General features: G+C 72.3%; 104 protein-coding genes and 8 tRNA genes. 87 read left to right on the top strand and 25 right to left on the bottom strand.

The genetic code is table 11. The features are described 5' to 3' along the window. Positions 1–232: 232 nt before the first annotated feature. The 8 genes from ACFVZH_RS14990 to ACFVZH_RS14955 all read left to right on the top strand — a co-directional run bounded on the left by ACFVZH_RS14990 (position 233) and on the right by ACFVZH_RS14955 (position 11,488). Entirely contained in the window at positions 233–1,285 is a 1,053-nt protein-coding gene (locus tag ACFVZH_RS14990; RefSeq protein ID WP_384897152.1) for a methionine ABC transporter ATP-binding protein, read from the top strand. Beyond that, positions 1,282–1,950, top strand: a complete 669-nt coding sequence (locus ACFVZH_RS14985) for a methionine ABC transporter permease (protein ID WP_384897149.1) — start codon at positions 1,282–1,284, stop codon at positions 1,948–1,950. Before ACFVZH_RS14990 ends, ACFVZH_RS14985 begins: the two co-directional genes overlap by 4 nt. Positions 1,951–2,044: 94 nt before the next feature. Next, positions 2,045–2,899 (top strand): MetQ/NlpA family ABC transporter substrate-binding protein, encoded by an 855-nt coding sequence (locus ACFVZH_RS14980; protein WP_384897147.1) that lies wholly within the window; start codon positions 2,045–2,047, stop codon positions 2,897–2,899. Between the two features lie 196 nt (positions 2,900–3,095). Beyond that, entirely contained in the window at positions 3,096–3,731 is a 636-nt protein-coding gene (locus ACFVZH_RS14975; protein ID WP_384897144.1) for a GNAT family N-acetyltransferase, read from the top strand. A gap of 72 nt (positions 3,732–3,803) precedes the next feature. Continuing rightward, positions 3,804–5,078, top strand: coding sequence for a precorrin-6y C5,15-methyltransferase (decarboxylating) subunit CbiE (gene cbiE / locus ACFVZH_RS14970; RefSeq protein ID WP_384897141.1), 1,275 nt, complete (start codon positions 3,804–3,806; stop codon positions 5,076–5,078). Between the two features lie 305 nt (positions 5,079–5,383). Beyond that, positions 5,384–9,004 carry a nicotinate-nucleotide--dimethylbenzimidazole phosphoribosyltransferase gene (cobT, locus tag ACFVZH_RS14965; protein ID WP_384897140.1) on the top strand — a complete coding sequence of 1,207 codons (3,621 nt, stop codon included), beginning with the start codon at positions 5,384–5,386 and terminating at the stop codon, positions 9,002–9,004. Positions 9,005–9,350: 346 nt separating this feature from the next. Next, positions 9,351–10,583: a uroporphyrinogen-III C-methyltransferase gene (cobA, locus tag ACFVZH_RS14960; RefSeq protein ID WP_384897137.1), complete on the top strand. Its 1,233-nt coding sequence runs from the start codon at positions 9,351–9,353 to the stop codon at positions 10,581–10,583. 86 nt (positions 10,584–10,669) lie between these two features. Beyond that, positions 10,670–11,488 (top strand): TrmH family RNA methyltransferase, encoded by an 819-nt coding sequence (locus ACFVZH_RS14955; protein WP_384897134.1) that lies wholly within the window; start codon positions 10,670–10,672, stop codon positions 11,486–11,488. Positions 11,489–11,535: 47 nt separating this feature from the next. Here the strand turns inward: ACFVZH_RS14955 and ACFVZH_RS14950 are convergent, their stop codons facing one another. Continuing rightward, entirely contained in the window at positions 11,536–12,732 is a 1,197-nt protein-coding gene (locus tag ACFVZH_RS14950) for a protein kinase (protein WP_384897131.1), read from the bottom strand. A 492-nt stretch (positions 12,733–13,224) separates the two neighbouring features. Between ACFVZH_RS14950 and ACFVZH_RS14945 the strand changes: the two genes are divergently transcribed. The 3 genes from ACFVZH_RS14945 (at position 13,225) to ACFVZH_RS14935 (ending at position 15,234) form a co-directional block, all read left to right on the top strand. Further along, positions 13,225–13,392, top strand: a complete 168-nt coding sequence (locus tag ACFVZH_RS14945) for a hypothetical protein (RefSeq protein WP_362564892.1) — start codon at positions 13,225–13,227, stop codon at positions 13,390–13,392. Positions 13,393–13,862: 470 nt separating this feature from the next. Continuing rightward, positions 13,863–14,903 carry a phosphotransferase family protein gene (locus ACFVZH_RS14940; RefSeq protein ID WP_384897391.1) on the top strand — a complete coding sequence of 347 codons (1,041 nt, stop codon included), beginning with the start codon at positions 13,863–13,865 and terminating at the stop codon, positions 14,901–14,903. Positions 14,904–14,949: 46 nt separating this feature from the next. Continuing rightward, positions 14,950–15,234, top strand: a complete 285-nt coding sequence (locus tag ACFVZH_RS14935; RefSeq protein WP_384897128.1) for a zf-TFIIB domain-containing protein — start codon at positions 14,950–14,952, stop codon at positions 15,232–15,234. Positions 15,235–15,334: 100 nt separating this feature from the next. Here ACFVZH_RS14935 and ACFVZH_RS14930 read toward each other — a convergent pair. The 6 genes from ACFVZH_RS14930 to ACFVZH_RS14905 all read right to left on the bottom strand — a co-directional run bounded on the left by ACFVZH_RS14930 (position 15,335) and on the right by ACFVZH_RS14905 (position 15,904). Further along, positions 15,335–15,409: transfer RNA gene (locus ACFVZH_RS14930), tRNA-Val, on the bottom strand. 29 nt (positions 15,410–15,438) lie between these two features. Continuing rightward, positions 15,439–15,510: transfer RNA gene (locus ACFVZH_RS14925), tRNA-Val, on the bottom strand. A gap of 29 nt (positions 15,511–15,539) precedes the next feature. Next, a tRNA-Val gene (locus ACFVZH_RS14920) sits at positions 15,540–15,611 on the bottom strand. A 34-nt stretch (positions 15,612–15,645) separates the two neighbouring features. Further along, positions 15,646–15,717 (bottom strand) — tRNA-Val (locus ACFVZH_RS14915). A 1-nt stretch (position 15,718) separates the two neighbouring features. Further along, positions 15,719–15,792: transfer RNA gene (locus tag ACFVZH_RS14910), tRNA-Cys, on the bottom strand. 39 nt (positions 15,793–15,831) lie between these two features. Then, positions 15,832–15,904: transfer RNA gene (locus ACFVZH_RS14905), tRNA-Gly, on the bottom strand. 255 nt (positions 15,905–16,159) lie between these two features. Between ACFVZH_RS14905 and ACFVZH_RS14900 the strand changes: the two genes are divergently transcribed. The 3 genes from ACFVZH_RS14900 (at position 16,160) to ACFVZH_RS14890 (ending at position 19,020) form a co-directional block, all read left to right on the top strand. Beyond that, positions 16,160–17,227, top strand: coding sequence for a chorismate-binding protein (locus ACFVZH_RS14900; protein ID WP_384897125.1), 1,068 nt, complete (start codon positions 16,160–16,162; stop codon positions 17,225–17,227). Further along, complete coding sequence (locus ACFVZH_RS14895) at positions 17,224–18,048, top strand: aminotransferase class IV (RefSeq protein ID WP_384897121.1); 825 nt, start codon at positions 17,224–17,226, stop codon at positions 18,046–18,048. The genes ACFVZH_RS14900 and ACFVZH_RS14895 overlap by 4 nt, the downstream gene beginning before the upstream one ends. A gap of 132 nt (positions 18,049–18,180) precedes the next feature. Next, complete coding sequence (locus ACFVZH_RS14890) at positions 18,181–19,020, top strand: GNAT family N-acetyltransferase (protein ID WP_384897118.1); 840 nt, start codon at positions 18,181–18,183, stop codon at positions 19,018–19,020. Positions 19,021–19,029: 9 nt separating this feature from the next. Here ACFVZH_RS14890 and ACFVZH_RS14885 read toward each other — a convergent pair whose 3' ends face one another. After that, complete coding sequence (locus tag ACFVZH_RS14885; protein ID WP_384897115.1) at positions 19,030–19,545, bottom strand: DsbA family protein; 516 nt, start codon at positions 19,543–19,545, stop codon at positions 19,030–19,032. 148 nt (positions 19,546–19,693) lie between these two features. On the opposite strand from ACFVZH_RS14885, the gene ACFVZH_RS14880 reads away from it, so the two are divergent. Continuing rightward, entirely contained in the window at positions 19,694–20,110 is a 417-nt protein-coding gene (locus ACFVZH_RS14880; protein WP_384897112.1) for a hypothetical protein, read from the top strand. Between the two features lie 111 nt (positions 20,111–20,221). Beyond that, on the top strand, positions 20,222–20,386 hold the full coding sequence (locus tag ACFVZH_RS14875; protein WP_384897109.1) for a hypothetical protein: 165 nt from the start codon (positions 20,222–20,224) through the stop codon (positions 20,384–20,386). A 46-nt stretch (positions 20,387–20,432) separates the two neighbouring features. On the opposite strand, the gene ACFVZH_RS14870 is transcribed toward ACFVZH_RS14875, so the two are convergent. Both ACFVZH_RS14870 and ACFVZH_RS14865 read right to left on the bottom strand, forming a co-directional pair. Further along, complete coding sequence (locus ACFVZH_RS14870) at positions 20,433–20,990, bottom strand: CGNR zinc finger domain-containing protein (RefSeq protein ID WP_384897107.1); 558 nt, start codon at positions 20,988–20,990, stop codon at positions 20,433–20,435. A gap of 191 nt (positions 20,991–21,181) precedes the next feature. Then, complete coding sequence (locus tag ACFVZH_RS14865; RefSeq protein ID WP_015032345.1) at positions 21,182–21,595, bottom strand: SsgA family sporulation/cell division regulator; 414 nt, start codon at positions 21,593–21,595, stop codon at positions 21,182–21,184. Positions 21,596–21,785: 190 nt separating this feature from the next. On the opposite strand from ACFVZH_RS14865, the gene ACFVZH_RS14860 reads away from it, so the two are divergent. Next, positions 21,786–22,208 carry a TIGR02611 family protein gene (locus ACFVZH_RS14860; protein ID WP_384897104.1) on the top strand — a complete coding sequence of 141 codons (423 nt, stop codon included), beginning with the start codon at positions 21,786–21,788 and terminating at the stop codon, positions 22,206–22,208. A gap of 55 nt (positions 22,209–22,263) precedes the next feature. Continuing rightward, a tRNA-Val gene (locus ACFVZH_RS14855) sits at positions 22,264–22,338 on the top strand. A gap of 50 nt (positions 22,339–22,388) precedes the next feature. Here the strand turns inward: ACFVZH_RS14855 and ACFVZH_RS14850 are convergent. Further along, the gene (locus ACFVZH_RS14850; RefSeq protein WP_384897101.1) at positions 22,389–24,992 is read right to left on the bottom strand and encodes an SCO7613 C-terminal domain-containing membrane protein; all 2,604 of its coding nucleotides are present in this window, start codon (positions 24,990–24,992) and stop codon (positions 22,389–22,391) included. 199 nt (positions 24,993–25,191) lie between these two features. On the opposite strand from ACFVZH_RS14850, the gene ACFVZH_RS14845 reads away from it, so the two are divergent. Continuing rightward, positions 25,192–25,263 (top strand) — tRNA-Val (locus ACFVZH_RS14845). 73 nt (positions 25,264–25,336) lie between these two features. Here ACFVZH_RS14845 and ACFVZH_RS14840 read toward each other — a convergent pair. Beyond that, entirely contained in the window at positions 25,337–26,065 is a 729-nt protein-coding gene (locus ACFVZH_RS14840; RefSeq protein ID WP_384897099.1) for a 3'-5' exonuclease, read from the bottom strand. Positions 26,066–26,187: 122 nt separating this feature from the next. On the opposite strand from ACFVZH_RS14840, the gene ACFVZH_RS14835 reads away from it, so the two are divergent. From ACFVZH_RS14835 to thrS, 3 genes are all read left to right on the top strand, one after another. After that, positions 26,188–26,754 carry a DUF4365 domain-containing protein gene (locus tag ACFVZH_RS14835; RefSeq protein WP_384897096.1) on the top strand — a complete coding sequence of 189 codons (567 nt, stop codon included), beginning with the start codon at positions 26,188–26,190 and terminating at the stop codon, positions 26,752–26,754. Next, positions 26,754–28,076, top strand: coding sequence for a hypothetical protein (locus ACFVZH_RS14830; RefSeq protein WP_384897093.1), 1,323 nt, complete (start codon positions 26,754–26,756; stop codon positions 28,074–28,076). The genes ACFVZH_RS14835 and ACFVZH_RS14830 overlap by 1 nt, the downstream gene beginning before the upstream one ends. A gap of 138 nt (positions 28,077–28,214) precedes the next feature. Next, entirely contained in the window at positions 28,215–30,191 is a 1,977-nt protein-coding gene (thrS, locus tag ACFVZH_RS14825; protein ID WP_384897090.1) for a threonine--tRNA ligase, read from the top strand. Positions 30,192–30,297: 106 nt separating this feature from the next. Here thrS and ACFVZH_RS14820 read toward each other — a convergent pair whose 3' ends face one another. Further along, complete coding sequence (locus tag ACFVZH_RS14820) at positions 30,298–30,999, bottom strand: potassium channel family protein (RefSeq protein ID WP_384897088.1); 702 nt, start codon at positions 30,997–30,999, stop codon at positions 30,298–30,300. Positions 31,000–31,064: 65 nt separating this feature from the next. On the opposite strand from ACFVZH_RS14820, the gene ACFVZH_RS14815 reads away from it, so the two are divergent. After that, on the top strand, positions 31,065–31,628 hold the full coding sequence (locus tag ACFVZH_RS14815; RefSeq protein WP_384897085.1) for an HIT family protein: 564 nt from the start codon (positions 31,065–31,067) through the stop codon (positions 31,626–31,628). A gap of 21 nt (positions 31,629–31,649) precedes the next feature. Here ACFVZH_RS14815 and ACFVZH_RS14810 read toward each other — a convergent pair whose 3' ends face one another. After that, entirely contained in the window at positions 31,650–33,305 is a 1,656-nt protein-coding gene (locus ACFVZH_RS14810; protein WP_384897082.1) for a hypothetical protein, read from the bottom strand. Positions 33,306–33,479: 174 nt separating this feature from the next. Further along, the gene (locus tag ACFVZH_RS14805) at positions 33,480–35,687 is read right to left on the bottom strand and encodes an elongation factor G-like protein EF-G2 (RefSeq protein WP_384897079.1); all 2,208 of its coding nucleotides are present in this window, start codon (positions 35,685–35,687) and stop codon (positions 33,480–33,482) included. Positions 35,688–35,954: 267 nt separating this feature from the next. Here ACFVZH_RS14805 and pgsA point away from each other — a divergent pair, with 267 nt between their 5' ends. From pgsA to ACFVZH_RS14720, 17 genes are all read left to right on the top strand, one after another. Further along, positions 35,955–36,617, top strand: a complete 663-nt coding sequence (pgsA, locus tag ACFVZH_RS14800; RefSeq protein ID WP_384897077.1) for a phosphatidylinositol phosphate synthase — start codon at positions 35,955–35,957, stop codon at positions 36,615–36,617. A 5-nt stretch (positions 36,618–36,622) separates the two neighbouring features. After that, positions 36,623–37,588: a phosphatidylinositol mannoside acyltransferase gene (locus ACFVZH_RS14795; RefSeq protein ID WP_384897389.1), complete on the top strand. Its 966-nt coding sequence runs from the start codon at positions 36,623–36,625 to the stop codon at positions 37,586–37,588. Beyond that, positions 37,585–38,739 (top strand): glycosyltransferase family 4 protein, encoded by a 1,155-nt coding sequence (locus ACFVZH_RS14790; protein ID WP_384897074.1) that lies wholly within the window; start codon positions 37,585–37,587, stop codon positions 38,737–38,739. Before ACFVZH_RS14795 ends, ACFVZH_RS14790 begins: the two co-directional genes overlap by 4 nt. Before the next feature lie 73 nt (positions 38,740–38,812). Then, on the top strand, positions 38,813–39,448 hold the full coding sequence (locus ACFVZH_RS14785) for an MBL fold metallo-hydrolase (RefSeq protein WP_384897071.1): 636 nt from the start codon (positions 38,813–38,815) through the stop codon (positions 39,446–39,448). A gap of 11 nt (positions 39,449–39,459) precedes the next feature. Then, the gene (locus ACFVZH_RS14780) at positions 39,460–40,002 is read left to right on the top strand and encodes a hypothetical protein (RefSeq protein ID WP_384897068.1); all 543 of its coding nucleotides are present in this window, start codon (positions 39,460–39,462) and stop codon (positions 40,000–40,002) included. 117 nt (positions 40,003–40,119) lie between these two features. Next, positions 40,120–41,034 (top strand): pyridoxal 5'-phosphate synthase lyase subunit PdxS, encoded by a 915-nt coding sequence (gene pdxS / locus ACFVZH_RS14775; protein WP_189832345.1) that lies wholly within the window; start codon positions 40,120–40,122, stop codon positions 41,032–41,034. Positions 41,035–41,040: 6 nt separating this feature from the next. Continuing rightward, positions 41,041–41,634, top strand: a complete 594-nt coding sequence (pdxT, locus tag ACFVZH_RS14770; RefSeq protein ID WP_384897065.1) for a pyridoxal 5'-phosphate synthase glutaminase subunit PdxT — start codon at positions 41,041–41,043, stop codon at positions 41,632–41,634. A 62-nt stretch (positions 41,635–41,696) separates the two neighbouring features. Next, a complete protein-coding gene (locus ACFVZH_RS14765) occupies positions 41,697–42,449 on the top strand; it encodes a YebC/PmpR family DNA-binding transcriptional regulator (protein ID WP_384897062.1) in 753 nt (250 codons plus the stop codon). 110 nt (positions 42,450–42,559) lie between these two features. Beyond that, a complete protein-coding gene (gene ruvC / locus ACFVZH_RS14760; RefSeq protein WP_362564850.1) occupies positions 42,560–43,123 on the top strand; it encodes a crossover junction endodeoxyribonuclease RuvC in 564 nt (187 codons plus the stop codon). Continuing rightward, a complete protein-coding gene (gene ruvA / locus ACFVZH_RS14755) occupies positions 43,120–43,752 on the top strand; it encodes a Holliday junction branch migration protein RuvA (RefSeq protein WP_384897059.1) in 633 nt (210 codons plus the stop codon). The genes ruvC and ruvA overlap by 4 nt, the downstream gene beginning before the upstream one ends. Before the next feature lie 52 nt (positions 43,753–43,804). Then, entirely contained in the window at positions 43,805–44,893 is a 1,089-nt protein-coding gene (gene ruvB, locus ACFVZH_RS14750) for a Holliday junction branch migration DNA helicase RuvB (protein ID WP_384897057.1), read from the top strand. 165 nt (positions 44,894–45,058) lie between these two features. Then, positions 45,059–45,535, top strand: a complete 477-nt coding sequence (yajC, locus tag ACFVZH_RS14745; protein ID WP_384897054.1) for a preprotein translocase subunit YajC — start codon at positions 45,059–45,061, stop codon at positions 45,533–45,535. Between the two features lie 144 nt (positions 45,536–45,679). Next, entirely contained in the window at positions 45,680–47,437 is a 1,758-nt protein-coding gene (secD, locus tag ACFVZH_RS14740) for a protein translocase subunit SecD (RefSeq protein WP_384897051.1), read from the top strand. Position 47,438: 1 nt separating this feature from the next. Beyond that, positions 47,439–48,515, top strand: coding sequence for a protein translocase subunit SecF (gene secF, locus ACFVZH_RS14735; protein ID WP_384897048.1), 1,077 nt, complete (start codon positions 47,439–47,441; stop codon positions 48,513–48,515). Beyond that, the gene (locus ACFVZH_RS14730) at positions 48,512–49,063 is read left to right on the top strand and encodes an adenine phosphoribosyltransferase (RefSeq protein WP_384897045.1); all 552 of its coding nucleotides are present in this window, start codon (positions 48,512–48,514) and stop codon (positions 49,061–49,063) included. Before secF ends, ACFVZH_RS14730 begins: the two co-directional genes overlap by 4 nt. A 129-nt stretch (positions 49,064–49,192) precedes the next feature. Beyond that, complete coding sequence (locus ACFVZH_RS14725) at positions 49,193–49,597, top strand: hypothetical protein (RefSeq protein ID WP_384897042.1); 405 nt, start codon at positions 49,193–49,195, stop codon at positions 49,595–49,597. A 142-nt stretch (positions 49,598–49,739) separates the two neighbouring features. After that, the gene (locus tag ACFVZH_RS14720; protein ID WP_384897039.1) at positions 49,740–52,229 is read left to right on the top strand and encodes a RelA/SpoT family protein; all 2,490 of its coding nucleotides are present in this window, start codon (positions 49,740–49,742) and stop codon (positions 52,227–52,229) included. Positions 52,230–52,296: 67 nt separating this feature from the next. On the opposite strand, the gene ACFVZH_RS14715 is transcribed toward ACFVZH_RS14720, so the two are convergent. Together ACFVZH_RS14715 and ACFVZH_RS14710 are read right to left on the bottom strand one after the other, a co-directional pair. Further along, on the bottom strand, positions 52,297–53,526 hold the full coding sequence (locus ACFVZH_RS14715; RefSeq protein WP_384897036.1) for a DUF349 domain-containing protein: 1,230 nt from the start codon (positions 53,524–53,526) through the stop codon (positions 52,297–52,299). A gap of 200 nt (positions 53,527–53,726) precedes the next feature. Further along, positions 53,727–54,527 carry a peptidylprolyl isomerase gene (locus ACFVZH_RS14710; protein WP_384897034.1) on the bottom strand — a complete coding sequence of 267 codons (801 nt, stop codon included), beginning with the start codon at positions 54,525–54,527 and terminating at the stop codon, positions 53,727–53,729. Between the two features lie 164 nt (positions 54,528–54,691). Here ACFVZH_RS14710 and ACFVZH_RS14705 point away from each other — a divergent pair, with 164 nt between their 5' ends. The 5 genes from ACFVZH_RS14705 (at position 54,692) to rpsD (ending at position 59,809) form a co-directional block, all read left to right on the top strand. Next, on the top strand, positions 54,692–55,399 hold the full coding sequence (locus ACFVZH_RS14705) for an MBL fold metallo-hydrolase (RefSeq protein ID WP_266889683.1): 708 nt from the start codon (positions 54,692–54,694) through the stop codon (positions 55,397–55,399). Positions 55,400–55,409: 10 nt separating this feature from the next. Continuing rightward, the gene (gene hisS, locus ACFVZH_RS14700) at positions 55,410–56,672 is read left to right on the top strand and encodes a histidine--tRNA ligase (RefSeq protein WP_384897031.1); all 1,263 of its coding nucleotides are present in this window, start codon (positions 55,410–55,412) and stop codon (positions 56,670–56,672) included. Between the two features lie 140 nt (positions 56,673–56,812). Further along, on the top strand, positions 56,813–57,439 hold the full coding sequence (locus ACFVZH_RS14695; RefSeq protein ID WP_384897030.1) for a vitamin K epoxide reductase family protein: 627 nt from the start codon (positions 56,813–56,815) through the stop codon (positions 57,437–57,439). Positions 57,440–57,481: 42 nt separating this feature from the next. Then, positions 57,482–58,834, top strand: a complete 1,353-nt coding sequence (locus tag ACFVZH_RS14690; RefSeq protein WP_384897387.1) for a replication-associated recombination protein A — start codon at positions 57,482–57,484, stop codon at positions 58,832–58,834. Between the two features lie 360 nt (positions 58,835–59,194). Beyond that, a complete protein-coding gene (rpsD, locus tag ACFVZH_RS14685; RefSeq protein WP_015032311.1) occupies positions 59,195–59,809 on the top strand; it encodes a 30S ribosomal protein S4 in 615 nt (204 codons plus the stop codon). Between the two features lie 55 nt (positions 59,810–59,864). On the opposite strand, the gene ACFVZH_RS14680 is transcribed toward rpsD, so the two are convergent. Continuing rightward, a complete protein-coding gene (locus tag ACFVZH_RS14680; protein ID WP_384897028.1) occupies positions 59,865–62,141 on the bottom strand; it encodes an ATP-binding protein in 2,277 nt (758 codons plus the stop codon). A 169-nt stretch (positions 62,142–62,310) separates the two neighbouring features. On the opposite strand from ACFVZH_RS14680, the gene ACFVZH_RS14675 reads away from it, so the two are divergent. From ACFVZH_RS14675 to nusB, 15 genes are all read left to right on the top strand, one after another. Beyond that, entirely contained in the window at positions 62,311–62,748 is a 438-nt protein-coding gene (locus tag ACFVZH_RS14675; protein ID WP_384897025.1) for a DUF948 domain-containing protein, read from the top strand. Between the two features lie 6 nt (positions 62,749–62,754). Beyond that, entirely contained in the window at positions 62,755–63,111 is a 357-nt protein-coding gene (locus ACFVZH_RS14670) for a hypothetical protein (RefSeq protein ID WP_384897022.1), read from the top strand. Beyond that, entirely contained in the window at positions 63,111–65,780 is a 2,670-nt protein-coding gene (gene alaS, locus ACFVZH_RS14665; protein WP_384897019.1) for an alanine--tRNA ligase, read from the top strand. The genes ACFVZH_RS14670 and alaS overlap by 1 nt, the downstream gene beginning before the upstream one ends. Before the next feature lie 2 nt (positions 65,781–65,782). Next, positions 65,783–66,247, top strand: a complete 465-nt coding sequence (gene ruvX, locus ACFVZH_RS14660; RefSeq protein WP_073914653.1) for a Holliday junction resolvase RuvX — start codon at positions 65,783–65,785, stop codon at positions 66,245–66,247. Positions 66,248–66,349: 102 nt separating this feature from the next. After that, complete coding sequence (gene mltG / locus ACFVZH_RS14655; RefSeq protein ID WP_384897016.1) at positions 66,350–68,143, top strand: endolytic transglycosylase MltG; 1,794 nt, start codon at positions 66,350–66,352, stop codon at positions 68,141–68,143. Next, positions 68,140–68,967: a shikimate dehydrogenase gene (locus ACFVZH_RS14650; RefSeq protein ID WP_384897013.1), complete on the top strand. Its 828-nt coding sequence runs from the start codon at positions 68,140–68,142 to the stop codon at positions 68,965–68,967. The genes mltG and ACFVZH_RS14650 overlap by 4 nt, the downstream gene beginning before the upstream one ends. Positions 68,968–69,010: 43 nt before the next feature. Continuing rightward, the gene (locus tag ACFVZH_RS14645; protein ID WP_384897011.1) at positions 69,011–69,238 is read left to right on the top strand and encodes a hypothetical protein; all 228 of its coding nucleotides are present in this window, start codon (positions 69,011–69,013) and stop codon (positions 69,236–69,238) included. Between the two features lie 114 nt (positions 69,239–69,352). Further along, entirely contained in the window at positions 69,353–70,537 is a 1,185-nt protein-coding gene (aroC, locus tag ACFVZH_RS14640; protein WP_384897008.1) for a chorismate synthase, read from the top strand. Then, positions 70,534–71,055, top strand: coding sequence for a shikimate kinase (locus ACFVZH_RS14635; RefSeq protein WP_384897005.1), 522 nt, complete (start codon positions 70,534–70,536; stop codon positions 71,053–71,055). Before aroC ends, ACFVZH_RS14635 begins: the two co-directional genes overlap by 4 nt. Continuing rightward, positions 71,052–72,146 (top strand): 3-dehydroquinate synthase, encoded by a 1,095-nt coding sequence (gene aroB, locus ACFVZH_RS14630; RefSeq protein ID WP_384897002.1) that lies wholly within the window; start codon positions 71,052–71,054, stop codon positions 72,144–72,146. The genes ACFVZH_RS14635 and aroB overlap by 4 nt, the downstream gene beginning before the upstream one ends. Continuing rightward, positions 72,143–72,598: a type II 3-dehydroquinate dehydratase gene (aroQ, locus tag ACFVZH_RS14625; RefSeq protein ID WP_384897000.1), complete on the top strand. Its 456-nt coding sequence runs from the start codon at positions 72,143–72,145 to the stop codon at positions 72,596–72,598. The genes aroB and aroQ overlap by 4 nt, the downstream gene beginning before the upstream one ends. Before the next feature lie 113 nt (positions 72,599–72,711). After that, positions 72,712–73,833 carry an AAA family ATPase gene (locus ACFVZH_RS14620; RefSeq protein ID WP_384896997.1) on the top strand — a complete coding sequence of 374 codons (1,122 nt, stop codon included), beginning with the start codon at positions 72,712–72,714 and terminating at the stop codon, positions 73,831–73,833. 71 nt (positions 73,834–73,904) lie between these two features. Next, complete coding sequence (locus ACFVZH_RS14615) at positions 73,905–75,014, top strand: aminopeptidase P family protein (protein ID WP_384896994.1); 1,110 nt, start codon at positions 73,905–73,907, stop codon at positions 75,012–75,014. 49 nt (positions 75,015–75,063) lie between these two features. Further along, positions 75,064–75,630: an elongation factor P gene (efp, locus tag ACFVZH_RS14610; protein ID WP_384896991.1), complete on the top strand. Its 567-nt coding sequence runs from the start codon at positions 75,064–75,066 to the stop codon at positions 75,628–75,630. Positions 75,631–75,632: 2 nt separating this feature from the next. Next, positions 75,633–76,070 (top strand): transcription antitermination factor NusB, encoded by a 438-nt coding sequence (nusB, locus tag ACFVZH_RS14605; RefSeq protein WP_384896988.1) that lies wholly within the window; start codon positions 75,633–75,635, stop codon positions 76,068–76,070. A 281-nt stretch (positions 76,071–76,351) separates the two neighbouring features. Here nusB and bldD read toward each other — a convergent pair whose 3' ends face one another. Further along, positions 76,352–76,852, bottom strand: coding sequence for a transcriptional regulator BldD (gene bldD, locus ACFVZH_RS14600; protein WP_017242229.1), 501 nt, complete (start codon positions 76,850–76,852; stop codon positions 76,352–76,354). Between the two features lie 247 nt (positions 76,853–77,099). On the opposite strand from bldD, the gene pyrR reads away from it, so the two are divergent. The 14 genes from pyrR (at position 77,100) to ACFVZH_RS14530 (ending at position 93,755) form a co-directional block, all read left to right on the top strand. Beyond that, entirely contained in the window at positions 77,100–77,666 is a 567-nt protein-coding gene (gene pyrR / locus ACFVZH_RS14595) for a bifunctional pyr operon transcriptional regulator/uracil phosphoribosyltransferase PyrR (RefSeq protein ID WP_384896986.1), read from the top strand. Positions 77,667–77,752: 86 nt separating this feature from the next. Continuing rightward, positions 77,753–78,742: an aspartate carbamoyltransferase catalytic subunit gene (locus ACFVZH_RS14590; protein WP_384896983.1), complete on the top strand. Its 990-nt coding sequence runs from the start codon at positions 77,753–77,755 to the stop codon at positions 78,740–78,742. Between the two features lie 2 nt (positions 78,743–78,744). Next, positions 78,745–80,031 (top strand): dihydroorotase, encoded by a 1,287-nt coding sequence (locus ACFVZH_RS14585; protein WP_384896980.1) that lies wholly within the window; start codon positions 78,745–78,747, stop codon positions 80,029–80,031. Beyond that, positions 80,028–80,606, top strand: coding sequence for a hypothetical protein (locus ACFVZH_RS14580; protein WP_384896978.1), 579 nt, complete (start codon positions 80,028–80,030; stop codon positions 80,604–80,606). The genes ACFVZH_RS14585 and ACFVZH_RS14580 overlap by 4 nt, the downstream gene beginning before the upstream one ends. Further along, complete coding sequence (gene carA / locus ACFVZH_RS14575; RefSeq protein WP_384896975.1) at positions 80,603–81,766, top strand: glutamine-hydrolyzing carbamoyl-phosphate synthase small subunit; 1,164 nt, start codon at positions 80,603–80,605, stop codon at positions 81,764–81,766. Before ACFVZH_RS14580 ends, carA begins: the two co-directional genes overlap by 4 nt. Then, the gene (gene carB, locus ACFVZH_RS14570; RefSeq protein ID WP_384896972.1) at positions 81,759–85,067 is read left to right on the top strand and encodes a carbamoyl-phosphate synthase large subunit; all 3,309 of its coding nucleotides are present in this window, start codon (positions 81,759–81,761) and stop codon (positions 85,065–85,067) included. The genes carA and carB overlap by 8 nt, the downstream gene beginning before the upstream one ends. 77 nt (positions 85,068–85,144) lie before the next feature. Continuing rightward, a complete protein-coding gene (locus tag ACFVZH_RS14565; protein ID WP_384896969.1) occupies positions 85,145–86,254 on the top strand; it encodes a quinone-dependent dihydroorotate dehydrogenase in 1,110 nt (369 codons plus the stop codon). Continuing rightward, positions 86,251–87,087 (top strand): orotidine-5'-phosphate decarboxylase, encoded by an 837-nt coding sequence (gene pyrF, locus ACFVZH_RS14560; protein WP_384896966.1) that lies wholly within the window; start codon positions 86,251–86,253, stop codon positions 87,085–87,087. Before ACFVZH_RS14565 ends, pyrF begins: the two co-directional genes overlap by 4 nt. 330 nt (positions 87,088–87,417) lie before the next feature. Next, complete coding sequence (locus tag ACFVZH_RS14555) at positions 87,418–87,741, top strand: integration host factor (protein ID WP_362572758.1); 324 nt, start codon at positions 87,418–87,420, stop codon at positions 87,739–87,741. Positions 87,742–87,790: 49 nt separating this feature from the next. Continuing rightward, a complete protein-coding gene (gene gmk / locus ACFVZH_RS14550; protein ID WP_384896963.1) occupies positions 87,791–88,378 on the top strand; it encodes a guanylate kinase in 588 nt (195 codons plus the stop codon). 62 nt (positions 88,379–88,440) lie between these two features. Next, positions 88,441–88,713: a DNA-directed RNA polymerase subunit omega gene (gene rpoZ, locus ACFVZH_RS14545; RefSeq protein WP_366042461.1), complete on the top strand. Its 273-nt coding sequence runs from the start codon at positions 88,441–88,443 to the stop codon at positions 88,711–88,713. Positions 88,714–88,833: 120 nt separating this feature from the next. Next, a complete protein-coding gene (gene coaBC / locus ACFVZH_RS14540) occupies positions 88,834–90,045 on the top strand; it encodes a bifunctional phosphopantothenoylcysteine decarboxylase/phosphopantothenate--cysteine ligase CoaBC (protein ID WP_384896959.1) in 1,212 nt (403 codons plus the stop codon). 254 nt (positions 90,046–90,299) lie between these two features. Then, positions 90,300–91,508: a methionine adenosyltransferase gene (metK, locus tag ACFVZH_RS14535; protein WP_384896956.1), complete on the top strand. Its 1,209-nt coding sequence runs from the start codon at positions 90,300–90,302 to the stop codon at positions 91,506–91,508. 117 nt (positions 91,509–91,625) lie between these two features. Beyond that, positions 91,626–93,755 carry a primosomal protein N' gene (locus tag ACFVZH_RS14530; protein ID WP_384896953.1) on the top strand — a complete coding sequence of 710 codons (2,130 nt, stop codon included), beginning with the start codon at positions 91,626–91,628 and terminating at the stop codon, positions 93,753–93,755. Positions 93,756–93,884: 129 nt separating this feature from the next. On the opposite strand, the gene ACFVZH_RS14525 is transcribed toward ACFVZH_RS14530, so the two are convergent. Further along, entirely contained in the window at positions 93,885–94,403 is a 519-nt protein-coding gene (locus tag ACFVZH_RS14525; protein ID WP_384896950.1) for a hypothetical protein, read from the bottom strand. 307 nt (positions 94,404–94,710) lie between these two features. Between ACFVZH_RS14525 and fmt the strand changes: the two genes are divergently transcribed. From fmt to ACFVZH_RS14485, 8 genes are all read left to right on the top strand, one after another. Next, the gene (gene fmt, locus ACFVZH_RS14520) at positions 94,711–95,643 is read left to right on the top strand and encodes a methionyl-tRNA formyltransferase (protein WP_384896947.1); all 933 of its coding nucleotides are present in this window, start codon (positions 94,711–94,713) and stop codon (positions 95,641–95,643) included. Positions 95,644–95,754: 111 nt separating this feature from the next. Further along, the gene (locus ACFVZH_RS14515) at positions 95,755–97,167 is read left to right on the top strand and encodes an RsmB/NOP family class I SAM-dependent RNA methyltransferase (protein WP_384896943.1); all 1,413 of its coding nucleotides are present in this window, start codon (positions 95,755–95,757) and stop codon (positions 97,165–97,167) included. A 119-nt stretch (positions 97,168–97,286) separates the two neighbouring features. After that, positions 97,287–97,970 (top strand): ribulose-phosphate 3-epimerase, encoded by a 684-nt coding sequence (gene rpe / locus ACFVZH_RS14510; RefSeq protein ID WP_384896940.1) that lies wholly within the window; start codon positions 97,287–97,289, stop codon positions 97,968–97,970. A gap of 120 nt (positions 97,971–98,090) precedes the next feature. Continuing rightward, on the top strand, positions 98,091–99,140 hold the full coding sequence (locus ACFVZH_RS14505) for a sugar-binding transcriptional regulator (protein WP_384896938.1): 1,050 nt from the start codon (positions 98,091–98,093) through the stop codon (positions 99,138–99,140). 103 nt (positions 99,141–99,243) lie between these two features. Then, on the top strand, positions 99,244–99,678 hold the full coding sequence (locus tag ACFVZH_RS14500) for a ribonuclease domain-containing protein (protein ID WP_384896935.1): 435 nt from the start codon (positions 99,244–99,246) through the stop codon (positions 99,676–99,678). Beyond that, positions 99,668–100,000 carry a barstar family protein gene (locus ACFVZH_RS14495; RefSeq protein ID WP_384896933.1) on the top strand — a complete coding sequence of 111 codons (333 nt, stop codon included), beginning with the start codon at positions 99,668–99,670 and terminating at the stop codon, positions 99,998–100,000. Before ACFVZH_RS14500 ends, ACFVZH_RS14495 begins: the two co-directional genes overlap by 11 nt. A gap of 105 nt (positions 100,001–100,105) precedes the next feature. Further along, positions 100,106–101,548, top strand: coding sequence for a GuaB1 family IMP dehydrogenase-related protein (locus ACFVZH_RS14490; protein WP_384896930.1), 1,443 nt, complete (start codon positions 100,106–100,108; stop codon positions 101,546–101,548). 77 nt (positions 101,549–101,625) lie between these two features. After that, positions 101,626–102,129 (top strand): GNAT family N-acetyltransferase, encoded by a 504-nt coding sequence (locus ACFVZH_RS14485; protein ID WP_384896928.1) that lies wholly within the window; start codon positions 101,626–101,628, stop codon positions 102,127–102,129. On the opposite strand, the gene ACFVZH_RS14480 is transcribed toward ACFVZH_RS14485, so the two are convergent. Then, positions 102,113–103,114, bottom strand: a complete 1,002-nt coding sequence (locus tag ACFVZH_RS14480) for a GDSL-type esterase/lipase family protein (RefSeq protein ID WP_384897385.1) — start codon at positions 103,112–103,114, stop codon at positions 102,113–102,115. The two genes, ACFVZH_RS14485 and ACFVZH_RS14480, sit on opposite strands and share 17 nt — an antisense overlap. A gap of 355 nt (positions 103,115–103,469) precedes the next feature. Between ACFVZH_RS14480 and ACFVZH_RS14475 the strand changes: the two genes are divergently transcribed. Beyond that, positions 103,470–104,933: an amino acid permease gene (locus ACFVZH_RS14475; RefSeq protein ID WP_384896925.1), complete on the top strand. Its 1,464-nt coding sequence runs from the start codon at positions 103,470–103,472 to the stop codon at positions 104,931–104,933. 10 nt (positions 104,934–104,943) lie between these two features. Continuing rightward, positions 104,944–105,399 carry an Lrp/AsnC family transcriptional regulator gene (locus ACFVZH_RS14470; RefSeq protein ID WP_362371903.1) on the top strand — a complete coding sequence of 152 codons (456 nt, stop codon included), beginning with the start codon at positions 104,944–104,946 and terminating at the stop codon, positions 105,397–105,399. A gap of 80 nt (positions 105,400–105,479) precedes the next feature. On the opposite strand, the gene ACFVZH_RS14465 is transcribed toward ACFVZH_RS14470, so the two are convergent. After that, positions 105,480–106,037: a Repetin gene (locus ACFVZH_RS14465; protein ID WP_384896922.1), complete on the bottom strand. Its 558-nt coding sequence runs from the start codon at positions 106,035–106,037 to the stop codon at positions 105,480–105,482. Positions 106,038–106,329: 292 nt separating this feature from the next. Here ACFVZH_RS14465 and ACFVZH_RS14460 point away from each other — a divergent pair, with 292 nt between their 5' ends. Both ACFVZH_RS14460 and ACFVZH_RS14455 read left to right on the top strand, forming a co-directional pair. Further along, positions 106,330–107,136 (top strand): carbon-nitrogen hydrolase family protein, encoded by an 807-nt coding sequence (locus ACFVZH_RS14460; protein ID WP_384896919.1) that lies wholly within the window; start codon positions 106,330–106,332, stop codon positions 107,134–107,136. Positions 107,137–107,195: 59 nt separating this feature from the next. Further along, positions 107,196–108,893, top strand: coding sequence for a flavin monoamine oxidase family protein (locus ACFVZH_RS14455; protein ID WP_384896916.1), 1,698 nt, complete (start codon positions 107,196–107,198; stop codon positions 108,891–108,893). A gap of 18 nt (positions 108,894–108,911) precedes the next feature. Here ACFVZH_RS14455 and ACFVZH_RS14450 read toward each other — a convergent pair whose 3' ends face one another. The 3 genes from ACFVZH_RS14450 to ACFVZH_RS14440 form a co-directional block, all read right to left on the bottom strand. Continuing rightward, entirely contained in the window at positions 108,912–109,628 is a 717-nt protein-coding gene (locus ACFVZH_RS14450) for a DUF5995 family protein (RefSeq protein WP_384896913.1), read from the bottom strand. A 73-nt stretch (positions 109,629–109,701) separates the two neighbouring features. Then, positions 109,702–111,096 (bottom strand): uracil-xanthine permease family protein, encoded by a 1,395-nt coding sequence (locus ACFVZH_RS14445; protein ID WP_384896910.1) that lies wholly within the window; start codon positions 111,094–111,096, stop codon positions 109,702–109,704. Positions 111,097–111,242: 146 nt separating this feature from the next. Then, positions 111,243–112,457: an MFS transporter gene (locus ACFVZH_RS14440; protein WP_384896907.1), complete on the bottom strand. Its 1,215-nt coding sequence runs from the start codon at positions 112,455–112,457 to the stop codon at positions 111,243–111,245. Positions 112,458–112,577: 120 nt separating this feature from the next. Here ACFVZH_RS14440 and ACFVZH_RS14435 point away from each other — a divergent pair, with 120 nt between their 5' ends. Next, positions 112,578–113,720, top strand: coding sequence for an ROK family transcriptional regulator (locus ACFVZH_RS14435; RefSeq protein WP_384896905.1), 1,143 nt, complete (start codon positions 112,578–112,580; stop codon positions 113,718–113,720). Positions 113,721–113,816 lie beyond the last annotated feature (96 nt).

Below are 113,816 nucleotides of genomic sequence, written 5' to 3'. Positions count from 1 at the left end.
TGTGTCGAATGTGCGCCTTCTGAGGGCCCCCGCCTGAGTTTCGCGCCCCGAAGCGAGACCCGACGGCCGTGCCGATCCTCCCCTCCTGTGGCGGTGGACCGTGCCCGCCCGGCGCACCCGCCGCCTTCCGGCCATCGCCGGACCGGCCTTTCGTGCGCCTGACTGTCCGAATGACGAATTCCCCGTGCCCGGCGGACCCCGCGCCGCGCACTCGACAGTGACGGAAACCCCTGTGATCACCACTTCGGGCCTGACCAAGGTCTATGAGTCGCGCGGCCGGCAGGTCACCGCTCTGGACGGTGTCGACCTCCACGTCCGCGAGGGCGAGGTGTTCGGCGTGATCGGCCAGAGCGGCGCCGGCAAGTCCTCGCTCATCCGCTGCGTGAACCTCCTGGAGCGCCCCACCTCCGGCACCGTGACCGTCGACGGCGTCGACCTCACCGCGCTCGCCGGCAAGGGCCGCCGCGCGGGCAAGGACCTGCGCCGGGCGCGCAGCAGCATCGGCATGGTCTTCCAGCACTTCAACCTGCTGTCCTCCCGCACGGTGAAGGACAACATCGAGCTTCCCCTGGAGATCCTCGGCGTCTCCGGCGCCGAGCGCTCCCGCCGCGCCCTCGAACTCCTCGACCTGGTCGGCCTCGCCGACAAGGCCGGGTCCTTCCCGGCCCAGCTCTCCGGCGGCCAGAAGCAGCGCGTCGGCATCGCCCGCGCCCTCGCCGGCGAGCCCAAGGTCCTCCTCTCCGACGAGGCCACCAGCGCCCTCGACCCGGAGACCACCCGCTCCATCCTCCAGCTGCTGCGCGACCTCAACCGGCAGCTCGGCCTCACCGTCCTGCTCATCACGCACGAGATGGACGTCGTCAAGACGATCTGCGACTCCGCCGCGCTCATGCAGCACGGCCGGATCGTCGAATCGGGCACCGTGGGCGAACTGCTCGCCACCCCCGGCTCCCAGCTGGCCGCCGAGCTCTTCCCGGTCGGCGGCGCCGCCACCGGCCCCGACCGGACCGTCGTCGACGTCACCTTCCACGGCGAGGCCGCGACCCAGCCGGTCATCTCCCAGCTCTCCCGCACGTACAACATCGACATCTCGATCCTCGGGGCGGCGATGGACACCGTCGGCGGCAACCAGATCGGCCGGATGCGGATCGAGCTGCCCGGACGGTACGAGGACAACGTCGTGCCGGTCGGCTTCCTGCGCGAGCAGGGCCTCCAGGTGGAGATCGTCGAGGACGCGCAGGAGATCGCCGACGCGCCCGTACTGGTGAAGGAAGGTGCCAAGTGACCTGGTCCGAGATGCAGCCGCTGCTGGAGCAGGGCACCGTCGACACCCTCTACATGGTCCTGTGGGCCACCGTCGTCACCGTGCTCGGCGGCCTGCCGCTCGGCATCCTCCTCGTCCTCACGGACAAGGGCGGACTGCTGCAGAACCGGCCGGTGAACAAGATCGTCGGTGCGATCGTGAACATCGGGCGTTCGCTGCCCTTCATCATCCTGCTGATCGCCCTGATCCCCTTCACCACCTTCGTCGTCGGCACCTTCATCGGACCGACCGCGATGATCGTGCCGCTCGCCATCGGCGCCATCCCCTTCTTCGCGCGGCTCGTCGAGACCGCCGTCCGCGAGGTCGACCACGGGCTCGTCGAAGCCGTCCAGGCGATGGGCGGCGGCATCCCCACCATCGTCCGCAAGGTGCTCCTCCCGCAGGCCCTGCCCTCGCTGATCTCGGGCGTCACCACCACCGTGATCGTGCTCATCGGCTACTCGGCGATGGCCGGCGCGGTCGGCGGCGAGGGCCTCGGCTCCAAGGCCGTCACCTACGGATACCAGCGCTTCGACACCACCTTCATGCTGGTCACCGTCGTCGTCCTGGTCCTGATCGTGACCGTCGTCCAGCTCATCGGCGACGGAGTCGTCCGACTCCTCGCCCGCCGGGGCCGCACGGCCTGAGCCGTCCCGCCCCACCCACAGGCTTCGTCCTTCGAAGAACAGCCCGGACTTGTTGTCCAGGCGTCCACCGCACCACCTGAAAGAGGCACTCTTCGTGCGTAAGAACATCAAGCTCACCGCCGGCGTCGCCGCCACCGCAGCCCTCGCCCTCGGCCTCACCGCCTGCGGCACCTCGTCGGACCCGTCCTCCGCCAAGGACGCGGCCGGCTCCGCCGACAAGCCCCTCGTCGTCGCCGCGTCCCCGACGCCGCACGCCGACATCCTCAACTTCGTCAAGGACAACCTGGCCGAGAAGGCCGGCCTGAAGCTGGAGGTGAAGGAGTTCACGGACTACGTCCTGCCGAACACCGCCACCCAGTCCGGCCTGGTCGACGCCAACTTCTTCCAGCACAAGCCGTACCTCGACGACTTCAACCAGAAGAACAAGACCACCATCGTCCCGGTGGTCAACGTCCACCTGGAGCCGCTGGGCCTCTACTCCAAGAGCCTCAAGTCGGTGAAGGACATCAAGCCCGGCCAGACCATCGCCGTGCCGAACGACACCACCAACGGCGGCCGCGCGCTCCAGCTGCTCGCCGAGAACGGCCTGATCACCATCAAGCCGGGCGTCGGCACCAACGCCAAGCTGTCCGACATCACCGACAAGAAGGGCCTGGAGTTCAAGGAGCTGGAGGCCGCCACCGTGCCCCGCGCCCTGAACGACGTGGACGCCGCCGTCATCAACGGCAACTACGCCATCGAGGCCAAGCTCCAGCCGGCGAAGGACGCCCTCGTCCTGGAGAAGGCGGAGGGCAACCCCTACGCCAACTTCCTCGCCGTCAAGGAGGGCAACGAGAAGGACGCCCGCGTGCAGAAGCTCGCCGAGCTCCTCAACTCGCCCGAGGTGAAGAAGTACATCGAGGACACCTACAAGGGCTCGGTCATCCCGGCCTTCGGCGCCGTCAAGTAAGCCCCGGCGTCCGAGGGACCGTCAGACCGGTTCCCCCGTACAGTCCTTGCGCAGAAGGCCCCCGCATCCCGTCCGGTGCGCGGGGCCTTCGGCGTACCCCCGCCCGACATCCCACCCGGCCATGCGCACCGGCGGTCGCATGCTGCATGCTGTGCGTTCACGGTCGATTCGGACGGTCCACGGCATGGAGCTGCGCATGACTACCACCTTTCCGGACATCTCCATCAACACGGACCGGTTGGTGCTGCGCGCGCTCGAGGAGGCGGACGCCCCCGCCCTCGCCGAGATGATGAACGACGAACTCGTCGCCGCCTGGACCGCGGTGCCCCAGCCGTACACCGAGGCGGCCGCCCGCACCTGGATCACCGAGTACGCGCCCACCCAGCGCGCCGCCGGCCGGGGCATCGACCTCGCCGTCACCGAGTTCCTCACCCAGCGCCTCGTGGGCATCATCCAGTTGGCCAAGACCGACTGGAAGGTCCGCTCCACCGAGATCTCCTACATCGTCGCCCCCTGGGCCCGCGGCGAGGGCTACGCCTCCGAGGCCGCGCTCGCCACCGCCCAGTGGCTCTTCGGCGACCAGAAGTTCGAACGGATCGAACTGCGCACCGCGGCCGACAACACCGCGTCCCAGCAGGTCGCCCAGAAGATCGGCTGCATCAGCGAGGGCGTCCTGCGCAACGCGTGCATAGCCCGCACCCGTACCGAGGACGGCAGCTGGACCGACCTGCGCACCGACTTCATCGTCTGGGGCCTCCTCCCCGAGGACCTCGACGGCGTCGCCGACCAGATGGCCGAGGCCGGGTACTCCTCGTACACCGACTGGAGCTGAGCCCCCGGGGTCATCCCGGGGTACGCTCGGCACGCCCCCGACCTGCGACAACACCATAGGAGACAGACGACGATGGCCGACCGCGTCACGGTGATCGGCTGGGACGGCTCGCCCCTCACGGAGGCGGCCCGGTCCGCTCTGTCCGCCGCCACCCTCGTGGCCGGCGCCGCCCATCACCTGGCGCTGCCCGAGGTGCCCCCCGACGCCGAACGCATCCGCCTCGGCAGCGTCGACCTCGCCGCCCGCCGCATCGCCGGCCACCGCGGCACCGCCGTCGTCCTGGCCGACGGCGACCCCGGCTTCTTCGGTGTCGTCCGCACCCTGCGCGCCCCCGAACACGGCCTGGAGATCGAGGTCGTGCCCGCCGTCTCGGCGGTCGCCGCCGCCTTCGCGCGGGCCGGCATGCCCTGGGAGGACGCCCGCGTCGTCGTCGCCCACCAGCGGACCCTGCGGCGCGCCGTGAACGTCTGCCGCGCCCACCCCAAAGTCGCCGTCCTCACCTCGCCCGGCGCCGGACCGGCCGAACTCGCCCTCCTCCTCGACGGGGTGCACCGCACCTTCGTCGTCTGCGAGGAGCTGGGCACCGACCGCGAGCAGGTCTCCGTCCTCACCTCCGACAAGGCCGCCGACCACGTCTGGCGCGACCCCAACGTCGTCCTCGTCATCGGCGGCGTCAGCGGCGGCACCGTCGTCCCCGGCGGCACCTGGCTGACGGGCCAGGACCCGGCCGTCCGCTCCGTACGGGGCTGGGGACTGCCCCTGGAGGAGTACGACCCCGAGGGGTACGGGCCCGGGAGCCCCGGCCCCGGCTCCTCCGCGCGGGGCGGGGCGCGCACCACGGCGGGCGAGGACCCCGCCCTGCGCGCCGCCCAACTGGCCCGCCTCGGCCCCCGTACCGGCGACCTCGTGTGGGACATCGGCTGCGCGGGCGGGGCCTTCGCCGTCGAGGCCGCCCGCTTCGGCGCCGCCGTCATCGCCGTGGACGCCGACCCGGCCGCCTGTGCCCGCACCGAGGCGGCCGCCCGCCGCCACGGCGTCCCCCTCCAGACCGTCCCGGGCCGCGCCCCGCACGTCCTGGAGAGCCTCCCCGAGCCCGACGTCGTACGGGTCGCGGGCGGCGGGGTCCCCGTCGTCCGGGCCTGCACCGAGCGGCGCCCGGAGCGGATCGTCGCCCATGCCTCCACCCGCGACGAGGCCGAGGCGATCGGCGCGGCCCTCGACGGCGGCGGCTACGCCGTCGAGAGCCTCCTCCTCCAGACCGTCGGACTCGACCCGGCCGACTGGTCGGAACGCGAGCGTTCGGTCGTCTTCCTGCTGTCCGGACGCAGGATCGACCGTGCCCCGTGACCCGGCCGCCCCGCCGGGGCAGGGTAGGCTGGCCGATTGTTGTACCGGACCCGGACGTTCGACACTCTGTGCGTCAATGTCCTGAATTGGTGGCTCCTTTGTGTCGCTGATGTGGTACGGGACAAGGGGGGACCGCGCGACGTGGCGCAGTCCACAGCGCACCGTGGCGGATCTCCCTGCCACGATGGCCGAGGACCGCGACAATAAGTGGGTGTCCGCGTGTCCTTCGTGCCGCGCGGCGCGCGCGCTCGTTGTTGTCGACGGGCGCAGGTCTAAGGAGCACAAGCGATGGGCGAGGGGTACGCATGACGGACACCGGCCAGGTCCCGGGCGAGGGACTGCCGGAGAACGCAGGCATGGTCGAGCAGCCGGGCATCCCCGCACCGGGCGCGTACACCTTCCTGGACCCCTCCGAGCACGCCACCGAGGACGACGACCTGCTTCTCATGCCGGGCGCCCAGGGCGCCTGGAGCGAGCACCCGCCGGGTGTCGCGCCCGCTCCGCCGGTCGCCGTACCGGCACCGGCGACGGCACCCGTGGTTCCCCACCAGGCGATGCCGCACCAGGGCGTTCCGCAGCCCGCGGCCCCGATGGGCGACCCGCTCACCGATCCGCTGACGGACCCGCTCACGGGCCCGTACCCCGACTCCGTCGCCCTCGCCGACGTGCTGACCGCTCCGCAGGGCCAGACGCCGCCGCAGGGCGTCCCGCTCGGCCACGCCGCCGGCACCCCGGCGCACGGCGTCCCCGCCGCGGCGTACGAGCAGGTCGCCACCGACCACGGCTACGAGCCGGGCATCCTCGACACCGGCGCCCACGAGGCCGCCGGCCGCGACACGGGCTCCGTCGACCTCGGCGGCGTCCGCGTGCCGCCGCCCGGCACGGCCCCGGTCCCGCCGCCCGCCCGCCGCCCGCTGCACATGGGCCCGCCGGTGCCCGACGTCACCGGTGGCGTCGTGCTCTCCCTGGCCGACCGCGGCCCGGCCGCGCCGGCCGCCGCTCCCGCCCCGCAGCCCGTGCCGGCCGTGGCCACCGAGCCCGCGCCCGTCCCGCTGCGGAACCCGGGACCGCCCACGACGGGCCCCGAGTACTTCGACATCCCGCAGGACCAGCAGCTCGCGCCGCAGGGCGCCGAGCCGTGGGCCGCGCAGCCCCAGGAGGCCGCGCCCCTGGTCGCCTTCCCCGCAGAAACGGTCGTCCCGCCGACGGCCCGGTTCGTCCAGGTCGAGGGCTCCGTCCCGACCGCCCCGCACCTGGCTCCGACCCCGGTAGCCGAGCCGGTCGCCGAGCCGGTCGCGGAGGCGGCCACCGAGCCGGTCGCCGCCGAGGCCGAGGCGCCGGCCGCGCTGCCCGAGACCGAGGCCCCCGCTGCGACGGAGACCGTCGCCGAGGCGGCCCCCGAAGCCGTTCCCCCGGTCGCCTCAGGCACCCCGGACGAGACCCCCGGGGACATCGCTCCCGAGACCGTCGCCGCCGAGGCCGCCGACGCCCAGGCGCTCACCGTGCCCGTGCCCCGTGAGGCCGAGCCCGCCGCGGAGACCGCCGTACCCGCGCCGGCGGAGGCCGGGGAGCCCGAGCCCGCCGCGGCCGCCGTGGCACCCGAGGCCGCGCCCGTCGACGTACCGGCACAGCCGGCGGAGGCGGTCGTGGAACCGGTCGCCGAGGCTGCCGCGGAACCCGTCGCCGCGCTGGTCCCCGAGCCCGTCGCCGCGGCGGAGACCCCGTCGGAGCAGACCCCCGACGAGATCCCTGCCGAGGCTCCTGGCGAGACCCCTGCCGAGACCCCGGTCGAGGCCGTCGCCGACGAGATCCCCGTGGTCGCGGAGGACGCGTCGGAGGCCCTGCCCGAGCAGGCCGACGCCGCCGCCGAAGCCGTCATCGCCCAGCAGCCGGAGCAGGCCGCTCCCGCCGCCCCGGAGACGCAGCAGCAGGAGGAGGCCGCGCCGGAGGTCCTCGCCGAGGCCGCGGAGGCCGTCGAGGCCACCGGGACCGCCGAGGCGCCCGAGCCGGTCCAGCCCGTGGCCGCGGTGGCCGACGAGGCCCCGACCGCCCCGGCACCGCTCGCCGCGGAGGCCCCCGAGGCCCCCGAGGCCGGCCCGGAAGCCGCCCCGGCGGCCGACGCCGAGATCGTCCCCGACTCCGCCCCCGAAGCCCTCGCGGACCCCGCCGAGGCCGACGTGGAGACGGCCCAGGGCGCTCCCGCGCCCGGCTACGACGACGCCGAGCGCGAGGCCGTCCTCCGCGTGATGCGCGAGCGCCGCGACATCCGCAACGGCTTCCGCTCCGACCCGATCCCGCACGAGGTGCTGCTCCGCGTCCTGGAGGCCGCCCACACGGCCCCCAGCGTCGGCCACTCGCAGCCCTGGGACTTCGTCGTCATCCGTTCCGCCGAGACCCGGCAGACGATGCACGAACTGGCCCAGCGCCAGCGCGAGGCGTACGCCAAGTCGCTGCCGAAGGCCCGGGCCAAGCAGTTCAAGGAACTGAAGATCGAGGCCATCCTCGACACCCCGGTCAACATCGTCGTGACCGCCGACCCCACCCGGGGCGGCCGCCACACCCTCGGCCGCTACACGCAGCCGCAGATGGCCCCGTACTCCTCGGCGCTCGCCGTCGAGAACCTCTGGCTCGCCGCCCGCGCCGAGGGCCTCGGCGTCGGCTGGGTCAGCTTCTTCGACGAGCGCGAGATGGTCCGTACCCTCGGCCTCCCCGAGCACCTCGAAGTGGTCGCCTACCTCTGCGTGGGATACGTCGACGAGTTCCCCGACGAGCCCGAGCTGGCGCAGGCGGGCTGGTCCAAGCGCCGCCCGCTGGCCTGGGTCGTCCACGAGGAGACGTACGGCCGCCGCGCCCTGCCCGGCGAGGAGCCGCACGACCTCCTCCAGGAGACCGTCGCCAACATCCGCCCGCTGGACGCCAAGGCGCTCGGCGAGGCATGGGAGCGGCAGAAGCGGATGACCAAGCCGGCCGGCGCGCTCGGCATGCTGGAGATCATCTCGGCCCAGCTCTCCGGCCTCTCCCGGATGTGCCCGCCGCCGATCCCGGAGCCCGCGGCCGTCGCGATCTTCGCCGGCGACCACGGCGTCCACGCCCAGGGCGTCACGCCCTGGCCGCAGGAGGTCACCGGCCAGATGGTGGCCAACTTCCTCGGCGGGGGAGCGGTCTGCAACGCCTTCGCCAACCAGGTCGGTGCCGAGGTCTGCGTCATCGACGTCGGCGTCGCCTCCGAGCTCCCGGCCACCCCCGGCCTGCTGCCCCGCAAGGTCCGCCCCGGAACCGGCGACTTCACCACCGGTCTCGCGATGACCCGCGACGAGGTGCTGGCCGCGATCGAGGTCGGCATCGAGACCGCCCGCGACCTGGTCGCCGCCGGCAACAAGGCGATCCTCACCGGCGAGATGGGCATCGCGAACACCACCGCGTCCGCCGCGCTCATCTCGGTCTACACCGGGGTCGACGCCGCCGAGGTGACCGGCCGCGGCACCGGCATCAACGACGAGACGCACGCCCGCAAGGTGGACGTGGTCCGGCGCGCCCTCGAACTCCACAAGCCGGACCCGGCGGACCCGATCGGCGTCCTCTCGGCGGTCGGCGGCCTGGAGCACGCGGCCCTCGTCGGCCTGGTCCTGGGTGCCGCCTCGCTGCGTACCCCGGTCATCCTCGACGGCGTCTCCACCGGCGCGGCGGCGCTCGTGGCCCGGGCCATCGCGCCCGAGTCGCTCGCGGCCTGCATCGCCGGCCACCGCAGCGCCGAGCCCGGCCACGTGGCGGCCCTCAACAAGCTCGGCCTGCGCCCCCTGGTCGACCTGGACCTCCGCCTCGGCGAGGGCACGGGCGCGCTGCTCGCGCTCCCGCTCGTGCAGAGCGCGGCCCGCGCGATGCACGAGGTGGCCACGTTCGACTCGGCGGGCGTCACCGAGAAGTAGCACCGCCCTGCGCGTCCCCCACCCACTCAGGCGAGTGGGGGACGCGCAGGGACCGTGTTCGGGACGGAAAACGTGACGTGTGGCGCCCACCGAGGGGCCACCGTCCCAAGGGCCGGGGCACCGTGGATCACGCAGTCCCGAACGCGGTCGGGGAGCGGCGCCCACGTCCCGGATCCCTCGGCTGGGCATCCGCGACACCGCGTCGCCCACGTCCCGGACCCCGGCGGGACATCCGTCACACCTTGCAAACCCCAGGTCACAGATATCGTGACTGTGCACGAGCCGCTTCACCGCCGCAGCGGCCCCCTCGCCCGCACCGCCACGCTCTCCGAGGAGCCGCTCACCCATGGCCGAGAACGCCGAGCACCCCGCCTACCCCGTCGGACTGCGCCTCGCCGGCCGCCGCGTCGTCGTCCTCGGCGGCGGCCAGGTCGCCCAGCGCCGGCTTCCCGCGCTGATCGCCGCAGGCGCCGACATCACGCTGATCTCCCCGTCGGCCACCCCCTCCGTCGAGGCGATGGCCGAGGCCGGCGAGATCCGCTGGACCAAGCGCCGGTACGAGGACGGCGACCTCGCCGACGCCTGGTACGCACTGGTCGCCACCACCGACCCGGCCTCGAACGCCGCCGCCTCCGCCGAGGCCGAGCGGACCCGCACCTGGTGCGTGCGCTCCGACGACGCCGAGGCGGCCACCGCCTGGACCCCGGCCACCGGCCGGGACGCGGGGATCACCGTGGCGGTGCTCACCGGCCACGACCCCCGCCGCTCCGCCGCCGTGCGCGACGCGATCGTCGAGGGGCTCCGCGAAGGTTCGATCGCCGCGCCCGCGCACCGCGCCCGTACCCCCTTCGTCGCCCTGGTCGGCGGCGGCCCCGGCGACCCGGACCTCATCACCGTGCGCGGCCGCCGGCTGCTCGCCGAGGCGGACGTGGTCATCGCGGACCGGCTCGGCCCGCGCGACCTCCTGGACGAGCTGCCCCCGCACGTCGAGGTGATCGACGCGGCGAAGATCCCGTACGGCCGCTTCATGGCCCAGGAGGCCATCAACAACGCGCTCATCGAGCACGCGAAGGCCGGCCGGTCCGTGGTCCGCCTCAAGGGCGGCGACCCGTTCGTCTTCGGCCGGGGCATGGAGGAGGCGCAGGCGCTCGCCGCGGAGGGCATCGCCTGCACGGTGGTCCCCGGCATCTCCAGCTCGATCTCGGTCCCCGGCGCGGCGGGCATCCCGGTCACGCACCGCGGGGTCGCCCACGAGTTCACGGTGGTCAGCGGCCACGTCGCCCCCGACGACCCGCGCTCGCTCGTCGACTGGGCGTCCCTCGCCAAGCTCACCGGCACCCTCGTGATCCTCATGGGCGTCGACAAGATCGGGAAGATCGCCGAGGCGCTCATCGCCCACGGCAAGAACCCCGAGACCCCGCTCGCCCTGGTCCAGGAGGGCACCACGGCGACACAGCGCCGCGTGGACGCCACGCTCGCGACGGTCGCGGAGACCGTCAAGGCGCAGGAGGTCCGTCCGCCGGCCGTCATCGTCATCGGCGAGGTCGTCACCGAGGGCCCGGACAAGCTCGTGAAGTGACCCCGGAAGCGCCCACGCGACGCGACCGGGGACAACCGAACCCCGCACACATTGGCACCACACCCCGGACAAGGCAGTATCACCTCGTGGCCGAACTCATCACGATCGACGACCCCGACGACCCGCGCCTGCGCGACTACACCGGCCTGACCGACGTCGAACTCCGCCGCAGACGCGAACCGGCCGAGGGCCTGTTCATCGCGGAGGGCGAGAAGGTCATCCGCCGGGCCAGGCAGGCGGGGTACGAGATGCGGTCGATGCTGCTCTCCGCCAAGTGGGTCGACGTCATGCGGGACGTCATCGACGAGGTCCCGGCACCCGTGTACGCGATCCAGCCGGACCTCGCCGAACGCGTCACCGGCTACCACGTGCACCGCGGCGCGCTCGCCTCCATGCAGCGCAAGCCGCTCCCGGACGCCGCCGAACTGCTCGCCGGCGCCCGGCGCGTGGTCATCATGGAGTCGGTCAACGACCACACCAACATCGGCGCCATCTTCCGCAGCGCCGCCGCCCTCGGCATGGACGCCGTCCTGCTCTCCCCGGACTGCGCCGACCCGCTCTACCGGCGCTCGGTGAAGGTCTCCATGGGCGCCGTCTTCTCCGTCCCGTACGCCCGGCTGGACACCTGGCCCCGCGGTCTGGAGACCGTGCGCGAAGCGGGCTTCAAGCTCCTCGCGCTCACCCCGGCGGAGAAGGCGACCTCCATCGACGAGGCCGCCCCGCACAAGCTGGAGCGCGTGGCGCTGATGCTCGGCGCCGAAGGCGACGGCCTCTCCACCCAGGCCCTCCGCGCCGCCGACGAATGGGTCCGCATCCCCATGGCCCACGGCGTCGACTCGCTCAACGTCGGCGCCGCCGCAGCCGTCGCCTTCTACGCGGTCGCCACCGGCCGACCGGAGTCCTGAAGCCCCCGCCGGACCCCGGTCCGGCGGGACCTTCCCGACGGCAGGCCCTAGCCCTGAAGGGCCTGAGCGGCGGCGATTCCCAGGGCCACGACCAGCGTCACGACCACGAAGACGAAGAGGCGCTGGCGCAGCAGCCGCGGGTTGGCGGGGCGGCGGCCGGTCGACGTCGAGCGGGCGCCGGGCCGGGTGCCGGTACGCGACTGGGGGCGCGAGCCACCGGTCCGGGGACCCCCGGAGGGCCGGGAGGACGGTCCGGGACCACGCCCGGCCGGCCGGTCGCGTTCGGCGCCGCGGTCGCGGTCCGTACCGCGCTCGGGGTCACGCCCGCGCGTGTCCCGCTCGGTGTACCGCTCCGTCGGCCGGGCAGGGTGCCGCTCCTCGACCCGGTCCCGCTGCACGGGCGGCCGTGAGGCCGGCAGCCCCTGCGCCTCGCGCGCCGCGATCTCCTTGAGCCGCATCGACAGCTGGAGCGTGCTCGGCCGGTCCTCCGGGTCCTTCGCCAGGCAGGCCCGGACCAGGGGCGCCAACGCGTCCGGCACCCCGTGCAGCTGCGGCTCCTCGTGCACCACCCGGTAGAGCATGACCTCGGAACTGCCGTGCCCGAAGGGCGAGTCCGCCATCGCCGCGTACGCCAGGGTGGCGCCGAGCGAGAACACGTCGGTGGCCGGCGTGACCGCCGCACCGCGCACCTGCTCGGGCGCGAGGAAGCCGGGCGAGCCCACGGCCGTGCCCACGTGGGTCAGGGTGCTGGCCCCGGTGGCCCAGGCGATGCCGAAGTCGATGATGCGGGGGCCCTTGGGGGAGAGCAGGATGTTCGACGGCTTCAGGTCCCGGTGCACCACCCCGGCCTCGTGGACGGCGACCAGGCCCTCCGAGAGCGCCGCCCCGATCGAGGCCACGTCGGCGGCGCGCAGCGCGCCCTCCTCGGCGACCCGGTCGTGCAGCGAGGGACCGGGCACGTACTGGGTGGCGAACCAGGGGCGCTCGGCCTCCAGGTCGGCGGCGACGAGCCGGGCCGTGCAGCCGCCGCGGATGCGCCGGGCCGCCGACACCTCACGGGCGAACCGCGACCGGAACTCCTGGTCCTCGGCCAGGTCGGGCCGGATCACCTTCAGCGCCACGCGCTGGCCGCGCCGGTCGGACCCCAGGTACACGACGCCCATCCCGCCGGCCCCCAGCCTGCGGTGGAGCCGGAACGACCCGACGATCCGCGGATCCTCGCGCCGGAGCCGCATCATCGCCATGTCCGTCCCCTCGTCCGTTCGACGTGGCACAGCTTACGTAGTGGCGCCCGCACGTGCTCATAGGCCGCGCCCTCGGCCTGGATCGATTGTCAGTGCTGACGGGAACACCGCCGACCCGCACGGGACGTCGGCACATGCCAACCCCCCTTGTCCGGACATCAGTTGACGGACCGTCGCGAAAGCCGCCGACCGGTCCGGGGGGCCAGACCCCGGCTTCGCGCGCCCGCCCGCGCGGTCGGCACCCCGCGAAGTGAGCGAAGTCACGCCCGCCGGCGCGTCCCCTCCGGGAAGACCCCGTGTCCGAGGCCCCCTTCTCCACCCAGGGGAGTACGCCACACGGGCGGGCGTCATCCTCCGGGAGGCCCGGAAGTCGGTACGCGGGCATGACGTCCCGGCCCTCCCCGCTCCCTAGTCTTGAAGTCAAGCGGCGGGTACAGCACTCGTCCCCCGAGGTTACGCACCCGCCGCGCCGAACATGACAGGAGAGGACCCATGGCCTTCACGGCACCGCGGACGAGCACCCGGCCTTCGGGCCAGCGCCACCCCCTGGTGGCCACCGCCATGGTCCTCCCTCTCGCGGCCCTGCTCGTCGTCGTCTTCGGCGGCTGGGACGCGGTGGTCACACAAGCGTCGTCCGTGGGCGTGATGCTGGGGCGCTGAGCGGCGCCCCGGACCCGGGAGAGCGGCCCGGGTCGGGACATCCGGCCATCAACCCCGTGGGGACGGGGGTGCGGCGGACGGCAGCGTGGGGCCGGTCAGCTGGGGAGCTGACCGGCCCTCGCGCTTTCCCACCACGAAACGCCTCCCCGAAACCCGTCGCCGCCCGCGATCTCGCGACGCACGGCCCGCGGGTCGGAGCGGAGGAGCACGGGCCGATCCCGCCGTCGCCCACCGGGTCAGCCTTCGGGCCGGCCCCGTCGTCGCCCGCCGGGTCATTCTTCGGGCCGGACCCGTCCTCGCTTGCCGGTCCACCCTTCGGGTCGGAGCCGGGGGAGTGCTGGCTGGCCCCCACCCCGTACGCTCCCCGCGTGGACTTCCCCGCCCAGACCCCGCCCACCACTGGCCCGCCCACCCGGAACCGGCCCACCCCGAACGCGCCCACCCCGCCCCCGCCCACCCCGACCCCGCTCGTGCCCGCGCAGCCCGGCCCGGTCGCTCTGCTCGACCGGCTCGCCGCCGTCGCGCGCGACGCGGCCCACGGGGCCGGTGGGTCCTGTGCGTGCGCGAGCGGTGTCGTCGGGGTGCTCGCCGACCGGGACGACGGGACCGTGGTGCGGCACGGGGGGCTCGTCGCCAAGGCGCATGCTCCGGGGACCGATCCGGAGGCGCACGGCGTACGGCTCGCGCTCGCCGCGCACGCGGAGGTCGCCGGGGTCTTCCTGCCGCCGGTCCCGCTCCCCGGCTCTGCCCCCGGCGTGCTCGACGGGCGTCCCGTCAGCCTCTGGCCGTACGGGCCTCCCGTGGACCCGGCGGACCCGGACGCCGCGCCCTGGGAGGAGGCGGCCCGTCTGCTGGCCCTGCTCCACCGGACGCCGCCGCCCCACGGGACGGAAGGCCGACTGCCGGAGATGCGGGCACCCGTGAAGGCGCGGCTCGCGGTGGAGCGGATGAACCGGTCGGCGGCGGGCCGCCCGGCCACCGCCACCGTCCTCGGCGCCTGGCGGACGCTCCCCGGACCCGCGCATTCCGGTCCGGCCCCCCGGGCGCTCTGCCACGGTGACTTCCACCTCGGTCAACTGGTCCGCGACGACGGGATCGACGGGACCGATGGGACCAGTGGGACCGGTGGCATTGATGGGACCGGCGGGGCTCCGGCGGGGCAGGGGGCCGGGCCGTGGCGGCTGATCGACATCGACGACCTGGGGCTCGGCGATCCGGCATGGGACCTGGCACGCCCCGCCGCGTGGTTCGCCGCGGGCATCCTGCCGCCGGAGGTGTGGTCCCGGTTCCTCGGCGCGTACCAGGAGGCGGGCGGGTCCGCGGTCGGGGCCGATCCGTGGGTCCGACTGGACGGCCCGGCCCGGGCCCTGACGGTCCAGACGGCCGCGTTGGCGGTGGCCAAGTCGACGGCCGAGGGCCGGCCGCTGGACGAGGTGGAGGTGGTGATGATCGACACCTGTGCGCGCATCGCCGGACATCGAACCGTTTCGGCCGCTTCGGCGTCCCCGTAGGGTGAAGCCACCATTCGAACGGCAACGTCAGGGAGTTGAGCCGAGCATGCAGTGTCCCAAGTGTCATGCGGCCATGCACACGTACAACCGCAACGGTGTCCAGATCGAGCAGTGCAGCGGCTGCCGCGGCATATTCCTGGACTTCGGCGAGCTGGAGGCCCTGACGCGCCTGGAGTCCCAGTGGACCCAGCAGGCCCCGCCCGCCCCGCCGGCCTACCCGGCGCAGCCCGCCCCCGCGGCCCCCGCCTGGGGTGCCCCGCACCAGGGTGGGCACCACGGCGGCGGTCACTACCGCCAGCGCGGCTTCGGGCGGATGCTCTTCTCCTCCTGACCGCCCGGGCCGCCCCCGCGGGGGCCCGCCCGGCGCTCGGGCGTGCCGTCGCGCACGAAGAAGCCCCCGGCCGCGAGACGCGGCCGGGGGCTTCTTCGAGTGGTGCGCGATACTGGGATTGAACCAGTGACCTCTTCCGTGTCAGGGAAGCGCTCTCCCGCTGAGCTAATCGCGCGGGACGCACCCGAGGGCGCGGGAACTGTGTGCGCGATACTGGGATTGAACCAGTGACCTCTTCCGTGTCAGGGAAGCGCTCTCCCGCTGAGCTAATCGCGCGGGACGCACCCGAAGGTGCGGGAACTGTGTGCGCGATACTGGGATTGAACCAGTGACCTCTTCCGTGTCAGGGAAGCGCTCTCCCGCTGAGCTAATCGCGCGGGGGATCCGAAGACCCAGGACCCGAAGGTCCAGTGGACGATACTGGGATTGAACCAGTGACCTCTTCCGTGTCAGGGAAGCGCTCTCCCGCTGAGCTAATCGTCCTTGGAGGTGGAGACGGGATTTGAACCCGTGTAGACGGCTTTGCAGGCCGTTGCCTCGCCTCTCGGCCACTCCACCAGGAGTGAATACGGGGGTTCGGGAAGATCCCCCACATCGAGCGGACGACGAGATTCGAACTCGCGACCCTCACCTTGGCAAGGTGATGCTCTACCAACTGAGCCACGTCCGCTTGTCGTTTCCGTTCCGCTTGCGCGTCCCGGCGACGTGTTGAACTCTAGCGGATTCCTGGGCCAGTACAAAAACGCGTTTCCGCAGCGTGCTGACCTGCGCGCCCTTCGGGTCGGCCGGCCCGGCCTCCCGGAGGGTTCGCGCGGCGTTCACTCGCCGTGTCCCCGAGGTGGCGGGGAGCCCCGGTCCCATGTGCCCCACGTGCCCCTCCGCACATCACCCCGTACCCCCGCGCGACCGGACCTAGACTCGATGCGTGCACGACCTTGCTCCTCTGGCCCGCTTCGGCGGCCTCGTCGCGACCGATCTCCGGGACGTCACCCACGACCCCGAGGCCCTGGACTCCGCCGGCTTCTGGGCCGTCTGCGCGGACTTCGAGGGGCGCCTCACCTGCGCCCGCTTCGGAGACGTGCGGCCCGACCCGGTGCCCGCGCCCGTCCCGGGCGCCTGGCGCGGCCCCGCCGCCGGTGACTGGACGTCGTCCCTCGACCGCGCCGCGTACATCGCGGGCGTCCGGCGCGTGCGCGAGCACATCGCGCGCGGCGAGGTCTACCAGGCGAACCTCTGCCGGGTGCTGACCGCGCCGCTCCCGGACCCGGCCGCCGCCGACGTCGACGCCCTCACCGCGCTGCTCGCCCGGGGCAACCCGGCCCCCTACGCCGGAACGATCCGCCTGCCCGCCCACGGCGTGGAGGTCGCGACCGCGTCCCCCGAGCTCTACCTCCGGCAGGAGGGCGCACTGATCACCTCGGGTCCCATCAAGGGCACCGGCCGCACCGCGGCGGACCTGCTCCCCAAGGACCACGCGGAGAACGTGATGATCGTCGACCTGGTCCGCAACGACCTGGGGCGCGTCAGCGAGACCGGTTCCGTCGCCGTCCCCGCCCTCTGCGCGATCGAGGAGCACCCCGGCCTCGTCCACCTCGTCTCCACCGTCACCGGCATCCTGCGCGAGGGGGCCGGCTGGCCCGAGCTGCTCGGCGCGACCTTCCCGCCCGGCTCCGTCACGGGGGCGCCCAAGTCCAGCGCCCTGCGGATCATCGAGGCTCTGGAGACCGCGCCCCGGGGGCCGTACTGCGGCGGTGTCGGCTGGGTCGACGCCGACGCGGGCACCGCGGAGCTGGCGGTCGGCATACGCACCTTCTGGATCGACCGCCCCGAGGGCGTGCTCCGCTTCGGCACGGGCGCCGGTATCACCTGGGGGTCCGACCCGGAGCGCGAGTGGGAGGAGACCGAGCTGAAGGCCGCCCGGCTGGTCGCGATAGCGTCGGGCGCCTACGAGTCAGGCGCCCATGCGGCGAGCGGAAAGGCCATTTCTCGATGAAACTCTGGGTCAACGGCGGGCTGCACGACGCGGAGACCGCCCGGATCTCCGTCCTGGACCACGGACTGACCGTCGGCGACGGCATCTTCGAGACGGTCAAGGCCGAGCGCGGAGAAACGTTTGCTCTCACGCTCCACCTGGAGCGCCTCACCCGCTCCGCCCGCGGCCTCGGCCTGCCCGACCCGGACCTCGACGAGGTCCGCCGCGCCTGCGCCGCCGTACTCGACGCCAACCCGATGGAGCTCGGCCGGCTCCGCATCACGTACACCGGCGGGCTCTCCCCGCTCGGCTCGGAGCGCGGCGACTCCGGCGCGAGCCTCGTCGTCGCCCTCGGCGAGACCGGCCGCCGCCCCGACTCCACCGCGGTGATCACCGTGCCCTGGACCCGCAACGAGCGCAGCGCGCTGACCGGACTCAAGACCACCTCGTACGCCGAGAACGTCGTCGCCCTCGCCAGGGCGCGCGAGCAGGGCGCCTCCGAGGCCCTCTTCGGCAACACGGTGGGGCAGCTCTGCGAGGGCACCGGCTCCAACGTCTTCGTCGTGGTCGACGGCCGGATCCTCACCCCGCCCGTCTCCTCCGGCTGCCTCGCGGGCATCACCCGCGCCCTCGCGGTGGAGTGGACCGGTGCCGAGGAGACCGATCTGCCGCTGGAGGCGCTGGAGAGCGCCGAGGAGATCTTCCTGACCTCGACCCTGCGCGACGTCCAGGCCGTGCACCGGGTCGACGCGCGCGACCTGGAGCCGGGACCCGTCACCGCCAAGGCGATGCGGATCTTCGACGAGCGCGCGGCGCGCGACCGCGACCCGCGCCTGGGCTAGGCACGCATGAGCGGCGGCCCGGGTCCCGCGCCTGGGCTGGACACGCTTGAGCGGCGGCCCGGGTCCCGGTGTCGGCGGACGCCCGGGCAAAACCGGATGACGGACGGCCCCGGGGTGGGTAGAACTCCTCTGATGACCACCACCCTGCGGCCGGCCGAGCCGCTTCAGCAGAAGCCCGACGGCGGCCGTTGCCGTACCTACGACGTGTGTGTGAACAGCCGCCGAGTCGGCGCTGTCCGCCTCTCGACCGACCCAGCCTTCGGGGCCGCGTCCGGTGTGATCGACGAATTGCGGGTCGACGAGCCGGACCGGCGGCGCGGCCGGGGCACGGTCGCGGCGCTCGCCTCCGAGGAGGTGCTGCGCGGCTGGGGCTGCGTCGAGGTGCAGATATCGGTACCCGCCGACGCCGAGGCGGCGCTGCGGATGGCCCGCTCGCTCGGCTACACCGAACGCAGCCGGAACATGGTCAAGGACCTGCCCGCCGAACCGCCGGCGCTGCCGGAGGGCGTCGAGGTCCGGCCGATGTCCGAGGACGAGTACGCGCGGTGGGAGGCGCGGGCCAAGGCGGGCTTCGCGCAGAGCTGGATCGACCGGGGGGTCCCCGAGGACCAGGCCCGGAACAAGGCCGAGGACAGCGCCCGCCGCTACCGCCCCGAGGGCCTGGCCACCCCCGGCGTCGCGATCCACGTCGTCGTCCACGAGGGGCGGCCCGCCGGCTTCCTGTGGACCGGCCGGATCGAGCTCGAACCGGGGCGGTGGGCCGCCTTCGTGTACGACATCGAGGTCGACGCGGAGCAGCGCGGCCTCGGTCTCGGCCGGGCGCTCATGCTGCTGGCCGAACGGGTCGCGAGGGAGGCCGGGGAGACCCGGCTCGGACTCCACGTCTTCGCCGGCAACACCCCGGCGATCCGGCTTTACGAGTCGCTGGGCTACCGCACGACCCTCGTCAACAGCGCCAAGGAGCTGCGGTAGCGGCGGGGGTCAGCCCTTCAGGAGGCGGTCGGCGATCTCCGCGATCCGCTCGCGCAGGCCCTCCTGGCTCTTGCCGCCGTCCAGGCGTTCGCCGCCGATCACATAGGTCGGGGTGCCGGTGACCTTGATCGCCTTGCCCTCGGCCTCGTCCGCGTCGACGGTCAGCAGATGCCGGCCGTCGATCAGGGCGGTGTCGAACTCCTCGGCGTCCAGACCGAGTTCGGCCGCCACCTCCAGCAGGACCGGCTCGCCCCGGTCGCCGAGCTCGGCGGTCCTGGCGAGCAGCGCCTCCGCATAGGGCCAGCCCTTGCCCTGCTCGACGGCCTCCTCGGTGGCCTGCGCGGCGGCGTACGCGTGCTTGTGCTTCTCCAGCGGGAAGTGGCGCAGCTGTACGTCGAGCCGGTCGCCGTACTGCTCGCGGAGCGCGCGGACGTCGTCGAGGGCCACGAAGCAGTCGGGGCACTGGAGGTCGAACCACGCCTCCAGGACGACGGGGGAGGCGGGTGCGGTGGTGGAGTCACTCATGACAGCAGTCTCCCTCACCGGGACCTGGGGAGGAGATCCGGCCGGGGCGACCCGGAGATCTCCCTGAGACGGGCCTCGGGGCGTGGCCCCGGACGGCCCCGCCGGTGCAGGATGGAAGGGACGTATCACCCGGGACCTGGAGGACCGCATGCTCGCCGAGACCATTTGCTCCGCGGTGTCCGTGGCGGGCCTGGGCATCGCCGCTGTCGCGGCCTACCGGAAGCGTTTCCTGTCCGCGGCGCGGATCGCGGCCTATGCGCTGGTGCCGCTCGGCCTGGTGATGACGGGCGCCGTCGACTGGATCGTGGACACGGCGTTCAGCCCGGTGGCGTGGGCCGGATTCGGCGTGCTCGGGATCGCCTGGCTGCTCTTCCTGTCCACCCGGGCCGTGGAGCGGCGCCGGGCCGGCCGTGGGGAGGTGACCGGGGGAGCGGAGTCGAAGGCCGTCGCCCCGGCCTCCTCGTCGCCCTCGCGCGGGGTGGCCGCGGCGAAGCCGGGGGCCGCCCAGGCGCCCGGGGAGGACTTCAGCGACATCGAGGCGATTCTGAAGAAGCACGGAATCTGATCACTTCTGGCGGTTCCCGTTCCCATGATCCACGGGAAGGGGTGAACGGCCCTTGCCGTGGGGCGTGTTGCGGGATTTCCGGGGTGCGTGGTGCGCCATCATCCCCCCGAGATGCTGGATACCTCGCGGGAACCCGTCCCCGCCCCCGCCGAAGCCCCCGCCGACGAGCCGCGCGGCTGCCTGTTCGCGCTCTCGCAGCCGCCGCTGATGATCTTCCTCGGGGTGATCGGCTGCCTGCTGCTGATGGCCGCGCTGCACGATCTCTTCGTGCTGTGACCCTCCGGGCTCTTCCTGCCGTGACCCTCCGCGCCGGCGGGTGCCGTCAGCCCGCGGCCTCCTTGCGGCGCGCCCGGTACGCGGCGACGTGCAGCCGGTTGCCGCAGGTCCGGCTGTCGCAGTAGCGGCGCGAGCGGTTGCGGGAGAGGTCGACGAAGGCCCGGCCGCAGTCGGGGGCCTCGCAGCGCCGCAGTCGCTCCTGCTCGCCTCCCACGACGATGAACGCGAGGGCCATGCCGCAGTCGGCCGCGAGGTGGTCCGCCACCGAGGCGCCCGGCGCGAAGTAGTGCACGTGCCAGTCGTAGCCGTCGTGGTCGGTGAGCTGCGGAGTGGTGCCCGCGCCCGCCACCAGCTGGTTGATCAGAGGGGCCGCGATCCGGGCCTCGGGGGCGGAGAAGACCGCGGCGAACTTGTCGCGGACCTCGCGCACGGCCCGCAGGTCGTCGGCGTCGAGGTCGCCCACGTCGCTGATCTTGTGTGCCCGTACGAAGGCGCCCAGCCCCGGGAGGTCCGCGAGCTCGTCGGCGCGGTCGCCCTGGGGCGCGGTGTTCATCAGATCGACGACGGTGTCGAGGGCGATCCGGGTGTCGTGGGGGATCAGCACGATTCGCTCCCTGGCCGGCCGCGGGCGGGTGCCCGCGGAATGGCGCTGACTTTAGCGCGACCGGGAAAAGGACAGCGGCGCCCGCCACCGCGCCGGCTGCGCGGTGGGAGCGCCGGATGTCGTGCCTGTGTGACTGTCCGCGCGGCGCCGTCGCCCCGAGTCGGACGGCGCCGTGCGGCTGTCGGCCTGGCTCAGCTGTCGGCCAGGATGTGGGAGAGCTCCGTATCGAGATCGAAGTGCCGGTGCTCGGTGCCGGGTGGCACGGCGGCGTCGGTCCTCTTCAGGAACGACTCCAGGGCCCGCGCCGGGGCCTCGAGCAGGGCTTCTCCTTCGGGGGAACTCAGCGCGATGCAGACGACTCCCTGGCCGTGACTACGGGATGGCCAGACGCGGACGTCGCCTGTGCCGGTGGGCCGGTGCAGCCCCTCGGCGAGAAGGTCGCGGGCGAAGACCCACTCGACCGTCTCCTCGGCTCCGGTGTGGAAGGTGGCGTGCACGGCATAGGGATCGGCCGTGTCATACCGCAGGCCCGCGGGTACAGGCAGTGAGGACTCGCTCGACACAACGAGGCGCAGGTGCAGCTCGCAGCTGACCGTGGTGTTCATAAGCGCCAGGGCCTTTCGCTCAGTGTGCGCTCGGGGATTCGCACGTCGGCGAAATCGACATGCCACCTCAGGTGGCGTTGTAAACCCCTCTGTCGGTTTTGTGATCGTTCAGGTAGCTCGTATGGGCGCGTGTGACTTTGGGTAATACCGCCATTCCGGTGGCGCTCTCCCGTCCGGTAGGTTGGAAGGCATGAATGCGGAGAGTGACGAGCGCGCCGGGGAGTCCGCGGGCGGCCAGGAGGCCGAACTGGGATCGCGCGCACCGGAGTTCATCAAGTCGCGCCGAAGCCTGCATGTGAGCTGGCAGGTCGGCGTCTTCATTGTGGGACTCGCCGTGGTCGGCGCCGGAGTGGTGATGCTGCCGCTCCCCGGGCCCGGCTGGCTGGTCATCTTCGGCGGCATGGCGATTTGGGCGACCGAGTTCGTCTGGGCCCAGCTCGTGCTCCGCTGGACCAAGCGCAAGGTCACCGAGGCCGCCCAGCGCGCCCTCGACCCCAAGGTCCGCCGCAGGAACATCATCCTCACCACCATCGGCCTGGTGATCATCGCCGCCCTGCTCGGCGTCTATCTCTGGAAGTTCGGCTTCGTCATGCCGTGGAAGATCGACCAGTGACCTCCCGGGTGGTTCGGGAGCCCCGCTGACATGGGGTAATGTTTGGGGTGTGCCCGGGCGATTAGCTCAGCGGGAGAGCACTTCGTTCACACCGAAGGGGTCACTGGTTCGATCCCAGTATCGCCCACCACCCGGACCGAAGGCCCGGAGACGGAATACCGTCTCCGGGCCTTCGACGTCTCACCGCATCCGCGCCAGCCGCTCCCGCAGCCTCCGGGCGTCCCGCAGCCGCTGCTCGTAGGTGGCACCCACCCCGAGCAGCAGGAGCCCGGCGAGGGCCGGCGGCAGCCAGCGCGGCAGGGCGCCCACCGCCTGCACCACGTACGGCGCCAGCTCGTGCAGCCCGACCAGGGCCAGCACCGCACCGCCGAGCACCAGCAGGGCCTGCAGCCGGAACCGCGCGCCCAGCAGCGTCACCGCCAGCGCCGCGAGCCCCAGAGCAAGCGGGCGCGTCCACCCCGGGTCCGTCCACACCGCCACGAGGCTCGGCAGCAGCGTCGCCGCGAGACCCGGGCCGTACGCGGTCCACGACGACGCCTCCGCGTCCCGCCGCCGCCGCAGGAACCCGACGACCAGCGCGGGCACCGTCACCGGGAGCGTGTACGCCTCCGGGATCGTCACGTCCGAGACCGCCAGCCGCACCCAGGTCGCCAGCAGGAACAGCGCCGCGGCCGTCCAGGAGGCGAACCGCCGCCGCTCGGGCCGCACCGCCGTCGCCGCCGCGGTCACCCCGCCCAGCGCCAGGGTGAGCGCGAGGAACGCCGGGTCGGCCGCGGCGATCCCCAGGGCGAGCAGCCCCACGGCCGCGCCCGTGATCTCGACCGCCACCGCCACCGGCACCGGACGCGTCCTGGCCCCCACGAGGGCCGTGGCCGCCGGGACCAGCAGCAGGGCGAGGGCCGTCCACCGGTCCTCGAACCCGCCGGCCGCCGCCACCGCGAACACCAGCCCGGTCGCCGCGAGCACCGCCGCACAGGCGGCGACCACCCGCCGCCCGCCCGCGCCGAGCGCCGCGACCCCCGTGAAGAGCCCCAGCAGCAGCCCCAGCGCGACGAACGTCGCCCCGCGCACGTCCAGGGCGAGCCCCAGCGCGCTCACCGCGGACGCGAGCCCGCCGGCGAACGCGCTCCAGCCCAGTGCCGCACGGTGGTCCACGGACGTCGCCGGCCGCCGGACCGGCGAGGGCGCCCAGCCCGCCCAGCCCGTCCCGGACCCGGCCACCGGCGCCGAGGGGCCACCGGTGGCCCGCGCGCGCGGCTCGGCCGTCGTGCCGGCCTCCTCGCCCCGGTCGGGTCCGTGCGTCACCGGCGCCCCGGCGTGGGGCTCCGCGCCGGACGCACCGGAGTGCCCGGACGCCTCCGCCCGGCGCAGGCCCCGCGCCGCCACCTCCGGGCGGACGGCGAGCCACAGGGCCGCCGCCGTGGTGAGGAGCTGGAGGGCGAGCGTCGCCGCGTAGGGCAGCTCCAGGGAGACCGGCAGAGCGGTCAGGAGGGCCCACGCCAGGGCGAGCGCCCCACAGCGCGCCCAGAGCCGCGGGACGGCCGTCAGGGCGGCGGTGGCCGCGAGGAGGACCAGGGCGGCGGTCGCCGGGTACGAGGTCAGCGCCCGCTCGGCGTGCTCGCCCGACCAGACGTCCGTCGTGCGGGCCACCGGGCCGAGCAGCCCCGCCGCCACCGGCGGCAGCGCCCACAGGGCCCCGAGACCCACCACCCCGGCACCCGCGCCCGCGAGCCCCGGCCGCACACCGCGCGGCAGTCGCCGCCCGGCGGGCCGCTCACCGCCCGAGGCGTCGGCGCCCGTGTCCGCGCCGGACGGGCGGCCGAGCAGGAGCGCCGCGAGGGCCAGTCCGCACAGGACGTATCCCGGGACCGTCCAGTCCGCCGGGAGGGCCGCGCGGAGCAGACCGCCGACGGCGGTCACCGCGGTGACACCGGCGAGGACGGAGGCCGCCGTCGCGAAGGCGGGCGAGCGCCACGCCACGTACAGGAGCACCGCGGCGGCCGTGAGGAGCAGCGGGGCGCCGGACCACGGGGAGGTGAGCGAGAGCCAGCCGCCGGTCAGGAGCGACCAGCCGCCGAGCGCGGCCGCACCGGAGGCCGCCACGACGCGGACCGCCGCCGGCCGGATCCACAGGACCGCGGCCACGTCCGCCCCGGCCGTGACCAGGGCGGCCCACGCGAGGGCCGTCGGCCCGCCGCCGGCCGCGAGCACGCCGAGCGGCAGCGGCAGCTGCGCCGCGGCCGCCGCCACCGGCAGCGGGATCCGCAGCCGGGACAGCGCCGAGCCGTACGCGGTCCACGCGCCTGCGAGGACCGCGGCGGCCACCGCCGTGTATCCCGTGCCGTCCGTCTCCGGGAGCGCCACCCGGTGCAGCGCGTACGCGTCGAGCACCATCAGGACGAGGCCCAGCGCCGCCACCGACTCGGCCGTCGACACCAGTCCCTTGCGCAGCAGTGCCACCGGGGTCGCGAGCGCCGCCGAGGTGACCGCGAACAGCACCGCGGAACGGGCGCCGATCCCCATCGAGCCCCAGCTCACCAGGGTGAACGCGACCGCCGCGATCGTCAGCAGCGTCCCGCCCAGCGTCAGCAGTACGTTCTGCGCGCTCCGCGGCGTCGAGTCCGCCACCGGGGGGCGCGGCGGGGTCACGGCGGCGGCCGGCGCGTACAGCACCCGGATCAGCCAGGCCCGCCTGGCCAGCAACTGGGACCGGCGTGCGTCGAGTTGGGCCAGCTCGCGGTCGACGAGCACCAGCTCGTCCGCGGGTGGCAGGGAAGTGTCCATACCCGGAGTGTGGCCTCGGCCACTCGTGGCGGGAATGCGTCCACGTACTCAGATCCCCGCCTGAGTACCCCCAACATCAGGGCCGTGGGCGGGTGCCGTCCGCGCCCCGGCGGCACGCGACGGGCAGCCGGGTCCCGACGCCCACCTGCGGCGAGTTTGAACGAAGGGCGCGCGGGCCTGTATGGTTCAACCCGTTCCCGGGCGATTAGCTCAGCGGGAGAGCACTTCGTTCACACCGAAGGGGTCACTGGTTCGATCCCAGTATCGCCCACCGGGAGAGGCCGGTCCGTCGAAAGACGGACCGGCCTCTGTCATGTGACGGCCTCGCCCGGCAGCCCCATGGATCAGGCGGCCGTGCTCAGTTCGGGCCGCAGCGGCCACGCCGGGTCCACCGTCTCCGGCGTCCCCTGCCGGCTGAACCACGCCTGGAGCCCACGGGCCTGCGCCGCGTGCCACACCGCCTGGAGCGTGTGCAGCTCCGCCGGCGTCAGCCGTTCCAGCCGCGACGAGAAGCGCCGCGCCACCGCCCGTACGACGTCCAGCGCCGCCGCCGCGTCCGCCGCCGCGTCGTGGGCACCCGTCAGTTCCACCTCGTAGTGCGCGCACAGGTCCGTCAGGGTCCGGCGGCCCTTCCGGTAGCGGTCCAGGTGCTTGTCCAGGACCCGCGGGTCGAGCACGCACAGCGGGGTGCTCTGCAGGTAGGTGCCGAGCGAGGACGCCCGGTGCCGCCGCAGCTCGCGGTCCAGGATCGTCAGATCGAACGGCGCGTTCATCACCACCAGCGGGCGCCCCGCCGCGGTCTGCTCGGCCAGCGCGCGCGCCAGCTCCTCCATCACCGGAGCCGGCCACCGGCCGTTGCGCTGGAGGTGATCGTCCGTCAGGCCGTGCACGGCGGTGGCCTCCGCGGGCACGGGTATGCCCGGATTGACCAGCCAGCGCGTCACCCGCGGCCGCGCCCCGACCGTGTCCTGCACGACCAGGGCGGCCGAGACGATCCGGTCCCCCTCGACGTCGACTCCTGTGGTCTCCGTGTCGAAAGCGGCCAGGGGCCCCTCGTACCAGTGCGTCGTCATCCCCGAACTCCTCGCACACGTGCGGCAGATGGCCAACCCCCTGCCCCGAAACGGTGATACCCGCACTGTTTGCGCCGTACGCGGACCGGTCACAACAGAGAGGACGGGGAAGGAAAAACGACATGGCGCTCGCCCAGCCCGAGTCGGGAGGGCTGCCGCCCCAGCGGGTGGCACCGACGCGCGGCTCACTCGCCACCACCGCATGCATGGAGACCCTTCAGGTGGGATACCTGCACGCCGTCGCCGCCGCGGCCGGCTGCTCGCTGTCCCAGCCCTTTCCGGACAACGGCATCGACTGGCACGTGAGCCACGGTTCGCCCGGACACACCGTCGACGACGAAGTCACCATCAAGGTGCAGCTCAAGTGCACCTACCAGATACCTCCCCGGCCGCCGGGGAGCGCGTTCTCCTTCACCCTCGACAACGACCACCTGGTGAAACTCGCCCGGACCCCCGTGTCCGTGCACAAGATCCTGGTCGTGATGCTCGTCCCGAGGTCCCAGGAGGACTGGCTGAGGGCGAGCCACGACCGGCTCGACCTGCGGCACTGCTGCTACTGGACCAACCTGGCCGGACACCCGGTCACGGGACGGCGCCGGACCACCGTGCGCATCCCGACGACGCGGATCTTCGACGACCGGGCGCTCTGCGAGATCATGACCCGGGTCGGCGTGGGAGGGAGACCTTGATGCACCGGCCGATCGACGAACCGGGGTTCGGGGAGGGGGACGGGGCCGGGCGCGGCCCCGTCCCCGTTCCCCCGCCCTACCGTCCCCATCCCGCGCCCGGCGAGATCCCCGGTCCCTGGACCGGGATCCCCGGACCGCCCGCCGGGCCCTGGGCCGACGCCCACGGCACACCCGACCCCGGCCGGGTCGACCCGCGCGTCCTCGGCGCCCTGCTCGCCCGCCACGGCTGGCGGCGGCGCGGCGGGGCCGCCGGCCGGTACAGTCGCTGGACCCCGCCCGGCAGCGGAACCCACGGCGGCACGAGCCTCCTCGTCCCGGAGAGCCGTGCCTTCCCCGACTGCGAGGACCTGCTCGGTGAGGCGCTCACCGCCCTCGCCCGCAGCGCCACGCCCTCCGCCCGCGAGGTCCTCACCGGCCTCTCCGTGCCCAGCGACGAGATCCGCTGGTGGCGCGACGTGCCCCCGGGCCCGGCCGGCACCGTCCCGTGGACCGTGCAGGAACAGCTCAGGTCCGCCGCCCGCCAGCTCCTCCTCGCCGGCGCCCTCGCCGTGCGCGGCCGGGCCGGCTACTACGGTGCCCGGCACCGCCGCCCCGCCCAGGCGTCCCTGGAGACCGTCGTCGTCGGCGCGCCGCCCGGCGGGCGCGGACTCACCGCCTTCCTGCCCGTCGAACCGGGCCGGCCGATCGCCGTCCGCCTCTACCACGCCCTCCACGCGGCCCGCGAGGCCACGGACTATCAGCGGGCCACCGGCGGCATGGAGGCATTCGACGCCGCCGTCGCGGCGGGCGTCAGCCGCGAGCTCACCGAGGCCCTCGTCGCCCTCGTCCGGGGCACCGAGGGCGCGCGGATCGCCCTCGCGTGGGCCCCGGCCGCCGGGGCGCCCGACGGGTGCGCGGCCCGGCCTGAGCCCGTCGAGTTCTCCCCCGGGGACCTGCCCGCCCTGCGCGAGGCGAGCGCCCGCTATCTGACCGACGAGCCCTCCGTGCCGGTCCGGCTCACCGGCGCCGTCGTCCGGATGCGCCGCTCGGGACCGCGCGGCGAGGGAACCGTACGCCTGCGGGTCCTGGCCGGCGCGGAGGTCCCGCACGTCCGCGTCGCCCTCGACGAGGAGGCGTACCGCACCGCCGGCCACGCCCACCTCGTCGGCCTCCCGATCCGGGTCGTCGGCCGCCTGGAGAGCCGGGGCGGCTTCCGGCGGCTCACCGACGCCTCCGGGGTCGTCCCCGTCCAGGTCGACGAGACGGAACGCGACCGCCTCATGAAGTCCCTCCACGAGAACCTCGACTTCTTCGAGGAGGCGTGCGGCCCGGACGACGAGTGAGGGAGGCCGGGGGAAACCGTTTCGCGGAGGGCGCGGACGGCTCGGTAACATCAGCGGTGCGCGGCACCTCGTCTCTGTTGCGCACCGCCGGCGCCGGCACCTCGTGTCTGCCTGCGCCCCAAAGGAAGAAGAACACCAGTGTCTGAAGTCCGTGTGACCGTCCAGTCCGCCTCGGAGGCAGAGGAGAGGGCGGTGAGCGCGGGCACCACCGCCGGTGCCCTCTTCGCCGACGACCGCACCGTCATCGCCGCCCGTGTGGGCGGTGAGCTGAAGGACCTGTCGTACGCGCTCGCCGACGGCGACGTCGTCGAGGGCGTCGAGATCTCCTCCCCGGACGGTCTCGACATCCTGCGCCACTCGACCGCGCACGTCATGGCCCAGGCCGTGCAGGAGCTCTTCCCCGAGGCCAAGCTGGGCATCGGCCCGCCGGTCCGGGACGGCTTCTACTACGACTTCGACGTCGAGAAGCCCTTCACTCCCGAGGACCTCAAGGTCATCGAGAAGAAGATGCAGGAGATCCAGAAGCGCGGCCAGCGCTTCGCCCGCCGCGTGGTGACCGACGAGGCCGCCCGCGAGGAGCTCGCCGACGAGCCGTACAAGCTGGAGCTCATCGGCATCAAGGGCTCCGCGTCGACCGACGACGGCGCGAACGTCGAGGTGGGCGGCGGCGAGCTGACCATCTACGACAACCTCGACGCCAAGACCGGCGACCTGTGCTGGAAGGACCTCTGCCGCGGTCCGCACCTGCCGACCACCCGGAACATCCCGGCGTTCAAGCTGATGCGCAACGCGGCCGCCTACTGGCGCGGCAGCGAGAAGAACCCGATGCTCCAGCGCATCTACGGCACCGCCTGGCCGTCGAAGGACGAGCTGAAGGCGCACCTCGACTTCCTGGCCGAGGCCGAGAAGCGCGACCACCGCAAGCTGGGCAACGAGCTCGACCTCTTCTCCATCCCGGACGAGATCGGCTCCGGCCTCGCGGTCTTCCACCCCAAGGGCGGCATCATCCGCCGGGTCATGGAGGACTACTCGCGCAAGCGGCACGAGGAGGAGGGCTACGAGTTCGTCTACTCGCCGCACGCCACCAAGGGCAAGCTGTTCGAGAAGTCGGGCCACCTGGACTGGTACGCCGAGGGCATGTACCCCCCCATGCAGCTCGACGAGGGCGTGGACTACTACCTCAAGCCCATGAACTGCCCGATGCACAACCTGATCTTCGACGCGCGCGGCCGGTCCTACCGTGAACTGCCGCTGCGCCTGTTCGAGTTCGGCACCGTGTACCGGTACGAGAAGTCCGGCGTCGTGCACGGCCTGACCCGCGCCCGCGGCTTCACCCAGGACGACGCGCACATCTACTGCACCCGCGAGCAGATGGCGGAGGAGCTGGATCGCACCCTCACCTTCGTCCTCAACCTGCTCCGCGACTACGGTCTGACCGACTTCTACCTGGAGCTGTCCACCAAGGACCCGGAGAAGTTCGTCGGCTCGGACGAGGCGTGGGAGGAGGCCACCGCGGTCCTCCAGCAGGTCGCCGAGAAGCAGGGCCTCCCGCTCACCCCCGACCCGGGCGGCGCCGCGTTCTACGGCCCGAAGATCTCCGTGCAGGCGCGCGACGCCATCGGCCGTACCTGGCAGATGTCGACCGTGCAGCTCGACTTCAACCTGCCGGAGCGCTTCGACCTGGAGTACACCTCCCCGGACGGCACCAAGCAGCGCCCGGTCATGATCCACCGTGCGCTCTTCGGCTCCATCGAGCGGTTCTTCGCGGTGCTCCTGGAGCACTACGCGGGCGCGATGCCGCCGTGGCTGGCCCCGGTGCAGGCGACCGGCATCCCGATCGGCGACGCGCACGTCGACTACCTGCACGAGTTCGCCGCCAAGGCGAAGAAGCAGGGTCTGCGGGTGGACGTCGACTCCTCCTCGGACCGGATGCAGAAGAAGATCCGGAACGCGCAGAAGCAGAAGGTCCCGTTCATGATCATCGCGGGTGACGAGGACATGGCCGCCGGTGCCGTCTCCTTCCGCTACCGCGACGGTTCGCAGGAGAACGGCATCCCCGCCGACGAGGCCATCGCCAAGATCGCCAAGATCGTCGAGGACCGCGTCCAGGTCTGATCGAGCGCGGATCGGGCCCTGATCCGAGCGCGGGTCGGGCTCTGATCCGGGCCTGATCCGGCCCTGATCCCAGGGCCGGATCCCGGTCCGACGGCCGGACGTGAGCTCAGGAGGCCCCCGGGAAATCCCCCGGGGGCCTCTTCACGTCCTCCTTCTCGTCCTCCCGCGTGAACGCCTGGATCAGCCAGGACGAGAACGAGCCCGTCACCGCGCCGAGCAGCGCGAGGCCACAGGCCATCAGGCCCACCGCCGTCACCCGGCCCATCCGCGTCACCGGGACGACGTCCCCGTATCCGACGGTCGCGAGCGTGGCGCAGGTCCACCACACCGAGTCGCCGAAGGTGAGGATAGTGGCCCCGGGGGCGTCGTACTCGAAGTGGTAGACGGTGAGCGCGCCGGCGAAGCCGAGGAGCGACACGGTGAGCCCGGCGTAGACCATCACGCGCGCGTGGAGGGTGAGCCTCGGCTTGTCCCGGCGGCGCTGCACCCGGTCGTACATGCTCACCATCCGCACGGGCCGCAGCAGCGGCAGGCAGAGGACCACCGTGTCGAGGAGGTGGGTGCGGACGAAGCGGAGGGGCCGGAGGCCGCTGAGGCGGAGCCGTACCGCGTAGTCCGCGACGAAGACCGCCCAGGAGGCGAGGGTGACGGCCAGGCAGAGGTCGAGCCAGCCCTGCGGAAGGTCGTGGTGGCCGAGGACGCGGACCGCGTAGCCCGCCAGGTAGGCGAGGGAGGCCACGGCGAGCGGGGTCTCCATGCGAAGGTCCCAGCGTTCCTGCCTCGGTGGTTTCGGGGGCCTGGCGCTCATCGGATCAGCATGGCCGCTGCATGGATCTTCTGCCCCGGCGACACGTTCCGAACGGGCGACGCAATATGCTGCACAGCATGACGACTGAGCCGGAGCAGCAGATCGGAGTGGGGACGCGGGACGCGTTCCAGCGCCTGTGGACGCCTCACCGGATGGCGTACATCCAGGGCGAGAACAAGCCGACCGGACCGGGTGCCGAGGACGGCTGTCCGTTCTGCTCGATCCCGTCGAAGTCGGACGAGGACGGTCTGGTGATCGCCCGCGGCCAGGCCGTGTACGCCGTGCTCAACCTCTACCCGTACAACGGCGGTCACCTGATGGTGGTCCCCTACCGGCACGTCGCCGACTACACCGACCTCGACGAGGCCGAGACCGTCGAGCTGGCCGCCTTCACCAAGCGCGCGATGGTCGCCCTGCGGGCGGCCTCCGGCGCCCACGGCTTCAACATCGGCATGAACCAGGGCGCCGTCGCCGGCGCCGGTATCGCCGCCCATCTGCACCAGCACGTGGTGCCGCGCTGGGGCGGCGACACCAACTTCATGCCGGTCGTCGGTCACACCAAGGTGCTGCCGCAGCTGCTGGCCGACACCCGGAAGATGCTGGCCGACGCCTGGCCGGCCGGCATCTGATCCGTCCGCGGGGGACCCGGGTCAGGCGTCGTAGGCGTCTGCCTTCTTCGGACCCGGGTCCTGGATGCCGCCGCTGAGGACGAGCGAGCGGCTGGTGAAGCGCTCCGTGTCGACGTTGTGCTCGTCGAGCACCTTGATCGTCGCGGTGTGGACGGCGCGCAGCACGGGCGCCGCCATGCGGATCGCGTCGTCGGCCATGAAGCGGTTCTTCCAGAGCGGTCCGGCCCAGACGTGCCGCAGTCCGAACGGCTCGGGCAGGCTCATCTTGCCGCCGAGGAACTCCAGGACCGGCGGGTACCAGGTGAGCGGGGCGCGCACCGCGAGCCGGACGATGTCGTTGGTCGTCAGCAGCGGCTGCTGGATCTCCTTCGTCTCCCAGAAGCGGACGGTCTTGGAGACCTCCTTGGTCTTCGCCTTCGGCTTCGTGGTGAAGAGGCCGTGGACGGGACCCAGCGCGTGGCCGGTGACCTCGATCCGGAGCGTGTGGTGGAGCGAGGTGACCGTGACCATCATGGTGAGGACGAGATTGCCCCCCCAGAGCGTGAACTGCACGCCGAGGTAATGGCGGTTGCCCGCGCCGAACTGCTGCTCGTTGCAGATCCGCTGTATCTCGTGCGGCTTGACCTGGTAGTGGACGATGTTGTCGCCCTCGGGGCGGGAGACCTCGTCGGCGCCCTCCCCGACCGGGGACACGACCCAGTGCTTGACGGTCGGCTTCGGGAAACCGGTCTTCAGCGAGCCGCGCTCCAGCAGGGCCAGCTCGTCGTGGATCCTGCGGACGATGTCCCAGGCGCGGAACGCGTGGAGTTCCCGGCCCGGCTGGGCGACCAGGTCCTCGGCCAGGGTCCAGCTGCCCCAGCGGGTGCCCAGACCGAGGATCCCCTTGCTGCCGGCGTAGAAGACGATGTTGGACTGCTGCTCCGCGGAGAGCTTCTCCAGGTTGACCCGGAGCGCCTCCGCCGACTTCTCGCCCGGGTCCTGGGGGACGGACTTCGGGACGTGGGGGCCGACCCCGCCGCCGCCGAGCAGCCCGGACCAGCGCTCCCGCAGGTCGACGGCGGCGTTCAGGCAGATCCGGCTCGCGAGGAACCAGCCGACCACCGGGGCGACGACCATCGCGCGGAGGTAGTTCGGCAGGATCCCGTCCAGGGGCAGCTTCAGCAGGACGAGCGCGGCGAAGATCCCGGCCACCCAGAGCAGGGCGGTGCCGATGGCGCTGTGGCGCTTGTTGTCGGAACCGGCGACGAGGCGGCGGAGCTGGATGACGCCGAGCCAGAGCAGCAGGCCGGGCAGGAAGAGGACACCGCAGAAGAAGGTGACCAGGGTCAGCTTGACGTCGCGCTGCCTGCGCAGATGGGTGGCCGCCAGGCAGTGCTCGACGACCGGCTGCGGTTCGGCCCCGAAGGACTGGACGAGGGCCTTGCGGGCGCCGCCCAGCATGCGGACCTGCACCGCGCGGGAGAACGCCTCGCCGAGGTCGGGGCTGAAGAGCCCCCACTTCCCTTCCTTGACCGTGGTCTTGTAGAGGTCGTTGTCCGCTTCCTTGATCGTGCTCAGGGGACTGTCCCGGTACGCGGCGGAGGCGAGCGCGTTCGTCGCCCCCGTACCACCGCCGGAGCCCTGGAGGGGAATCTGTGCCCCGGGTCCGAATCCGTCGATCGCCACTGCCGCCCCCATCGCGTGCGAGTACCTGTGCGGGCTGTTCCCAACTGCCGCGCCCCGCACACCTTCTGAGCTGGGCACCCCAGCGTAACCGGGTGGCGACCGCTGCGTCACCGGAGTGGGAAGGGTCGTCCGAATGCCGCCCGCCCCGGACGGCGGGGCGGGCGGCACCGATTGTCGGCCCGTCAACTAGGAGCCCTTGCCCGCCTGTTCACGGAGCCTGTCGGCGACGTGCGGGGGCATCGGCTCGTGGCGGACGTAGGCGCGGTCGAACCGGCCGGTGCCGTGCGACACGGACCGCAGGTCGATCGCGTACCGCCCGATCTCGATCTCCGGCACCTCGGCACGCACCACGGTCCGCCCCGGACCGGCCTGGTCGGTGCCGACGACCCGCCCGCGCCGCCCGGACAGGTCGCTCATGACCGGGCCGACGTACTCGTCGGGGACGAGGACCTCGACCTCGGCGACCGGCTCCAGGAGATGGACGGGCACCTCGGCGGCCGCCTCGCGCAGCGCCAGTGCCCCGGCCGTCTGGAAGGCGGCGTCGGAGGAGTCCACCGAGTGGGCCTTGCCGTCCCGCAGGGTGACCCGGATGTCCACGAGCGGGTAGCCGGCGGCGACACCCCGGGCCGCCTGCGCCCGTATCCCCTTCTCCACGGAGGGGACGAACTGGCGCGGGACCGCGCCGCCGACCACCTTGTCGACGAACTCGATCCCGCTGCCCGGCGGCAGCGGCTCCACCTCGATCTCGCAGATCGCGTACTGGCCGTGGCCGCCGGACTGCTTGACGTGCCGGCCCCGGCCCGCCGAGGGCGCGCCGAAGGTCTCCCGCAGCGACACCTTGTACGGGACGGCGTCGACCTGCACGCCGTACCGGCCGCGGAGGCGCTCCAGGACGACGTCCTGGTGGGCCTCGCCGAGGCACCACAGCACGACCTGCCGGGTGTCCTGGTTCTGTTCGAGCCGCAGGGTCGGGTCCTCGGCGACCAGCCGGGCGAGACCCTGCGAGAGCCGGTCCTCGTCGGCCTTGCTGTGCGCCTCGACGGCGAGCGGGAGGAGCGGCTCCGGCATGCGCCACGGCTCCATCAGGAGCGGGTCGTCCTTGGCGGAGATCGTGTCGCCGGTCTCGGCGCGGCCCAGCCGGGCGACGCAGGCGAGGTCCCCGGCGACGCAGTGCGCCTGGGGGCGCTGCTGCTTGCCGAAGGGGGAGGTCAGGCCGCCGATCCGCTCGTCGACGTCGTGGTCCTCGTGCCCCCGGTCGGCGAGGCCGTGCCCCGAGACGTGCACGGTCTCGTCGGGGCGCAGGGTTCCGGAGAAGACCCTGACCAGGGAGATCCGGCCCACGTAGGGGTCGGCGGCGGTCTTGACGACCTCGGCGACCAGGGGGCCGTCGGGGTCGCAGGCGATCGGCGGGCGGAGCCGTCCGTCGGGGGTGGTGACGGCGGGCGGCTCGTGCTCCAGGGGGGAGGGGAAGCCGCCGGTGATCAGCTCCAGGAGTTCGAGGGTGCCGAGGCCCTGCGTACCGCCGTCGGAGGCGGGGGCGGCCGCCAGCACGGGGTGGAAGGAGCCCCGGGCGACGGCCTTCTCCAGGTCGTCGACGAGCGTCTTCAGGTCGATCTCCTCGCCGCCCAGATAGCGGTCCATGAGGGTCTCGTCCTCGCTCTCGGCGATGATCCCCTCGATGAGCCGGGCACGGGCCTCCGCGATGAGCTCCCGCTGGGCCTCGTCGGGCCGCTCCTCCCGCCTCGTCCCGGTGGAGTAGTCGTAGATCCGCTCGGAGAGCAGGCCAGCCAGACCGGTGGCGGGTGCGTGCCCGTCGGGTCCCTCGGCACCGCGCACCGGCAGGTAGAGCGGGAGGACGGCGTCGGGGTCGTCGCGGCCGAAGAGGCCGGCGCAGACGGCCGTGAGCTCGGAGAAATCGGTGCGGGCGGTGTCGAGATGGGTGACGACGATGGCGCGGGGCATGCCGACGGCGGCGCACTCCTCCCAGATCATGCGGGTGGAGCCCGCGACGGCGTCGGCCTCCTGGGCGGCGGAGACGACGAAGAGGGCCGCGTCCGCCGCGCGCAGACCGGCCCTCAGCTCTCCGACGAAGTCGGCGTATCCGGGGGTGTCGAGCAGATTGATCTTGAAGCCGTCCCAGCCGACCGGTACGAGGGACAGCTGGACGGAGCGGTGCTGGCGGTGCTCGATCTCGTCGTAGTCGGAGACGGTGGCGCCGTCCTCGACGCGTCCGGGCCGGTTGACCGCCCCGGCGGTCTGCGCGAGCGCCTCGACCAGGGTCGTCTTGCCCGATCCGCTGTGGCCGACCAGCACCACGTTCCGTACGGTCTGGGGCCGGTCGGCCGCCGGCGCCCTGCCGGCGGCTCCGGCGGCCGTGTTCGCCTTGTCACCCATGACGTGTTCCTCCCGACTGCTCGCACGATGCGGCGGGGAGCGGGCGCGGGGGAGTGGTCTCGCGGTACGGCTCCTGCGGTGCCCGCGGTGGTCCTTCGAGCTTTGCACCGCCGCCGGGACGCGTCCATACGTCGTACACGGGCAGGCTCGGCGGGGGACGCCGACGCGGCGGGACGGGTGCCCGCAGCGTGGGCGTGACGCGCGTGGCTACGATGGGCGAGCCGGTGGTCGTAGGGGCCGCGCGGCCCACCGAACCTCGGGAAGGCCATGCTGAACAAGTACGCGCGTGCCTTTTTCACGCGTGTCCTCACACCGTTCGCCGCGTTTCTGCTCCGCCGGGGCGTCAGCCCCGACGCGGTCACGCTCATCGGCACGGCGGGGGTGATGGCCGGTGCGCTGATCTTCTTCCCCCGCGGAGAGTTCTTCTGGGGCACCATCGTCATCACGCTCTTCGTCTTCTCCGACCTCGTCGACGGCAACATGGCGCGGCAGGCCGGGATCTCCAGCCGCTGGGGCGCCTTCCTCGACTCGACGCTCGACCGCGTCGCCGACGGCGCGATCTTCGGCGGCTTCGCCCTCTGGTACGCGGGCAAGGGCGACGACAACGTGATGTGCGCCGTCGCCATCTTCTGCCTCGCCAGCGGCCAGGTCGTCTCGTACACCAAGGCCCGTGGCGAATCGATTGGCCTGCCGGTCGCCGTCAACGGTCTGATCGAGCGCGCCGAGCGGCTCGTCATCTCCCTGGTCGCCGCCGGTCTCGCCGGACTGCACGCCTTCGGCGTGCCCGGCATCCAGGTGCTGCTCCCGATCGCCCTGTGGATCGTGGCCGTCGGCAGCGCGGTGACCCTGGGACAGCGGGTCGTCACGGTACGACGGGAATCGGCCGAGGCGGACGCCGCCGCGGCCCAGGGGGGCGGGGCGACAACGTGAGCACACTGAAGGACCGGCTCAGCGACGGGGTGTACGGCCTTGGCTGGGCGACGGTGAAGAAACTGCCGGAACCCGTCGCGGCGGGCCTCGGCCGGCGGATCGCCGACCTGGCGTGGAAGCGCCGCGGCAAGAGCGTCCTGCGTCTGGAGTCCAACCTCGCGCGCGTGGTGCCGGACGCCACGCCCGAGCGGCTCGCCGAGCTGTCCCAGGCCGGCATGCGCTCCTACATGCGGTACTGGATGGAATCGTTCCGGCTGCCGACCTGGAGCAAGGAGCGGGTCGGGCGGGACGTCGACATCAAGGGCGCCCACTACCTGAAGGACGGCCTCGCCGCCGGGCGCGGAGTCGTCCTCGCCCTGCCGCACCTGGCCAACTGGGACCTGGCCGGCGTCTGGGTGACCCGCTCGCTCGGCATCCCCTTCACGACCGTCGCCGAGCGGCTCAAGCCGGAGTCGCTGTACGACCGCTTCGTCGCCTACCGCGAGTCCCTCGGCATGGAGGTCCTGCCGCACACCGGCGGATCCGCCTTCGGCACCCTCGCGCGCCGCCTCCGGGCGGGCGGCCTCGTCTGCCTCGTCGCCGACCGCGACCTGTCCGCCTCCGGCATCGAGGTCGACTTCTTCGGCGACACCGCCCGCATGCCGGCCGGACCCGCCATACTCGCCCAGCAGACGGGAGCACTGCTGCTGCCCGTGACCCTCTGGTACGACGACACGGCGGTCATGCGCGGCCGCATCCACCCGCCCGTCGACGTACCCGAGTCCGGTACCCGGGCCGACAAGACCTCCGTGATGACCCAGCGACTGGCCGACGCCTTCGCCGCCGGCATCGCGGACCACCCGGAGGACTGGCACATGCTGCAACGACTGTGGCTCGCGGACCTGGAGGAACGCGGAGCCCCCGAGCCCGGGGCCGGTACCGGGCTCGGCACCGAGGCTCCCGCGGAGCGCGGGGAGGAGCTGCAGAAGTGAAGATCGGGATCGTCTGTCCGTACTCCTGGGACGTGCCGGGCGGCGTCCAGTTCCACATCCGCGACCTCGCCGAGCACCTCATCCGGCTCGGCCACGACGTGTCCGTACTGGCTCCCGCCGACGACGAGACCCCGCTCCCGCCGTACGTGGTCTCCGCCGGCCGGGCCGTCCCCGTGCCCTACAACGGCTCCGTGGCCCGGCTCAACTTCGGCTTCCTCTCGGCCGCGCGAGTACGGCGCTGGCTGCACGACGGCACCTTCGACGTCGTCCACATCCACGAGCCGACCTCGCCCTCCCTGGGACTGCTCACCTGCTGGGCGGCCCAGGGACCGATCGTCGCCACCTTCCACACCTCGAACCCCCGCTCGCGCGCCATGATCGCCGCGTACCCGATCCTCCAGCCCGCCCTGGAGAAGATCAGCGCGCGCATCGCCGTCAGCGAGTACGCGCGCCGCACGCTCGTCGAGCACCTCGGCGGCGACGCCGTCCTCATCCCCAACGGCGTCGACGTGGACTTCTTCGCCCGCGCCGAACCCAAGAAGGAATGGCAGGGCCAGACCCTCGGCTTCATCGGCCGCATCGACGAACCGAGGAAGGGCCTGCCCGTCCTCATGCGCGCCCTGCCCCGCATCCTCACCGAACGCCCCGGCACCCGGCTCCTCGTCGCCGGCCGAGGCGACGAGGAGGAGGCCGTCGCCTCACTGCCGCCCGAGATGCGCTCCCGGGTCGAGTTCCTCGGCATGGTCAGCGACGAGGACAAAGCCCGGCTGCTGCGCAGCGTCGACGTGTACGTGGCACCCAACACCGGCGGCGAGAGCTTCGGCATCATCCTCGTCGAAGCGATGTCCGCCGGCGCGCCCGTGCTTGCCGCCGACCTCGACGCCTTCGCCCAGGTCCTCGACCAGGGCGGCGCCGGCGAACTCTTCGCCAACGAGGACGCCGACGCGCTCGCCGACGCCGCCATCCGCCTCCTCGGCGACGCCCCCCGCCGCGCCGAACTCAGCGCCCGCGGCTCCTCCCACGTCCGCCGCTTCGACTGGTCCACCGTCGCGGCCGACATCCTCGCCGTCTACGAGACCGTCACCGACGGCGCGGCCGCCGTCGACACCGACGAACGCGCCGGCGGCCTCCGAGCCCGCCTGGGCCTCTAGCTCCACCCGCGGGCCGCGCCCCCGCGCCCCGTGCCGGGCGGTTTCGCTTTGGGGGGATGGGAAGGGTGGGGGGATGGGAGAGGTCGAGTGTGTGGAGTTGGGGGAGCTGACGCGGCCGGCGGCGGAGTGGGGAGGCCCGCACGCCCGCGTGGAGCCCGTCCTCGGCTACGTCGTACGGCACGCGGGCGTGCGGCTGCTGTTCGACACGGGCATCGGGTCGGGTTCGCCGGAGACGGACGCGCATTACGGGCCGGTGCGGCGTCGCCTGCCCGTCGGGCCGGGGGACGTGGATGTCGTGGTGAACTGCCACCTCCATTTCGATCACATCGGCGGCAATCGGCTGTTTCCGGCGACGCCGGTCCTGGTGCAGCGCACCGAGCTGGCCGTCGCGCGGGCGGGCGGGTACACGATCGACTCGCTGCTGGCGGGGGTGCGGTACGAGGAGCTGGACGGGGAGTACGGGATCGCGCCGGGGCTGGTGATCGTGCCGACGCCGGGGCATACGGACGGCCACCAGTCGCTGGTGGTGGATCACGGCGACCGGGTGACGGTGCTGGCGGGGCAGGCGTACGACTTCGCCCACGAGTTCGGGACGCCGTACCGGCCGTGGATCGACCGGCTTGCCGAGCTGGCCGACGGGCGCCCGGTGCGTGTCCTGTTCGCCCATGACCGTGACCTTTGGGAAGGGACTCTGCCGCCGCCCCGGTAGCCTGTGCGCCCGTGACCGAAACCCTGATCTGGACCGTCGTCGCGCTGATTCTCATCGGCGTCTATCTCAGCTGGACCGCCGGGCGGCTCGACCGGCTGCACTCCCGTATCGACGCGGCGCGCGCGGCGCTGGACGCGCAGTTGCTGCGCCGGGCCTCGGTCACGCAGGAGCTGGCCACGTCCGGGGTGCTCGATCCGGCGGCGTCGATCGTGCTGTACGAGGCGGCGCACGCGGCCCGGCAGGCGGAGGAGGACCACCGGGAGGTCGCGGAGAGCGAGCTCAGCCAGGCGCTCCGGGCGGTCTTCGGCGAGCCGGAGCAGGTGGAGCTCGTCCGGGAGGCGCCGGGTGGCGAGGAGGCCGCGGGGGAGCTCGCGCAGGCCGTGCGCCGGGTGCCGATGGCCCGCCGGTTCCACAACGACGCCGTGCGGGCGGCGCGTGCCCTGCGCCGCCACCGCAAGGTCCGCTGGTTCCGCCTTGCGGGCCACGCGCCGTTTCCGCTGGCCTTCGAAATGGACGACGAGCCGCCGGTCGCCCTTGCCGATCGTCCGGCCTGACGCCCCGTAACCTGCGAAAACGATCCACCGGGTCCACATTGGCCCTTGCTGTGGACCGCAGGTGGACTGTTTCCTCACTGTTGTCGTCAATTCGCTGTTGTCACGAGTGAGGTACTTGTGTCCACCACGCCTTCCCCCTCCCCCCAGTCCCCCGAGACCGGCACCGCCCGTGTGAAGCGCGGCATGGCCGAGCAGCTCAAGGGTGGCGTGATCATGGACGTGGTCAACGCCGAGCAGGCGAAGATCGCCGAGGACGCCGGCGCCGTGGCCGTCATGGCCCTGGAGCGGGTCCCCGCGGACATCCGCAAGGACGGCGGCGTGGCCCGCATGTCCGACCCGAACATGATCGAAGAGATCATCGGCGCGGTGTCCATCCCGGTCATGGCCAAGTCCCGCATCGGTCACTTCGTCGAGGCCCAGGTCCTCCAGTCCCTCGGTGTCGACTACATCGACGAGTCCGAGGTCCTGACCCCGGCCGACGAGGTCAACCACTCCGACAAGTGGGCCTTCACGACCCCCTTCGTCTGTGGCGCCACCAACCTGGGCGAGGCCCTGCGCCGTATCGCCGAGGGCGCGGCCATGATCCGCTCCAAGGGCGAGGCCGGCACCGGCAACGTCGTCGAGGCCGTCCGTCACCTGCGCCAGATCAAGAACGAGATCGCCAAGCTGCGCGGCTTCGACAACAACGAGCTGTTCGCCGCCGCCAAGGACCTGCGCGCCCCGTACGAGCTGGTCAAGGAGGTCGCCGAGCTCGGCAAGCTGCCGGTCGTGCTGTTCTCCGCCGGTGGTGTCGCCACCCCGGCCGACGCCGCGCTCATGCGCCAGCTCGGCGCCGAGGGCGTCTTCGTCGGCTCCGGCATCTTCAAGTCGGGCGACCCGGCCAAGCGCGCCGCCGCCATCGTGAAGGCCACCACCTTCTACGACGACCCGAAGATCATCGCGGACGCCTCCCGCAACCTGGGCGAGGCCATGGTCGGCATCAACTGCGACACCCTCCCCGAGTCCGAGCGCTACGCCAACCGGGGCTGGTAACCACCGATGAACCCCTCTCCCGTCATTGGTGTCCTGGCTCTCCAGGGCGACGTACGGGAGCACCTGATCGCCCTGGCCGCGGCTGACGCCGTGGCCAGGCCGGTGAGGCGCCCCGAGGAGCTCGCCGAGGTCGACGGCCTGGTCATCCCCGGTGGTGAGTCCACCACCATCTCCAAGCTGGCCGTGCTCTTCGGCCTCATGGAGCCGCTGCGCGAGCGCATCGCCGCGGGCATGCCGGTCTACGGCACCTGCGCCGGTCTGATCATGCTCGCCGACAAGATCCTCGACCCGCGTTCGGGTCAGGAGACCTTCGGCGGCATCGACATGATCGTCCGCCGTAACGCCTTCGGGCGGCAGAACGAGTCGTTCGAGGCCGGCGTCACCGTCACGGGCATCGAGGACGGCCCCGTCGAGGGTGTCTTCATCCGCGCGCCGTGGGTCGAGTCCGTCGGTGCCGAGATCGAGGTCCTGGCGGAGCACGGCGGTCATATCGTCGCCGTACGGCAGGGCAACGCCCTCGCCACCTCGTTCCACCCCGAGCTCACCGGGGATCACCGCATTCACGCCCTGTTCGTCGACATGGTGCGCGCCGCGGGCTGATCCGATCCCGGTAGGATCTCTGGGGTTCGTTCAGAAATGGGTTACGCGAAGGAGACAGGCAGATGTCCGGCCACTCTAAATGGGCTACGACGAAGCACAAGAAGGCCGTGATCGATGCCAAGCGCGGCAAGCTCTTCGCGAAGCTGATCAAGAACATCGAGGTCGCGGCCCGCACCGGTGGCGCCGACCTCGACGGCAACCCGACGCTCTTCGACGCCGTCCAGAAGGCGAAGAAGCAGTCGGTCCCGAACAAGAACATCGACTCCGCGCTCAAGCGCGGTGCGGGTCTCGAGGCCGGCGGCGCCGACTACGCGACGATCATGTACGAGGGCTACGGCCCGAACGGTGTCGCGGTGCTCATCGAGTGCCTCACCGACAACCGCAACCGCGCCGCCTCCGACGTGCGTGTGGCCATGACCCGCAACGGCGGCTCCATGGCCGACCCGGGCTCGGTCTCGTACCTGTTCAACCGCAAGGGCGTCATCGTGCTCCCCAAGGGCGAGCTGTCCGAGGACGACGTGCTGGAGTCGGTGCTCGAGGCCGGCGCCGAGGAGGTCAACGACCTCGGTGAGTCGTTCGAGATCATCAGCGAGGCCACCGACCTGGTCGCGGTCCGTACCGCCCTCCAGGCGGCCGGCATCGACTACGACTCCGCCGAGTCGAGCTTCGTCCCGACCATGCAGGTCGAGCTCGACGAGGACGGCGCGCGCAAGATGTTCAAGCTGATCGACGCGCTGGAGGACAGCGACGACGTGCAGAACGTCTTCGCCAACTTCGACGTCAGCGACGAGGTCATGGCCAAGGTCGACGCCTGATCGCGGTCTTTCCGAACAGCGGGCCGACGGGACACACCCCGTCGGCCCGCTGCGTTGTCAGTGCCACCCGATAGCCTGCACAAACAGACTTGCGAACAGGGAGTGGCACAGTGCGCGTACTCGGGGTGGACCCCGGGCTCACCCGGTGCGGCGTCGGCGTCGTCGAGGGCGTCGCCGGACGGCCCCTCACCATGCTCGGCGTGGGTGTGGTGCGGACCGCCGCGGACGCGGACATCGGTGTGCGGCTGGTCGGCATCGAGCGCGGCATCGAGGAGTGGCTCGACCGCTTCTCGCCCGAACTGGTGGCCGTCGAGCGGGTGTTCAGCCAGCACAACGTCCGTACGGTGATGGGCACGGCCCAGGCCAGCGCGGTCGCCATGCTCTGCGCCTCGCGCCGCGGCATCCCCGTCGCCCTGCACACCCCCAGCGAGGTCAAGGCCGCCGTCACCGGCAGCGGACGCGCCGACAAAGCACAGGTCGGCGCCATGGTGACCCGGCTGCTGCGGCTCTCCGCCCCGCCCAAGCCGGCCGACGCCGCCGACGCCCTGGCCCTCGCCATCTGCCACATCTGGCGGGCCCCCGCGCAGAACCGCCTCCAGCAGGCCGTCGCCCAGAACCGTCTCCAGCAGGCGGTCGCCCAGCAGGCGTCCGCAGTGAAAGGCCGAACCCGATGATCGCCTTCGTCAGCGGCCCGGTCGCCGCGCTCGCCCCCACCATCGCCGTGATCGAGGTCGGCGGTGTGGGCATGGCCGTCCAGTGCACGCCGAACACGCTCTCCGGACTGAGGATCGGCCAGGAGGCCCGGCTCGCCACCTCGCTGGTCGTCCGTGAGGACTCCCTCACCCTGTACGGCTTCGCCGACGACGACGAGCGGCAGGTCTTCGAGCTCCTCCAGACGGCCAGCGGCGTCGGGCCCCGCCTCGCGCAGGCCATGCTCGGCGTGCACAGCCCCGACGCCCTGCGCATCGCCGTCTCCACCGGGGACGAGAAGGCCCTCACCGCCGTCCCCGGCATCGGCAAGAAGGGCGCGCAGAAACTCCTCCTCGAACTGAAGGACAAGCTCGGCGCCCCGCTGGGCAGCAGCGGCCTGGTCGGTGCCCAGCGCGCCGCCGCCTCCGGCCCGGCACCCTGGACCGAGCAGCTGTCCGCCGCGCTGATCGGCCTCGGCTACGCGAGCCGCGAGGCGGAGGAGGCCGTCGGCGCCGTCACCCCGCAGGCCGAGGCGGCCCTCGCCGAGACCGGCACCGCCCCCGTGCCGCAGCTGCTCCGCGCCGCCCTGCAGACTCTCAACCGCACCCGCTGACCCCCGCCCGCCGCCCCGCCGGCCAGGCCGTACGAACGAGAAGGCATCCACCGTGAACTGGGACGACGACACCACCGCCGAGGCACCCGAGGCCGAGGCGCGCATCGTCGGCGCCTCCGCCGAAGGGGACGACCAGGCCGTCGAGGCGGCGCTGCGCCCCAAGGACCTCAGCGAGTTCGTCGGCCAGGAGAAGGTCCGCCAGCAGCTCGACCTGGTCCTCAAGGCCGCCCGCCAGCGCGGTGCCACCGCCGACCACGTGCTGCTCTCCGGCGCCCCCGGCCTCGGCAAGACGACCCTCTCGATGATCATCGCGGCCGAGATGAACGCCCCGATCCGCATCACCTCGGGCCCCGCCATCCAGCACGCCGGCGACCTCGCCGCGATCCTCTCCTCCCTCCAGGAGGGCGAGATCCTCTTCCTCGACGAGATCCACCGGATGTCCCGGCCGGCCGAGGAGATGCTCTACATGGCGATGGAGGACTTCCGCGTCGACGTCATCGTCGGCAAGGGACCCGGCGCCACCGCCATCCCGCTGGAACTCCCGCCCTTCACCCTGGTCGGCGCCACCACCCGGGCCGGACTCCTGCCGCCCCCGCTGCGCGACCGCTTCGGCTTCACCGGCCACATGGAGTTCTACGACCCGGGCGAGCTCCAGCGCGTGATCCACCGCTCCGCCGGACTGCTCGACGTCGAGATCGACCCGGCCGGCGCCGCCGAGATCGCCGGCCGCTCCCGCGGCACCCCCCGCATCGCCAACCGCCTGCTGCGCCGCGTCCGCGACTACGCGCAGGTCAGGGCGGACGGAGTGATCACCCGGGAGATCGCCGAGGCCGCCCTGAGCGTGTACGAGGTCGACGGCCGCGGCCTCGACCGTCTCGACCGGGCCGTCCTGGAGGCCCTGCTCAAGCTCTTCGGCGGCGGACCGGTCGGTCTGTCCACTCTCGCGGTCGCCGTGGGGGAGGAGCGCGAGACCGTCGAGGAGGTCGCCGAACCCTTCCTCGTACGCGAGGGACTGCTGGCCCGTACGCCCCGTGGCCGGGTCGCCACTCCCGCGGCATGGGCCCACCTCGGACTGGTTCCGCCGCAGGCAGCAGGCCCGGGAGCACACGGAAGCGGACAACAGGGGCTCTTCGGGGCGTGACGGTGGCGACACTCGCCCGGACAGGAACCGGGGTGCGATGCTGGACGTTGTTCCATCGATGCGGACTCGCCTAGACTCCGCCGATGCCGCCCTTTCTGGTCGGCGCGCCCACCCCCGAAGATCAGGCCGCGGGTTCTCCGCGACCGTGCGAAGGAAACCCGTCCCGTGAGCATCGTGACCCTCCTCCCCTTCATCGTCCTCATCGGGGCCATGTTCCTGATGACCCGCTCTGCCAAGAAGAAGCAGCAGGCGGCGGCGCAGATGCGCAACGACATGCAGCCCGGCACCGGCGTACGGACGATCGGGGGGATGTACGCCACGGTCAAGGAGATCGGCGACGAGACCGTCCTCCTCGAGGTCGCTCCCGGCGTGCACGCGGTCTACGCGAAGAACGCGATCGGCGCGGTCCTCGATGACGCCGAGTACAACCGCATCGTCCACGGCGACGAGGAGGAGTCGGACTCCGACACCGTCGTCCCGGACGACGCCTCCTCGCTGACCGAGGCTGCCGAGGGCACGGAGAAGGACGCGACGGCCGACGAGGCGCCGAAGGCCGACCTGACGAAGAAGTCGGACGCGGCCGAGGACGCCACCGAGGGGCAGAAGGACGGCAAGGCCGACGGCGAGACCGACGCGAAGTAGTCGCGGCCGGGGACCGCGCGCCCGCCCACCGGCGAGCGCGGTCCCCGGAACGGTTCCACGTCTGCGGGGGCAGGTCCCCACACACACTTCGTGGCCGTCCCGCGCACACCCGGCGCGAGGCGGTTGGACAGGGAGATACGACAGGTGGCAGCACCGAAGAAGGGCCGAAGGCCGGCGGGGGGACAGAGCCGTCCGGGCCGCGCCCTGGCACTCATCCTGATCGCCATGGTCGCACTCACCGGCGGCATGTTCTGGTCGGGGCACACCACCCCGCGCCTCGGCATCGACCTCGCCGGCGGTACGTCGATCACGCTGAAGGCGAAGGCCGAGCCCGGCCAGGAGTCGGCGGTCAACGAGACCAACATGAACACGGCGGTCGGCATCATCGAGCGCCGTGTCAACGGTCTGGGTGTCTCCGAGGCCGAGGTTCAGACGCAGGGCCGCGAGAACATCATCGTCAACATCCCTCGCGGGACGAACGAGAAGCAGGCCCGTGAGCAGGTCGGTACCACCGCCCAGCTCTACTTCCGGCCCGTTCTCGCCGTGACGAACGGTGCGCCCCAGGCGGCCCCGAGTGCCACGCCCTCGGGCTCCCCCTCGGCCAAGCCGTCCGCCTCCGCCACCGGCGCCACCGCGGACAAGAAGTCGGCCAGCCCGACGGCCACCGCCTCCACCCAGGGCCGCGCGCTCACCGAGGCCCTCAAGGCCCCGAGCCCGACGCCCACCGCGAGCGCCTCGTCGTCCGCGAAGCCGAAGACCGGCGCGACTCCCACGGCGACCCCGACGCCCGACGCCGCCACCGCGGCGCTGGAGCAGAAGTTCACCGCCCTGAACTGCCTCGACCCGAAGCAGCGCGCCGCGGCCGGCCAGGGCGTCAAGCCCGCCGAGCCCGCCGTCGCCTGTGGCGAGGACGCCCCCGGCGTCTGGTCGAAGTACCTCCTCGGCCCGGCCGAGGTCGAGGGCAAGGACGTCGACAAGGCCAAGGCCGCCATCGACCAGCGCTCCGGTCAGTGGATCGTGGACATGGAGTTCACCGACGGTGGCTCCAAGAAGTTCCAGTCGATCACCAGCAAGCTGTCGGCGCAGACCGACCCGCAGAACCGCTTCGCGATCGTCCTGGACGGCGAGGTCGTCTCGGCCCCGTCGGTGCGCACCACGCTCAGCGCCAGCGCGCAGATCTCCGGCAGCTTCAACCAGCAGTCGGCCCAGGACCTCGGCAACATCCTGGCCTACGGCGCCCTGCCGCTCTCCTTCGAGACGCAGAGCGTCGACACCGTCACCGCCGCCCTCGGCGGCGACCAGCTGGAGGCGGGCCTCATCGCGGGCGCCATCGGCCTCGCGCTGGTCATCATCTACCTGGTCGCCTACTACCGCGGCCTGTCGCTGATCGCGATCCTGAGCCTCGGCGTCTCGGCGCTCCTCACCTACGTGATCATGGCGCTGCTCGGCCCGGCCATCGGCTTCGCGCTGAACCTGCCGGCCGTCTGCGGTGCCATCGTCGCCATCGGTATCACCGCGGACTCGTTCATCGTGTACTTCGAGCGCATCCGTGACGAGCTCCGCGAGGGCCGCACGCTGCGCCCGGCCGTCGAGCGCGCCTGGCCGCGTGCCCGCCGCACGATCATGGTCTCCGACTTCGTGTCGTTCCTGGCCGCGGCCGTGCTCTTCATCGTCACCGTCGGCAAGGTCCAGGGCTTCGCGTTCACGCTCGGCCTGACCACCCTGCTCGACATCGTCGTGGTGTTCCTCTTCACCAAGCCGGTCATGACGCTCCTCGCGCGGACCAAGTTCTTCGGCAACGGCCACCCCTGGTCCGGCCTGGACCCGAAGCGCCTCGGCGCGAAGCCGCCGCTGCGCCGCACCCGCCGTGCCCACGCCCCCGTCGACGCGAAGGAGGCGTGAGATGTCGAAGCTCGGCGATCTCGGCGCCCGGCTCCACCGCGGTGAGGTCGGTTACGACTTCATCGGCAACCGCAAGATCTGGTATGGCCTGTCCATCCTGATCACCATCACCGCCATCGTCGCCCTGGCCGTCCGCGGCCTGAACATGGGCATCGAGTTCCAGGGCGGCGCCGTCTTCACCACCCCGAAGTCGGAAGTCTCCGTCAGCCAGGCGCAGGAGTACGCGGAAGAGGCTTCCGGCCACGACGCGATCGTCCAGCAGCTCGGCAACGGCTCCCTGCGCATCCAGGTCGGCGGCCTCGACACCGCGCAGTCCGACCAGGTCCGCGCGGAGCTCGCCAAGGACCTCAACGTCCCCGAGGACAAGATCGCGGCCGAGCTGGTGGGTCCCAGCTGGGGTGAGCAGATCGCCACCAAGGCATGGACCGGCCTGGGGGTCTTCATGATCCTCGTGGTGATCTACCTGGCCATCGCCTTCGAGTGGAGAATGGCGGTCGCGGCACTGATCGCCCTCATCCACGACCTCACGATCACCGTCGGCATCTACTCGCTGGTCGGCTTCGAGGTCACCGTCGGCACGGTCATCGGTCTGCTGACGATCCTCGGTTACTCGCTGTACGACACGGTCGTGGTCTTCGACTCCCTCAAGGAGCAGACGAAGGACATCACCAAGCAGACCCGCTTCACCTACAGCGAGCTGGCCAACCGTTCGATCAACGGCACCCTGGTCCGTTCGATCAACACCACCGTCGTCGCGCTGCTGCCGGTCGCCGGCCTGCTCTTCATCGGTGGCGGCGTCCTCGGCGCCGGCATGCTGAACGACATCTCGCTGTCGCTGTTCGTGGGTCTCGCCGCCGGTGCGTACTCCTCGATCTTCATCGCCACCCCGCTGGTCGCCGACCTCAAGGAGCGCGAGCCGGCGATCAAGGCCCTGAGGAAGCGCATCGACGCCAAGCGCGCGAGCGCCGCCGCCAAGGGCGAGTCGGCGGACGAGACGGACGCGCTGTCCATGGAGGCCGAGACCGCCGTCGTGGGCCCCCGGGTGAGCCGTCGGGGCACCCAGGAGCACCGAGGATGACCGCCGAGGCCCAGGACGTCACCGCACTCCTGCTCAGCCGCATCCGCGACGTTCCCGACTACCCGAAGCCGGGCGTGCTGTTCAAGGACATCACGCCGCTGCTCGCGGACCCGGAGGCGTTCACGGCCCTCACCGACTCCCTCGCCGGGCTGTGCGTCGCGCACGGCGCGACGAAGATCGTCGGCCTGGAGGCGCGCGGCTTCATCCTGGCCGCCCCGGTGGCCGTCCGCGCGGGCCTGGGCTTCATCCCGGTCCGCAAGGCCGGCAAGCTCCCCGGGGCCACGCTCAGCCAGGCGTACGAGCTGGAGTACGGCACCGCCGAGATCGAGGTGCACGCCGAGGACCTGGCCGCGGGCGACCGCGTCATGGTCATCGACGACGTCCTCGCCACCGGCGGCACGGCCGGGGCCTCGATCGAGCTCATCCGCCGCGCCGGCGCCGAGGTGGCGGGCGTCGCGGTCCTCATGGAACTGAGCTTCCTCCCGGGCCGCGCCCGGCTGGAGCCCGCACTGAACGGGGCACCGCTCACGGCACTCATCCGAGTGTGATCCTTCAAGTCCGACGATCTCCCGCCCGATAACGGTCGAGGGACACGGCAACGGGCGCCCCGGGACCTCCCGAGGCGCCCTTCGCCGTTCCCGACCGTGTTCGCGCCGCCAGGAGGAAGTCGAATGAACATGTCCCGCACGTCCGTCGCCGGAGTGGTCTCCCTGATCGCGGTCGCCGCGCTCGGGGCCGCCGCGAACCCCGCGAGCGCGGGCCGGCCGGTCCGGGCCCCGCAGGCGGCCGCCGACTCGTGCGTCGGCTGGAAGAACGCCGGCAGCGCGCCCCTGAAGTGGACGAAGGCCAGTGACGCCTGCGGCCACTTCGGCGCCGAGGGCATGACGATGGTGTACGCCTGGAAGGTCTTCAGGGGCGGCGGCATCTGCGTCCGCGTCAAGGGCTTCGACGCCCGCCGCAAGGAGATCTGGTCCGACCAGCTGTGCGGCAAGAGCGGATCCGTCAGGATCCACTGGGGCAATGTCGCCGCCGCCAAGGAGATCCAGGTGAAGGGCGGCCCCTCCCTCCTGCGCTGGAACTGACCGCGGGCCCGGCGGCGGGGCACCGCCGCCGGGCGCACCGCCGCCGGGGTGACGGCCACCGCGTGCGCATCCGGACTCGTGGCTCGATACCATGGCCTTTCCGGGCCTGACCGGGGGACCCGGCACCGCACGAGGAGCGCTCTTGCCAGACGAGGCCCAGTCACTCTCCGCCGCGCAGCCCGACCCGAAGGCCGACAAGGCCGCGACGGGAACCGGCACGCCCCAGAACAAGCCCGCGGAGACCGGGCCCGCGCCCGAGGCACCCGCGCCGGCGCCCACCCCGGCCCCGGCCCCCGCCTCGACGACCCGGCCGGCACCGGCCCCGCCCACCCGCTCGGGCGGCTCGTCCAACCGGGTCCGCGCCCGGCTCGCCCGCCTCGGCGTCCAGCGCTCCTCCCCGTACAACCCGGTCCTCGAACCGCTGCTGCGGATCGTCCGGTCCAACGACCCCAAGATCGAGACGGCGACCCTCCGCCAGGTCGAGCACGCCTACCAGGTCGCCGAGCGCTGGCACCGCGGCCAGAAGCGCAAGAGCGGCGACCCGTACATCACGCACCCGCTCGCCGTGACGACCATCCTCGCCGAGCTCGGCATGGACCCGGCGACCCTGATGGCCGGACTCCTCCACGACACCGTCGAGGACACCGAGTACGGCCTGGAGACCCTGCGCCGCGACTTCGGCGACCAGGTCGCGCTCCTCGTCGACGGTGTCACCAAGCTCGACAAGGTCAAGTTCGGCGAGGCCGCCCAGGCCGAGACCGTCCGCAAGATGGTCGTGGCCATGGCCAAGGACCCGCGCGTCCTGGTCATCAAGCTCGCCGACCGCCTGCACAACATGCGCACCATGCGCTACCTCAAGCGGGAGAAGCAGGAGAAGAAGGCCCGCGAGACCCTCGAGATCTACGCACCCCTGGCCCACCGCCTGGGCATGAACACCATCAAGTGGGAACTGGAGGACCTCGCCTTCGCGATCCTCTACCCCAAGATGTACGACGAGATCGTCCGGCTCGTCGCCGAGCGCGCCCCCAAGCGGGACGAGTACCTCGCCATAGTGACCGACGAGGTCCAGGCCGACCTGCGCGCCGCCCGGATCAAGGCCACCGTCACCGGCCGCCCGAAGCACTACTACAGCGTCTACCAGAAGATGATCGTCCGCGGCCGTGACTTCGCGGAGATCTACGACCTGGTCGGCATCCGCGTCCTCGTGGACACCGTCCGCGACTGCTACGCGGCCCTCGGCACCGTCCACGCGCGATGGAACCCGGTCCCCGGCCGGTTCAAGGACTACATCGCGATGCCGAAGTTCAACATGTACCAGTCGCTGCACACGACGGTCATCGGGCCCAACGGCAAGCCGGTCGAGCTCCAGATCCGCACCTTCGACATGCACCGGCGCGCCGAGTACGGCATCGCCGCCCACTGGAAGTACAAGCAGGAGGCCGTCGCCGGCGCCTCCAAGGTCCGCGCCGACGTGCCCAAGAAGGCCGGCAAGGACGACCACCTCAACGACATGGCGTGGCTGCGCCAGCTCCTCGACTGGCAGAAGGAGACCGAGGACCCCAGCGAGTTCCTGGAGTCCCTGCGCTTCGACCTCTCCCGCAACGAGGTCTTCGTCTTCACGCCCAAGGGCGACGTCATCGCGCTGCCCGCCGGCGCGACCCCCGTCGACTTCTCGTACGCCGTCCACACCGAGGTCGGCCACCGCACCATAGGAGCGCGGGTCAACGGGCGGCTCGTGCCCCTCGAATCGACCCTCGACAACGGCGACCTGGTCGAGGTCTTCACCTCCAAGGCCGCCGGCGCCGGCCCCTCCCGCGACTGGCTGGGCTTCGTCAAGTCCCCGCGCGCCCGCAACAAGATCCGCGCCTGGTTCTCCAAGGAGCGTCGCGACGAGGCCATCGAGCAGGGCAAGGACTCCATCGCGCGGGCCATGCGCAAGCAGAACCTGCCGATCCAGCGCATCCTGACCGGCGACTCGCTCGTCACCCTCGCCCACGAGCTGCGCTACGCGGACATCTCCTCGCTGTACGCGGCGATCGGCGAGGGCCACGTCACCGCCCAGTCCATCGTGCAGAAGCTGGTGCAGGCGCTCGGCGGCGAGGAGGCCGCCACCGAGGACATCGACGAGGCAGCGCCGCCCACCCGGGGCCGCTCCAAGCGCCGCTCCAGCGCCGACCCCGGTGTCGTCGTCAAGGGCGTCGAGGACGTCTGGGTGAAGCTGGCCCGCTGCTGCACCCCGGTCCCCGGCGACCCGATCATCGGATTCGTCACCCGGGGCAGTGGCGTATCGGTTCACCGCAGCGACTGCGTCAACGTGGACTCGCTCTCCCGGGAGCCCGAGCGGATCCTGGAGGTCGAGTGGGCCCCGACCCAGTCCTCGGTCTTCCTCGTCGCCATCCAGGTCGAGGCCCTGGACCGGTCCCGGCTGCTCTCGGACGTCACCCGGGTCCTCTCGGACCAGCACGTCAACATCCTCTCGGCGGCCGTCCAGACCTCCCGCGACCGGGTGGCCACCTCCCGCTTCACCTTCGAGATGGGCGACCCGAAGCACCTGGGCCACGTCCTGAAGGCGGTGCGGGGCGTGGAGGGCGTCTACGACGTCTACCGCGTCACCTCGGCCCGCAGGCCCTGACGACGGACACGAGGAAGGCCCCCCGGCGTGCTGCCGGGGGGCCTTCCTCGTACGGTCGCGGCCACGGTCAGCCGCCGAACTCCTCCAGCCCCTTCAGGGCCTGGTCGAGCAGGGCCTGGCGGCCCTCCAGCTCGCGGGCGAGCTTGTCGGCCTTGGCGTCGTTGCCGGCGGCGCGGGCCGCGTCGACCTGCTTGCGCAGCTTCTCGACGGCGTCCTGGAGCTGGCCGGTCAGACCCGCGGCACGCGCGCGCGCCTCCGGGTTCGTCCGGCGCCACTCGGCCTCCTCGGACTCCTGGAGGGCCCGCTCCACCGTGTGCATCCGGGCCTCGACCTTGGGACGGGCGTCCCGCGGCACGTGGCCGATGGCCTCCCAGCGCTCGTTGAGGGAACGGAAGGCCGCGCGCGCCGCCTTCAGGTCCGTCACCGGGAGCAGCTTCTCGGCCTCGACCGCGAGCTCCTCCTTCAGCTTGAGGTTCTCGGTCTGCTCCGCGTCCCGCTCGGCGAACACCTCGCCGCGCGCCGCGAAGAAGACGTCCTGGGCGCCGCGGAAGCGGTTCCACAGGTCGTCCTCGTGCTCGCGCTGGGCGCGGCCGGCCGCCTTCCACTCCGTCATCAGGTCGCGGTAGCGGGCCGCCGTGGTACCCCAGTCGGTGGAGTTCGACAGCGACTCCGCCTCGGCGACCAGACGCTCCTTGGTCTTGCGGGCGTCCTCGCGCTGGGCGTCGAGCGAGGCGAAGTGGGCCTTGCGGCGCTTCGAGAACGCCGAGCGGGCGTGCGAGAAGCGGTGCCACAGCTCGTCGTCGGACTTGCGGTCGAGCCGGGGGAGGCCCTTCCAGGTGTCCACGAGCGCCCGCAGCCGCTCGCCGGCGGAACGCCACTGCTCGCTCTGGGCCAGTTCCTCGGCCTCCACGACGAGCTTCTCCTTGGCGGAGCGGGCCTCGTCGGTCTGCTTCGCCTTCTGGGCCTTGCGCTCCTCGCGGCGCGAGTCGACCGACTCGACGAGCTTGTCCAGCCGGACGGCGAGCGCGGCCAGGTCGCCGACGGCGTGGTGCTCGTCGACCTGCTGGCGGATGTGCTCGATCGCCGCGGTGGCGTCCTTCGCCGAGAGATCGGTGGTCCTCACGCGCTTCTCGAGGAGGCCGATCTCGACCACCAGGCCCTCGTACTTGCGCTCGAAGTAGGCCAGGGCCTCCTCGGGGGTGCCGGCCTGCCACGATCCGACGACCTTCTCGCCCTCGGCCGTCCGCACGTACACGGTGCCCGTCTCGTCGACGCGGCCCCACGGGTCGCTGCTCACAGCGCCTCCTCACCATGATGCCGTCGCGGGGTCGTACCCCCCGGGCATCGTCCACAGTTTCCCGGCGGGCCTCGCCCGCCATCCGCAGCGCGGCCGACGGCCCAACGCTGCACAACGCCAATCTAGGCGAACCGCGGCCCGGCTGTCCGCACTCAGCGCGACCGAGATTCACGGTCACGCGCGCGTGCGGACGCCCCGGCTCACTTCTTCGTGACGGTCGCCTTCTCGACGGTGACGGGCTTCTTCGGGGCGCCGTCCCCGGCGCCGCCCTCGACACCGGCCGCGGCCACGTCCTGGACCGCCTTGAGACCGGCCGCGTCGATCGTGCCGAACGGGGTGTAGGTCGGGGGCAGCTTGGTGTCCTTGTAGACGAGGAAGAACTGGGAGCCGCCGGTGCCCGGCTGCCCGGTGTTGGCCATGGCGACGGTGCCGGCGGGGAAGGTCACCGTGCCGTCCGCGCCCGCCTTGCCCAGGGCGCCCAGGTTCTCGTCCGGGATGGTGTAGCCCGGGCCGCCGGTGCCGTCGCCCTTGGGGTCACCGCACTGGAGCACGTAGATGCCCTGGGTGGTGAGGCGGTGGCACTTGGACCCGTCGAAGTACTTCTTGCCCGCGAGGTGCGCGAAGGAGTTCACCGTGCGCGGGGTCTTCGCCGCGTCCATGGTGATCGTGATGTCGCCCTCGTTCGTCTTCAGGGACATCGCGTACGTGGCCTTGCTGTCCACGGTCAGCTTCGGCTCCGGGCTCGCCGCCTCGGTCTGCGAGGGGGTGGGCGCGGCCGTCGTCGGCGTGTCGCTCGCCGTGTTGTCCGAGCCCTTGTCGGGGCCGTCCGTCAGCGCCACGGAGGCGTAGACGGCGCCGCCCGCCGCAAGCACCACCGCGAGGGCGGCGGCGACGACGGTGTTGCGGCGCCTCGCCTTGCGCCGGTTCTCCTCCCGCCGCTGCTGCTGCCGCGCGTACTTCTCCCTGGCAAGCTGCCGCCGCCGCTGATCGCTGGTGACCACCGGGTCCGCTCCTTGTCGCTCGTGTGTTCCTGTCCTGGCCGGATGTGCCCGTACCGTATACGGGTTGGCTGTGGAACCGGCACCGCCGGTAGGCTCTGATCTGCCGCATTCCGTGTTTTCCGCGAGTTCCGCGCCGACGTGCCGGACGACATCTAAGGACGAACGTGCTGATTGCCGGGTTCCCCGCCGGGGCCTGGGGGACCAATTGCTATCTGGTCGCCCCCGCCGCAGGCGAGGAGTGCGTCATCATCGACCCGGGCCACCAGGCCGCCCAGGGTGTCGAGGAGACGCTGAAGAAGCATCGGCTCAAGCCCGTCGCCGTCGTCCTCACCCATGGACACATCGACCACGTCGCCTCCGTCGTCCCGGTGTGCGGCGCCCATGACGTCCCCGCGTGGATCCACCCGTCCGACCGCTACATGATGAGCGACCCGGAGAAGGCCCTCGGCCGCTCCATCGGGATGCCTCTCATGGGCGAGCTGACCGTGGGAGAGCCCGACGACGTGCGCGAGCTCACCGACGGCGCCGAGCTGAAGCTCGCCGGTCTCGACTTCTCCGTCGCCCACGCGCCCGGTCATACCAAGGGGTCGGTGACCTTCAGGATGCCCCAGACCACGGAGATCCCCTCCGTGTTCTTCTCCGGGGACCTCCTGTTCGCCGGCTCCATCGGACGCACCGACCTGCCCGGCGGTGACATGGACGAGATGCTCGCTTCGCTGGCCCGCGTGTGCCTGCCGCTCGACAACTCGACCGTGGTGCTGTCGGGACACGGTCCCCAGACGACCATCGGCCAGGAGCGCGCCACCAACCCCTACCTGCGGGACGTGGCGGCCGGCCTCGGGAGCACGGACGCTCCCCGACGAGGAATGTGACGAGATTTTCGTGAGCACCTTCAAGGCCCCCAAGGGCACGTACGACCTGATCCCGCCCTTCTCCGCCACCTACCTGGCGGTCCGCGACGCGATCTCCGCGCCGCTGCGGAAGTCCGGCTACGGCTACGTCGAGACCCCCGGCTTCGAGGACGTCAACCTCTTCGCCCGCGGCGTCGGAGAGTCCACCGACATCGTCAGCAAGGAGATGTACGCCTTCGAGACCAAGGGCGGCGACAAGCTCGCCCTGCGCCCCGAGGGGACCGCCTCCGTCCTGCGCGCCGCCCTGGAGTCCAACCTCCACAAGCAGGGCAACCTGCCGGTCAAGCTCTGGTACTCCGGCTCGTACTACCGCTACGAGCGCCCGCAGAAGGGCCGCTACCGCCACTTCTCGCAGGTCGGCGCCGAGGCGATCGGTGCGGAGGACCCGGCGCTCGACGCCGAGCTGATCATCCTGGCCGACCAGGCGTACCGCTCGCTCGGCCTGCGGAACTTCCGCATCCTGCTGAACTCGCTCGGCGACAAGGAGTGCCGTCCCGTCTATCGCGAGGCGCTCCAGGGCTTCCTGCGCGCCCTCGACCTGGACGACGAGACCCGCCGCCGCATCGAGATCAACCCGCTGCGCGTCCTCGACGACAAGCGCGAGGCCGTGCAGAAGCAGCTCGTCGGCGCGCCGCTGCTGCGCGACTACCTGTGCGACGCGTGCAAGGCGTACCACGAGGAGGTGCGCGCCCTGATCCTCGCGGCGGGCGTCGTCTTCGAGGACGACGCCAAGCTGGTCCGCGGCCTCGACTACTACACCCGCACCACCTTCGAGTTCGTCCACGACGGTCTCGGCTCGCAGTCGGCGGTCGGCGGCGGCGGCCGCTACGACGGCCTCTCCGAGATGATCGGCGGCCCCGCGCTGCCGTCCGTGGGCTGGGCGCTCGGCGTGGACCGGACGGTCCTGGCCCTGGAGGCGGAGGGCGTCGAGCTCGACATCCCCGCCGCGACCAGCGTCTTCGCGGTGGCCATCGGCGACGAGGCCCGCCGCCTGCTCTTCGGCAAGGTCACCGAGCTGCGCCGGGAGGGCATCGCCGCCGACTTCTCCTTCGGCGGCAAGGGCCTCAAGGGCGCCATGAAGGACGCCAACCGTTCGGGCGCCCGCCTCGCCGTCGTCGCCGGCGAGCGCGACCTCGCCGAGGGCGTCGTCCAGCTCAAGGACATGGAGTCCGGCGAGCAGCAGGCCGTCGCCCTCGACGCCCTCCTGGACGCCGTCAAGGCGAAGCTGTCCTGACGGACCGCACACGCGGACGGGGCCCGGACCACTCACGGTGGTCCGGGCCCCGTCCTTATCTCCAGCGAACGGTGCGGAGACGGACAGGTGTTGCAGAATGACCGTGCCCACAAGGCCCGCGAGCGAGGGAAACAGGCGACATGACGAAGGCAGCGGTGGACGAGACCGCGTCCGGCCGGGACAGCGGCGGCACGATCGGGGCGAGCAGGGCCTTCGCCTGGCTGCTGGTGATCACCGGGGCGGCCGGACTGCTCGCCGCCTGGGTCATCACCATCGACAAGATCAAGCTCCTGGAGGACCCCAACTTCACTCCGGGGTGCAGCCTCAACCCGATCGTCTCCTGCGGCAACATCATGAAGAGCGAGCAGGCGTCGGTCTTCGGCTTCCCCAACCCGATGCTCGGCCTCGTGACGTACGCCATGGTGATCGCGATCGGCGTGGGCCTGCTCGCCGGCGCCCGCTACCGCCGCTGGTACTGGCTCGGCCTCAACGCCGGGGCGCTGTTCGGCGTCGGCTTCTGCACCTGGCTCATGTACCAGTCGCTGTACGAGATCAACTCGCTCTGCCTCTGGTGCTGCCTGGCCTGGGTCGCCACCATCGTCATGTTCTGGTACGTGACCTCGCACAACGTCCGCCACGGCGTCATCCCCGCCCCCCGCGGCCTGAGGACCTTCTTCGACGAGTTCACCTGGGTCCTGCCCGTCCTCCACATCGGGATCATCGGCATGCTGATCCTGACCCGCTGGTGGGACTTCTGGACCAGCTGACGGCGACCGCGCTGTCGGTGCCGTGACCTAGGCTTCATGACTGTGGAGCCCGACCTCTTTACCGCAGCCGCCGAAGACCGCCAGGAGAAGGACCCGGCCAGCAGCCCGCTGGCCGTCCGGATGCGCCCCCGCACCCTCGACGAGGTGGTGGGCCAGCGGCACCTGCTCAAGCCCGGCTCGCCCCTGCGCCGCCTCGTCGGAGACGGCGACGGCGGCCCCGCCGGCGCCTCCTCCGTGATCCTCTGGGGCCCGCCGGGCATCGGCAAGACCACCCTCGCGTACGTCGTCTCCAAGGCGACCAACAAGCGGTTCGTGGAGCTCTCCGCGATCACCGCGGGCGTCAAGGAGGTCCGGGCCGTCATCGACGGCGCCCGGCGCGCGGTCGGCGGTTACGGCAAGGAGACCGTCCTCTTCCTCGACGAGATCCACCGCTTCTCCAAGGCCCAGCAGGACTCGCTCCTGCCGGCCGTGGAGAACCGCTGGGTGACGCTGATCGCCGCCACCACCGAGAATCCCTACTTCTCCGTCATCTCCCCGCTCCTGTCCCGCTCGCTGCTCCTCACCCTGGAGCCGCTGACCGACGAGGACCTGAGCGGACTGATGGCCCGCGCCCTCACCGGCGAGCGGGGGCTCGGCGGCGCCGTCACCCTGCCGGCGGACGCCGAGTCCCACCTCCTCCGGGTGGCCGGCGGCGACGCCCGCCGCGCCCTCACCGCCCTGGAGGCGGCCGCCGGCGCGGCCATCGCCAAGGGCGAGCCGGAGATCACCCTCCAGACCGTCGAGGAGACCGTCGACCGCGCGGCCGTGAAGTACGACCGGGACGGCGACCAGCACTATGACGTGGCCAGCGCCCTCATCAAGTCGATCCGCGGCTCCGACGTCGACGCGGCCCTGCACTACCTGGCCCGGATGATCGAGGCGGGGGAGGACCCGCGCTTCATCGCCCGACGGCTGATGATCTCCGCGAGCGAGGACATCGGCCTCGCCGACCCCAACGCCCTGCCGATCGCCGTCGCCGCCGCCCAGGCCGTCGCCATGATCGGCTTCCCCGAGGCGGCCCTCACCCTGAGCCACGCCACGATCGCCCTCGCGCTCGCCCCCAAGTCGAACGCGGCGACGACCGCGATCGGCGCCGCCCTCGCCGACGTGCGCAACGGCCTCGCCGGCTCCGTCCCGCCCCACCTCCGCGACGGCCACTACAAGGGCGCGGCCAAGCTCGGCCACGCCCAGGGCTACGTGTACCCCCACGACGTCCCCGGCGGCATCGCCGCCCAGCAGTACGCCCCGGACGCCATCCACGGCCGCCACTACTACGAGCCCACCCGCTACGGCGCGGAGGCGAGGTACGCGGACGTGGTGGAGCGCGTACGAGCCCGCCTGAAGAGCGAGGACTAGGCGGTCTCCTGCCGGGCGGGTGCGTGACCACCCCGCGGAGCCGGTACACTGGTCCGGATTGCTGCGTCCCGTGTCCGGCTCCGGTCGGCACACCAGAACGGGACAGTCAGCCGGAGACCCGGCCCTCGGGCGGGGTTTCCAGGAGCGTCGCGCACCTTCGAAGGTGTCGCGGGCCACCCATCACCACCCGGATCCCGGGAGCGGCGGTGGGTCGTTCGCGTGCTGCACGTATGTGCCCAGACCTGGGAGCGGCTGCCCGACAGGTCCGTCCCGTACGGACCAGACGGGTTTCCCGGCTGCGGATGCGACCTCCCCTAACCCTGGTGAAGCCGTTTTCGTATCAATGAGAGAGGTTGGTTCATGCCGAACCAGTCCCGTCCCAAGGTCAAGAAGTCGCGTGCCCTCGGCATCGCGCTGACCCCGAAGGCCGTCAAGTACTTCGAGGCCCGCCCCTACCCGCCGGGCGAGCACGGCCGTGGCCGCAAGCAGAACTCGGACTACAAGGTCCGTCTGCTCGAGAAGCAGCGTCTGCGCGCCCAGTACGACATCAGCGAGCGCCAGATGGCGCGTGCCTACGACCGCGCCAAGAAGGCCGAAGGCAAGACGGGCGAGGCGCTGGTCGTCGAGCTCGAGCGTCGCCTCGACGCCCTGGTCCTGCGTTCGGGCATCGCCCGCACCATCTACCAGGCCCGCCAGATGGTCGTCCACGGCCACATCCAGGTCAACGGTGGCAAGGTCGACAAGCCGTCGTTCCGCGTCCGTCCCGACGACGTCGTGATGGTCCGCGAGCGCAGCCGCACCAAGCCGCTGTTCGAGATGGCCCGCGAGGGTGGCTTCGCCGCCGACGGCGAGACCCCGCGCTACCTGCAGGTCAACCTGAAGGCCCTGGCCTTCCGCCTCGACCGCGACCCGAACCGCAAGGAAATCCCGGTCATCTGCGACGAGCAGCTGGTCGTCGAGTACTACGCCCGCTGATCCAGCGGCACCTCCCGGCGGCAGCGCTGGGGGAGTAGTACCACCCACGCGGTGTTCAGCCCGCCGCTTCCCCGCCCTTACCGGTGGGGGAGCCGGCGGGCTTCCGCGTTCCCGGGACCGCCGCCGACCTCGCCGTACGGAACGGCCGCGGGGCCGCGGGTCCGGCCTGCCGGCCGACGGCCGCGTCCCGGTGCCCGGAGAGCGCCCGCTCCACCGCCGCGTCCACCGGGAGCGACCGGCCCTCCCGGAACGCGACGCCGTACGCCTCCGCCCCCAGCGCCTCGCCGGCCAGCCGCTCGCCCAGCGCCCTCGGCCCGCCGAACGTCTCCGAGCCGAAGAGCCGGACGCCGACCGTGTCCCACAACGGCACCGTCGCCCCCTGCAGGACCGCGGCCTCCGCCGCGTCCCCCTCGCTCGCCGTCACCAGCGCGAGCATCTCGATCGCGAGGACGAGCCCGACCAGGTCGTGGAACGTGTGGTTGATCGACACGCACTCGTCGAGCAGCTCCCGCGCCTCCGGGTACGCGCCGCGGGTCCACGCGGAGAACCCCAGGACGTAGAGCGCGTAGGCGCGGGTCCACCGCTCCCCCCGCTCCTCGCAGATCTCCCGCACCTCGCGGCAGATCGCGACCGCCCCCTCCAGGTCGCCCCGGAAGGCCCGCGCCATGGCCAGTTCGACCTGCCCCATCAGCACGTTGCTGTTCAGCTCGCCGAGCTCACGGTAGGTGTCGAGCGCCCGCCCGATCAGCTCCTCGGCCCGCGGCATGTCGTCCGACAGCAGCGCGAGGCAGCCCATCCGGTGCGTCGCGTACGCCTCCGCCAGCGCGTTCCCGGAAGCCCTCGCCCGCTCCCCGCACTCGTGGAGCGCCGCCACCGCCGCCGTGCCGTCCCCCTGGAGGACGGCCACGTATCCGAGCACCCACAGCGCCTTGAGGCGCGCCTCCTCGTGCCCGGACTCCAGCGCGAGCGCCCGCTCCAGCCAGTGCCGGCCCTCCGAGAGCCGCCCGCAGCCCACCCACGCGAACCACAGCGTGCCCGCCAGGTGCTGGGCGAGATGCGCGTCCTCCGGGAGCTCGAGGCACAGGTCGAGGGCCGCCCGCAGATTGGGCAGCGCCGCGTCCGTGCGGGCCGCGACCTCGGCCTGGCGCGGGCTGAACCACTCCAGCTCGCACCAGGTGGCCAGCCCCATGTACCAGTCGCGGTGCCGGCGCCGCATCCGCTCCGTGTCGCCGAGCGCCGCCAGCCACTCCGCCCCGTACGCGGCCACCGTGTCCAGGAGCCGGTAGGCGGGGCCCGCCGGGGAGTCCTCCCGCGCCACGAGCGACTGCCCGAGCAGCCCCCCGAGCAGATCGAGGATGTGGTCGGGGGGCAGCTCCGGGCCGCCGCACACGTACTCCACCGCCTCCAGGTCGAAGGGGCCGGCGAAGACCGAGAGCCGCGCCCACAGCAGCCGCTCCTGGGCGGTGCACAGCTCGTGGCTCCAGCCGATCGCGGTCCGCAGCGTCTGGTGGCGGGGCAGCGCACCGCGCGCGCCGTCCGTGAGGAGCCGGAACCGGTCGTCGAGACGGCACAGCATCTGCTCGACCGAGAGCAGCGGCAGCCGGCCCGCCGCCAGTTCGAGGGCGAGCGGAATGCCGTCGAGCCGCCGGCACAGCTCCCGTACGGCCTCGGCAGGGCCGGGGAGGAAGGGCGCGTCCGTCGTCGTCGGGCCGGGCAGCGCCCGCGCCGGCGGGGCGGTCGGAATCACCGTCCTCGGGGCGGGAGAGGTCGTGCCCCTCGGCGCGGGGAGCGCCGGCGCCATCGGGGCGCCCGCCTCCGCCGCCCGTTCGGCGAGCAGGGTCACCGCGTCCCCGTCGTCCATCGGCGCCAGCGTGAACACGGTCTCGCCCGCCACCCGAAGCGCCCGGCGGCCGACCGCGAGGACGGTCAGCCTCGGCGCGTGCGCGAGCAGATCGCGCACCAGCGGGGCACAGCTCTCCACCAGGTGTTCGTAACCGTCGACCACCAGCAGCAGTCGGCGGTCCGCGAGGTGCTCCACGAGCACTTCGCGCGGGGCCCGCAGGGTGTGGTCGGTCAGTCCGAGCGCCTCGACGAGGGCGTACGCCACCAGGTCCGGGTCGCGCAGCGGCGCGAGGTCGGCGAGGCGCACCCCGTCGACGTAGCGTTTCTGCGCCTCGGCGGCAGCCCGAACGGCCAGCCGGGTCTTGCCGACCCCGCCCACCCCCACGACCGTGACCAGGCGGGACGTCTCGAGGAGCGCCGTCAGGGCGGCCTGCTCGGCGGCCCGTCCGACGAACCGGTTCAGCTCCGCCGGGAGATTGCTCCGTCGCATGGGACACGGAGCGTACCCATCCGCGCGCTCTCCGTACAATCGGTTCCCCGAACTCCCGTCCCACGCGCGGTAATGCGGTACGGCGGGCCAGCCCGGGCGCGATAGGGTCGGGGGACTACTTTTGGCAAGAACCCGACGACAGATCCGACGACACAGAGAGCGGTGCAGAGTGACCGGTGGAGAGGTTGCCGGCATCCTGGTGGCCGTCTTCTGGGCGATCCTGGTCTCCTTCCTCGCCGTGGTGCTGGTGAGGCTGGCACAGACGCTCAGGGCGACCACCAAGCTGGTGGCGGACGTGACCGAGCAGGCCGTCCCCCTGCTGGTCGACGCCTCCACGACCGTGCGCTCGGCACAGACCCAGCTCGACCGGGTCGACGCCATCGCGTCGGACGTCCAGGAGGTCACCTCCAACGCCTCCGCGCTCTCCTCCACCGTCGCCTCCACCTTCGGGGGCCCGCTCGTCAAGGTGGCCGCCTTCGGCTACGGCGTGCGCAAGGCGCTCGGCCGCGACCGGGACGGCGAGGACGTGTCGCGGGCCTCCGCGCGACGTACTGTGATCGTCGGCCGTACCGTGCCGTCCTCGAGACGCCGGAAGCAGAAGGGCTGAGCCGCGATGTTCCGCCGCACGTTCTGGTTCACGGCCGGCGCAGCCGCCGGTGTGTGGGCCACCACCAAGGTCAACCGCAAGCTGAAGCAGCTGACCCCCGAGAGCCTCGCGGCCCAGGCGGCGAACAAGGCGGTCGAGACCGGCCACCGGCTCAAGGACTTCGCCCTCGACGTGAGGGCGGGGATGCTCCAGCGGGAGGCCGAACTCGGCGAGGCGCTCGGGCTCGACGCCCCCGTGGACCAGGGCACCGCCCGGGACCGGGAGCTTCCGGAGCCCCGCCGCAGGACCGCGCTCGGCGTCACGCCGTCGAAGACCACGCATTCAATTCCCACGATCTCGTACAACCGGAATGAGGACCACTGATGGAGTCGGCTGAAATCCGCCGCCGCTGGCTGAGCTTCTTCGAGGAGCGCGGGCACACCGTCGTCCCTTCGGCGTCGCTCATCGCGGACGACCCGACTCTGCTGCTCGTCCCCGCCGGCATGGTGCCCTTCAAGCCCTACTTCCTGGGTGAGGTCAAGCCGCCCTTCACGCGCGCCTCCAGCGTGCAGAAGTGCGTGCGCACGCCCGACATCGAGGAAGTCGGCAAGACCACCCGCCACGGCACGTTCTTCCAGATGTGCGGCAACTTCTCCTTCGGCGACTACTTCAAGGAAGGCGCCATCAAGCTCGCCTGGGAGCTGCTGACCACTTCGGTGGAGCACGGCGGCTACGGGCTGGAGCCGGAGAAGCTCTGGATCACCGTCTACCAGGAGGACGACGAGGCCGAGCAGATCTGGCGCGACGTCGTCGGCGTCCCCGCCGAGCGCATCCAGCGCCTCGGCAAGAAGGACAACTACTGGTCGATGGGCGTTCCCGGCCCCTGCGGCCCCTGCTCCGAGATCAACTACGACCGCGGCCCCGAGTTCGGCGTCGAGGGCGGCCCGGCCGTCAACGACGAGCGGTACGTGGAGATCTGGAACCTCGTCTTCATGCAGTACGAGCGCGGTGAGGGCACCGGGAAGGACGACTTCCCGATCCTCGGCGAGCTGCCGTCGAAGAACATCGACACGGGCCTCGGCCTGGAGCGCCTGGCGATGATCCTCCAGGGCGTCCAGAACATGTACGAGACGGACACCCTCCAGGTCGTCATCGACAAGGGCACCGAGCTCACCGGCGTCGCCTATGGCAAGGCCCACGACAGCGACGTCTCGCTCCGCGTGGTCGCCGACCACATGCGTACGTCCGTCATGCTCATCGGCGACGGCGTCACCCCCGGCAACGAGGGCCGCGGCTACGTGCTGCGCCGCATCATGCGCCGCGCCGTCCGCAACATGCGCCTCCTCGGCGCCACCGGACCGGTGGTCCAGGAGCTCGTCGACACCGTGATCAACACGATGGGCGAGCAGTACCCGGAGCTGGTCACCGACCGCAAGCGCATCGAGACCGTCGCCCTCGCCGAAGAGGCCGCCTTCCTCAAGGCCCTCAAGGGCGGCACCAACATCCTCGACACCGCCGTCACCGAGACCAAGGCCGCCGGCGGCACGATCCTCTCCGGCGACAAGGCGTTCCTGCTCCACGACACCTGGGGCTTCCCGATCGACCTCACCCTGGAGATGGCCTCCGAGCAGGGCCTCTCCGTGGACGAGGACGGCTTCCGCCGCCTGATGAAGGAGCAGCGGGACCGCGCCAAGGCCGACGCCAAGGCGAAGAAGACCGGCCACGCCGACATGACCTCGTACCGGGAGATCGCCGACACCAACGGCGCCACTCAGTTCACCGGCTACACCAACACCGAGGGCGAGACCACCGTCGTCGGCCTCCTGGTCAACGGCGTCTCCTCGCCGGCCGCCAGCGAGGGCGACGAGGTCGAGGTCGTCCTCGACCGCACTCCGTTCTACGCCGAGGGCGGCGGCCAGATCGCCGACCAGGGCCGGATCAAGCTGCACAGCGGCGCGGTCATCGAGATCCGTGACGTCCAGCAGCCCGTTCCCGGTGTCTCCGTGCACAAGGGTTCCGTGCAGGTCGGCGAGGTGACCGTGGGCGCCACCGCCTACGCCACCATCGACGTGCGCCGCCGCCGGGCCATCGCCCGCGCCCACTCGGCCACCCACCTCACCCACCAGGCGCTGCGCGACGCCCTCGGCCCGACGGCCGCCCAGGCCGGTTCCGAGAACCAGCCCGGCCGCTTCCGCTTCGACTTCGGTTCGCCGAACGCCGTCCCCGGCGCGGTCCTCACCGACGTCGAGCAGAAGATCAACGAGGTCCTCTCGCGCGAGCTCGAGGTCCACGCCGAGGTCATGCCGATCGACGAGGCCAAGCGCCAGGGCGCCATCGCCGAGTTCGGCGAGAAGTACGGCGAGCAGGTCCGCGTCGTCACCATCGGCGACTTCTCCAAGGAGCTGTGCGGCGGCACCCACGTCCACAACACCGCCCAGCTGGGTCTGGTGAAGCTGCTCGGCGAGTCGTCGATCGGTTCCGGCGTGCGCCGTATCGAGGCCCTCGTCGGCGTCGACGCGTACAACTTCCTGGCCCGCGAGCACACGGTCGTCGCCCAGCTCCAGGAGCTGGTCAAGGGCCGCCCGGAGGAGCTGCCGGAGAAGATCTCCGCCATGCTCGGCAAGCTGAAGGACGCCGAGAAGGAGATCGAGAAGTTCCGCGCGGAGAAGGTCCTCCAGGCCGCCGCCGGTCTCGTCGACTCCGCCCAGGACATCCGCGGCCTCGCCCTGGTCACCGGCCAGGTGCAGGACGGCACCGGCGCCGACGACCTGCGCAGGCTGGTCCTCGACGTGCGCGGGCGCTTCCCGTCCGACCGTCCGGCCGTCGTCGCCCTGTTCACCACGGTCAACGGCAAGCCGCTGACGGTCATCGCCACCAACGAGGCCGCCCGCGAGCGCGGCCTCAAGGCCGGCGAGCTGGTCCGCGCCGCGGCCAAGACCCTCGGGGGCGGTGGCGGCGGCAAGCCGGACGTCGCCCAGGGCGGCGGCCAGAACCCGGCCGCCGTCGGCGAGGCCATCGCCTCCGTCGAGCGTCTCGTGGTGGAGACGGCGTGACGATGCGCCGCGGCCGCCGACTCGCGGTCGATGTCGGGGACGCCCGCATCGGGGTCGCCTCGTGCGACCCCGACGGGGTCCTCGCCACGCCGGTGGAGACCGTGCCGGGACGTGATGTCCCGGCCGCCCACCGGCGGCTCCGCCAGATCGTCGAGGAGTACGAGCCCATCGAGGTCGTCGTGGGCCTGCCCCGCTCGCTCAGCGGGCGGGAGGGTCCGGCCGCGACCAAGGTCCGGGCCTTCGCCGGGGAGATGGCGAAGGGCATCGCTCCGGTGCCGGTGCGCCTGGTCGACGAGCGGATGACCACGGTCACCGCGACCCAGGGGCTCCGGGCCTCCGGTGTGAAGGCGAAGAAGGGGCGGTCCGTCATCGACCAGGCCGCCGCTGTGATCATCCTTCAGAACGCTCTTGAGTCCGAACGGGTATCAGGTAATCCGCCCGGCGAGGGCGTCGAAGTGGTCATCTGATCGCGATACGGTAACGTTCCGCGCGATGCGGCGGTGTTCGAACAGCTGCCGCACTACGTAGAGGCGGATCGTCCGGAAGCCTCGCGGCTGTTTTGGGGATCGATGACTGAGTATGGCCGGAGCCCCGGCTCCGAACCGTGGCACCCCGGGGACCCGCTCTACGGGGACCAGGGGTGGGAAGGCCAGCCGCAGCAGTACCCGCACCCGCAGCAGGCGAACCAGTACGACCAGGCCGGTCAGGGCTATGAGGACCCGTACGGCCAGGGAGGACAGGCCCCCCAGGGCTACCAGGGCGACCCGTACCAGCAGCAGGCGCAGCAGCAGTACTACCAGCAGCCGCAGCAGCCGCAGGGCTACGTGGACCCGCAGTACCAGCAGTACGAGTACCAGCAGCAGGCGCAGCCTCAGCAGCACCAGCAGCCGCAGCAGCAGTACGAGACGGGGTACCCGGGCGGTTACGACACGCCCGGGAACCTCGGACAGCAGTACGACGCGGGCTGGGAGACCGGCCAGGCGGCCATGCCGTACGGCACGCCGCCCGCCGATCCCTACGGCGGGCAGAACCCCGACCTCTACGGCACCCCCGAGGCGTACCCGCCGCCCCAGCCCCCCGGCCGCCGCCGGAAGCCGCCGGAGCCGGTGATCGACTGGGCCCCGGAGGAAGAGGCGAGCCCCGAGCCGGAAGAGGAGAAGCACCCCTTCTTCACCGGCGAGGACGACCCGGACGACGACCACGACGAGGAGCCCGCCCGAGGCCGTGGCTCCCGCGGCGACGACCGCGACCGCCGCAGCAAGGCGAAGAAACGCAAAGGCAAGAACGGCGTGGCCTGCCTGGTCGTCGCGCTCGTCCTCGCGGGCGGCGTCGGCGGCATCGGCTACTTCGGCTACCAGTTCTGGCAGGGCGAATTCGGTGCCGCGCCCGACTACACGGGCAGCGGCAGCGGCGACGTCCAGGTCGAGATCCCCAAGTCCGCCGGCGGCTACGAGATCGGCAACATCCTCAAGAAGGCCGGCGTGGTCAAGAGCGTCGACGCCTTCGTCTCGGCGCAGCAGCGGAACCCCAAGGGCCTCTCGATCCAGGCGGGCGCCTACACGCTGAAGAAGGAGATGTCGGCGGAGAGCGCGGTCACGCTGATGCTCGACCCGGCGAGCCAGAGCAACCTCGTGATCCCCGAGGGCCGGCGGAACGCCTGGGTGTACAGCGAGCTCGACAAGCGCCTCGACCTGAAGCCGGGCACCACCAAGGAGATCGCCTTCGCGAAGGCCGGCAGCCTCGGCCTGCCCGACTGGGCCAAGAACCACCCCGACATCAAGGACCCGCTGGAAGGCTTCCTCTTCCCGGCCAGCTACCCGGTCGCGAAGGGCACCAAGCCGGAGGACGCGCTGCGCAGGATGGTCTCGCGCGCGAACCAGGAGTACGGGAAGCTCGACCTGGAGGCCAAGGCGAAGGAGCACGGTCTGAGCGGACCGTGGGAGGTCCTGACGGTCGCGAGCCTGGTGCAGGTCGAAGGCAAGTACAAGCACGACTTCGACAAGGTGGCGCGGGTGGTCTACAACCGCCTCAAGCCGAACAACATGGAGACCGTGGGCCGACTGGAGTTCGACTCGACGGTCAACTACCTCAAGGGCACGAGCACCCTCGACGTCGGCAGCGTCGAGGAGATGCGCAAGATCAAGGACCCGTACAACACGTACTCGTACGACGTGAAGGGCCTCATCCCCGGTCCCATCAGCAACCCCGGCATCGAGGCACTGAACTCGGCGATGAACCCCGCCGACGGCCCGTGGTACTACTTCGTGTCGATCAACGAGAACAAGACCGTCTTCTCCGTGACCCTCAAGGAACACAACCGGAACGTCGCGGAGTACGAGAAGCAGCGGAAGCAGGGCCAGTGAGCAGGCAACACCGCGCGGCGGTCCTCGGATCGCCGATCGCCCACTCGCTCTCCCCGGTCCTGCACCGGGCGGCGTACGCCGAACTCGGCCTGGGCGACTGGTCGTACGAGCGCTTCGAGGTCGACGAGGCCGGGCTGCCCGCCTTCGTGGGCGAGCTGGACGGAAGCTGGGCCGGGCTGTCGCTGACCATGCCGCTCAAGCGGGTGATCATCCCGCTGCTCGACGAGATCAGCGACACGGCCGCCTCCGTGGAGGCCGTCAACACGGTCGTCCTCCGCGAGGACGGGCGGCGGGTCGGCGACAACACCGACATCCCCGGCATGATCGCCGCCCTGCGCGAGCGGGGCGTCGAGAAGGTGGAGTCGGCGGCGGTCCTCGGCGCCGGCGCCACCGCCTCCTCCGCGCTCGCCGCGCTCGCCCGGATCTGCCCGGGGCCCGTCACCGCGTACGTACGGAGCGAGGCACGCGCGGCGGAGATGCGGGGCTGGGGCGAGCGGCTCGGCGTGGACGTCCGTACCGCCGACTGGGAGCGGGCGGCGGAGGCCCTCGCGGCCCCGCTGGTCATCGCGACCACCCCGGCCGGCACCACCGACGCGCTGGCCGCCGCCGTCCCGGACGCCGTCGGCACCCTCTTCGACGTCCTCTACGACCCCTGGCCCACCCGCCTCGCCGCCGCCTGGTCCGACCGCGGCGGCCAGGTGGTCGGCGGCCTCGACCTCCTCGTCCACCAGGCCGTTCTCCAGGTCGAGCAGATGACGGGCCGCACGCCCGCCCCGCTCGCGGCCATGCGGGCGGCGGGGGAGCAGGCCCTGGCCGCCCGATAGGCTGCACCGTCACGCCGAGCGGAACACGGGGGAGTGCGGCGCCATGGGTGGGGAACCGATACTGGCGTCCCGCTGGGACATGCCGGTCGGCATCGCGCGCTTCCTGTGGATGGTGATCTTCAGCAGCCTGCCCGCGTGGGTGCGGTACGCCCTCGCCGCCGTGGGCGTCGCCCTCGTCCTGCACGCGGGCATCGGATGGCTGCGCGGCCGCCTCGGCGCGACGCCGGTGGAGGACGCGCCCGTCCAGGAGACCGACGCCGGCGTCCGATAGCTGGACCGGAGGGCGGGTTCGGCGTCCGGACGTGGGAGGATCGGGGACGGCGGGCCAGGGCCGCGCACCCGGCCGCGTCGTCGCAGTGCCCAGGCGCGAGCATGAGGAGCATCGTTGAGCAGGTTGCGTTGGCTGACCGCTGGGGAATCCCACGGACCCGCGCTGGTCGCGACGCTGGAGGGTCTTCCCGCCGGCGTCCCGGTCACCACAGAGCTGGTGGCGGACCACCTCGCGCGGCGACGCCTCGGCTATGGGCGTGGCGCCCGCATGAAGTTCGAGCAGGACGAGATCACCTTCCTGGGCGGCGTCCGGCACGGGCTCTCCCTCGGTTCCCCGATCGCCGTGATGGTCGGCAACACCGAGTGGCCCAAGTGGGAGAAGGTCATGTCGGCCGACCCGGTCGACCCCGCGGAGCTCAAGGAGACGGGCCGCAACGCGCCCCTGACCCGGCCCCGCCCCGGCCACGCCGACCTCGCCGGCATGCAGAAGTACGGCTTCGACGAGGCCCGGCCGATCCTGGAGCGCGCCAGCGCCCGGGAGACCGCGGCCCGCGTCGCCCTCGGTGCCGTCGCCCGGTCCTTCATCAAGGAGGCCGCGGGCATCGAGATCGTCTCGCACGTCGTCGAGCTGGCCGCCGCCAAGGCGCCCTACGGCGTCTACCCGACCCCCGGTGACGTCGAGAAGCTCGACGCCGACCCGGTCCGCTGCCTCGACGCCGACGCGTCGAAGGCGATGGTCGCCGAGATCGACCAGGCCCACAAGGACGGCGACACCCTCGGCGGAGTCGTCGAGGTCCTCGCCTACGGCGTGCCCGTCGGCCTCGGCTCGCACGTCCACTGGGACCGGCGTCTCGACGCCCGCCTGGCCGCCGCCCTCATGGGCATCCAGGCCATCAAGGGCGTCGAGGTGGGCGACGGCTTCGACCTCGCCCGGGTGCCCGGTTCGAAGGCGCACGACGAGATCGTCCGCACCGAGGAGGGCATCAAGCGCACCTCCGGCCGCTCCGGCGGCACCGAGGGCGGTCTCACCACCGGCGAACTGCTCCGCGTCCGCGCCGCGATGAAGCCGATCGCGACCGTGCCGCGCGCCCTCGCCACGATCGACGTCGTCACCGGTGAGGCGACGGCCGCCCACCACCAGCGCTCCGACGTGTGCGCCGTCCCCGCCGCCGGCATCGTCGCCGAGGCCATGGTCGCGCTCGTCCTCGCCGACGCGGTCGTCGAGAAGTTCGGCGGCGACAGCGTCCCCGAGACCCGCCGCAACGTCCGGTCGTACCTCGACAACCTGCACATCCGGTGACCGGCGGTCCCCTGGTCGTCCTCGTCGGGCCCATGGGCTCCGGCAAGTCCACGGTGGGCGCGCTCCTGGCCGCGAAGCTGGGCGTGCCCTACCGGGACACCGACGCCGACATCGTCGCCGCCGAGGGGCGCGAGATCTCCGACATCTTCGTCGAGGACGGCGAGGAGCGCTTCCGCGCCCTGGAACGGGCCGCGGTCGCCACGGCCGTCGCCGAGCACGAGGGCGTCCTCGCCCTCGGCGGCGGCGCGATCCTCGACGACGGCACCCGCGCCCTGCTGGCCGGGCGGCCTGTCGCCTACCTCTCGATGGACGTCGAGGAGGCGGTGCGCCGCGTCGGCCTCAACGCCGCCCGGCCGCTGCTCGCCGTCAACCCGCGCCGCCAGTGGCGCGAGCTGATGGAGGCGCGACGCCACCTGTACACCGAAGTCGCCCGGGCCGTCGTCTCCACCGACGACCGCACCCCCGAAGAGGTCGCGGACGCGGTCCTCTCGGCACTGGATCTGAAGAAGGACGCATGACGGACCAGGAAACGACCCGTATCCACGTCGCGGGCAGCGCGGGCACGGATCCGTACGAGGTGCTGGTCGGCCGGCAGCTGCTCGGGGAGCTCCCCGAGCTGATCGGCACCCAGGCCAAGCGGGTCGCCGTGATCCACCCGGAGGCGCTCGCCGACACCGGCGAGGCGCTCCGCGCGGACCTCGCCGAGCAGGGCTACGAGGCGGTCGCCATCCAGGTGCCGAACGCCGAGGAGGCGAAGACCGTCGAGGTCGCCGCCTACTGCTGGAAGGCGCTCGGCCAGACCGGCTTCACCCGCAGCGACGTCGTCGTCGGCGTCGGCGGCGGCGCCACCACGGACCTGGCCGGCTTCGTGGCGGCGACCTGGCTGCGGGGCGTGCGCTGGATCGCCGTCCCGACCACCGTGCTGGCGATGGTCGACGCGGCCGTCGGCGGCAAGACGGGCATCAACACCGCCGAGGGCAAGAACCTCGTCGGCGCCTTCCACCCGCCGGCCGGCGTGCTGTGCGACCTCGCCGCGCTGGACTCGCTGCCGGTGCACGACTACGTCAGCGGTCTCGCGGAGATCATCAAGGCCGGCTTCATCGTCGACCCGGTGATCCTCGACCTCATCGAGGAGGACCCGCAGGCCGCCCGTACCCCGGCCGGTCCGCACACCGCCGAGCTGCTCGTCCGCTCGATCAAGGTCAAGGCGGAGGTCGTCTCCGGCGACCTCAAGGAGTCCGGCCGCCGGGAGATCCTCAACTACGGCCACACGCTCGCCCACGCCATCGAGAAGAACGAGCGGTACAAGTGGCGGCACGGCGCCGCCGTCTCCGTCGGCATGGTCTTCGCCGCCGAGCTGGGCCGGCTGGCCGGGCGGCTCGACGACGCCACCGCCGACCGGCACCGCGCGATCCTGGAGTCCGTCGGCCTGCCGCTGACCTACCGCGGCGACCAGTGGCCCAAGCTCCTGGAGACGATGCGGGTCGACAAGAAGTCCCGCGGCGACCTGCTCCGCTTCATCGTGCTCGACGGGATCGGCAAGCCGACCGTCCTGGAGGGCCCGGACCCGGCGGTGCTGATCGCGGCGTACGGCGAGGTGTCGGCGTGAGCGAGTCGCGTCCGGTCCGCCGGGTGCTCGTGCTGAACGGCCCGAACCTGGGCCGTCTCGGCTCCCGCGAGCCCGACATCTACGGCGCCACCTCGTACAAGGGGCTCGTCGAGTCCTGCCGGACGCTCGGCGAGGAGCTCGGCTTCGACGTCGACGTGCGGGAGACCAACGACGAGGGCGAGATGATCCGCTGGCTCCACGAGGCCGCGGACGGCGCGATCCCGGTGGTGATCAACCCCGGCGCGTTCACGCACTACTCGTACGGGATGCGGGACGCGGCCGCCCAGCGGACCGCCCCGCTGATCGAGGTGCACATCTCGAACCCGTACGCCCGGGAGGAGTTCCGGCACACCTCGGTGGTCGCCGCCGTGGCGAGTGGGACGGTGGCCGGCTTCGGCATCGGCTCCTACCGGCTCGCCCTGCGGGCGCTCGCCGAGGAACTCGACGGCTGACGGGGCACCAGGGGGCGTCCCCGGCCGTTCCCCTTGAGGGGGCCGGGGGCGGTAACGTTCCGGCGTCCACGGATACCAGAGGCCGACAGGCGTACGAGACGGAGTGGCACCGGATGCAGCACGCAGTGGGGGGTCCGCTGCCATCGCCCGAACGACCGGGGCAGGCACCCGACCCCGGCCCCGTTCCCCTTCCGGGAGCGGCGGCCGGACCGGGAGCGGGCACGGGGGGCGGCGCCCAGGGCGCACCTCCCCCTGTCCCTCCGGCGCCTCCCCAGGGCACCCCGTACCCGGGCCACCCGTCCGGTCCGCCGCCCGCCCCGCCGCTGCCCGGCGGAGCGCTGCCCACCCCGCCGCCGCCCGCCGCACCGGCGCCCGCCGGACCGGCCCAGGCCGGTGGCCGGCTCGGTGTGCACCCGGCCGTGCAGGGCGGAGGGTCCCGGCACCCGCAGGCGCCGGCACCGTCTCCGCAGCCCGTCCCGCCGCACGTGGCACCCGCCGCGCCGCAGCCGGGCCCCGGTGGGCCGGGGTGGGGGGCGCCCGGAGGCATACCCCAGGGGCAGGGAGCGTCGCGGTACCCGGCCGGTCCGCCCCCGCGGGCGGACCTGACCGGGCAGGTCGCGCTGCCGCCGGTGGGTGTGTCGCCGGTGCCCGCCGTGGAACTCGGCGGGGGCACCGGCACGGCCACGCTCGCGGTGCTGCTGATCGGGCCGGCGGGCGCGGGCAAGACGACGGTGGCGCGCCACTGGGCGCAGCGCCGCCGGGTGCCGACGGCCCACATCAGCCTCGACGACGTGCGCGAGTGGGTCTGCTCCGGCTTCGCCGACCCGCAGTCGGGGTGGAGCGAGCATGCGGAGGCGCAGTACCGGCTCGCCCGCCGGACCTGCGGTTTCGCCGCGCGCAACTACCTCGCCAACGGCATCTCGTGCATCGTCGACGACGCGGTGTTCCCGGACCGGCCCGTCGTGGGCCTCGGAGGCTGGAAGCGCCATGTCGGGCCCGGCCTGCTGCCGGTGGTCCTGCTGCCGGGCCTGGAGGTCGTCCTGGAGCGCAACGCGGAGCGCAGCGGCAACCGGCGCCTCTCGGACGAGGAGGTCGCCGCCATCCACGGCCGGATGGCCGGCTGGTACGGCTCGGGCCTGCCGATCATCGACAACTCCACGTACGACGTCGAGACCACCGCCCGCGTCCTCGACGACGTGCTGGCCCGCGCGATAGCGAGCCCGCCCACCTGGTGACCGGCCGGGGGCCCGCTCGGTCGGCCGCGCAGAACAGGCCGCCGCGGCGCACCCCTCGTAGGCTCGGAAGCATGTCAGAGGTGTATGCGGACCGCCGTGTACGGCTGCGCGACCGGTGCGCGGCCGCGGGCAGCCCGGCGGCCTTGGTCTCCCGCCCCGCCAACGTCCGCTATCTCGCGGGCGGTTCGCCGCCGGGCGCCGTCCTGCTCGTCGGCCCCGAGCCTGACGCGGACGTCCTGCTCTGTCCCGTCGCGCCCGGCGGTGAACCGGCCGACGGACGGCTCGACGAGCTGCTGCGACAGCAGGTCCTGTCCGCCGGCGGCGATCCCGCCGTCGCGGCCGTCGGCCTGGCCCGCCTGGCGGGTGCCGACGCGCTCGCCGTGGAGGAGCACGACCTGACCGTGGCCCGGCACCGGGCGATGGGTTCCGTCGCGCCCGGGCTGCACCTCGCCGACCTCGCCTGCGCCGTCGAGCAGCTCAGGATCGTCAAGGACGAGGACGAGATCGCCTGCCTCCGGATCGCCGCGGAGATCGCCGACCAGGCCCTGGGCGAGCTCCTGGAGTCGATCCTCGTGGGCCGGACCGAGCGTCACCTGGCGCTGGAGCTGGAACGGCGGCTCGTCGACCACGGTGCCGACGGCGCCGCCTTCCCCACCTCGGTGGCGACCGGCCCGCACTCCGGGCGTCGCGGGCACCGGCCGACCGACCGCCGGGTCGAGGAGGGGGATTTCCTCTCCGTCTGCCTCGGCGCGGACTACCGGGGCTACCGGTGCGAGATCGGCCGCACCTTCGTCATCGGTACGACCCCTGCGGACTGGCAGATCGAGCTGTACGAGCTCGTCTTCGCCGCTCAGCGGGCCGGTCGGGAGTCCCTCGCACCCGGTGCCGGATACCGGGACGTGGACCGGGCGGCCCGCCAGATCCTGGACGCGGCGGGGCACGCGGAGGCCGCCGTGCCGCTCACCGGGCACGGCGTGGGGCTCGAAATCGACGAGGACCCGCAGCTCTCACCCTCGGCCATGGGTAAACTGGACGCTTGTGTGCCGGTCACCGTCGAACCGGGGGTCCACCTCCCGGGCCGGGGCGGGGTCCGGATCGATGACACGCTCGTCGTGCGCCAGGAGGCGGACGGCGGACCCGAGCTACTCACCATCACGACCAAGGAGCTGCTCGCGCTGTAAGGCGCGTACGCCTCCACGGTCCCACGTCAGTCCAGGAGATTCCGCAACCGTGGCTTCCACGAACGACCTCAAGAACGGCATGGTGCTCAAGCTCGAAGGCGGCCAGCTCTGGTCCGTCGTCGAGTTCCAGCACGTCAAGCCCGGCAAGGGCCCGGCCTTCGTGCGCACCAAGCTCAAGAACGTGCTGTCCGGCAAGGTCGTCGACAAGACCTTCAACGCCGGCGTGAAGGTCGAGACGGCCACCATCGACCGCCGCGACATGCAGTTCTCCTACATGGACGGCGACTACTTCGTCTTCATGGACATGGAGACCTACGACCAGCTGATGGTCGAGCGCAAGGCCGTCGGCGACACCGCCAACTTCCTCATCGAGGGCTTCACCGCCTCGGTCGCGCAGCACGAGGGCTCGGTGCTCTACGTCGAGCTCCCCGCCGCCGTCGTGCTGACGATCGAGCACACCGACCCGGGCGTCCAGGGCGACCGCTCCACCGGTGGCACCAAGCCCGCCAAGCTGGAGACCGGCCACGAGATCCAGGTCCCGCTCTTCATCACCACCGGTGAGAAGGTCAAGGTCGACACGCGTACCAGCGACTACCTCGGCCGGGTGAACGACTAACCGTGGCCGCTCGGAGCAAGGCCCGCAAGCGCGCCTTCCAGATCCTCTTCGAGGCCGACCAGCGCGGTGCCTCCGTCCAGGAGGTTCTCGCGGACCAGGTCCGGCACGCGCGGTCGGACGACCGCCAGCCGCCGGTCAGCGACTTCACCATGCAGCTGGTCGAGGGGTACGCGGCCCATGTGTCGCGCATCGACGAGCTCATCGCGACCTACGCGGTGGACTGGGACCTCGACCGGATGCCCGCCACCGACCGGAACATCGTGCGCCTCGGTGCGTACGAGGTGATCTGGGAGGACGGCACGCCGGACGCGGTCGCGATCGACGAGGCGGTTCAGCTCGCCAAGGAGTTCTCCACCGACGAGTCCCCGACCTTCGTCAACGGTCTGCTGGCGCGCTTCAAGGACTTGAAGCCGCGTCTGCGCCGGGACGTGGACGACTAGTCCGGACGTCCCCGGTATGCCGAAGGGGCCCGCAGCACACGTGCTGCGGGCCCCTTCGGCATTCCCTGGCATTCCCTGGCCTCCCCGCGGCCCGTAGGGCACGTTCTCGGCCCCTCAGAGCGCTTCCCGGCGTGTCCGGGCGCCCACGGGTCGGTACGGGCTCACGGGGGCCGTACGGACCCGGTGAGGGCGCCGGGAAGCACAGGGCCCGTGGACATCGGGTGATGTCCACGGGCCCGGCGGTACGTTTCTGCTGTGACCTGAGAAGGGCAGCGGGAGGATCAGTTGTCCTCGTGGGCGACGGCGCGGCGCGCGTCCGCGTCCAGCACGCCCCAGCTGATCAGCTGCTCGGTGAGGACCGAGGGGGACTGGTCGTAGATGACGGCGAGCGTGCGCAGGTCGTCCTGGCGGATCGACAGCACCTTGCCGTTGTAGTCGCCGCGCTGCGACTGGATCGTCGCCGCGTAGCGCTGGAGCGGGCCGGCCTTCTCCTGGGGGACGTGCGCCAGACGCTCCAGGTCCAGGACCAGCTTCGGCGGCGGCTCGGCGGCCCCGCCCGGGGTCGTGCCCGGCAGCAGTTCCTGCACCGGCACCCCGTAGAAATCGGCCAGCTCGGCAAGACGCTGCACGGTCACCGCACGGTCGCCACGCTCGTACGAGCCGACGACCACGGCCTTCCAGCGGCCCTGGGACTTCTCCTCCACCCCGTGGAGGGACAGACCCTGCTGGGTGCGGATGGCGCGGAGTTTGGCCCCGAGCTGCTTTGCGTATTCGCTGGACATAACGCTCCCGGACGCTGTGACGACATGCGGCTGCGCCGCGCGGCTGGTAACTCACTGTGAGGTTACGCAGCGTTACTCTTTCCCGTCAAGCCGAATGGTCCGTACCGACCCCTCCCGGGGGACGGCGCCCGGAGTGGCGAGCGGGGGTGTGAGCCGCACGCCCGCCCTCCCCTGGTAGAGTGAACGGCGCAATTCCGACGTCCTTTAAGAACCGTCCCGTGAGGCGGAGAAGGAGGTCCGTTTCTTCATGGACACTCAGCAGCAGTACGGCGATGACGCCCGGCCCGTCCTCGAGGCCACCGACATCGCGCGGGTCCTGACCCGCATCGCCCACGAGATCGTCGAGCGCGCCAAGGGCGCCGACGACGTGGTCCTCCTCGGCATTCCCACCCGCGGTGTCTTCCTCGCCCGCAGGCTCGCCGAGAAGCTCGAATCGATCACCGGCACCAAGATCCCGGTCGGTTCCCTCGACATCACCATGTACCGGGACGACCTGCGGCTGAAGCCGGCCCGCGCCATCGGCCGCACCGAGATCCCCGGCGACGGCATCGACGGCCGCCTCGTCGTCCTCGTCGACGACGTGCTCTTCTCCGGCCGCACCATCCGCGCCGCCCTCGACGCCCTCGGCGACATCGGCCGCCCGCGCGCCGTCCAGCTCGCGGTCCTCGTCGACCGCGGCCACCGCGAACTTCCGATCCGCGCCGACTACGTCGGAAAGAACCTCCCCACGTCGCTGCGGGAGACGGTCAAGGTGCAGCTCGCCGAGGAGGACGGTCGCGACACCGTGCTGCTCGGCACCAGGCCCGCCTCCTAGCCGGACCGGCTTCCCCCGCGGGGCCGGGGCACCCCCCCTGCGCCCCCGCATGCCCGCACACCTCCCCACCACGGAGAGAAACCCCGATGATGCGTCACCTCATCTCGGCCGCCGACCTCACCCGCGACGACGCCGTCCTGATCCTCGACACCGCCGAGGAGATGGCCCGGGTGGCCGACCGGCCCATCAGGAAGCTGCCCACGCTGCGCGGCCGGACCATCTGCAACCTCTTCTTCGAGGACTCCACCCGGACCCGGATCTCCTTCGAGGCCGCCGAGAAGCGCCTCTCCGCCGACGTGATCAACTTCGCGGCGAAGGGTTCCAGCGTCTCCAAGGGCGAATCCCTCAAGGACACCGCGCAGACCCTGGAGGCCATGGGCGTCGACGCGGTCGTCATCCGGCACGGAGCCTCCGGCGCGCCGTACCGCCTCGCCACCTCCGGCTGGATCGACGCCCCCGTCGTCAACGCCGGCGACGGCACCCACCAGCACCCCACCCAGGCCCTCCTGGACGCCTTCACCATGCGCCGCCGCCTGGTCGGCCGCGACGCGGGCCTCGGCAAGGACCTGGCCGGCCGGCGCATCACGATCGTCGGCGACGTCCTGCACAGCCGCGTCGCCCGCTCCAACGTCGACCTGCTGCACACTCTCGGCGCCGAGGTCACCCTGGTGGCCCCGCCCACCCTGGTCCCCGTCGGCGTCGAGACCTGGCCCTGCGAGATCTCGTACGACCTCGACAGGGTGCTGCCGAAGTCCGACGCGGTGATGATGCTGCGTGTGCAGCGCGAGCGGATGAACGCCGCCTTCTTCCCCACCGAGCGCGAGTACTCGCGCCGGTACGGGCTCGACGGCGAGCGGATGGCGAAGATGCCCGAGCACGCCATCGTCATGCACCCCGGCCCCATGGTCCGCGGCATGGAGATCACGGCCGAGGTCGCCGACTCCGACCGGTGCACGGTGATCGAGCAGGTCGCCAACGGCGTCTCGATCCGGATGGCCGTCCTCTACCTGCTGCTCGGCGGCAACGACTCCGCCGCCCCCGCCCCCAGCACCCCCCGCACCGAGGAGAGCAAGTAACCATGAGCAAGATCCTGATCCGCGGTGCGAAGGTCCTCGGCGGCGAGGTGCTGGACGTCCTCGTCGAGGGCGAGACCATCACCGAGGTCGGCACCGGGCTCTCCGCCGAGGGCGCGACGGTCGTCGAGGCCGAGGGACAGATCCTCCTGCCCGGCCTGGTCGACCTCCACACCCACCTGCGCGAGCCCGGCCGCGAGGACTCCGAGACCGTCCTCACCGGTACCCGCGCCGCCGCCTCCGGCGGCTACACGGCCGTCTTCGCCATGGCCAACACCCACCCGGTCGCCGACACCGCCGGCGTCGTCGAGCAGGTCTACCGGCTCGGCAAGGAGTCCGGCTACTGCGACGTGCAGCCCATCGGCGCCGTCACCGTCGGCCTGGAGGGCAAGAAGCTCGCCGAGCTCGGCGCCATGCACGACTCCGCCGCCGGCGTCACCGTCTTCTCCGACGACGGCAAGTGCGTCGACGACGCCGTGATCATGCGCCGCGCCCTGGAGTACGTGAAGGCGTTCGACGGCGTCGTCGCCCAGCACGCCCAGGAGCCCCGCCTCACCGAGGGCGCCCAGATGAACGAGGGCATCGTCTCCGCCGAGCTCGGACTCGGCGGCTGGCCGGCCGTCGCCGAGGAGTCGATCATCGCCCGCGACGTCCTCCTCGCCGAGCACGTCGGCTCCCGCGTCCACATCTGCCACCTCTCCACCGCCGGCTCCGTCGAGATCGTCCGCTGGGCCAAGTCCCGCGGCATCGACGTCACCGCCGAGGTCACCCCACACCACCTCCTCCTCACGGACGAGCTGGTCCGCTCGTACAACCCGGTCTACAAGGTCAACCCGCCGCTGCGCACCGAGAAGGACGTCCTCGCCCTGCGCGAGGCGCTGGCCGACGGCACGATCGACATCGTCGCCACCGACCACGCCCCGCACCCGCACGAGGACAAGGACTGCGAGTGGGCCGCGGCCGCCATGGGCATGGTGGGCCTGGAGACCGCGCTCTCCGTCGTCCAGCAGACGATGGTCGAGACGGGCCTCCTCGACTGGGCCGGCGTCGCCGACCGCATGTCCTTCGCCCCCGCCCGCATCGGACGGGCCGACGGCCACGGACGCCCCGTCTCGGTTGGTGAGCCCGCGAACCTGACGCTGGTCGATCCGGCTTACCGTGGTGTCGTGGACCCCGCGGACTTCGCCTCCCGCAGCCGCAACACCCCCTACGAGGGTCGTGAGCTGCCGGGACGCGTCACCCACACCTTCCTGCGGGGCCGGGCAACGGTCGTGGACGGGAAGCTGGCGTGACACCACTCATCGCAATCGCCGCACAGGCAGCCGATCAGAAGTCGGCGGAGGTGACCGACTGGGCCGACAGGATCGGCTGGGTCGCCGGACTGCTGCTCTTCGTCGCCTTCGTCTACTGGCTGATGCGCCAGGGATGGAAGTGGCGCGGCAGCCTCCAGTCGGACCTGCCCGAGCTGCCCGCCGCGCCCGGTGAGGCCGGTACGGCGAAACTGACTCTCAGCGGGCGCTACCACGGGTCCACGACCGCCGGGCAGTGGCTCGACCGGATCGTCGCCCACGGCCTCGGCACCCGCAGCCGCGTCGAGCTCACGCTCACCGACGCCGGGATCGCGGTCGTACGCCCCGGGGCGAACGACTTCTTCGTCCCGGCCGACGCCCTGCGCGAGGCCCGCCTCGACAAGGGCATCGCCGGCAAGGTCCTCGCCGAGGGCGGTCTGCTGATCGTCACCTGGACCCACGGCGGGAAGCTGCTCGACTCCGGCTTCCGCTCCGACCGGGCGGCCGAGCACACCGCCTGGGTCGAAGCCATCAACTCCATGAACCACACCACCACGACGGAAGGCATCGCACGATGACGACCTCCATCAAGGGAGTCGCCTCTCCGAGGCAGAAGGCGGCTCCCGCCGTACTCGTCCTGGAGGACGGCCGCATCTTCCGCGGCCGCGCCTACGGGGCCGTGGGGGAGACCTTCGGCGAGGCCGTGTTCTCCACCGGCATGACCGGCTACCAGGAGACCCTCACCGACCCGTCGTACCACCGGCAGGTCGTGGTCATGACCGCCCCGCACGTCGGCAACACCGGCGTCAACGACGAGGACCCCGAGTCCGGCCGCATCTGGGTCTCCGGCTACGTCGTCCGCGACCCCGCCCGCGTCTCCTCCAACTGGCGCGCCCGGCGCTCGCTGGGCGAGGAGCTGGAGCGCCAGGGCGTCGTCGGCATCTCCGGCATCGACACCCGCGCCCTCACCCGCCACCTGCGCGAGAGCGGCGCCATGCGCGTCGGCATCTTCTCCGGCGACGCCTGGACCGGTGTCCGCGACGAGGCGCTGCTCGCCAAGGTGCAGGAGCAGCCGCAGATGAAGGGCGCGAACCTCTCCGCCGAGGTCGCCACCAAGGAGACGTACGTCGTCCCCGCGATCGGCACGAAGAAGTTCACCGTCGCCGCCGTCGACCTCGGCATCAAGGGCATGACCCCGCACCGGATGGCCGAGCGCGGCATCGAGGTCCACGTGCTGCCCGCCACCGCCACCGCCGAGGACATCTACGCCGTCGAGCCCGACGGTGTGTTCTTCTCCAACGGCCCGGGCGACCCGGCCACCGCCGACGGCCCCGTCGCCGTCATGCGCGCCGTCCTGGAGCGCAGGACGCCCCTGTTCGGCATCTGCTTCGGCAACCAGATCCTCGGCCGCGCCCTCGGCTTCGGCACCTACAAGCTGAAGTACGGCCACCGGGGCATCAACCAGCCGGTCCAGGACCGCACCACCGGCAAGGTCGAGATCACCGCGCACAACCACGGCTTCGCCGTCGACGCGCCCCTCGACAAGGTCTCCGACACCCCCTTCGGGCGGGCCGAGGTCTCCCACGTCTGCCTGAACGACAACGTCGTGGAGGGCCTCCAGCTGCTCGACCAGCCGGCCTTCTCCGTCCAGTACCACCCCGAGGCGGCCGCGGGCCCGCACGACGCCGCGTACCTCTTCGACCGCTTCGTATCCCTGATGGAGGCCGAGCGTGCCTAAGCGCACCGATATCCAGTCCGTCCTGGTCATCGGCTCCGGCCCGATCGTCATCGGCCAGGCCGCGGAGTTCGACTACTCCGGCACCCAGGCGTGCCGCATCCTCAAGGCCGAGGGCCTGCGGGTGATCCTGGTCAACTCCAACCCGGCCACGATCATGACCGACCCGGAGATCGCCGACGCCACGTACGTCGAGCCGATCACCCCCGAGTTCGTCGAGAAGATCATCGCCAAGGAGCGCCCCGACGCCCTCCTGCCCACCCTCGGCGGCCAGACCGCGCTCAACACCGCGATCTCCATGCACGAGCAGGGCGTCCTGGAGAAGTACGGCGTCGAGCTCATCGGCGCCAACGTCGAGGCCATCAACAAGGGCGAGGACCGCGACCTCTTCAAGGGCGTCGTCGAGGCCGTCAAGGCCAAGATCGGCTACGGCGAGTCCGCCCGCTCGGTCATCTGCCACTCGATGGACGACGTCATCCAGGGCGTCGAGACGCTCGGCGGCTACCCCGTCGTCGTCCGCCCCTCCTTCACCATGGGCGGCGCCGGCTCCGGCTTCGCCCACAACGAGGACGAGCTGCGCCGCATCGCCGGCCAGGGCCTCACGCTCTCCCCGACCACCGAGGTGCTCCTGGAGGAGTCCATCCTCGGCTGGAAGGAGTACGAGCTGGAGCTGATGCGCGACAAGAACGACAACGTCGTGGTCGTCTGCTCCATCGAGAACTTCGACCCGATGGGCGTCCACACCGGAGACTCGATCACCGTCGCCCCGGCGATGACGCTCACCGACCGCGAGTACCAGCGGCTGCGCGACATCGGCATCGCGATCATCCGCGAGGTCGGCGTCGACACCGGCGGCTGCAACATCCAGTTCGCGATCGACCCGGTCGACGGCCGGATCATCGTCATCGAGATGAACCCGCGCGTCTCCCGCTCCTCCGCGCTCGCCTCCAAGGCCACCGGCTTCCCGATCGCCAAGATCGCGGCCCGGCTCGCCGTCGGCTACACGCTGGACGAGATCCCGAACGACATCACGGAGAAGACCCCGGCGTCCTTCGAGCCCACGCTCGACTACGTCGTCGTCAAGGCCCCGCGCTTCGCCTTCGAGAAGTTCCCGCAGGCCGACTCCACCCTCACCACCACCATGAAGTCGGTGGGCGAGGCCATGGCCATCGGCCGCAACTTCACCGAGGCCCTCCAGAAGGCCCTGCGCTCCCTGGAGAAGAAGGGCTCGCAGTTCACCTTCGTCGGCGAGCCCGGCGACAAGGACGAGCTGCTGCGCGAGGCGGTCCGCCCGACCGACGGCCGCATCAACACCGTCATGCAGGCCATCCGGGCCGGTGCCACCCCGGAGGAGGTCTTCGACGCCACGAAGATCGACCCGTGGTTCGTCGACCAGCTCTTCCTGATCAAGGAGATCGCCGACGAGCTGGCCGCCGCGGAGAAGCTCGAGCCCGAGCTCCTCGGCGAGGCCAAGCGCCACGGCTTCTCCGACGCCCAGATCGCCGAGATCCGCGGTCTGCGCGAGGACGTCGTCCGCGAGGTCCGGCACGCCCTCGGCGTCCGCCCCGTCTACAAGACGGTCGACACCTGCGCCGCCGAGTTCGCCGCCAAGACCCCGTACTTCTACTCCTCGTACGACGAGGAGAGCGAGGTCGCGCCGCGCACCAAGCCCGCCGTGATCATCCTGGGCTCCGGCCCGAACCGCATCGGCCAGGGCATCGAGTTCGACTACTCCTGCGTCCACGCCTCCTTCGCCCTGAGCGACGCCGGCTACGAGACCGTGATGGTCAACTGCAACCCGGAGACCGTCTCGACGGACTACGACACCTCCGACCGCCTGTACTTCGAGCCGCTGACGCTCGAGGACGTGCTGGAGATCGTCCACGCCGAGACGCTGGCCGGCCCCGTCGCCGGTGTCGTCGTCCAGCTCGGCGGCCAGACCCCGCTGGGTCTGTCGCAGGCGCTCAAGGACAACGGCGTGCCCGTCGTCGGCACCTCCCCGGAGGCCATCCACGCCGCCGAGGACCGCGGCGCCTTCGGCCAGGTGCTCGCCGAGGCCGGCCTCCCGGCCCCCAAGCACGGCACCGCGACCACCTTCGCCGGCGCCAAGGCCATCGCCGACGAGATCGGCTACCCCGTCCTCGTCCGCCCCTCGTACGTGCTCGGCGGCCGCGGCATGGAGATCGTGTACGACGAGGCCCGCCTCGAGTCGTACATCGCCGAGTCCACCGAGATCAGCCCCACCCGGCCGGTCCTGGTCGACCGCTTCCTCGACGACGCCATCGAGATCGACGTCGACGCGCTCTACGACGGCGAGGAGCTCTACCTCGGCGGCGTCATGGAGCACATCGAGGAGGCCGGCATCCACTCCGGCGACTCGGCCTGCGCCCTGCCCCCGATCACCCTCGGCGGCTTCGACATCAAGCGGCTGCGCGCCTCCACCGAGGCCATCGCCAAGGGCGTCGGCGTCCGCGGCCTGATCAACATCCAGTTCGCCATGGCCGGGGACATCCTCTACGTCCTGGAGGCCAACCCGCGCGCCTCCCGGACCGTCCCCTTCACCTCGAAGGCGACCGCCGTCCCGCTCGCGAAGGCCGCCGCCCGCATCTCGCTCGGCGCCACCATCGCCGAGCTGCGCGCCGAGGGCCTGCTGCCGAAGACCGGCGACGGCGGCACCCTGCCGATCGACGCGCCGATCTCCGTCAAGGAGGCCGTGATGCCGTGGAGCCGCTTCCGCGACATCCACGGCCGCGGCGTCGACACCGTCCTCGGCCCGGAGATGCGCTCCACCGGCGAGGTCATGGGCATCGACGCGGTCTTCGGCACGGCGTACGCCAAGTCGCAGGCCGGCGCCTACGGCCCGCTGCCCACCAAGGGCCGCGCGTTCATCTCCGTCGCCAACCGCGACAAGCGCTCGATGATCTTCCCGGCCCGCGAGCTCGTCGCCCACGGCTTCGAGCTGCTCGCCACCTCCGGCACCGCCGAGGTCCTCAAGCGCAACGGCATCAACGCGACGGTCGTGCGCAAGCTCAGCGAGGGCGAGGGCCCGAACGGCGAGAAGACCGTCGTCCAGCTGATCCACGACGGCCAGGTCGACCTGATCGTCAACACCCCGTACGGCACCGGCGGCCGGCTCGACGGCTACGAGATCCGTACGGCCGCGGTGGCGCGCAGCGTCCCGTGCCTGACCACGGTCCAGGCGCTCGCCGCCGCCGTCCAGGGCATCGACGCGCTCAACCGCGGCGACGTCGGCGTCCGCTCGCTCCAGGAGCACGCGGAGCATCTGACCGCGGCCCGCGACTAGCAGCCCGTACGAGGAGGGGGACACCGGCAGGATCTGCGGTGTCCCCCTCGTCATGAGCAGACCTGGACCGGAAACACATGTACAAGTTCTTCTTCGACCTCGTCTTCAAGCGCATGGACCCCGAGGAGGCCCACTACCTGGCCTTCCGCTGGATCCGGCTCGCCGCCCGCGTCCCGGTGCTGCGGACCTTCGTCGCGGCCGTCCTCGCGCCGCGGTACGAGGAGCTGCGCACCGAGGCCCTCGGCCTGCGCATGCACGGCCCCTTCGGGCTCGCCGCCGGCTTCGACAAGAACGCCGTCGCCATCGACGGCATGTCGATGCTCGGCTTCGACCACATCGAGATCGGCACGGTCACCGGCGAGGCCCAGCCGGGCAACCCCAAGAAGCGCCTCTTCCGGCTCGTCCCGGACCGCGCCCTGATCAACCGCATGGGCTTCAACAACGAGGGCTCCGCCGCCGTCGCGGAGCGCCTGGCCGCCCGTACGCCGGTCTTCAGGACCGTCGTCGGCGTCAACATCGGCAAGACGAAGGTCGTCCCGGAGGCCGAGGCCGCCGCCGACTACGTGAAGTCCACCGAGCGCCTGGCCGCCCACGCCGACTACCTCGTCGTGAACGTCTCCTCCCCGAACACCCCCGGGCTGCGCAACCTCCAGGCCACCGAGTCCCTGCGCCCGCTGCTCACGGCCGTACGGGAGGCCGCCGACCGCGCGGTCACCGGCCGCCGGGTCCCGCTCCTCGTCAAGATCGCACCCGACCTGGCCGACGAGGACGTCGACGCGGTCGCCGACCTGGCCCTGGAGCTCGGCCTCGACGGCATCATCGCCACCAACACCACCATCGCGCGCGAGGGCCTCGGCCTGAAGTCCGACCCCGCGCTGGTCAAGGAGACCGGCGGCCTGTCGGGCGCGCCCGTCAAGGAGCGCTCCCTCGCGGTCCTCAGGCGCCTCCACGCGCGCGTGGGCGACCGCCTGGTCCTGGTGGGCGTCGGCGGCATCGAGAACGCCGAGGACGCCTGGCAGCGCATCCTGGCCGGCGCCACCCTGATCCAGGGCTACAGCGCCTTCATCTACGAGGGCCCGTTCTACGCCCGCGCGATCCACAAGGGCCTCGCCGCGCGCCTCGCGGCCTCCCCGTACGCCACCCTCGCCGAGGCCGTCGGCGCCGATAACCGAAAGGCCGCCAAGTGACTCTCTCCTTCGGTACCCGTCTGCGCTCCGCCATGGACGAGCGCGGGCCGCTCTGCGTCGGGATCGACCCGCACGCCGCCCTGCTCGACTCCTGGGGGCTGACCGACGACATCGCCGGTCTGGAGCGGTTCACCTTCACCGTCGTCGAGGCGCTCGCCGACACCGTGGCCGTCTTCAAGCCGCAGTCGGCCTTCTTCGAGCGCTTCGGCTCGCGCGGCGTCGCCGTCCTGGAGCGCGCGGTCGCCGACCTGCGCGCGGCGGGCGGCCTGGTCGTCATGGACGCCAAGCGCGGCGACATCGGCTCCACCATGGCCGCGTACGCCGAGACCTTCCTGCGCAAGGACTCCCCGCTCTTCTCCGACGCGCTGACGGTCTCCCCGTACCTCGGCTACGGCTCCCTGAAGCCGGCCGTCGACCTGGCCCGCGAGTCCGGCGCCGGTCTCTTCGTGCTGGCCCTCACCTCCAACCCGGAGGGCGCCGAGGTCCAGCGGGCGGTGCGCGAGGACGGCCGCACCATCGGCGCGACCATGCTGGCCCACCTGGCGGCGGAGAACGCGGGGGAGACCCCCATGGGCTCCTTCGGCGCGGTCGTCGGCGCCACCCTCGGCGACCTGTCCTCGTTCGACCTGGAGATCAACGGCCCGCTCCTGGCCCCCGGCATCGGCGCCCAGGGCGCGACCCCGGCCGACCTTCCCGCCGTCTTCGGCGCCGCGGTCGGCAACGTCGTCCCGAACGTCAGCCGCGGAGTCCTGAAGCACGGTCCCGACGCGGCCGCTCTGCGGGACTCGGCTCACCGGTACGCGGACGAGGTCCGGGCGGCCGTCGGCGCGTGACGGCCCTCCGGGCGATCCGATCGGGGTCCCCGGACAAGCCGCAGGTGGGAGCCGATCCGGCCCGGTGGGACGGCCCGTCTCGCCGGGCCGTCTCACTACTTGACGAAATCTTGGCTCAAAACCAGGTCGTTATGCCGGAAAAGTCCTGGTCGGTCGATGCTGACCAGGACTTTTCCGCTGTTCTCGCTGACTGGAGCGGCCTCGGCCGCTAGTCTCCGGAGCAGAGCAGGCGTTCAACGACCACTCCGTTGAGCGTTGCTCCACTGGTGTGGGGCGCTGGGTTCCTCACCGGTCCGTATCCGACAGATCGACATCCGAGGTGACGTAGGCGTGGCTCTTCCGCCCCTTACCCCTGAACAGCGCGCAGCCGCGCTCGAGAAGGCCGCCGCGGCTCGCCGGGAGCGGGCCGAGATCAAGAATCGACTCAAGCACTCCGGCGCCTCCCTCCAGGAGGTCATCAAGACCGGCCAGGAGAACGACGTCATCGGCAAGATGAAGGTCTCCGCGCTGCTTGAGTCCCTGCCCGGCGTCGGCAAGGTCCGCGCCAAGCAGATCATGGAGCGCCTCGGCATCTCCGAGAGCCGCCGCGTCCGCGGTCTCGGCTCGAACCAGATCGCCTCCCTGGAGCGGGAGTTCGGCAGCACCGGCGCCTGATCCGGGACGCGCGTCCCGGGCACACCGGTAAAGCTGGAATAATCGCTGCATGGCAGCAGAGGTACGTCCGCGGCTGACCGTGCTCTCCGGCCCCTCAGGGGTCGGCAAGAGCACGGTCGTCGCTCATATGCGCAAGGTCCACCCAGAGGTCTGGCTCTCGGTGTCGGCGACGACACGCAAGCCCCGCCCCGGCGAGAAGCACGGCGTCCACTACTTCTTCGTGACGGACGACGAGTTCGACAAGCTGATCGCCAACGGTGAGCTCCTGGAGTGGGCCGAGTTCGCGGGCAACCGCTACGGCACTCCGCGTGCCGCGGTCCTCGAGCGCCTGGACTCCGGGGAGCCCGTCCTCCTGGAGATCGACCTCCAGGGCGCCCGCCAGGTGAAGGACTCCATGGCCGAGTCCCGGCTGGTCTTCCTGGCCCCGCCGAGCTGGGAGGAACTGGTCCGCCGCCTCACCGGCCGCGGCACCGAGTCTCCCGACGTCATCGCGCGCCGGCTGGAGGCCGCGAAGGTCGAACTGGCCGCCGAGGCGGAGTTCGACACCACGCTCGTCAACACCTCCGTCGAGGACGTCGCACGCGAGCTGCTAACGTTGATGCTGCTGTCATCTGGGGACCTGGACAACAACGGCTGACGCCGTGGGACCCCGCACTTCACAGCATGTCTGATTTTTTCTTCATCTTCGGAAGGTAGAGCGTGTCCTCTTCCATGACTGCGCCCGAGGGCATCATCAACCCGCCGATCGACGAGCTGCTCGAGGCCACGGACTCGAAGTACAGCCTCGTGATCTACGCGGCCAAGCGCGCGCGTCAGATCAACGCGTACTACTCCCAGCTCGGCGAGGGCCTGCTGGAGTACGTGGGTCCGCTCGTCGACACCCACGTCCACGAGAAGCCGCTCTCGATCGCCCTGCGGGAGATCAACGCGGGTCTGCTGACGTCCGAGGCCATCGAGGGCCCGGCGACGTAAGCACGTATCGCTTGTAACGCTTGTCACCACAGGCCCGGCGGAACATCCGCCGGGCCTGTGGTGTCTCATGGAGTCGTACGCATCCGAGTGCGCGTCCGAGTGCGGGGAGTGGTGGAAGTCGTGGCCAAGCCGAAGGTCGTTCTGGGGGTCAGCGGCGGCATCGCCGCCTACAAGGCGTGCGAGCTGCTGCGCCGGCTCACCGAGTCGGGCCACGACGTCCGGGTCGTGCCCACCGACTCGGCCCTGCACTTCGTCGGGGCGGCCACCTGGTCCGCGCTCTCCGGCCACCCCGTCTCGACCGAGGTGTGGGAGTCCGTCCACGAGGTGCCGCACGTACGGATCGGCCAGGGCGCCGACCTGGTCGTCGTAGCCCCCGCGACCGCCGACATGCTGGCCAAGGCCGCCCACGGCCTCGCCGACGACCTGCTCACCAACACGCTGCTCACCGCGCGCTGTCCGGTCGTCTTCGCCCCCGCCATGCACACCGAGATGTGGGAGCACCCGGCGACCCAGGAGAACGTGGCGACCCTCCGTCGCCGCGGCGCCGTCGTCATCGAGCCCGCCGTCGGCCGCCTCACCGGCGTCGACACCGGAAAGGGCCGGCTGCCCGACCCCGCGGAGATCTTCGAGGTCTGCCGGCGGATCCTCGCCCGCGGCGTCACCGCCCCCGACCTCGCCGGACGGCATGTCGTGGTCAGCGCGGGCGGCACCCGCGAGCCCCTCGACCCCGTCCGCTACCTCGGCAACCGCTCCTCCGGGAAGCAGGGCTACGCCCTCGCGAAGGCCGCCGCCGCCCGCGGCGCCCGGGTGACCCTGGTGGAGGCCAACACCGGCATCCCCGACCCGGCCGGCGTCGACGTGGTCCACGTCGGCACCGCCGTCCAGCTCCGCGAGGCCGTGCTCAAGGCCGCCGCGGACGCCGACGCCGTGGTGATGGCCGCCGCCGTCGCCGACTTCCGGCCGGCCGTCTACGCCGCCGGGAAGATCAAGAAGAAGGACGACGGCGGCGCCCCCACCGTCGAGCTCGTCCGCAACCCCGACGTCCTCGCCGAGCTGGCCGCCGACCGCGCCCTGCCCGGTCAGGTCGTCGTCGGCTTCGCCGCCGAGACCGACGACGTCCTCGCCAACGGACGCGCGAAGCTCCGCCGCAAGGGCTGCGACCTGCTCGTCGTCAACGAGGTGGGGGAGCGCAAGACCTTCGGCTCCGAGGAGAACGAGGCCGTCGTCCTCGCCTCCGACGGCGCCGAGACCCCCGTGCCGTACGGACCGAAGGAAGCGCTCGCCGAGACGGTCTGGGACCTGGTCCTGCCGCGCCTGCGCACCGCGACCTGACCACGCCCCAAGGGGCGGGACCCGATGTGCCGCGGGGGTGAAACGCCGACCCCCGAGTGATGTGCGTCCCACCGATCGAGTGGTCTCCCCCTTGCCGGATGGCGGTTTCACCCGACGCCGCCATTCGCCAGGCGAGACACTTGGTCCACAGCTCGACCACGACCGATAGACTGTTCGTGGAACGTCGCGGGGCGCAGCCCCCTGCCGGTCCGCGTCACGATTAGCCAGCAGCCGCTGCAACACCAGGGAGCGTTGTGTCCCGTCGTCTGTTCACCTCGGAATCCGTCACCGAGGGTCACCCCGACAAGATCGCTGACCAGATCAGCGACACCATCCTCGACGCACTGCTGCGAGAGGACCCCACCTCGCGCGTCGCCGTGGAGACGCTGATCACCACCGGCCTCGTGCACGTCGCCGGTGAGGTGACCACCAAGGCGTGGGCGGACATCCCGACCCTCGTCCGGAACAAGATCCTGGAGATCGGTTACGACTCCTCCAAGAAGGGCTTCGACGGCGCCTCCTGCGGCGTGTCGGTGTCCATCGGATCGCAGTCCCCGGACATCGCCCAGGGTGTCGACACCGCGTACGAGAAGCGGGTCGAGGGTGACGAGGACGAGCTCGACAAGCAGGGCGCCGGCGACCAGGGTCTGATGTTCGGCTACGCCTCGGACGAGACCCCCGAGCTGATGCCGCTGCCGATCCACATCGCGCACCGGCTCTCCCGCCGCCTCACCGAGGTCCGCAAGAACGGCACCATCCCGTACCTGCGCCCCGACGGCAAGACCCAGGTCACCATCGAGTACGACGGCGACAAGGCCGTCCGCCTCGACACGGTCGTGGTCTCCTCGCAGCACGCCTCCGACATCGACCTGGAGTCGCTGCTCGCGCCCGACATCCGCGAGTTCGTCGTCGAGCACGTGCTCAAGCAGCTCGTCGAGGACGGCATCAAGCTCGACACGGACGGCTACCGCCTCCTGGTGAACCCGACCGGCCGCTTCGAGATCGGCGGCCCGATGGGCGACGCCGGCCTCACCGGCCGCAAGATCATCATCGACACGTACGGCGGCATGGCCCGCCACGGTGGCGGCGCCTTCTCCGGCAAGGACCCGTCCAAGGTCGACCGCTCGGCCGCCTACGCCATGCGCTGGGTCGCCAAGAACGTCGTCGCCGCGGGCCTCGCCTCGCGCTGCGAGGTCCAGGTCGCCTACGCGATCGGCAAGGCCGAGCCCGTCGGCCTCTTCGTCGAGACCTTCGGCACCCACACCGTCGAGACCGAGAAGATCGAGAACGCCATCGCCGAGGTCTTCGACCTCCGCCCGGCCGCGATCATCCGCGACCTCGACCTGCTCCGCCCGATCTACTCCCAGACCGCCGCCTACGGCCACTTCGGCCGCGAGCTGCCGGACTTCACCTGGGAGCGCACGGACCGCGTGGACGCCCTGAAGCAGGCCGCCGGCCTCTAGGCCGTTTCGGACACGGCCCAAGGTCCGGCCGTACGCGAACGAAGCCCGGCACCCCTTCACGGGGTACCGGGCTTCGGCCATGTCCGCCTGTCGGTGGCGTCTGGTAGGTATGGGGCTGTGAGCAGCGAGAACGAGAAGTCCGACGAACCCGAGCAGCTCGCGCTCATTCGGGAGACCGTGCGGACGGCGAAGGTACCGCGGGCCAAGCCGCGGACCTGGCGCGGCGCCGCCCTGGCGAAGGAGCTGCCGGTCGCCAGGGTCGTGGTGAACAAGGGGGCGCTCCACCTCGACCAGTTCTTCGACTACGCGGTGCCCGAGGAGCTGGACGAGACGGCACGCCCCGGAGTCCGGGTCCGGGTGCGGTTCGGGGCGGGGGCGCACCAGGTCAAGAACGGACGCCGGGAGGGCGGCCGGCTCATCGACGGCTTCCTCGTCGAGCGGCGGGCCACCTCGGACTACTCGGGACCGCTGGCCGCGCTCGCCGACGTCGTCTCGCCCGAGCCGGTGCTCGGACCCGAGCTGCTCGCTCTCGCCCGCGCCGTCGCCGACCGGTACGCGGGCAGTCTCGCGGACGTGCTCCAGCTCGCCGTGCCGCCGCGCAGTGCCCGCGCCGAGGGCCGCCCCTCGCCGGCACCGCTGCCGCCGCCGGCCGCGCCGGAACCGGGGAGCTGGACGCGGTACGACCGGGGGCCGGCGTTCCTGGACTCCCTGGCGCGCGGCGGGTCGCCGCGGGCCGTGTGGAACGCACTCCCGGGACCGCACTGGGCCGAGGAGATCGCCCGGGCCGTCGCCGCGACCCTGGCGTCGGGCCGGGGCGCGCTCGTCGTCGTACCGGACGGCCGGGCGGCCGGCCGGGTCGACGCGGCGCTCACCGACGTCCTGGGGGAGGGGCGGCACGCGCTGCTCACCGCCGAGGCCGGTCCGGAGAAGCGGTACGCGCAGTGGCTGGCCGTGCGGCGCGGCGCGGTGCGGGCCGTCGTCGGCACCAGGGCCGCGATGTTCGCCCCCGTACGGGACCTGGGGCTCGTCGTCGTCTGGGACGACGGCGACGGCAGCCACAGCGAGCCGCACGCCCCGCAGCCCCACGCGCGCGAGGTCCTGATCCTGCGCGCCGGCCAGGACCGGTGCGCCTTCCTCCTCGGCAGCACGAGCTGCACCGTCGAGGCCGCCCAGCTCGTCGAGTCCGGCTGGGCCAAGGCGCTGACCGCAGGGCGCGACCAGGTCCGCAGGGCCGCCCCCCTGATCCGGACCGTCGGCGACGGCGAGCTCGCCCGCGACGAGGCCGCTCGCGCGGCCCGGCTGCCCTCGCTGGCCTGGCAGACCGTACGGGAGGGCCTCAAGACCGGTCCGGTGCTCGTCCAGGTGCCCCGGCGGGGATACGTGCCGAAGCTGGCCTGCGAGCGGTGCCGGACGCCCGCCCGCTGCCGCCACTGCGCCGGGCCCCTGGAGGCGCCCGAGCAGCAGGAGCTTCGGTGCGGCTGGTGCGGGCGCGGCGCTCCCGACTGGCACTGCGTGGCGTGCGGCTCGAACCGGCTGAGGGCCCAGATCGTGGGCGCGCGGCGGACGGCGGAGGAGCTGGGCCGGGCGTTCCCGGCCGTTCCCGTACGCACCTCGGGTCGCGACCACGTCCTGGACACCGTGCCCGGCCGCCCCGCGCTCGTCGTCTCCACCCCCGGCGCCGAACCGGTCGCCGACGGCGGCTACGCGGCCGCGCTGCTCCTCGACGGCTGGGCCATGCTCGGCCGCCCCGACCTGCGCGCCGGCGAGGAGGCGCTGCGCCGCTGGATCGACGCCGCCTCGCTGGTGCGGGGCCAGCCCGACGGCGGCACGGTCGTGGTGGTCGCGGAGCCGACGCTCCGGCCGGTCCAGGCGCTGGTCCGCTGGGACCCGGTCGGGCACGCCCAGCGCGAGCTCGCCGAGCGGGCCGAACTGGGCTTCCCGCCCGTCTCCCGGATGGCCGCCGTCGCCGGTCCGCCCGACGCCGTGGAGGGCTTCCTCGCGGCTGCCGCGCTGCCCGCGGACGCCGAGATCCTCGGCCCCGTACCGCTCCCCGTCGTCCGCCCCGGCGGTCCCCGCCGCCCCGGCGACCCGCCTCCGGGCGAGCAGTGGGACCGCGCCCTGGTCCGCGTCCCCCCGGGCAGCGGCGCCGCCCTGGCGACGGCTCTCAAGCAGGCCCGCGCCGCCCGCATGGCCCGCGGCGGCGGCGAGCCGGTCCGCATCCGCGTCGACCCGCCGGACATCGGCTGACCCGGGTCGGCCGGGAGGGTGACGAGGTCCCTCCCGGCCGACCGGGTGGCCCGGCCGTCCATGGCCCGGCTGCCCATGACACGGCCGCCCGTCCCGGTGCGGGGCGGGCGGCCGTGGGGGTGGTGCGGGTCAGCCGTTGCGGGGGCCGGGGAAGGCCGACGGGCGGGGGTCTTCGTGGAGGGCGGCGCTGCCCGAGGTGGGCTGCGGAGGCATGGAGCGGGCGGCGGGGACCGAGGGAAGGGTGCGGGTCGCGCTCGGCTCCACGGAGTGGTCCTGGTCCACGGCGACGCCCGGCTGGGGCGCGCGGCGGGCGCCGTAGCGGCGGTGGACCGCCTGCTTGGTGACCCCGAGCGCGGAACCCACCGCGTCCCAGGAGAATCCGAGCGAGCGGTCGAAGTCGACCGCCGCGGTCACCAGGGTCTCGACGCTGTCCCGCAGCTCCTGGGCGAGCCGTACGGTCGGGGCGGGCGCGCGCCCGTAGACGACGAAGCCCGTCGACGGACCGGAGCGGCGAGGGCGGTAGACATTGCCCAGCTGGGCCGTGAGCGTGCGCAGTGCGTCCACCTGCCGCCGGACCCGCTCGATGTCCCGCACCAACAGGTGCAGACTCGCCCGGGCTTGGGCGTCGTGGGTTGCGTGGTCGGCCATGTGAAAGCCTCTCGAACCGGCGTGTGTGTAAGGGGCGGGCCGCAGGGGGAACGGCGGCCCGAGTTCGGTCAATCTCTCTTGACCAACGCGCCACCGGGAGTTGGGTCACGCTGCGGGGGCGTACACGCATATGCGCGGGGCGCTCGTCCTTCCGTACGCCCCCTGACACCCGCCGCCCGGGGGCGTCGTGCCGGTCGGGCCGGTCAGGGCGGGGTGCCGGACGCCGCCGGCCCGGCCTGATCGCACGACACCACCTAGACTGGTGCGTCGCTCGCAACGCCCCCGGACAGACAGGCAGTCGCCACCCATGAAGCTCGTCTTCGCAGGCACCCCCGAGGTCGCCGTACCCGCACTGGACGCCCTGCTGGCCTCCGGCCGCCACGAGGTGGCCGCCGTGATCACCCGGCCGGACGCCCCGGCGGGGCGCGGCCGGCGGCTGGTCGCCAGCCCGGTGGCCCAGCGGGCGGAGGAGGCCGGGATCGAGGTGCTGAAGCCGGCCAGGCCGCGCGACGAGGAGTTCCTCGCCCGGCTGCGGGAGATCGCGCCGGACTGCTGCCCGGTCGTCGCCTACGGCGCGCTGCTGCCCAAGGTCGCCCTCGACGTCCCCGCCCGGGGCTGGGTCAACCTGCACTTCTCGCTGCTGCCCGCGTGGCGCGGCGCCGCTCCCGTGCAGCACTCCCTGATGGCCGGCGACCAGGTGACCGGGGCGTCCACCTTCCAGATCGAGGAGGGGCTCGACTCGGGTCCCGTGTACGGCGTCGTCACCGAGGACATCCGCCCCACCGACACCAGCGGTGACCTGCTGACCCGGCTCGCCTTCGCGGGCGCCGGGCTGCTCGCAGCGACCATGGACGGCATCGAGGACGGCACGCTGCACGCCGTCCCGCAGCCGGTCGAGGGCATCACCCTCGCCCCCAAGATCCAGGTCGAGGACGCCCAGGTCGACTTCGCCCACCCCGCGCTGCGGGTGGACCGCGTCGTCCGCGGCTGCACCCCGGCGCCCGGCGCCTGGACGGTCTTCCGCGGCGAGCGCCTCAAGCTCATCCAGGTCACCCCGCTCCCCGACCGCGACGACCTCGCCCCGGGTGAGCTCTCCGTCGGCAAGAACAACGTCTACGCCGGCACCGGCTCGTACGCCGTCGAGCTGCTCTGGGTCCAGCCCCAGGGCAAGAAGCCGATGAAGGCGGCCGACTGGGCCCGCGGCGTCCGCATCGCCCCGGGCGAGCGGCTGGGAGCGTAGCCGCCCGGCGGCGGCGCGGGGCCCTCCGGCAGGGGCCGTTTTCCCCGGGGGTGCCGGACGGACGTAGGCTGAGTGGGTTCGACCGTCTTCATTTCGTCACCCGGAGCACCTTTGAGCGAGCAGGCACGTCGCCGTCCCCACAAGCCCTACCGGCGGCCCCAGAAGGACCCCGTCCGGATGCTCGCCTTCGAGGCGCTGAGGGCGGTGGACGAGCGGGACGCCTACGCCAACCTGGTGCTGCCGCCGCTGCTGAGGAAGGCCCGGGAGAAGGGCGACTTCGACGGGCGGGACGCGGCGCTGGCGACCGAGCTCGTCTACGGCACGCTGCGCCGCCAGGGCACGTACGACGCGATCATCTCCGCCTGCATCGACCGGCCGCTGCGCGAGGTCGACCCGCCCGTGCTGGACGTGCTGGCGCTCGGCGCGCACCAGCTGCTCGGGACGCGGATCCCCACCCACGCCGCGGTCTCCGCCAGCGTCGAGCTGGCCCGCGTGGTCCTCGGCGACGGCCGGGCCAAGTTCGTGAACGCCGTGCTGCGCAAGATCTCGCAGCAGGACCTGGACGCCTGGGTGGCGCAGGTCGCCCCCGCGTACGACGCGGACCCCGAGGACCACCTCGCCGTCGTCCACTCGCACCCCCGCTGGGTCGTCTCGGCGCTCTGGGACTCCCTCGGCGGCGGCCGGGCCGGCATCGAGGACCTCCTGGAGGCCGACAACGAGCGCCCCGAGGTCACCCTCGTGGCCCGCCCCGGCCGCGCCACCACCGAAGAGCTCGCGGCGGCCACCGAGACGCTGCCGGGCCGCTGGTCCCCGTACGCCCTCCGGATGTCCGAGGGCGGCGAGCCCGGCGCCATCGAGGCGGTGCAGGAGGGCCGGGCCGGCGTCCAGGACGAGGGCAGCCAGCTCGTCGCGATCGCCCTGGCGAACGCGCCCGTGGAAGGCTCCGACGCCCGCTGGCTCGACGGCTGCGCGGGACCCGGCGGCAAGGCCGCGCTCCTCGCCGCCCTCGCCTCCGAGCGCGGCGCCGCCCTGCTCGCCTCCGAGAAGCAGCCGCACCGCGCCCGGCTCGTCGAGCGCGCCCTCGCGGGCAACCCGGGTCCGTACCAGGTCATCGCCGCCGACGGCACCCGGCCGCCGTGGCTCCCCGGCTCCTTCGACCGGGTCCTGATGGACGTGCCCTGCTCGGGCCTGGGCGCCCTGCGCCGCCGTCCCGAGGCGCGCTGGCGCCGCCGTCCCGAGGACCTGGACGGCTTCGCGCCGCTCCAGCGCGCCCTGCTCACCGAGGCGCTGCGGGCCGTGCGCGTCGGCGGTGTCGTCGGGTACGCGACCTGCTCGCCGCACCTGGCCGAGACGCGTGTGGTCGTCGACGACGTCCTGAAGAAGGTCGGCGGCGCGGAGCTGATCGACGCCCGTCCGCTGTTCCCCGGCGTGCCGGCGCTCGGCGACGGCCCGGACGTCCAGCTGTGGCCGCATCTGCACGGCACGGACGCGATGTACCTGGCGCTGCTGCGCCGTACCGCCTGACCGCAATCTCCCGGTCCGTCCCGGTCCGGTCCTCGTCGCTTCGTACCGAAATTGGTCTGGACCGGAACCGAAACCGCTCAGCGGCAAAGAAGTACCCAAGAACGTGGGAGGCTTGGCACATGGCGCAGATCAACCCCAGCATCCTGTCCGCGGACTTCGCCCGGCTCGCCGATGAGGCGAAGGCCGTCGACGGTGCCGACTGGCTGCACGTCGACGTGATGGACAACCACTTCGTGCCCAACCTGACGCTGGGTGTGCCGATCGTGGAGTCGCTGGCCCGCGCGACGGACACGCCGCTCGACTGCCACCTGATGATCGAGAACCCGGACCGGTGGGCCCCGCAGTACGTGGAGGCCGGCGCCGGTTCGGTGACCTTCCACGTCGAGGCGGCCGCCGCCCCGGTGCGGCTGGCGCGGGAGATCCGCGCCAAGGGCGCCCGCGCGTCCATGGCGCTGCGGCCGGCCACGCCCATCGAGCCGTACGAGGACCTGCTCCCCGAGCTCGACATGCTGCTGATCATGACCGTCGAGCCCGGCTTCGGCGGCCAGGCGTTCCTCGACATCATGCTGCCCAAGATCCGCCGCACCCGGGAACTGATCTCCAAGCACGGTCTGGAGCTGTGGCTCCAGGTCGACGGCGGGGTCGCCGAGTCCACCATCGAGCGGTGCGCCGAGGCCGGCGCCGACGTCTTCGTCGCGGGGTCCGCGGTGTACGGCGCGGCCGACCCGGCCGCGGCCGTCGCCTCCCTGCGGGCCCGCGCGGAGGCCGCGACGGCCACCGCCCCGTGGGCGTGTGGCCACTGAGCCTCCGGCGGATGAACGCGGTCCGTCGGGCCGCCGACAGGACTGATCAAGGCCCGCCGTTTCTGACAGGATGAACGGCGAGCCAGAGTGTGAACGACAGCCGTACGTGAACAGCGGTACGTGAACAGCAGTGAGGAGATCGCGGTGGCGGGAATGTCGGCGGGACGGTCAGCCCTGCGGATGGGCCCCGCGGAGCTGGTGCAGGCGGCGGCCATGGCCCGCCGCTTCTACCTCGAGGGCAAGTCCAAGATCCAGATCGCCGAGGAGTTCGGCGTGAGCCGCTTCAAGGTGGCCCGGGTCCTGGAGACCGCCCTGGAGCGCGACCTCGTACGGATCGAGATCCGCGTGCCGGCCGAGCTGGACGCCGAGCGGTCCGACGCGCTCCGCGCCCGCTACGGGCTCCGCCACGCCGTCGTCGTCGAGTCCCCGGCGGAGGGCGACGACGAGTCGCCGGACCCGGAGAACCTCGGCGAGGTCGCGGCCGACCTCCTCGGCGAACTGGTCACCGAAGGCGACGTCCTGGGCCTGGCCTGGGGCCGCTCCACCATCCACATGGCAGCCGCCCTCGACCGGCTGCCGCCCTGCACCGTCGTCCAGCTCACCGGGGTGTACGACGCCGGGACCGCCGAGCGCGGCTCGGTCGAGGCCGTGCGGCGGGCCGCGCAGGTCTCCGGCGGCGAGGCCCACCCGATCTACGCGCCCATGCTGCTGCCCGACCCGGCCACCGCGGCGGCGCTGCGCAGCCAGACCGGCATCGCGCGGGCCTTCGAGTACTTCGACAAGGTCACCGTCGCCTGCGTCTCCATCGGCTCCTGGGAGCCGGGCATCTCGACCGTCCACGACATGCTCTCCGACGCCGAGCGGGCCCACTACGCCTCGCTGGGCGTCGCCGCCGAGATGTCGGCCCACCTCTTCGACGCCGACGGGCGCCGGGTCGGCCGCGACCTGGGCGAGCGCTGCATCACCGTCGAGGCGGACCGGCTGCGCCGCATCCCCGAGGTCGTGGCGATCGCGGGCGGCCAGCGCAAGGCGGCGGCCATCGGAGCGGTGCTCCGCTCCGGGCTCGTCACCAGCCTGGTGACGGACCGCGCCGCGGCCGACTACCTCCTCACCGAGTCCAGCCCGGGCACGCACCCGGCGCTCGACCGGACGGACCCCGACGGCAGCTGAACGACGCCGACCGGACGGACCCCGACGGCCGCCGGGCGGCGGCCGGGGTGACGGCCGAGTGAACCGAGGGGCTGGAGTCGACCCGTAACGGTATGTTCGGGACATGTTGCTCCGGCCCCTGCGCGTACTCCTCGCGCTCGTCCTCGCCGTCTTCCTCGCCGGGTGCTCCTCGGCGAGCGGCGGCGCCGCGCCGGGCTCCACCCGTACCGCCTCCGCGGGGAACACCGCCGTCGCGCCCAGCGGGACCTCCGGGCTGCCCACCGTACGGGCCGCCGACCTGCCGCCCGAGGCGCGCAGGACCCTCGACCTCATCGCGCGCGGCGGGCCCTTCCCGTACGCCAAGGACGGCGCGGTCTTCTCGAACTTCGAGCGGGTCCTGCCCCGTGAGACGCGCGGCTACTACCGCGAGTACACGGTGAGGACCCCCGGCGAAGGCGACCGGGGAGCGCGCCGGATCGTCACCGGCCGGAACGGCGAGAGGTACTACACCGACGACCACTACGAGACGTTCCGGGAGGTGGTCACGGATGAGGCTTGACGCCCCCGTCGTCCTCGACCTGACCGGAGTCACGGACAAGGCCGCCCTGATGGACCGGTGCGCCGCGGCCCTCGCCCTGCCCCACTGGTTCGGCCGCAACTGGGACGCCCTCGCCGACTGTCTCGGCGACCTGCCCGAACCGGTCACCCTGGTGGTCACCGGCTGGCAGGGGTACGCCCGGACCCGGCCGCAGGAGTGGCGGACCGCCCAGGAGGTCTTCGCCACGGCCGCCGACGAGCGCCCCACCCGCCTCTCCGTCCTCCTCGCCCTGGGAGAGGGCTTCGGAGGATCGCACGAACCACCTGCCGCAAGCCTCGGATGATTCGCCCTGGACTGGTATTCGTACAGGCGTGGGACAATGAACTACGTGCTTTTTCCCCTGGCTGAAATGCCTAGGGGCCGATCCGAACGACTGGGATGTCAGCACGTGCGTTTCCTCAATGACGTCAAGCCGCCCTACGACCTGACGTACGACGATGTGTTCATGGTGCCGAGCCGCTCGGCCGTCGGTTCCCGACAGGCGGTGGACCTCTCCTCGCCGGACGGAACCGGGACCACGATCCCGCTCGTCGTCGCGAACATGACCGCGATCGCCGGCCGCCGGATGGCCGAGACGGTGGCCCGCCGCGGCGGCCTCGTCGTCATCCCCCAGGACATCCCCATCGAGGTCGTCACCGACGTCATCACATGGGTCAAGAGCCGCCACCACGTGCTGGACACCCCGATCGTCCTGGAGCCGCACCAGACCGTCGCCGACGCGCTGTCGCTGCTGCCGAAGCGGGCCCACGACGCCGGTGTCGTCGTCGACGAGTTCCGCCGCCCGGTGGGTGTCGTCACCGACGCCGACCTCTCCGGCGTGGACCGCTTCACCCAGCTCTCCGAGGTCATGTCCAAGGACCTGCTGCTCCTGGACGCGGACATCGACCCGCGCGAGGCGTTCAACACCCTCGACGCCGCCAACCGCCGTTACGCCCCGGCCGTGGACACGGACGGCAAGCTCGTCGGCATCCTCACCCGCAGGGGCGCGCTGCGCGCGACGCTGTACAGCCCGGCCGTGGACGCGAACGGCAGGCTGCGCATCGCCGCCGCCGTCGGCATCAACGGCGACGTGGCGGGCAAGGCCAAGCAGCTGCTCGACGCGGGCGTCGACACGCTCGTCATCGACACCGCGCACGGCCACCAGGAGTCGATGATCAGCGCGATCCGTACCGTGCGGGCGCTCGACCCGCAGGTCCCGATCGTCGCGGGCAACATCGTCGCCGCCGAGGGCGTCAAGGACCTCGTCGAGGCGGGCGCGGACATCATCAAGGTCGGCGTCGGCCCCGGTGCCATGTGCACCACCCGCATGATGACCGGCGTCGGCCGCCCGCAGTTCTCGGCCGTCCTGGAGTGCGCCGCCGAGGCCAAGAAGTACGGCAAGCACGTCTGGGCCGACGGCGGTGTCCGCCACCCGCGCGACGTCGCCATGGCGCTCGCCGCCGGCGCGTCCAACGTGATGATCGGCTCCTGGTTCGCCGGGACGTACGAGTCCCCGGGCGACCTCCAGCAGGACGCCAACGGGCGGCTCTACAAGGAGTCCTTCGGCATGGCCTCCGGCCGCGCCGTCAAGAACCGCACCAGCGACGAGTCCGCCTACGACCGCGCCCGCAAGGCGCTGTTCGAGGAGGGCATCTCCACCTCGCGCATGTTCCTCGACCCGGCCCGCCCGGGTGTCGAGGACCTGATCGACTCGATCATCGCGGGCGTCCGCTCCTCCTGCACCTACGCAGGCGCCGGCTCGCTCGCGGAGTTCGAGGAGAAGGCCGTGATCGGCGTCCAGTCCGCCGCCGGCTACGCCGAGGGCAAGCCGCTGCACGCCAGCTGGAGCTAGTCGCCCCGCGTCCTGAACGCCGTGGGCCCCCGGGAAATCGCTCCCGGGGGCCCACGGCGTTCCCGTACGGTCACCGCATGGACCACGTGGAGATCCGGCCGTGCCGTGCCGAGGACATCGCCCCGCTCGACCGCCATCTGCCCACCCCGGGTGCCCCCACCCGTCACGCGGACCGCTTCGCCCGGCAGGAGACCGGACACGGCACCTATCTGATCGCCTGGCGGGACGGGATCCCGGTCGGCAACGGACAGGTCCGCTGGGACGGCTGCGCCGCGCCGGAGGTACGGGCCGTGCTGGACGACTGCCCCGAGTTCAACGGCCTGGACGTCGTGGCCGGGCTGCGGGGGCGGGGCATCGGCACCGCCCTGGTCCGCGCCGCCGAGGAGCTGGCGCGGGCACGCGGCGGGGCGGTCCTGGGCCTCGGCGTGGGCCATGACAACCCCCGGGCCGCGGCGCTGTACGCGCGGCTCGGCTACGAGCCGGTGACGGAGTACACCGACCGCTGGTCCTTCACCGACCCCGAGGGCCGCACGCGTACCCAGGCCGACGCGGCCACCTTCCTCGTCAGGACGCTGGGGTAGCGCGCACCCACGGTCCCAGCGCCTCCGCGACGGCCGCCGCGATCCGGGCGTGTCCCGCGTCGTCCGGATGCAGTCCGTCCGCCAGGTGCTCCGCGCCCAGGATCGGCCGCCCGGAGAGGACGCGCAGCCGTCCGTCGCCCTCGGCGGCCAGGTCGCGGCCCGCGCGCTCCATGGCCCTGCGTAGCTCCGTGAGGGTGGCGCCGAGGGCGTTGCGGGTGTGCTCGGCCTCGGGGCGCAGGACCGGCGAGACGATCAGCAGCGGGGTGTCCGGGTGGCCCCTGCGGACCAGGCCGACGAAGGCCCGGACGGTCGCGTACAGCCAGTCGGGCGTCGCCGGCACCCGGGACCAGCAGTTGGTGCCGAAGGCCAGGGTGATCAGTTCCCCCGGCAGCCTGGCCAGGTGTTCGGCGAGGGGCAGCTCGCCCCGCGCCCCGCCCGCGTACCCGAGGTTCACCGGGTCGAGGCCGAGGCGCCGGCCCGCCGTGGCGGGCCAGGCGTGCGCGGGCCGGGTCGCCCACCAGCCCTCGGTGATGGAATCGCCGTGGACGAGCCAGCGGGGCCGGGGCGGGGCGGGGGAGAGGGCGCCGCCGACGGCCCGCAGGGCGACCGGAACGGGGGCCTGGCCCTCCGGGAGGTGGACGGCGAAGACTCCGCCGTCCACGGGCAGCGGCAGCGTGACGGTGGCCTCGGCGGCCGGGGCGGCCCAGCTCTCGCCGACGAGCCGGGTGCCCTGCCAGAGGGCGAAGCAGTGGCGCAGGGCGCCCAGCGGGTCGTCCGGCCGCGGAACGGACGCCCGGTAGCGCAGTTCCACCGCGCGCGTGCCGGGCTCGGCCGTGAACTCGATGCGTACGCCGATGGGCAGCGCGGCCCGCGCGGCGACGTCCCACGGCAGCCTTTCGAGGTCGTCCGGGTCGGCGCGCACGGGCCGGGGCCCGTCCAGCCAGGCCGTACCGCGCAGGAACGGTGCCGGGTCGAGCCAGCGCACCGGGGCCTCCGATCGTGGGTCGTCAGGAGCGGTCGTCAGGAGCTCGCAGGGTCGGTCATCGGGCACGAGGAGTCCATACGCGTGCACGCACCGGTTCACACCCTGATGTGTCGATTCATGCGGGGGCGCGCAATGTTTCCCCGCCTGCGCCGTGAGCGCGCAATGATCATCCGGCACTGCGCAACAACCCTGCATTACGAGTGCGAACCCCGGCCCCTTAGGCTCGTGCCCCGTACCAGGAGTGGCGGCGACCGCCTGCTCGGCGGTTCCGTCCCCCGTGGGCATGCTCAGTCATGCCCACGCACCGCCGCGGTCCCCGCTCCGCCTCCACAGGCAGCGATAAGGAGCCTCCGCAGTGCTGGATCAAGGCGCAGCCCCACCGGTCGTCGACACGGCCACCCCGAAGACCTCCACCCTCGGCGCACTCGTCCGGCGCAAGCCGGTGGAAGCGCTGGTCGCGGAGGGTGGGCAGGGTGAGGGCGGCAGTCTGCGCCGCTCGCTCTCCATGTGGCAGCTGACCATGATCAGCATCGGTGCGACGCTCGGCACCGGCATCTTCGTCGTCCTCGGCGAGGCCGTTCCCAAGGCCGGCCCCGCGGTCACCGTCGCGTTCGTCTTCGCCGGTCTCACCGCACTGTTCTCGGCGCTCTCGTACGCGGAGCTGGCCGGCACGATCCCGGTGGCCGGGTCCTCTTACTCGTACGCTTACGCAACGATGGGCGAACTCGTCGCCTGGATCTGCGGCTGGTGTCTGCTCCTCGAGTACGGCGTCTCCGTCGCGGCAGTGGCCGTCGGCTGGGGCGACTACCTCAACGAGCTGCTCGACGGCACCATCGGTGTCACGCTGCCCGCGGCCCTCACCGAGCCCCCCGGCGACGGCGGTGTCTTCAACCTGCCGGCCCTGATAGTCGTCGTGCTGGCGATGCTCTTCCTGCTCGGGGGCGCGAAGGAGTCCGCCCGTGCCAACACGATCATGGTGTGCGTCAAGATCGTCTCGTTGGTGCTCTTCTGCGCGGTCGGCTTCATGGGCTTCAAGTCCGGCAACTACTCCGACTTCATGCCGCTCGGCCTCGACAGCATCGGCGCCGCCGGTGCCGTCCTCTTCTTCTCGTACATCGGCTTCGACGCCGCCTCCACGGCCGGCGAGGAGGCCAAGGACCCCAAGCGCGACCTCCCGCGGGCGATCATGCTCTCGCTCGTCATCGTCACCGCGCTGTACGTGCTGGTCGCCGCTGTGGCCGTGGGCGCCTGGGACTGGAAGAAGTTCGCGGGCTCCGACGCGTCCCTCGCCGCGATCATGAACGACGTGACCGGTCAGAGCTTCTGGGGCACGCTCCTCGCCGCCGGTGCGGTGATCTCGATCGCCAGCGTCGTCCTGACCGTGCTCTATGGCCAGACCCGCATCCTCTTCGCGATGTCCCGCGACGGGCTCGTCCCCAAGGTCTTCGGGAAGGTCGAGCCCAAGTCCGGCACCCCGCGGGTCAACACGCTGATCGTCTCGCTCTTCTGCGGCCTCCTCGCGGCCGCCGTCCCGCTCGGCGAGCTGGTCAACGCGACGAGCATCGGCACGCTCTTCGCGTTCGCCCTCGTCAACGTCGCCGTGGTGGTGCTCCGCTACACCAAGCGCGACATGGACCGCTCCTTCAAGGTGCCCCTCGGCCCGGTCTTCCCGATCCTGGGCTTCATCTGCTGCGCCTACAGCATGTACATGCTTGACGTGATCACATGGCAGTACTTCGGTGGCTGGATGGCCGTCGGCCTCGTGGTCTACTTCCTGTACGGCATGCGCCGCTCCCGCCTCGCATCAGCAGAGAAGTGATCCACCCGTAGTGCGACTCAACGACCTCGACGAACGCATCGTCCACGCCCTCGCGGAGGACGCCCGCCGCAGCTACGCCGACATCGGCGCGCTCGTCGGACTCTCCGCGCCCGCCGTGAAGCGGCGCGTGGACCGGCTCCGGGCCGAGGGCGCCATCACCGGCTTCACCGTACGGGTGGACCCGGCGGCGCTCGGCTGGGAGACCGAGGGGTTCGTCGAGATCTACTGCCGCCACAACACCTCGCCGGACGACATCCGGCGGGGTCTGGAGCGGTATCCCGAGGTGGTGTCCGCGTCGACCGTCACCGGTGACGCGGACGCCGTCGTCCAGGTCTTCGCCTCGGACATGCGCCACTTCGAGCGCGTCCTGGAACGGATCGCGGGCGAGCCCTTCGTGGAGCGCACCAAGTCCGTCCTGGTGCTCTCGCCGCTGCTGCGGCGCTTCTCCTCGGGCTCGCCCGCGTAGTACCCGCGATGTGGGCGTTCGGGGCGGTGCGGGCCGTGGTTCCCGCACCGCCCTTCGCCCGCCCACCCCCGTGGGGCGGTCTACTCGGTCGGGTACTCCAGCAGCCAGGGCAGGACGTGGAAGTCGCCCGTACCGGCCTTGACCTTCTCGAACGGGGCCATGCTCTGGCACGGCGGCAGCTCCGAGTCCTGGCCCCGGGTCATCCAGCTGTAGCCGAGCCGGTCGAGCTTTCCGGTGTCATGGACCGAGATGCCGACGCGCTTGTTCCGGAAGCCGTCCACATCGGTCTCGGTGACGATGCCCGTCACGACCGCGACCTTGCCGCCCGTGACCAGGCAGTCCACCTTCGCCACGGCGTACCCGCCCCGGCCGTCCTTGTAGTGGCTGAACCGGAAGGTGCCGGTCGCGGACTCCGGATCCTTGTTGTCCTTCGCCGCCAGGTGCGCGTCGAAGCTGAAGGTGATGTCGTCGCCGGCCGGCCGATACAGCTTGGCCGTGCCGGTCAGCGCGGCGGCCTCCCGCTTGCCGTGCCCGTGCCGGGCGTCCGCGCCGTCCCCCGAGGCGGCGGCGGAGCCGGCGGCGCCCGCCGTGATCAGCAGGGCGGCGGCCAGGGAGGCGATCTTCGTACGGCGGTTCATGGTCGATTCGGTCCTTTCGGCAGGTGGCCCGGTGTTCTTCCGGACGACCACCACTCTTCCGCGCGAGCCCCCGCCGGGGCGTCGGGCCGCAGGACGGTCCGCGTCTCCGCCGCGCGGCGGGGGAGCCGTGCGACCACGGGGGGAGCCGTACGCAACGAATCGCCGCGGTGGCCGGGGATCGCGCAACGGTTCGACGGTCGGTCCGCAACGCTGCCGTCTTGTCCGAACAGAGCGCGAAACCGTACCGTTTTTGACGTCTTCCCCTTGTACTCCGACCCCCCGAGGATCACCCATGCCCGCGCTGCGCACCGCCCTGCTCCAGAGCTCCGGTGAGCTCGGTGACGTGGCCGCCAACCTCAAGATCCTCGACGAGGCCGCCGCCCGTGCGGCCGCCGCCGGAGCGGGCCTGCTGCTCGCCCCCGAGCTGTTCCTCACCGGCTACGCCATCGGCGCCGACCTGGCTCGCCTGGCCGAGCCGGCCGACGGCCCCTCCGCCCGCGCCGTCGCGGCGATCGCCGTGCGCCACGGCCTGGCCGTCGGGTACGGCTACCCGGAGCGGGACACCGAGCGGCACGGGGTCCTCTACAACTCCGCTCAGCTCATCGGCGCCGACGGCGTCCCGCTCGCGCGGTACCGCAAGACCCACCTCTTCGGCGACTTCGAGCTGGAGTGGTTCACCCCCGGCGACCGGGCCGTGGTCCAGGCGGAGATCGACGGCCTCACGGTCGGCATGATGATCTGCTACGACGTCGAGTTCCCCGAGAACGTGCGGGCGCACGCGCTGGCCGGTACGGACCTCCTCCTCGTGCCGACCGCGCTCATGCACCCCGCCGAGATCGTGCCCCTCTCCGTGGTGCCGGTCCGTGCCTTCGAGAACCAGCTCTTCATCGCGTACGCCAACCGGGCCGGCACGGAGGGCGCCTTCGAGTTCGTCGGCCTCTCCACCCTGGCCGGCCCCGACGGCACCGCCCGGGCCCGCGCCGGGCGCGGCGAGGATCTCGTCCTCGGCGACGCCGACCCCGACCTCCTGGCGGCCTCCCGCGCGGAGAACCCCTACCTCCGCGACCGGCGCCCGGGCCTCTACGGCCCCCTCGTCTGAGCCGTCCCCCCGCCTTCCCGCCCCGCCTCACCTTTTTCCGTGCAAGGAGTCCGTACCCCATGACGTCCACGGTGCCCACGACCGCCGTCCCGCACAGCGACGGCCAGCCGCCGATCACCATGTTCGGTCCGGACTTCCCGTACGCCTACGACGACTTCCTGGCCCACCCGGCCGGGCTCGGCCAGATACCGGCCACCGAGCACGGCACCGAGGTCGCCGTCATCGGCGGCGGGCTCTCCGGCATCATCGCCGCCTACGAGCTGATGAAGATGGGCCTCAAGCCCGTCGTCTACGAGGCCGACGAGATCGGCGGCCGGCTGCGGACCGTGGGCTTCGAGGGCACCGGCACCGAGGGCCTGACCGCCGAGATGGGCGCCATGCGCTTCCCGCCCTCCTCGACCGCGCTCCAGCACTACATCGACCTGGTCGGCCTGGAGACCACGCCCTTCCCCAACCCGCTCGCCGAGTCGACCCCGTCGACCGTCGTCGACCTCAAGGGCGAGTCGCACTACGCCACCACCGTCGACGACCTGCCGCAGGTCTACCGCGACGTGATGAACGCGTGGAACGCCTGCCTGGACGAGGGCGCCGACTTCTCCGACATGAACCAGGCCATGCGCGAGCGGGACGTCCCGCGCATCCGCGAGATCTGGTCGAAGCTCGTCGAGAAGCTCGACAACCAGACCTTCTACGGCTTCCTCTGCGAGTCGGAGTCCTTCAAGTCCTTCCGGCACCGTGAGATCTTCGGCCAGGTCGGCTTCGGCACCGGCGGCTGGGACACCGACTTCCCCAACTCCATCCTGGAGATCCTCCGCGTCGTCTACACCGAAGCCGACGACCACCACCGCGGCATCGTGGGCGGCTCGCAGCAGCTGCCGCTGCGCCTCTGGGAGCGCGAGCCGGAGAAGATCGTCCACTGGGCGCCGGGCACCTCGCTCGCTTCCCTGCACGGGGGCACCCCGAAGCCGGCCGTGACCCGGCTGAACCGGACCGCCGGCAACCGGATCACCGTCACCGACGCGTCCGGCGACATCCGCACGTACCAGGCGGCGATCTTCACCGCTCAGTCCTGGATGCTGCTCTCCAAGATCGCCTGCGACGACTCGCTCTTCCCGATCGACCACTGGACGGCGATCGAGCGCACCCACTACATGGAGTCGTCCAAGCTCTTCGTCCCCGTCGACCGGCCGTTCTGGCTGGACAAGGACGAGGAGACCGGCCGGGACGTCATGTCGATGACGCTGACCGACCGGATGACCCGCGGCACCTACCTCCTGGACGAGGGCCCGGACAAGCCGGCCACGATCTGCCTCTCGTACACCTGGTGCGACGACAGCCTGAAGTGGCTGCCGCTGTCCGCGAACGAGCGGATGGAGGTCATGCTGAAGTCGCTCGGCGAGATCTACCCGAAGGTCGACATCCGGAAGCACATCATCGGCAACCCGGTGACGGTCTCCTGGGAGAACGAGCCCTACTTCATGGGCGCCTTCAAGGCCAACCTGCCCGGCCACTACCGCTACCAGCGGCGCCTGTTCACGCACTTCATGCAGGACCGGCTGCCCCAGGACAAGCGGGGCATCTTCCTCGCGGGCGACGACATCTCCTGGACGGCCGGCTGGGCCGAGGGCGCGGTGCAGACGGCGCTCAACGCGGTCTGGGGCGTGATGCACCACTTCGGCGGCGGCACCGACGCCACGAACCCCGGCCCGGGCGACGTGTACGACGAGATCGCCCCGGTCGAGCTGCCGGAGGACTGATCCTCCGTACGGAGCGGTTCAGGGCCTGGTGAGGGGGGTCAGCAGCATCCGCCCCACCAGGCCCACCGACCGGTCGAGGCGCTCCCTGAACTCCGCCGCGAGGTCGGGCAGCCCGCGCAGCTGCCACAGCGAGCGCGCGGCGAGCCAGGCCCCGTCCCTGGCCCGGTCCAGGCTCCAGCAGCCGAGCAGATGGGTCAGCGGGTCCGCGATCTCCAGGAGGTCCGGGCCCGGCATCAGTTCCTCCCGGATGCGCTCCTCCAGGAGGACCAGGATGTCGCCGACCCGGTCGAACTCGTCCTCGAGGTCGGCGGGCGCGCACTCCAGGAGCCGGCAGGCGTCGACGACGGCGAGGGCCAGGTCGTGCCCGATGTGCGCGTTGATCCCGGCCAGCGCGAACTGCAGCGGGCGTACGCCGGGATGGCGCCGGTAGTGGAAGAGGGGCCGCCAGCAGGCGGGCACGGGGCAGCCGGTCGCGGCCGCGTCGACCGCCGCGAGGTATCGCTCCGCGAACCGTACGTCGAGTGTCGCGGCGGCCCGCCGGTCGGCGAAGGTGCCGGCCTCGATGGCGTGGCCGATCTCCTCGGTGACGGTCAGATAGACCCGGTTGAAGACGGCGACCCCGTCGGCCGGATGCCAGGCCGAGCGGAGCGACCGCATCCGGTCCACCACGGGGTCGACTGCCACGAACGGCCCGAGCCGTTCGGCCTGCTGCCCGATCTGCTGGGTCTGCGCCATGGGGGCAGGCTCCCAGCCGCCGGGCCGTCGAGGGAACCTCTCGGGCCCGGCTTACCCAGAACGGGCGAATCACTCAGTTCTTCGACGCGGTGTCCGCGCCCGTCTCGTACGAGCTGGTGCCGGAGTCCAGGAGCGGCTCCTGCTCCTTCAGGTGGGCCGGGGCGAAGGCCCGCAGCACGTGGTAGCCGGTGATGACGACGATCGTGCCGAGCGCGATGCCGCCCAGCTCGAAGGTGTCGGAGAAGGTCAGCTTCACGCCGCCGACGCCGATGATGATGCCGGCGGCGGCCGGGACCAGGTTGAGCGGGTTGCGCAGGTCGACCTTGGCGTTGATCCAGATCTGGGCGCCGAGCAGGCCGATCATGCCGTAGAGGATGACCGTGATGCCGCCGAGGACGCCGCCGGGGATGGCGGCGACGATCGCGCCGAACTTCGGGCAGAGGCCGAAGAGGAGCGCGAAGCCGGCCGCGGCCCAGTAGGCGGCGGTCGAGTACACCCGGGTGGCGGCCATGACGCCGATGTTCTCGGAGTACGTGGTGTTCGGCGGGCCGCCCACCGCGGTGGACAGCATCGACGCGGCGCCGTCGGCGGCGATCGCGGTGCCCAGCTGGTCGTCCAGCGGCTCGCCGGTCATCTCGCCGACGGCCTTGACGTGTCCGGCGTTCTCGGCGATCAGCGCGATGACGACCGGCAGCGCGACCAGGATCGCGGACCACTCGAAGCTCGGTCCGTGGAAGGACGGCAGGCCGATCCAGTCCGCCGTGGAGACGCCGGAGAGGTCGAGCCGCCAGTGGTCGGTGACCTGGCCGCCCGGGGACATCGAGTGGATCTTGCCGAAGACGAGGTCGAAGACCCAGGAGACGGCGTAGCCGAAGATCAGCCCGAGGAAGATGGCGATCCGGGACCAGAAGCCGCGCAGACAGACCACGGCCAGTCCGGTGAACAGCATCACGAGCAGCGCCGTCCACTGGTCCTGCGGCCAGTAGGTGGAGGCGGTGACGGGCGCCAGGTTGAAGCCGATCAGCATGACGACGGCGCCGGTCACGATCGGCGGCATCGCCGCGTGGATGATCCGCGCGCCGAACTTCCGTACCGCCAGGCCCGCCAGGAACAGCACCGCGCCGACGACCAGGACCGCGCCGGTCACCGTGGCGCTGGTGCCGCCGGAGGCCCGGATCGCGGCGGCGACGCCGACGAAGGAGAGCGAGCAGCCCAGGTAGGACGGGACGGTGCCGCGGGTCGCGAGCAGGAAGATCGCGGTGGCGACACCGGACATCATGATCGCGAGGTTCGGGTCGAGCCCCATCAGGACCGGGGCGACGAACGACGCCCCGAACATCGCCACGACGTGCTGGGCGCCGAGACCGGCCGTACGCGGCCAGGAGAGCCGTTCGTCCGGGCGGACGACGGCTCCCGGAGCGGGTGTTCTCCCGTCGCCGTGCAGGGTCCAGCGCACGCCGAGGTTCATGAGGTAGCTCCCGTTCTCCGGTACCGGCGGCCGCGTCGTGACCGCTCAAGATCAGCCATATGGTATGCGCCACCGCTGATCGGATATGTTCGACCGCCGCCCGGGAGCGGTCGTACGCCTCATGCCCCCGGCTCCGAGCGGTGGTCCTACCCGACCGGGTCGGCGCTCTTCGCGGGGGCGGGCGTCGCCGACGCCGCCTCCCGGCCGCCGGACCTGAGCACGCCCGCGCCGAGCACGAGCCCGAAGGCGAGCAGGGTGACCAGGCAGAAGGAGAACATCAGGGACGTCACGTCGGCGATGCCGCCGATCGCCGACGGGGCGATGAGCCCCGAGGTGTACGTGATGGTGGCGACACCGGCGATGGCCTGGCTGGGGTTCGGACCGCTGCGCCCGGCCGCGGCGAAGGCGAGCGGGACGACGACCGCGATCCCGAGCCCGATGAGACCGAATCCGGCCATCGCGACGGCGGCGTGCGGGGCGAGCACCACCAGGAGGCCGCCCAGGGTGGCGACGACGCCCCCGGCCCGTACGGTGCGGACGGCGCCGAAGCGGTCCACGACCCGGTCGCCGGCCAGCCGCGCCACGGCCATGGTCAGGGCGAAGGCGGTGGTGGAGGCGGCCGCGAGCCCGGCCGAGCTGCCGAGTTCGTCCCGCAGGTAGACCGCCGACCAGTCCATGCTGGCGCCCTCCGCGAACACTCCGCAGAAGCCGATGGCCCCGATGACGAGCGCGGACTTGGGCGGCAGCGAGAAGCGCGGCGGGGGTTCCTCGTCCGGGGTGCTGCGCACGTCCAGGACGCCTTGGCAGATGACGAGGCCGAGCGCGGTGAGGACCAGGGCGGCGATCAGATGGTGGATCCGGGCGTCGCCGCCGACGTGCGCGGCGACGGTGCCGGCGGCGGAGCCGAGCAGGGCGCCCACGCTCCACATGCCGTGCAGGCTCGACATGATGGACTTGCCGAGCCGGTTCTCGGTCTCGACGCCGAGCGCGTTCATCGCCACGTCGGACATGCCCGCGGTCGCTCCGTACACGAAGAGCGCGCCGCACAGCCCCCAGATGTTCGGGGCGAGCGACGGCAGGGTCAGCGCGAGCGTCCACAGGGCGAGCAGTCCGCGCAGTGCCGTGCGAGCACCGAACCGGTGGGAGACGGCTCCGGCGAGCGGCATCGCGAGAGAGGCGCCGAGCGCGGGGAAGGCGAGCGCGAGCCCGAGCTGGCCGGCGCTGACGGCCGCGTGCTCCTGGATCCAGGGGATCCGGGTCGCGAAGCTGCCGGTGACCGCGCCGTGGACGCAGAAGACGGCGGCGATGGCGAAGCGCGCCCGCCGCAGGCGTTCGGTGCTGGTGACGGTCTCCGCCGTCATGGGTCCCTCCCTGGTGTCGTGGTGTGGCGCGTAAACTATCAGGAACCCTGCCTGATAAATAGTCCGCAGGGAAGACCCCGGCCGGAACGGGCCCGGGAACGAGTCTGAGAGGATCGCCGCATGGCCGCATCCCCGAGTACCGCACGGGCCATCAACGACCGGTCAGCCCTGCGACTGCTCCAGGCCGAAGGTCCGTTGACGGCCACTCAGCTCAAGACGCTCACCGGACTCTCCCGGCCGACCGTCGCCGACCTCGTCGAACGGCTCCAGGGCTCCGGCCTCGTCCACGTCGTCGGGGAGTCCGGAGCCGAGCGCCGGGGACCCAACGCCAAGCTGTACGGGATCGTCGCCGACCGCGCCCACCTCGCGGCCCTCGACGTACGGACCCGCTCGGTCTCCGTCACCGTCGCCGACCTCCTCGGCACCACGCTCGCCGAGGCCACCGCGCCCGTCGGCGACGACGACGAGACGGGCTCCGCCGTCGAGAAGGCCGTCGCCCTCCTGGAACGGACCGTACGGGAGGCGGGCGTCGAACGGCTCCACAGCGTCGCCGTCGGCGCCCCCGGGCTCATCGACCCCGCCACCGGCGACCTGCGCGACTCCACGGGGCTGCCCGCCTGGCACCGCAGGCTGGTCGCGGTCCTCCAGGAGCGGCTCCCGGCCCACGTCCTGGTCGAGAACGAGACCAACCTCGCCGCCGTCGCCGAGCTGCGCGAGGGCGCGGCCCGCGACCGCGAGGACTTCGTCCTGCTCTGGCTCGGCCAGGGCGTCGGCGCTGCCGTCGTCCTCGGCGGGCGGGTGCGCCGCGGTGCGTCCGGCGGCGCCGGCGAGATCGGCTTCCTTCCGGTGCCGGGCACCTCGGGGCTGCCCTCGGCCACCGGCTGCGACGGCGGCTTCCACGAGCTGGCCTGCGCCGCCGCCGTCGCGGCCCTCGCCACCGCCCACGGCCTCGACCCGGCCGAGGCGCTCACCTCGGGCCACGGCCCCTTCCTCGACGCCCTCGCCCACCGCCTCGCGGTCGGCGCGGCCGCTGTCGTCTCCGTCCTTGACCCCGGCTGCGTGGTCCTCGCCGGCGAGACCGGCCACCAGGGCGGCGCCGCTCTCGCCTCCCGGGTCGAGAGCGCGCTCGCGGCCCTCTCCCCGCTCCGTACCGAGGTGCGGCCGACGGCCCTCGGCGACGCGGCGGTCCTGCGCGGCGCCCTGCTCGGTGCCCGGGACGCGGCCCAGGACGAGCTCTTCGGTCCGCCGTCCACCGGGCTCTAGGTGTGCGACTGCCGCAGCTTGATTACAGCAGGGTCTGGGTCTTCTGCTTGAGGCGCTCGTAGGGCGTCTGTCCGCCGAGGGCGCCGTGGGGACGGT

Origin of the sequence: Streptomyces sp. NPDC059534, assembly GCF_042743475.1 — a bacterium.
In the GTDB taxonomy this organism is placed as follows: domain Bacteria; phylum Actinomycetota; class Actinomycetes; order Streptomycetales; family Streptomycetaceae; genus Streptomyces.
This window is presented reverse-complemented; position numbering and strand designations above follow the sequence as displayed.

What these genes read in the sequence shown, in the direction of transcription:
- ruvX (WP_073914653.1), top strand. Translation starts at nt 65,783, where the DNA reads ATGCGCCGCGGCCGCCGACTCGCGGTCGATGTCGGGGACGCCCGCATC.
- ACFVZH_RS14695 (WP_384897030.1), top strand. Translation starts at nt 56,813, where the DNA reads ATGACGAAGGCAGCGGTGGACGAGACCGCGTCCGGCCGGGACAGCGGC.
- ACFVZH_RS14865 (WP_015032345.1), bottom strand. Translation starts at nt 21,595, where the DNA reads ATGAACACCACGGTCAGCTGCGAGCTGCACCTGCGCCTCGTTGTGTCG.
- ACFVZH_RS14450 (WP_384896913.1), bottom strand. Translation starts at nt 109,628, where the DNA reads ATGGCGCAGACCCAGCAGATCGGGCAGCAGGCCGAACGGCTCGGGCCG.
- pdxT (WP_384897065.1), top strand. Translation starts at nt 41,041, where the DNA reads ATGAACCCCTCTCCCGTCATTGGTGTCCTGGCTCTCCAGGGCGACGTA.
- ACFVZH_RS14455 (WP_384896916.1), top strand. Translation starts at nt 107,196, where the DNA reads ATGACGTCCACGGTGCCCACGACCGCCGTCCCGCACAGCGACGGCCAG.
- ACFVZH_RS14525 (WP_384896950.1), bottom strand. Translation starts at nt 94,403, where the DNA reads ATGGCCGACCACGCAACCCACGACGCCCAAGCCCGGGCGAGTCTGCAC.
- ACFVZH_RS14445 (WP_384896910.1), bottom strand. Translation starts at nt 111,096, where the DNA reads ATGAACCTCGGCGTGCGCTGGACCCTGCACGGCGACGGGAGAACACCC.
- ACFVZH_RS14945 (WP_362564892.1), top strand. Translation starts at nt 13,225, where the DNA reads ATGGCCTTCACGGCACCGCGGACGAGCACCCGGCCTTCGGGCCAGCGC.
- ACFVZH_RS14890 (WP_384897118.1), top strand. Translation starts at nt 18,181, where the DNA reads ATGACCACCACCCTGCGGCCGGCCGAGCCGCTTCAGCAGAAGCCCGAC.
- ACFVZH_RS14725 (WP_384897042.1), top strand. Translation starts at nt 49,193, where the DNA reads ATGTCCCGCACGTCCGTCGCCGGAGTGGTCTCCCTGATCGCGGTCGCC.
- ACFVZH_RS14935 (WP_384897128.1), top strand. Translation starts at nt 14,950, where the DNA reads ATGCAGTGTCCCAAGTGTCATGCGGCCATGCACACGTACAACCGCAAC.
- ACFVZH_RS14815 (WP_384897085.1), top strand. Translation starts at nt 31,065, where the DNA reads ATGCTGCACAGCATGACGACTGAGCCGGAGCAGCAGATCGGAGTGGGG.
- alaS (WP_384897019.1), top strand. Translation starts at nt 63,111, where the DNA reads ATGGAGTCGGCTGAAATCCGCCGCCGCTGGCTGAGCTTCTTCGAGGAG.
- ACFVZH_RS14670 (WP_384897022.1), top strand. Translation starts at nt 62,755, where the DNA reads ATGTTCCGCCGCACGTTCTGGTTCACGGCCGGCGCAGCCGCCGGTGTG.
- pgsA (WP_384897077.1), top strand. Translation starts at nt 35,955, where the DNA reads ATGCTGAACAAGTACGCGCGTGCCTTTTTCACGCGTGTCCTCACACCG.
- secF (WP_384897048.1), top strand. Translation starts at nt 47,439, where the DNA reads ATGTCGAAGCTCGGCGATCTCGGCGCCCGGCTCCACCGCGGTGAGGTC.
- ACFVZH_RS14880 (WP_384897112.1), top strand. Translation starts at nt 19,694, where the DNA reads ATGCTCGCCGAGACCATTTGCTCCGCGGTGTCCGTGGCGGGCCTGGGC.
- carA (WP_384896975.1), top strand. Translation starts at nt 80,603, where the DNA reads ATGACGACCTCCATCAAGGGAGTCGCCTCTCCGAGGCAGAAGGCGGCT.
- ACFVZH_RS14950 (WP_384897131.1), bottom strand. Translation starts at nt 12,732, where the DNA reads ATGGCGATGATGCGGCTCCGGCGCGAGGATCCGCGGATCGTCGGGTCG.
- aroB (WP_384897002.1), top strand. Translation starts at nt 71,052, where the DNA reads ATGACGGACCAGGAAACGACCCGTATCCACGTCGCGGGCAGCGCGGGC.
- ACFVZH_RS14615 (WP_384896994.1), top strand. Translation starts at nt 73,905, where the DNA reads ATGTCAGAGGTGTATGCGGACCGCCGTGTACGGCTGCGCGACCGGTGC.
- ACFVZH_RS14820 (WP_384897088.1), bottom strand. Translation starts at nt 30,999, where the DNA reads ATGAGCGCCAGGCCCCCGAAACCACCGAGGCAGGAACGCTGGGACCTT.
- bldD (WP_017242229.1), bottom strand. Translation starts at nt 76,852, where the DNA reads ATGTCCAGCGAATACGCAAAGCAGCTCGGGGCCAAACTCCGCGCCATC.
- ACFVZH_RS14860 (WP_384897104.1), top strand. Translation starts at nt 21,786, where the DNA reads ATGAATGCGGAGAGTGACGAGCGCGCCGGGGAGTCCGCGGGCGGCCAG.
- ACFVZH_RS14495 (WP_384896933.1), top strand. Translation starts at nt 99,668, where the DNA reads ATGAGGCTTGACGCCCCCGTCGTCCTCGACCTGACCGGAGTCACGGAC.
- ACFVZH_RS14460 (WP_384896919.1), top strand. Translation starts at nt 106,330, where the DNA reads ATGCCCGCGCTGCGCACCGCCCTGCTCCAGAGCTCCGGTGAGCTCGGT.
- ACFVZH_RS14850 (WP_384897101.1), bottom strand. Translation starts at nt 24,992, where the DNA reads ATGGACACTTCCCTGCCACCCGCGGACGAGCTGGTGCTCGTCGACCGC.
- ACFVZH_RS14885 (WP_384897115.1), bottom strand. Translation starts at nt 19,545, where the DNA reads ATGAGTGACTCCACCACCGCACCCGCCTCCCCCGTCGTCCTGGAGGCG.
- ACFVZH_RS14895 (WP_384897121.1), top strand. Translation starts at nt 17,224, where the DNA reads ATGAAACTCTGGGTCAACGGCGGGCTGCACGACGCGGAGACCGCCCGG.
- ACFVZH_RS14680 (WP_384897028.1), bottom strand. Translation starts at nt 62,141, where the DNA reads ATGCGACGGAGCAATCTCCCGGCGGAGCTGAACCGGTTCGTCGGACGG.
- fmt (WP_384896947.1), top strand. Translation starts at nt 94,711, where the DNA reads ATGAAGCTCGTCTTCGCAGGCACCCCCGAGGTCGCCGTACCCGCACTG.
- rpe (WP_384896940.1), top strand. Translation starts at nt 97,287, where the DNA reads ATGGCGCAGATCAACCCCAGCATCCTGTCCGCGGACTTCGCCCGGCTC.
- ACFVZH_RS14440 (WP_384896907.1), bottom strand. Translation starts at nt 112,457, where the DNA reads ATGACGGCGGAGACCGTCACCAGCACCGAACGCCTGCGGCGGGCGCGC.
- ACFVZH_RS14590 (WP_384896983.1), top strand. Translation starts at nt 77,753, where the DNA reads ATGATGCGTCACCTCATCTCGGCCGCCGACCTCACCCGCGACGACGCC.
- ACFVZH_RS14765 (WP_384897062.1), top strand. Translation starts at nt 41,697, where the DNA reads ATGTCCGGCCACTCTAAATGGGCTACGACGAAGCACAAGAAGGCCGTG.
- cbiE (WP_384897141.1), top strand. Translation starts at nt 3,804, where the DNA reads ATGGCCGACCGCGTCACGGTGATCGGCTGGGACGGCTCGCCCCTCACG.
- ACFVZH_RS14645 (WP_384897011.1), top strand. Translation starts at nt 69,011, where the DNA reads ATGGGTGGGGAACCGATACTGGCGTCCCGCTGGGACATGCCGGTCGGC.
- ACFVZH_RS14485 (WP_384896928.1), top strand. Translation starts at nt 101,626, where the DNA reads ATGGACCACGTGGAGATCCGGCCGTGCCGTGCCGAGGACATCGCCCCG.
- ACFVZH_RS14830 (WP_384897093.1), top strand. Translation starts at nt 26,754, where the DNA reads ATGCACCGGCCGATCGACGAACCGGGGTTCGGGGAGGGGGACGGGGCC.
- gmk (WP_384896963.1), top strand. Translation starts at nt 87,791, where the DNA reads ATGGCAGCAGAGGTACGTCCGCGGCTGACCGTGCTCTCCGGCCCCTCA.
- ACFVZH_RS14840 (WP_384897099.1), bottom strand. Translation starts at nt 26,065, where the DNA reads ATGACGACGCACTGGTACGAGGGGCCCCTGGCCGCTTTCGACACGGAG.
- ACFVZH_RS14465 (WP_384896922.1), bottom strand. Translation starts at nt 106,037, where the DNA reads ATGAACCGCCGTACGAAGATCGCCTCCCTGGCCGCCGCCCTGCTGATC.
- ACFVZH_RS14805 (WP_384897079.1), bottom strand. Translation starts at nt 35,687, where the DNA reads ATGGGTGACAAGGCGAACACGGCCGCCGGAGCCGCCGGCAGGGCGCCG.
- ACFVZH_RS14435 (WP_384896905.1), top strand. Translation starts at nt 112,578, where the DNA reads ATGGCCGCATCCCCGAGTACCGCACGGGCCATCAACGACCGGTCAGCC.
- cobT (WP_384897140.1), top strand. Translation starts at nt 5,384, where the DNA reads ATGACGGACACCGGCCAGGTCCCGGGCGAGGGACTGCCGGAGAACGCA.
- ACFVZH_RS14565 (WP_384896969.1), top strand. Translation starts at nt 85,145, where the DNA reads ATGTACAAGTTCTTCTTCGACCTCGTCTTCAAGCGCATGGACCCCGAG.
- cobA (WP_384897137.1), top strand. Translation starts at nt 9,351, where the DNA reads ATGGCCGAGAACGCCGAGCACCCCGCCTACCCCGTCGGACTGCGCCTC.
- ACFVZH_RS14620 (WP_384896997.1), top strand. Translation starts at nt 72,712, where the DNA reads ATGCAGCACGCAGTGGGGGGTCCGCTGCCATCGCCCGAACGACCGGGG.
- ACFVZH_RS14500 (WP_384896935.1), top strand. Translation starts at nt 99,244, where the DNA reads ATGTTGCTCCGGCCCCTGCGCGTACTCCTCGCGCTCGTCCTCGCCGTC.
- ACFVZH_RS14975 (WP_384897144.1), top strand. Translation starts at nt 3,096, where the DNA reads ATGACTACCACCTTTCCGGACATCTCCATCAACACGGACCGGTTGGTG.
- ACFVZH_RS14875 (WP_384897109.1), top strand. Translation starts at nt 20,222, where the DNA reads ATGCTGGATACCTCGCGGGAACCCGTCCCCGCCCCCGCCGAAGCCCCC.
- ACFVZH_RS14730 (WP_384897045.1), top strand. Translation starts at nt 48,512, where the DNA reads ATGACCGCCGAGGCCCAGGACGTCACCGCACTCCTGCTCAGCCGCATC.
- rpsD (WP_015032311.1), top strand. Translation starts at nt 59,195, where the DNA reads ATGCCGAACCAGTCCCGTCCCAAGGTCAAGAAGTCGCGTGCCCTCGGC.
- pyrR (WP_384896986.1), top strand. Translation starts at nt 77,100, where the DNA reads ATGGACACTCAGCAGCAGTACGGCGATGACGCCCGGCCCGTCCTCGAG.
- ruvA (WP_384897059.1), top strand. Translation starts at nt 43,120, where the DNA reads ATGATCGCCTTCGTCAGCGGCCCGGTCGCCGCGCTCGCCCCCACCATC.
- ACFVZH_RS14785 (WP_384897071.1), top strand. Translation starts at nt 38,813, where the DNA reads ATGGGAGAGGTCGAGTGTGTGGAGTTGGGGGAGCTGACGCGGCCGGCG.
- ACFVZH_RS14585 (WP_384896980.1), top strand. Translation starts at nt 78,745, where the DNA reads ATGAGCAAGATCCTGATCCGCGGTGCGAAGGTCCTCGGCGGCGAGGTG.
- ACFVZH_RS14835 (WP_384897096.1), top strand. Translation starts at nt 26,188, where the DNA reads ATGGCGCTCGCCCAGCCCGAGTCGGGAGGGCTGCCGCCCCAGCGGGTG.
- mltG (WP_384897016.1), top strand. Translation starts at nt 66,350, where the DNA reads ATGACTGAGTATGGCCGGAGCCCCGGCTCCGAACCGTGGCACCCCGGG.
- ACFVZH_RS14810 (WP_384897082.1), bottom strand. Translation starts at nt 33,305, where the DNA reads ATGGGGGCGGCAGTGGCGATCGACGGATTCGGACCCGGGGCACAGATT.